98 protein-coding genes and 1 tRNA gene are annotated in these 105,229 nt (G+C 65.7%); 33 read left to right on the top strand and 66 right to left on the bottom strand.

What is annotated here, in order from left to right:
• Nucleotides 1-53 precede the first annotated feature (53 nt).
• Nucleotides 54-629 carry an SET domain-containing protein gene (locus tag CQ050_RS24645; RefSeq protein ID WP_105559433.1) on the bottom strand — a complete coding sequence of 192 codons (576 nt, stop codon included), beginning with the start codon at nt 627-629 and terminating at the stop codon, nt 54-56.
• Between the two features lie 103 nt (nt 630-732).
• Here CQ050_RS24645 and CQ050_RS24640 point away from each other — a divergent pair, with 103 nt between their 5' ends.
• Entirely contained in the window at nt 733-1,653 is a 921-nt protein-coding gene (locus tag CQ050_RS24640) for a bestrophin family protein (RefSeq protein WP_105559442.1), read from the top strand.
• A 7-nt stretch (nt 1,654-1,660) separates the two neighbouring features.
• Here CQ050_RS24640 and CQ050_RS24635 read toward each other — a convergent pair whose 3' ends face one another.
• Nucleotides 1,661-2,131, bottom strand: a complete 471-nt coding sequence (locus CQ050_RS24635; protein ID WP_105559432.1) for an Lrp/AsnC family transcriptional regulator — start codon at nt 2,129-2,131, stop codon at nt 1,661-1,663.
• A 93-nt stretch (nt 2,132-2,224) separates the two neighbouring features.
• Between CQ050_RS24635 and ilvB the strand changes: the two genes are divergently transcribed.
• Nucleotides 2,225-4,051, top strand: a complete 1,827-nt coding sequence (gene ilvB / locus CQ050_RS24630) for a biosynthetic-type acetolactate synthase large subunit (RefSeq protein WP_105559431.1) — start codon at nt 2,225-2,227, stop codon at nt 4,049-4,051.
• Between the two features lie 4 nt (nt 4,052-4,055).
• On the opposite strand, the gene CQ050_RS24625 is transcribed toward ilvB, so the two are convergent.
• From CQ050_RS24625 to CQ050_RS24605, 5 genes are all read right to left on the bottom strand, one after another.
• Nucleotides 4,056-4,835, bottom strand: a complete 780-nt coding sequence (locus CQ050_RS24625; RefSeq protein WP_105559430.1) for an SDR family oxidoreductase — start codon at nt 4,833-4,835, stop codon at nt 4,056-4,058.
• 40 nt (nt 4,836-4,875) lie between these two features.
• A complete protein-coding gene (locus CQ050_RS24620) occupies nt 4,876-5,730 on the bottom strand; it encodes an ABC transporter permease (RefSeq protein WP_105559429.1) in 855 nt (284 codons plus the stop codon).
• Nucleotides 5,731-5,743: 13 nt separating this feature from the next.
• The gene (locus CQ050_RS24615) at nt 5,744-6,514 is read right to left on the bottom strand and encodes an ABC transporter ATP-binding protein (protein ID WP_199196922.1); all 771 of its coding nucleotides are present in this window, start codon (nt 6,512-6,514) and stop codon (nt 5,744-5,746) included.
• Complete coding sequence (locus CQ050_RS24610) at nt 6,514-7,572, bottom strand: ABC transporter substrate-binding protein (RefSeq protein ID WP_105559427.1); 1,059 nt, start codon at nt 7,570-7,572, stop codon at nt 6,514-6,516. Before CQ050_RS24610 ends, CQ050_RS24615 begins: the two co-directional genes overlap by 1 nt.
• 176 nt (nt 7,573-7,748) lie before the next feature.
• The gene (locus tag CQ050_RS24605) at nt 7,749-10,385 is read right to left on the bottom strand and encodes a DNA topoisomerase III (protein WP_105559426.1); all 2,637 of its coding nucleotides are present in this window, start codon (nt 10,383-10,385) and stop codon (nt 7,749-7,751) included.
• 62 nt (nt 10,386-10,447) lie between these two features.
• Here CQ050_RS24605 and CQ050_RS24600 point away from each other — a divergent pair, with 62 nt between their 5' ends.
• Complete coding sequence (locus CQ050_RS24600; protein ID WP_105559425.1) at nt 10,448-13,078, top strand: GDYXXLXY domain-containing protein; 2,631 nt, start codon at nt 10,448-10,450, stop codon at nt 13,076-13,078.
• 13 nt (nt 13,079-13,091) lie between these two features.
• Here the strand turns inward: CQ050_RS24600 and gluQRS are convergent, their stop codons facing one another.
• From gluQRS to CQ050_RS24580, 4 genes are all read right to left on the bottom strand, one after another.
• Entirely contained in the window at nt 13,092-13,970 is an 879-nt protein-coding gene (gluQRS, locus tag CQ050_RS24595) for a tRNA glutamyl-Q(34) synthetase GluQRS (protein WP_199196921.1), read from the bottom strand.
• Nucleotides 13,971-14,016: 46 nt separating this feature from the next.
• Nucleotides 14,017-14,475: a DUF494 family protein gene (locus tag CQ050_RS24590; protein ID WP_006227779.1), complete on the bottom strand. Its 459-nt coding sequence runs from the start codon at nt 14,473-14,475 to the stop codon at nt 14,017-14,019.
• 241 nt (nt 14,476-14,716) lie between these two features.
• Nucleotides 14,717-16,741 carry a TRAP transporter permease gene (locus CQ050_RS24585; RefSeq protein WP_105559424.1) on the bottom strand — a complete coding sequence of 675 codons (2,025 nt, stop codon included), beginning with the start codon at nt 16,739-16,741 and terminating at the stop codon, nt 14,717-14,719.
• Between the two features lie 218 nt (nt 16,742-16,959).
• The gene (locus CQ050_RS24580; protein WP_105559423.1) at nt 16,960-17,919 is read right to left on the bottom strand and encodes a TAXI family TRAP transporter solute-binding subunit; all 960 of its coding nucleotides are present in this window, start codon (nt 17,917-17,919) and stop codon (nt 16,960-16,962) included.
• A 284-nt stretch (nt 17,920-18,203) separates the two neighbouring features.
• On the opposite strand from CQ050_RS24580, the gene CQ050_RS24575 reads away from it, so the two are divergent.
• Entirely contained in the window at nt 18,204-19,343 is a 1,140-nt protein-coding gene (locus CQ050_RS24575) for a DSD1 family PLP-dependent enzyme (protein WP_105559422.1), read from the top strand.
• 46 nt (nt 19,344-19,389) lie between these two features.
• Here CQ050_RS24575 and CQ050_RS24570 read toward each other — a convergent pair whose 3' ends face one another.
• The 7 genes from CQ050_RS24570 to CQ050_RS24540 all read right to left on the bottom strand — a co-directional run bounded on the left by CQ050_RS24570 (nt 19,390) and on the right by CQ050_RS24540 (nt 25,414).
• Nucleotides 19,390-20,127 (bottom strand): amino acid ABC transporter ATP-binding protein, encoded by a 738-nt coding sequence (locus CQ050_RS24570; RefSeq protein WP_105559421.1) that lies wholly within the window; start codon nt 20,125-20,127, stop codon nt 19,390-19,392.
• Nucleotides 20,108-20,764 carry an amino acid ABC transporter permease gene (locus CQ050_RS24565; protein ID WP_105559420.1) on the bottom strand — a complete coding sequence of 219 codons (657 nt, stop codon included), beginning with the start codon at nt 20,762-20,764 and terminating at the stop codon, nt 20,108-20,110. The genes CQ050_RS24570 and CQ050_RS24565 overlap by 20 nt, the downstream gene beginning before the upstream one ends.
• On the bottom strand, nt 20,761-21,429 hold the full coding sequence (locus CQ050_RS24560; protein WP_105559419.1) for an amino acid ABC transporter permease: 669 nt from the start codon (nt 21,427-21,429) through the stop codon (nt 20,761-20,763). Before CQ050_RS24560 ends, CQ050_RS24565 begins: the two co-directional genes overlap by 4 nt.
• Nucleotides 21,430-21,447: 18 nt before the next feature.
• Nucleotides 21,448-22,230 carry a transporter substrate-binding domain-containing protein gene (locus CQ050_RS24555; RefSeq protein WP_105559418.1) on the bottom strand — a complete coding sequence of 261 codons (783 nt, stop codon included), beginning with the start codon at nt 22,228-22,230 and terminating at the stop codon, nt 21,448-21,450.
• A gap of 209 nt (nt 22,231-22,439) precedes the next feature.
• The gene (locus CQ050_RS24550; protein ID WP_105559417.1) at nt 22,440-23,348 is read right to left on the bottom strand and encodes a LysR family transcriptional regulator; all 909 of its coding nucleotides are present in this window, start codon (nt 23,346-23,348) and stop codon (nt 22,440-22,442) included.
• A gap of 128 nt (nt 23,349-23,476) precedes the next feature.
• On the bottom strand, nt 23,477-24,250 hold the full coding sequence (locus CQ050_RS24545) for an SDR family oxidoreductase (protein ID WP_105559416.1): 774 nt from the start codon (nt 24,248-24,250) through the stop codon (nt 23,477-23,479).
• A gap of 198 nt (nt 24,251-24,448) precedes the next feature.
• Nucleotides 24,449-25,414 carry a tripartite tricarboxylate transporter substrate binding protein gene (locus tag CQ050_RS24540; RefSeq protein WP_105559415.1) on the bottom strand — a complete coding sequence of 322 codons (966 nt, stop codon included), beginning with the start codon at nt 25,412-25,414 and terminating at the stop codon, nt 24,449-24,451.
• A gap of 218 nt (nt 25,415-25,632) precedes the next feature.
• On the opposite strand from CQ050_RS24540, the gene CQ050_RS24535 reads away from it, so the two are divergent.
• The 3 genes from CQ050_RS24535 to CQ050_RS24525 all read left to right on the top strand — a co-directional run bounded on the left by CQ050_RS24535 (nt 25,633) and on the right by CQ050_RS24525 (nt 29,261).
• Nucleotides 25,633-26,826 carry an acetylornithine transaminase gene (locus CQ050_RS24535; RefSeq protein WP_105559414.1) on the top strand — a complete coding sequence of 398 codons (1,194 nt, stop codon included), beginning with the start codon at nt 25,633-25,635 and terminating at the stop codon, nt 26,824-26,826.
• Nucleotides 26,827-27,062: 236 nt separating this feature from the next.
• Complete coding sequence (locus CQ050_RS24530) at nt 27,063-28,049, top strand: tripartite tricarboxylate transporter substrate binding protein (protein WP_233214279.1); 987 nt, start codon at nt 27,063-27,065, stop codon at nt 28,047-28,049.
• 21 nt (nt 28,050-28,070) lie between these two features.
• A complete protein-coding gene (locus CQ050_RS24525) occupies nt 28,071-29,261 on the top strand; it encodes a Xaa-Pro peptidase family protein (protein ID WP_105559413.1) in 1,191 nt (396 codons plus the stop codon).
• On the opposite strand, the gene CQ050_RS24520 is transcribed toward CQ050_RS24525, so the two are convergent.
• Nucleotides 29,254-30,219, bottom strand: a complete 966-nt coding sequence (locus CQ050_RS24520) for a LysR substrate-binding domain-containing protein (protein ID WP_105559412.1) — start codon at nt 30,217-30,219, stop codon at nt 29,254-29,256. The genes CQ050_RS24525 and CQ050_RS24520 overlap by 8 nt on opposite strands.
• A 92-nt stretch (nt 30,220-30,311) precedes the next feature.
• Between CQ050_RS24520 and CQ050_RS24515 the strand changes: the two genes are divergently transcribed.
• Together CQ050_RS24515 and CQ050_RS24510 are read left to right on the top strand one after the other, a co-directional pair.
• Nucleotides 30,312-30,833: a GAF domain-containing protein gene (locus CQ050_RS24515; protein WP_233214277.1), complete on the top strand. Its 522-nt coding sequence runs from the start codon at nt 30,312-30,314 to the stop codon at nt 30,831-30,833.
• 12 nt (nt 30,834-30,845) lie between these two features.
• A complete protein-coding gene (locus tag CQ050_RS24510) occupies nt 30,846-31,814 on the top strand; it encodes a tripartite tricarboxylate transporter substrate binding protein (RefSeq protein ID WP_105559410.1) in 969 nt (322 codons plus the stop codon).
• 91 nt (nt 31,815-31,905) lie between these two features.
• Here the strand turns inward: CQ050_RS24510 and CQ050_RS24505 are convergent, their stop codons facing one another.
• The gene (locus CQ050_RS24505) at nt 31,906-32,271 is read right to left on the bottom strand and encodes a hypothetical protein (protein WP_105559409.1); all 366 of its coding nucleotides are present in this window, start codon (nt 32,269-32,271) and stop codon (nt 31,906-31,908) included.
• Nucleotides 32,272-32,508: 237 nt separating this feature from the next.
• Here CQ050_RS24505 and CQ050_RS24500 point away from each other — a divergent pair, with 237 nt between their 5' ends.
• The 3 genes from CQ050_RS24500 to CQ050_RS24490 all read left to right on the top strand — a co-directional run bounded on the left by CQ050_RS24500 (nt 32,509) and on the right by CQ050_RS24490 (nt 34,655).
• Complete coding sequence (locus CQ050_RS24500) at nt 32,509-33,123, top strand: class I SAM-dependent methyltransferase (RefSeq protein WP_199196920.1); 615 nt, start codon at nt 32,509-32,511, stop codon at nt 33,121-33,123.
• 117 nt (nt 33,124-33,240) lie between these two features.
• A complete protein-coding gene (locus CQ050_RS24495) occupies nt 33,241-34,314 on the top strand; it encodes a hypothetical protein (RefSeq protein ID WP_105559408.1) in 1,074 nt (357 codons plus the stop codon).
• Nucleotides 34,315-34,334: 20 nt separating this feature from the next.
• Nucleotides 34,335-34,655 (top strand): hypothetical protein, encoded by a 321-nt coding sequence (locus tag CQ050_RS24490; protein ID WP_105559407.1) that lies wholly within the window; start codon nt 34,335-34,337, stop codon nt 34,653-34,655.
• A gap of 81 nt (nt 34,656-34,736) precedes the next feature.
• Here CQ050_RS24490 and CQ050_RS24485 read toward each other — a convergent pair whose 3' ends face one another.
• The 4 genes from CQ050_RS24485 to CQ050_RS24470 all read right to left on the bottom strand — a co-directional run bounded on the left by CQ050_RS24485 (nt 34,737) and on the right by CQ050_RS24470 (nt 37,139).
• Nucleotides 34,737-35,501 (bottom strand): hypothetical protein, encoded by a 765-nt coding sequence (locus CQ050_RS24485; protein ID WP_233214270.1) that lies wholly within the window; start codon nt 35,499-35,501, stop codon nt 34,737-34,739.
• 94 nt (nt 35,502-35,595) lie between these two features.
• Nucleotides 35,596-36,045: a DUF6389 family protein gene (locus CQ050_RS24480; protein WP_105559405.1), complete on the bottom strand. Its 450-nt coding sequence runs from the start codon at nt 36,043-36,045 to the stop codon at nt 35,596-35,598.
• Between the two features lie 12 nt (nt 36,046-36,057).
• The gene (locus CQ050_RS24475) at nt 36,058-36,708 is read right to left on the bottom strand and encodes a hypothetical protein (RefSeq protein WP_105559404.1); all 651 of its coding nucleotides are present in this window, start codon (nt 36,706-36,708) and stop codon (nt 36,058-36,060) included.
• Nucleotides 36,708-37,139 carry a hypothetical protein gene (locus CQ050_RS24470; RefSeq protein ID WP_105559403.1) on the bottom strand — a complete coding sequence of 144 codons (432 nt, stop codon included), beginning with the start codon at nt 37,137-37,139 and terminating at the stop codon, nt 36,708-36,710. Before CQ050_RS24470 ends, CQ050_RS24475 begins: the two co-directional genes overlap by 1 nt.
• 87 nt (nt 37,140-37,226) lie before the next feature.
• Here CQ050_RS24470 and CQ050_RS24465 point away from each other — a divergent pair, with 87 nt between their 5' ends.
• From CQ050_RS24465 to CQ050_RS24455, 3 genes are all read left to right on the top strand, one after another.
• On the top strand, nt 37,227-37,841 hold the full coding sequence (locus CQ050_RS24465) for an ATP-binding cassette domain-containing protein (RefSeq protein ID WP_105559438.1): 615 nt from the start codon (nt 37,227-37,229) through the stop codon (nt 37,839-37,841).
• 327 nt (nt 37,842-38,168) lie between these two features.
• Nucleotides 38,169-38,630, top strand: coding sequence for a mobile mystery protein A (locus CQ050_RS24460; RefSeq protein ID WP_105559402.1), 462 nt, complete (start codon nt 38,169-38,171; stop codon nt 38,628-38,630).
• A complete protein-coding gene (locus CQ050_RS24455) occupies nt 38,621-39,208 on the top strand; it encodes a mobile mystery protein B (protein WP_105559401.1) in 588 nt (195 codons plus the stop codon). Before CQ050_RS24460 ends, CQ050_RS24455 begins: the two co-directional genes overlap by 10 nt.
• 38 nt (nt 39,209-39,246) lie before the next feature.
• Here the strand turns inward: CQ050_RS24455 and CQ050_RS24450 are convergent, their stop codons facing one another.
• A complete protein-coding gene (locus tag CQ050_RS24450; protein WP_105559400.1) occupies nt 39,247-39,669 on the bottom strand; it encodes a hypothetical protein in 423 nt (140 codons plus the stop codon).
• 15 nt (nt 39,670-39,684) lie between these two features.
• Entirely contained in the window at nt 39,685-40,059 is a 375-nt protein-coding gene (locus CQ050_RS24445; protein WP_105559399.1) for a glutathione S-transferase N-terminal domain-containing protein, read from the bottom strand.
• 95 nt (nt 40,060-40,154) lie between these two features.
• On the opposite strand from CQ050_RS24445, the gene CQ050_RS24440 reads away from it, so the two are divergent.
• Nucleotides 40,155-40,697: a helix-turn-helix transcriptional regulator gene (locus CQ050_RS24440; protein ID WP_105559398.1), complete on the top strand. Its 543-nt coding sequence runs from the start codon at nt 40,155-40,157 to the stop codon at nt 40,695-40,697.
• Nucleotides 40,694-41,110, top strand: a complete 417-nt coding sequence (locus tag CQ050_RS24435) for a VOC family protein (RefSeq protein ID WP_105559397.1) — start codon at nt 40,694-40,696, stop codon at nt 41,108-41,110. Before CQ050_RS24440 ends, CQ050_RS24435 begins: the two co-directional genes overlap by 4 nt.
• Before the next feature lie 71 nt (nt 41,111-41,181).
• On the opposite strand, the gene CQ050_RS24430 is transcribed toward CQ050_RS24435, so the two are convergent.
• The 6 genes from CQ050_RS24430 to CQ050_RS24405 form a co-directional block, all read right to left on the bottom strand.
• Complete coding sequence (locus CQ050_RS24430) at nt 41,182-42,417, bottom strand: MFS transporter (protein ID WP_105559437.1); 1,236 nt, start codon at nt 42,415-42,417, stop codon at nt 41,182-41,184.
• Nucleotides 42,418-42,528: 111 nt separating this feature from the next.
• Entirely contained in the window at nt 42,529-44,556 is a 2,028-nt protein-coding gene (locus tag CQ050_RS24425; RefSeq protein ID WP_105559396.1) for an acetyl/propionyl/methylcrotonyl-CoA carboxylase subunit alpha, read from the bottom strand.
• Nucleotides 44,557-44,618: 62 nt separating this feature from the next.
• Nucleotides 44,619-46,226 carry a carboxyl transferase domain-containing protein gene (locus tag CQ050_RS24420; RefSeq protein WP_105559395.1) on the bottom strand — a complete coding sequence of 536 codons (1,608 nt, stop codon included), beginning with the start codon at nt 46,224-46,226 and terminating at the stop codon, nt 44,619-44,621.
• Between the two features lie 217 nt (nt 46,227-46,443).
• Nucleotides 46,444-47,625: an acetyl-CoA C-acetyltransferase gene (locus CQ050_RS24415; RefSeq protein WP_105559394.1), complete on the bottom strand. Its 1,182-nt coding sequence runs from the start codon at nt 47,623-47,625 to the stop codon at nt 46,444-46,446.
• 23 nt (nt 47,626-47,648) lie between these two features.
• Nucleotides 47,649-49,559, bottom strand: a complete 1,911-nt coding sequence (aceK, locus tag CQ050_RS24410; protein WP_105559393.1) for a bifunctional isocitrate dehydrogenase kinase/phosphatase — start codon at nt 49,557-49,559, stop codon at nt 47,649-47,651.
• 19 nt (nt 49,560-49,578) lie between these two features.
• The gene (locus tag CQ050_RS24405) at nt 49,579-50,757 is read right to left on the bottom strand and encodes an isovaleryl-CoA dehydrogenase (RefSeq protein ID WP_105559392.1); all 1,179 of its coding nucleotides are present in this window, start codon (nt 50,755-50,757) and stop codon (nt 49,579-49,581) included.
• A 246-nt stretch (nt 50,758-51,003) separates the two neighbouring features.
• Between CQ050_RS24405 and CQ050_RS24400 the strand changes: the two genes are divergently transcribed.
• Together CQ050_RS24400 and CQ050_RS24395 are read left to right on the top strand one after the other, a co-directional pair.
• A complete protein-coding gene (locus tag CQ050_RS24400) occupies nt 51,004-52,182 on the top strand; it encodes a M20 aminoacylase family protein (RefSeq protein ID WP_105559436.1) in 1,179 nt (392 codons plus the stop codon).
• Nucleotides 52,183-52,257: 75 nt separating this feature from the next.
• Nucleotides 52,258-53,229, top strand: a complete 972-nt coding sequence (locus tag CQ050_RS24395) for a tripartite tricarboxylate transporter substrate binding protein (protein ID WP_105559391.1) — start codon at nt 52,258-52,260, stop codon at nt 53,227-53,229.
• A 41-nt stretch (nt 53,230-53,270) separates the two neighbouring features.
• Here the strand turns inward: CQ050_RS24395 and CQ050_RS24390 are convergent, their stop codons facing one another.
• Together CQ050_RS24390 and CQ050_RS24385 are read right to left on the bottom strand one after the other, a co-directional pair.
• Nucleotides 53,271-53,603, bottom strand: coding sequence for a YnfA family protein (locus CQ050_RS24390; protein ID WP_199196919.1), 333 nt, complete (start codon nt 53,601-53,603; stop codon nt 53,271-53,273).
• 10 nt (nt 53,604-53,613) lie between these two features.
• Complete coding sequence (locus tag CQ050_RS24385; protein ID WP_006226120.1) at nt 53,614-53,994, bottom strand: MerR family DNA-binding transcriptional regulator; 381 nt, start codon at nt 53,992-53,994, stop codon at nt 53,614-53,616.
• Between the two features lie 73 nt (nt 53,995-54,067).
• Between CQ050_RS24385 and CQ050_RS24380 the strand changes: the two genes are divergently transcribed.
• Nucleotides 54,068-55,135, top strand: coding sequence for an MBL fold metallo-hydrolase (locus CQ050_RS24380; protein WP_105559390.1), 1,068 nt, complete (start codon nt 54,068-54,070; stop codon nt 55,133-55,135).
• Nucleotides 55,136-55,194: 59 nt separating this feature from the next.
• Here the strand turns inward: CQ050_RS24380 and CQ050_RS24375 are convergent, their stop codons facing one another.
• Nucleotides 55,195-55,821, bottom strand: a complete 627-nt coding sequence (locus CQ050_RS24375) for a LysE family translocator (protein ID WP_105559389.1) — start codon at nt 55,819-55,821, stop codon at nt 55,195-55,197.
• Between the two features lie 101 nt (nt 55,822-55,922).
• On the opposite strand from CQ050_RS24375, the gene CQ050_RS24370 reads away from it, so the two are divergent.
• Together CQ050_RS24370 and metC are read left to right on the top strand one after the other, a co-directional pair.
• A complete protein-coding gene (locus CQ050_RS24370) occupies nt 55,923-56,657 on the top strand; it encodes a nitroreductase (protein WP_105559388.1) in 735 nt (244 codons plus the stop codon).
• Between the two features lie 96 nt (nt 56,658-56,753).
• Nucleotides 56,754-57,947: a cystathionine beta-lyase gene (metC, locus tag CQ050_RS24365; RefSeq protein WP_105559387.1), complete on the top strand. Its 1,194-nt coding sequence runs from the start codon at nt 56,754-56,756 to the stop codon at nt 57,945-57,947.
• Between the two features lie 59 nt (nt 57,948-58,006).
• On the opposite strand, the gene CQ050_RS24360 is transcribed toward metC, so the two are convergent.
• From CQ050_RS24360 to argS, 5 genes are all read right to left on the bottom strand, one after another.
• Nucleotides 58,007-58,996, bottom strand: coding sequence for an alpha/beta fold hydrolase (locus CQ050_RS24360; protein ID WP_105559386.1), 990 nt, complete (start codon nt 58,994-58,996; stop codon nt 58,007-58,009).
• Entirely contained in the window at nt 58,975-60,192 is a 1,218-nt protein-coding gene (locus tag CQ050_RS24355; RefSeq protein ID WP_105559385.1) for an ABC transporter substrate-binding protein, read from the bottom strand. The genes CQ050_RS24360 and CQ050_RS24355 overlap by 22 nt, the downstream gene beginning before the upstream one ends.
• A gap of 158 nt (nt 60,193-60,350) precedes the next feature.
• Nucleotides 60,351-60,983, bottom strand: coding sequence for a thiol:disulfide interchange protein DsbA/DsbL (locus CQ050_RS24350; RefSeq protein WP_105559384.1), 633 nt, complete (start codon nt 60,981-60,983; stop codon nt 60,351-60,353).
• Nucleotides 60,984-61,073: 90 nt separating this feature from the next.
• Entirely contained in the window at nt 61,074-61,817 is a 744-nt protein-coding gene (locus tag CQ050_RS24345; RefSeq protein WP_105559383.1) for an SPOR domain-containing protein, read from the bottom strand.
• A gap of 9 nt (nt 61,818-61,826) precedes the next feature.
• Nucleotides 61,827-63,512, bottom strand: a complete 1,686-nt coding sequence (gene argS / locus CQ050_RS24340) for an arginine--tRNA ligase (RefSeq protein ID WP_105559382.1) — start codon at nt 63,510-63,512, stop codon at nt 61,827-61,829.
• 303 nt (nt 63,513-63,815) lie between these two features.
• Between argS and CQ050_RS24335 the strand changes: the two genes are divergently transcribed.
• Both CQ050_RS24335 and CQ050_RS24330 read left to right on the top strand, forming a co-directional pair.
• Nucleotides 63,816-64,154, top strand: a complete 339-nt coding sequence (locus CQ050_RS24335; RefSeq protein ID WP_105559381.1) for a DUF1840 domain-containing protein — start codon at nt 63,816-63,818, stop codon at nt 64,152-64,154.
• 78 nt (nt 64,155-64,232) lie between these two features.
• Entirely contained in the window at nt 64,233-64,550 is a 318-nt protein-coding gene (locus CQ050_RS24330) for a hypothetical protein (protein WP_054420998.1), read from the top strand.
• An 83-nt stretch (nt 64,551-64,633) separates the two neighbouring features.
• Here CQ050_RS24330 and CQ050_RS24325 read toward each other — a convergent pair whose 3' ends face one another.
• From CQ050_RS24325 to CQ050_RS24300, 6 genes are all read right to left on the bottom strand, one after another.
• On the bottom strand, nt 64,634-65,434 hold the full coding sequence (locus CQ050_RS24325) for a carbohydrate ABC transporter permease (protein ID WP_105559380.1): 801 nt from the start codon (nt 65,432-65,434) through the stop codon (nt 64,634-64,636).
• Nucleotides 65,431-66,306, bottom strand: a complete 876-nt coding sequence (locus CQ050_RS24320) for a carbohydrate ABC transporter permease (protein WP_105559379.1) — start codon at nt 66,304-66,306, stop codon at nt 65,431-65,433. The genes CQ050_RS24325 and CQ050_RS24320 overlap by 4 nt, the downstream gene beginning before the upstream one ends.
• A 13-nt stretch (nt 66,307-66,319) precedes the next feature.
• Nucleotides 66,320-67,615, bottom strand: coding sequence for an ABC transporter substrate-binding protein (locus tag CQ050_RS24315; protein WP_105559378.1), 1,296 nt, complete (start codon nt 67,613-67,615; stop codon nt 66,320-66,322).
• A 62-nt stretch (nt 67,616-67,677) separates the two neighbouring features.
• Nucleotides 67,678-68,733, bottom strand: a complete 1,056-nt coding sequence (locus CQ050_RS24310; protein WP_105559377.1) for an ABC transporter ATP-binding protein — start codon at nt 68,731-68,733, stop codon at nt 67,678-67,680.
• A gap of 136 nt (nt 68,734-68,869) precedes the next feature.
• Nucleotides 68,870-69,667, bottom strand: a complete 798-nt coding sequence (locus CQ050_RS24305) for a phosphodiesterase (protein WP_105559376.1) — start codon at nt 69,665-69,667, stop codon at nt 68,870-68,872.
• A gap of 30 nt (nt 69,668-69,697) precedes the next feature.
• Nucleotides 69,698-70,711 carry a LacI family DNA-binding transcriptional regulator gene (locus CQ050_RS24300; protein ID WP_105559375.1) on the bottom strand — a complete coding sequence of 338 codons (1,014 nt, stop codon included), beginning with the start codon at nt 70,709-70,711 and terminating at the stop codon, nt 69,698-69,700.
• A gap of 322 nt (nt 70,712-71,033) precedes the next feature.
• Here CQ050_RS24300 and CQ050_RS24295 point away from each other — a divergent pair, with 322 nt between their 5' ends.
• Nucleotides 71,034-72,362 carry an amidase gene (locus tag CQ050_RS24295; protein WP_105559374.1) on the top strand — a complete coding sequence of 443 codons (1,329 nt, stop codon included), beginning with the start codon at nt 71,034-71,036 and terminating at the stop codon, nt 72,360-72,362.
• Between the two features lie 133 nt (nt 72,363-72,495).
• Here the strand turns inward: CQ050_RS24295 and leuA are convergent, their stop codons facing one another.
• The 3 genes from leuA to CQ050_RS24280 form a co-directional block, all read right to left on the bottom strand.
• Complete coding sequence (gene leuA, locus CQ050_RS24290) at nt 72,496-74,208, bottom strand: 2-isopropylmalate synthase (protein ID WP_105559373.1); 1,713 nt, start codon at nt 74,206-74,208, stop codon at nt 72,496-72,498.
• Nucleotides 74,209-74,602: 394 nt separating this feature from the next.
• A complete protein-coding gene (locus tag CQ050_RS24285) occupies nt 74,603-75,580 on the bottom strand; it encodes a tripartite tricarboxylate transporter substrate binding protein (protein WP_105559372.1) in 978 nt (325 codons plus the stop codon).
• 181 nt (nt 75,581-75,761) lie between these two features.
• Nucleotides 75,762-76,418 carry a hypothetical protein gene (locus CQ050_RS24280; RefSeq protein ID WP_105559371.1) on the bottom strand — a complete coding sequence of 219 codons (657 nt, stop codon included), beginning with the start codon at nt 76,416-76,418 and terminating at the stop codon, nt 75,762-75,764.
• Between CQ050_RS24280 and rpoN the strand changes: the two genes are divergently transcribed.
• From rpoN to bfr, 4 genes are all read left to right on the top strand, one after another.
• On the top strand, nt 76,417-77,862 hold the full coding sequence (rpoN, locus tag CQ050_RS24275; RefSeq protein ID WP_105559370.1) for an RNA polymerase factor sigma-54: 1,446 nt from the start codon (nt 76,417-76,419) through the stop codon (nt 77,860-77,862). The genes CQ050_RS24280 and rpoN overlap by 2 nt on opposite strands.
• Nucleotides 77,863-77,984: 122 nt before the next feature.
• Nucleotides 77,985-78,266, top strand: a complete 282-nt coding sequence (locus CQ050_RS24270) for a bacterioferritin-associated ferredoxin (protein WP_105559369.1) — start codon at nt 77,985-77,987, stop codon at nt 78,264-78,266.
• A 202-nt stretch (nt 78,267-78,468) separates the two neighbouring features.
• Nucleotides 78,469-79,383 carry a DMT family transporter gene (locus CQ050_RS24265; RefSeq protein ID WP_105559368.1) on the top strand — a complete coding sequence of 305 codons (915 nt, stop codon included), beginning with the start codon at nt 78,469-78,471 and terminating at the stop codon, nt 79,381-79,383.
• A gap of 376 nt (nt 79,384-79,759) precedes the next feature.
• On the top strand, nt 79,760-80,236 hold the full coding sequence (gene bfr / locus CQ050_RS24260) for a bacterioferritin (protein ID WP_006216785.1): 477 nt from the start codon (nt 79,760-79,762) through the stop codon (nt 80,234-80,236).
• An 88-nt stretch (nt 80,237-80,324) separates the two neighbouring features.
• Here the strand turns inward: bfr and CQ050_RS24255 are convergent, their stop codons facing one another.
• The 4 genes from CQ050_RS24255 to CQ050_RS24240 all read right to left on the bottom strand — a co-directional run bounded on the left by CQ050_RS24255 (nt 80,325) and on the right by CQ050_RS24240 (nt 84,977).
• Nucleotides 80,325-81,011, bottom strand: coding sequence for a hypothetical protein (locus CQ050_RS24255; RefSeq protein ID WP_199196918.1), 687 nt, complete (start codon nt 81,009-81,011; stop codon nt 80,325-80,327).
• Between the two features lie 24 nt (nt 81,012-81,035).
• Nucleotides 81,036-82,643: a peptide chain release factor 3 gene (locus CQ050_RS24250; RefSeq protein ID WP_105559366.1), complete on the bottom strand. Its 1,608-nt coding sequence runs from the start codon at nt 82,641-82,643 to the stop codon at nt 81,036-81,038.
• Nucleotides 82,644-82,752: 109 nt separating this feature from the next.
• On the bottom strand, nt 82,753-83,382 hold the full coding sequence (locus CQ050_RS24245) for a LysE family translocator (RefSeq protein ID WP_105559365.1): 630 nt from the start codon (nt 83,380-83,382) through the stop codon (nt 82,753-82,755).
• A gap of 59 nt (nt 83,383-83,441) precedes the next feature.
• Nucleotides 83,442-84,977 carry a DEAD/DEAH box helicase gene (locus CQ050_RS24240; RefSeq protein WP_199196917.1) on the bottom strand — a complete coding sequence of 512 codons (1,536 nt, stop codon included), beginning with the start codon at nt 84,975-84,977 and terminating at the stop codon, nt 83,442-83,444.
• Nucleotides 84,978-85,282: 305 nt separating this feature from the next.
• On the opposite strand from CQ050_RS24240, the gene CQ050_RS24235 reads away from it, so the two are divergent.
• Nucleotides 85,283-86,755 (top strand): YdgA family protein, encoded by a 1,473-nt coding sequence (locus CQ050_RS24235; protein WP_105559363.1) that lies wholly within the window; start codon nt 85,283-85,285, stop codon nt 86,753-86,755.
• A 99-nt stretch (nt 86,756-86,854) separates the two neighbouring features.
• Here CQ050_RS24235 and CQ050_RS24230 read toward each other — a convergent pair whose 3' ends face one another.
• The 8 genes from CQ050_RS24230 to CQ050_RS24195 all read right to left on the bottom strand — a co-directional run bounded on the left by CQ050_RS24230 (nt 86,855) and on the right by CQ050_RS24195 (nt 97,676).
• Nucleotides 86,855-88,063, bottom strand: coding sequence for an amidohydrolase family protein (locus CQ050_RS24230; RefSeq protein WP_105559362.1), 1,209 nt, complete (start codon nt 88,061-88,063; stop codon nt 86,855-86,857).
• Nucleotides 88,064-88,088: 25 nt separating this feature from the next.
• Complete coding sequence (locus CQ050_RS24225; RefSeq protein WP_105559361.1) at nt 88,089-89,831, bottom strand: ABC transporter ATP-binding protein; 1,743 nt, start codon at nt 89,829-89,831, stop codon at nt 88,089-88,091.
• 7 nt (nt 89,832-89,838) lie between these two features.
• On the bottom strand, nt 89,839-90,765 hold the full coding sequence (locus CQ050_RS24220) for an ABC transporter permease (RefSeq protein WP_105559360.1): 927 nt from the start codon (nt 90,763-90,765) through the stop codon (nt 89,839-89,841).
• A 10-nt stretch (nt 90,766-90,775) separates the two neighbouring features.
• Nucleotides 90,776-91,747 carry an ABC transporter permease gene (locus CQ050_RS24215; RefSeq protein WP_006224503.1) on the bottom strand — a complete coding sequence of 324 codons (972 nt, stop codon included), beginning with the start codon at nt 91,745-91,747 and terminating at the stop codon, nt 90,776-90,778.
• A 143-nt stretch (nt 91,748-91,890) separates the two neighbouring features.
• The gene (locus tag CQ050_RS24210) at nt 91,891-93,498 is read right to left on the bottom strand and encodes an ABC transporter substrate-binding protein (protein WP_105559359.1); all 1,608 of its coding nucleotides are present in this window, start codon (nt 93,496-93,498) and stop codon (nt 91,891-91,893) included.
• Between the two features lie 355 nt (nt 93,499-93,853).
• On the bottom strand, nt 93,854-95,242 hold the full coding sequence (locus tag CQ050_RS24205) for a GTPase/DUF3482 domain-containing protein (protein WP_105559358.1): 1,389 nt from the start codon (nt 95,240-95,242) through the stop codon (nt 93,854-93,856).
• A complete protein-coding gene (locus tag CQ050_RS24200) occupies nt 95,235-96,683 on the bottom strand; it encodes a DUF2868 domain-containing protein (protein ID WP_105559357.1) in 1,449 nt (482 codons plus the stop codon). The genes CQ050_RS24205 and CQ050_RS24200 overlap by 8 nt, the downstream gene beginning before the upstream one ends.
• Nucleotides 96,684-96,785: 102 nt before the next feature.
• Entirely contained in the window at nt 96,786-97,676 is an 891-nt protein-coding gene (locus tag CQ050_RS24195) for a helix-turn-helix domain-containing protein (protein WP_105559356.1), read from the bottom strand.
• Between the two features lie 163 nt (nt 97,677-97,839).
• On the opposite strand from CQ050_RS24195, the gene CQ050_RS24190 reads away from it, so the two are divergent.
• Nucleotides 97,840-98,733, top strand: coding sequence for a DMT family transporter (locus tag CQ050_RS24190; RefSeq protein ID WP_105559355.1), 894 nt, complete (start codon nt 97,840-97,842; stop codon nt 98,731-98,733).
• Nucleotides 98,734-98,748: 15 nt separating this feature from the next.
• Here CQ050_RS24190 and CQ050_RS24185 read toward each other — a convergent pair whose 3' ends face one another.
• The 5 genes from CQ050_RS24185 to CQ050_RS24165 form a co-directional block, all read right to left on the bottom strand.
• Nucleotides 98,749-99,945, bottom strand: a complete 1,197-nt coding sequence (locus CQ050_RS24185; protein WP_105559354.1) for an aminotransferase class V-fold PLP-dependent enzyme — start codon at nt 99,943-99,945, stop codon at nt 98,749-98,751.
• A gap of 11 nt (nt 99,946-99,956) precedes the next feature.
• Nucleotides 99,957-100,430 carry a RidA family protein gene (locus tag CQ050_RS24180; protein WP_105559353.1) on the bottom strand — a complete coding sequence of 158 codons (474 nt, stop codon included), beginning with the start codon at nt 100,428-100,430 and terminating at the stop codon, nt 99,957-99,959.
• Nucleotides 100,431-100,534: 104 nt separating this feature from the next.
• Complete coding sequence (gcvA, locus tag CQ050_RS24175; protein WP_105559352.1) at nt 100,535-101,500, bottom strand: transcriptional regulator GcvA; 966 nt, start codon at nt 101,498-101,500, stop codon at nt 100,535-100,537.
• 212 nt (nt 101,501-101,712) lie between these two features.
• Nucleotides 101,713-101,788 (bottom strand) — tRNA-Asn (locus CQ050_RS24170).
• A gap of 66 nt (nt 101,789-101,854) precedes the next feature.
• Nucleotides 101,855-102,655, bottom strand: a complete 801-nt coding sequence (locus CQ050_RS24165; RefSeq protein ID WP_105559351.1) for an IclR family transcriptional regulator — start codon at nt 102,653-102,655, stop codon at nt 101,855-101,857.
• Nucleotides 102,656-102,802: 147 nt separating this feature from the next.
• On the opposite strand from CQ050_RS24165, the gene CQ050_RS24160 reads away from it, so the two are divergent.
• Both CQ050_RS24160 and CQ050_RS24155 read left to right on the top strand, forming a co-directional pair.
• Entirely contained in the window at nt 102,803-104,224 is a 1,422-nt protein-coding gene (locus CQ050_RS24160) for an amidase (RefSeq protein WP_105559434.1), read from the top strand.
• A gap of 34 nt (nt 104,225-104,258) precedes the next feature.
• Nucleotides 104,259-105,229, top strand: a 971-nt coding sequence (locus CQ050_RS24155; protein WP_105559350.1) for a tripartite tricarboxylate transporter substrate binding protein, incomplete at its 3' end; no start/stop codon positions are given.

The following is a 105,229-nucleotide window of genomic DNA, read 5'->3' as shown; positions in this document are numbered from 1 at the left end:
GGGCGGGGGCGCTGCGCGCGGTTGGGGGCGCGTCGGCTGGAGGCTGGGCTGTCTTACTTTGCGGTGGCGGGTGGTTTTGCCGCGGTTGCTGTTTTGGCGGCTTCTGCCGTTTCCACGACGTCTGCCGGTTCCGGCTTCTCTGCTTTCTTCTTTTTCTTTTTTGGCAGCGCCAGCATCGTGCCGCGGCACGGGGGGGTGCCGCACAGGCAGCGGTAGCCTTCCTTCAGCGCCTTGGTGATGCGGCCGTCCAGGACCAGGCCGTAGTCGTACGACAGTTCGGTGCCGCGTGGCAGGTCGCGCAGGGCGACGATGTAGACGCGTTTGCCGTGCTTGCCTTCCTGCGCTTCGCAGTTGGGTTCGCAGGAGTGGTTGATCCAGCGGGCGTCGTTGCCTTCGTCGCCGCCGTCGATCACGCGGCCGGAGCTGAGCGCGAAGAAGAAGGTGTGGAAGGGATCGTCCGGATTGGTCGGGTGGCGGCGGTCGGCTTCCTTGGCGCTGATGCGCGCGCCTCCGTATTCGATGATGCGGGTGCCCGCGGGAATCTTGCGGGCGGCGAAGACGCCGTTGCCGTGCAGCTTGGAGCGGCGGACGACATGCCAGGGCTTGATCGGGGTGTCTTCGGTGGTCATGGAGGCGTGGGTGGCGGTGAGACGAAACAGAATTATATCGACGCGTCTTTGACAGGACGACAGGCGTATAGTGGGCGCGCCTCATCCTTACTTGATATTCATCATGATCGTCCGTCCGCGTCCCTCTGCGCTGGCCTTGTTCTTTATTTTGCGCGGCTCCATCATCCCGCGCATTTTCAGCAGGCTCATCGTCATCACGCTGCTTGCCTGCGTGGTGGTGTGGATGTACCACCGCCAGTTGTTTTCGCCCGCGCACCTGACCGCGGTGCCGTTCTCGCTTTTCGGCCTGGCGCTGTCGGTCTTCATGGGGTTTCGCAACAACGTCTGCTATGACCGCTGGTGGGAAGCCCGCAAGCAATGGGGCGATCTGATCGTGCAGGCTCGCAGCCTGGCGCGCGAAAGCGCGGTGCTGCTGGCGGCCAGCACGGCCAATCCGGTGCAGGAACGGCTGGTGCGGCGCTGCATCGGTTTCGGGTACGGCCTGGCGGCGCGCTTGCGCGGGCAGGACATGGTCGAGGCGGTGCGCCCCTGGGTGCAGCAAGACGAGCTGGACACGCTGGCCGGCTGCCGCAATGTGCCGGACGCCCTGCTCATGGCGATCAACCGCGATCTGGCCGCCTGTCTGCGGCGCGGCGAACTCAGCGACATCCTGTATCAAGGCCTGACCCAGCGCGTGGCGCAATGCGCCGCCATCCAGGCCGCCTGCGAGCGCATCAAGTTCACGCCCTGCCCGTTCGCCTATTCGCTGCTGCTGCATCGCACCGCGTGGCTGTTCTGCCTGCTGCTGCCGTTCGGGCTGGTGGGCACGCTGGAATACCTGACTCCGGTGGCGGTCATCATCATCGCCTACACCTTCTTCGGGCTGGACGCGCTAGGCGACGAGCTGGAAGACCCGTTCGGCCTGGAAGAAAATGACCTGCCGTTGTCGGCGCTGGCCCGCGTGATCGAAATCGACCTGCTGGAAGGCCTGGGCGTGCGTCCGTTGCCGGAAGCGGCCACGCCCGTGGATTACGTGCTGCGCTGAGCGCGGATCATCCCGCCGGCCCCATCAGCGGCAGCATGGTTTCCTTCAGGCGGCGCAGCACGAAGCAGGATTTGCTGTGGCGGATGCCGGGGATGCGGTAGAGCTGTTCGCGCAGCAGGCGTTCGTAGTCGCGGGTGTCGCGCACGGCGATGCGGATGTAGTAGTCGTAGTCGCCCGACACCAGAAAGGCTTCCAGCACTTCGGGGATGGCCGCCAGGGCGCGGCCGAACTCGTACAGCGTTTCCTCGCTGTGGCTTTCCAGCGTCACGTGCACGATCACCGTGTCCATGAAACCCAGGCTGGCCGGGTCGATGTCGACGGTGTAGCCGCGGATCACCCCGGCGCTTTCCATGCGCTTGATGCGGTTCCAGCAGGGCGTGGACGACAGGCCCACCGCCGCGCCGATGTCGTTCAGGCTGGCGCGCGCGTTCTCTTGCAATACCTTCAGAATGGCCAGGTCAAACTTGTCCAGGTTCATTTTCTTTGATTCCTCCAAATCGAAGATAAATTTACTCCGTCTGGCCAGGAATCGTGGAAAAGAAGATAAAAATTCTTCCAGGCTACGAATAAGATAGATAGCATGAACGATCGCCTGCACCCCACCGCCGCCGCCGCGCTTGCCGCCACTGATACCCCCGTTTCGAACGGGGCGAAGATTCTGCTCGATACGCTGATTGCGCACGGCGTCGACACCGTGTTCGGCTACCCCGGGGGGGCGGTCCTGCCGCTGTACGACGCGCTGTATGCGGAACCGCGCCTGCGCCACGTGCTGGTGCGCCATGAACAGGCCGCCGTGCATGCGGCGGAGGGCTATGCCCGCAGCACCGGTCGCACCGGGGTGGTGTTCGTGACATCCGGCCCCGGCATGGCCAACACCACGTCCGGCTTGCTGGACGCGATGTGCGATTCGATCCCGGTGTTGTGCGTCAGCGGTCAGGTGGCCACCGCGGCTATCGGCACCGACGCGTTCCAGGAATGCGACGCCATCGGCATTTCGCGTTCCGTGACCAAATGGAATACCCAGATCCGTGCGGTGGACGACGTGGCCAACGTGGTCGCCCGGGCGTTCGAGCTGACCCGCCAGGGCCGGCCCGGCCCGGTGCTGGTGGACTTTCCCAAAGACGTGCAGTTGGCGGTGCCGCGCGATGCGGACGACGACGCGTCCGGTCTGCCCTCGCAGCAAAAGCTGGCCGCGCTGCGTGCGCGCCGCCAGTCGGGCAAGCTGGCGCCCAAATTGCCGCAATCGGCGGTGCGTCGCGCGGCCGCGCTGATCGCGCAGGCCAAGCGGCCCATCTTCTACGGGGGGGGCGGGCTGGTGAACGCCGGCCCCGACGCCTGCGACGCCTTTGCCGATCTGGTCCGCCACACGGGGGCGCCCTGCACGCTTACCCTGATGGGCCTGGGCGCATTCCCGGCGTCCAGCCCGCAGTTCGTGGGCATGTTGGGCATGCACGGCACGGTCGAGGCCAACCTGGCGATGCACAACGCCGATCTGGTCGTTTGCATCGGCGCCCGCTTCGATGACCGCATCACCGGCAAGATCTCCGAATTCTGCCCGCATGCGCGCAAGATCCATATCGATATCGATCCGGCCTCGATCAATAAGGTCGTGCGGGTCGATGTGGCGCTGGTGGGCGATTGCCTGCCGCTGGTGCGCGCATTGCGCGCCGAGCTGGGCGAAGCACCGATGGACGCGGCGCGTCTGGCGCCGTGGTTCAAGCGCATCGACACGTGGCGCAGCCAGGATTGCCTGGGCTTCACGCCCGCCGCCGACGCGATCCTGCCCCAGCATTTGATGGCCAGCCTGAACGACGCGTTGTCGGGCCGCGACGCCATCGTCTCCACCGACGTGGGCCAACACCAGATGTGGGCGGCACAGTACCTGCGCTTTGACAAGCCGAACCGCTGGCTGACTTCAGGCGGCGCCGGCACGATGGGGTATGGCGTGCCGGCCGCCATCGGCGCGCAGGTCGCGCACCCGGACAAGACGGTGGTGTGCGTCAGCGGCGATGCGTCGGTGCTGATGAACATCCAGGAACTGTCCACGGCCATGCAGCACCAGACGCCCGTGAAGGTCGTGCTGTGCAACAACGGCTACATGGGCATGGTGCGCCAGTGGCAGGAACTGATCCACGGCGGCCGCTACAGCCACAGCTACAACGCGTCCTTGCCCGATTTCGTGGCGTTGGCGCGGGCGTTCGGCTGGGGCGCTGCGCGGGTGGACGACCCCGCCAAGCTGGAGGCCGCGCTGGCCGAATGCCTGGCGCATGACGGCCCCTATTTCCTGGACGTGGCGGTGTCGGCGCAGGAAAACTGCTTCCCGATGATGCCGGCCGGTCACGGCCACCAGAAGATGATGCTGGCCGAAGGCGTCTGGTACCAGGACGAGACGACCTGATCGCCTAGAACTGAATCGACAGGCCGCCGTCCACCACCAGCACGTGTCCGTTCACATAGGACGCGGCGGGTGACGCCAGGAACACCGCCGCGCCGGCGATTTCCTCGGGCTCGCCCCAGCGGCCAGTGGGGTTGCGCGCGGCGATGCGCGGGCCGAAATTCGGGTCCGCCACCATGGCCGCATTTGTTTCCGTTGCGAACGTGCCTGGCGCGATGGCGTTGCTGGTGATGTGCTGGCCGCCAAATTCCGCCGCCAGCGCGCGCACCATCCCCGTCAGCCCCTGCTTGGCCGCGGGATAGACCGCGTCGCCCGCGCGCGCCAGTTCGCCCACCACCGACGTGATGGCGATCAGCCGCCCGCCGCCCTGGCGCACCATGCGTTCGGCCGCGAACTTGGCCAGGAGCATCCCGGCGACCAGGTCCGTATCGATCAATTCCCGGATTTCGGCCGGCGTGGTGTCGCGCAAGGTCTTGCGATTGCGCGCGCCCACGTTGTTCACCAGTACGTCCAGGCGCCCGTGTTCGTCGTCGATGCGCTGGAAGGCGCGCGCCATGTCGGCGTCGTCGCTGACATCGAACGGCAACGAATGGGCGTCCAGGCCCGAGTCCGCCAGATCGGCCACCGCGGCATCCACGGCGGCGGCGTTGCGGCCGTTGATCAGCACGCGCGCGCCACAGCCCGCCAGCGCCCGCGCAATGCAGAAGCCCAACCCGCGCGCGGACCCGGTCACCAGCGCGACCTGTCCGGTCAGGTCGAAGTTACGCAGATAAGGTAGTGTCTTCAAAGTCAGTTCTCCATCGCCCCGCGCGTCGGGGCGAGCCTCGCTATTCCCTGAACTCCGGCGCCCAGTGCAGCAGGCGACGTTCCAGCCAGGTCACACAATAAACCAGCGCGATGCCCACGATGGACAACAGCGTCACGGCCGCGAACATGTCGGTGGCATTCAGCGTGGCCAGCGCGGTGATCATCAGGTAGCCCATGCCGGTGGTGGAGCCCACGAATTCCGCCAGCACCACGCCAATCAGCGCGAAGCTGATGGCGTTGGGCAAGGCGGCGAAGGTCCACGCGGCGGCGGTCGGGATGCGTACCCGCCACAGGATCTGGCGCGGCGAACCGCCCAGCGTGCGGCAGAAATCCACCAGTTCGCGTTCAACGCTGCGGCCCCCCTTGTAGGTGTTGAAGAACACCAGGAAGAACACCACGAACCAGGATGTGACCACCTTGGACGCCAGGCCCAGCCCGAAGAACATGGTGATGAGCGGCACGAAGGCGATGCGCGGCATGGAATTGAACGCCACGATGAAGGGGTTGAACACGTCGGCCAGGAAGCGGCTGCGGCTGAGCGTCATGCCGACGATGAAGCCGCTGCCCACGCCCACCACCAGCCCCACCATCGTGGCCTGCAGCGTCAGCCACAGGTGCGGCCAGACCGAACGCGGCCCGGGCTGCAGCCATTGCCACAGCCGCACCGCCACGCGCGACGGCTGGCTGATGAAGAAAGGGTCGAACAGCGTGTTCTGGGTAAACCACGGAATGCGCGTCAGCGTCTCCCATGCGCCCAGGATGACGGCCAGGATCAGCACTTGCCACACGGTGATGCGCACGCGGCGGGCGATGGCGGCGCGGCGGTCCAACCGCAGCTGGTCCTGCAGGGAATCGGAGGTTTCAGTCGGGATCATGGCGCAAGGGGATTCAGGCGGCCGCGCGGAACTGCTGGCCCAGCACGCTCCAGAGGCTTTGCACGTGGGCGACGAACTGCGGCGTTTCGCGTAGCGTGAAGACGTCGCGCGGATGCGGGATGCGGATGCGTTCGTCCAGCAGCACGCGGCTGGGCGGGCCGGACAGCACCACCACGCGGTCCGACAGCAGGATGGCTTCGTCCAGATCGTGCGTGACCATGACGATGGTCTGGCCCAGTTTGCGCCAGATCTCCATCAGTTCGCGGTGCAGGTGCGTCTTGGTGTGGGTGTCCAGCGCGCCGAAGGGTTCGTCCAGCAGCAGGATGCGGGGCTCGACGGCCAGGCTCATCAAGAGCGCCACGCGCCGTCGCATGCCGCCCGACAATTGATGCGGGAAGGCGTCGGCGAAGGCGCCCAGGTGCCCGAGTTCAAGCAGCTCCGCCACGCGGCGCTCGATTTTATCGGCGGCCACGCCCTGGAACTTCAAGCCCAAGGCCACGTTTTTCCTGACGCTGAACCAGGGCAGCAAGGTGTCTTTCTGGAAGATGTAGCCCAGCGCCGGCGGCACCTGGCCGTCCACCACCCGCCCATCCACGCGGATGGTGCCGGTGGTGGGGCGCAGGAAGCCGGCGATCATGTTCAGCAGCGTGCTCTTGCCGCAGCCCGAGGGGCCGACGATCGACACGAATTCGCCCTGTTCGACCGTCAGGCTGACCTCGCCCACCGCGTGCGTCGTGCCCTGGCGCGACTGGTAGGCTTTGCCGACTTTGTCCAGCGTGATCATCACAGGCCCCGCGCTTTCCGCACGAAGCCCATGTTCACGCATTTGGCATAGGGCACCGTCTTGATCTCGTCGTTCGAGAACTGCCGGCCGTCGCCCATGATGGCCGTCATGCGGTTGTACGCGTCTTCGGTGATGAGGTTGTCTTTCAGGAACACGGTGTCTTTGTAGACGCCCAGCGTCTTCTCGATGGCCGCGCGCGGAAAGGCGTTCAGGTAGTCGTCGTAGATGACGTCGGCGATGCCGGCGGCGCTGGTGGCGGTGATGAAGTCTTGCGCCTTGACCATCGCGGTCACGAAGGCCTGCACGACTTCAGGGCGCTTCTGGATGGTGTCTTCAAGCGTCAGCGCCGCGATGCCAGGGACGTCGCCGCCCATGAATTCGTTCCACGAGCTTTCGGTGGTGGCGTCGAAAATCGGCACCCCCCAGCCTTCCTGGCGGGCTTGTTCCATCATGGACATGGTGGCCATGCTGGCCGACACCGAGCCGGTCTTGAGCGCGCCCAGCATCGTGGCCAGGTCGCCCAACGGGCGAATGTCGACCTTGTCGGCCACGCCCGCTTTCTGCATCAGGTACAGCGCCATCAACCAGGTGCTGGACTGGGGCTGGGTGGCGCCGACGCGCTTGCCGGCCAGGTCTTTCAATGATTTGATCTTGCCGCTGTCGAAGTCTTCGCGGCGAACAATGACATTGGCATACGTAAGCTTGCGGTCAAAGCCGAACACCAGGGTCGCGGCCTTGCCGGCGATGGTCAGCGCGGGCGCGGCGGTAGCCGCCGTGGCGCCGAAGGCGATCTGGCCGGCCGCCAGCAGTTGGTTGGTGCGCGGGCCGCTTTGCGAATTCAGGTATTCCACGTCCAGGCCGCCTTCACCGAAATAGCCCTTCTTCAGCGCCACGTAGCCGGCCGCGAAAAACGGATCGATGCTGCCCTGTCCGTAGACGACGCGGCCCAGCTTGGGCTGCGCGAACGCCACGCGTCCGTTGAGCAGGCTGACGCCGGCAAACGCCCCGGCGGCGGCCAGCACGCGGCGGCGGGTGGAGAAATCGGGGCGGTAGGTCATGTCTTCCTCGGACGTTGGTTGGTTGCAGCTGTTTGGCGTAAACAATACCCCAGCGTCTGCCGGCCAACAATGAAAAACGCCCGGGTTGTCCGGGCGTTGACGGGCTTCTGCAAGGGGGCTGGGTTGCGCGCAAGAGGCACCGGCATTCCTGTCGGCACCTCCTGCGCGCAACCCGCCTACGATGCCGTTTTCTTGGGGGCGGCCTTCTTCACGGCCTTCTTGGCGGCTGTTTTTGTCGCTGTTCTGGTCGCGGTCTTCGTGGCGGTCTTCTTGACCGCGGCCTTCTTGGCCGGCGCCTTCTTCGCGGCGGTCTTCGTGGCCGTCTTTGCCGCCGTCTTGCCCGGCGCGCGGCCCGGCTTTTCGGGGCGCGGCTCGAACTCGAAGCCGACCTTGCCGTCCGGTTGGCGCACCAGGAACGCCTTGAACTTGCGGTTGGTGCGGCTGGACACAAAGCCTTCCAGCAGGTCGGTGCGGCCATCGGTCAACAGCTTGCCCATCTGCTGGGCCGAGATTTCCTGCTGCAGGATGACCTTGCCCGAGCGGAAGTCGCAGCTCTTTTCGGGGCCCACGGACTTTTCGCAGACGTAGCTCATGCCGTGTTCGAACACGCGCGATTGGCATTTCGGGCACGGACCCACCGGCGTGTGACCCGAGAAGTCCACGGCTTCGGCGTCGTCCTCGTCGTTCTGGCCGAAGTCGAATTCCAGCTTGTATTCATCGCTGATGCGCAGGATGGCGGCAAACGGCCGGCCCATCTTGCTGATGAAGCCCTGCAGCGGACCGATCTCGCGCTTGGCCAGCAGCTCTTCGACTTCCGGCAGTTCGAACGTGCGGCCGCCCGGGTGCTTGCCGATCGAGAAATCGCAAGCCGTGCAGGCGAAGCGGCGGTAGTTTTCCTTGACCACCGCGCCGCACTTCGGGCACGGCGTCTGCAAGGTGGCGTAGTCGCCCGGCACCGTGTCGCGCTCGTATTCCTTGGCGCGCTTGACGATCACCTGGGTCATCTGCGCGATTTCGCGCATGAAGGCCTCGCGGCCCAGGCCGCCCTGCTCGATCTGCTTGAGCTTGTGTTCCCACTCGCCCGTTAGTTCAGGCGACGTCAGTTCGGTGACGTCCAGGCCGGACAGCAGCGTCATCAGCTGACGCGCCTTGGCGGTGGGCACCAGGTCGCGGCCTTCGCGGCGCAGGTACACCTCGTTCAGCAGGCCTTCGATGATGGCGGCGCGGGTGGCCGGCGTGCCCAGGCCGCGTTCGGACATGGCTTCGCGCAGTTCTTCGTCGTCCACCAGCTTGCCGGCGCCTTCCATGGCGGACAGCAAGGTGCCTTCGTTGAAGCGGGCGGGCGGCTTGGTCGACAGGCCCACGGCTTCGACGTCTTCCGTGCGCACGGTTTCGCCATCGGCAACCGGCACCAGGTTGGCGTCTTCGCCCTGGGCTTCCTTGCCGTAGACGGCCAGCCAGCCCGGGGTGACCAGCACCTTGCCGTCGGTGCGGAAGCGATGCCCCTGCACTTCGGTCAGGCGCGTGGTGACGCGGTATTCGGCGGCCGGGAAGAACACGGCCAGGAAGCGCTTGAGCACCAGGTCGTACAGCTTGGCCTCGGCTTCGCTCAGGTCATGCGGGATCTGCAGCGTGGGGATGATGGCAAAGTGGTCCGACACCTTTTTGTTGTCGAAGATGCGGCGGTTTGGCTTCACCCACTGCTGGCTGACGACGGTGTCCGCGTGGCGCGACAGGCCGCCCACGGCGTTCGAGCCGCCCTTGGCCAGCGCACGCATCGTTTCCTGCACCGTGGTGATGTAGTCCTCGGGCAGGTAGCGGGAATCGGTACGCGGGTAGGTCAGCGCCTTGTGGCGTTCGTACAGGGTCTGGGCCAGCGACAGCGTGGTCTTGGCCGAAAAGCCGAAACGGCCGTTGGCCTCGCGCTGCAACGACGTCAGGTCGTACAGGGCCGGCGACATCTGGGTCGACGGCTTGGATTCTTCCGTGACGTTGCCCGGCTGGTCGCGGCAGGCGGCCACCACGCTTTGCGCGGCGGCGGCCGACCACAGGCGCGATTCGCGTTTTTCCGGGTCGCGGTCGTCTTTCTTGAATTGCGGGTCGATCCAGCGGCCTTCGTACAGGCCGGCGGCCGCGATGAAGGTGGCGCGCACTTCCCAGTAGTCGCGCGGCACGAAGCGGCGGATGCGCTCTTCGCGCTCGGCCACGATCGCCAGCGTGGGCGTCTGCACGCGGCCCACCGGCGTCTTGAAGAAGCCGCCGTCCTTGCTGTTGAAGGCGGTCATGGCGCGCGTGCCGTTGATGCCGACCAGCCAGTCGGCTTCGGCGCGCGAGCGGGCGGCGGCTTCCAGCGGCTTGAGCTGCACGTCGTCGCGCAGGTTGGCGAAGGCTTCGCGGATGGCGGCCTGCGTCATCGATTGCAGCCACAGGCGCTGGATCGGTTTTTTCACGCCCGCATACTGAATGATGTAGCGGAAGATCAGTTCGCCCTCGCGTCCCGCGTCACAGGCGTTGATGATCGAATCCACATCCTTGCGCTTGGCCAGGCGGACCAGCAGCTTCAGGCGTTCGGCCGACTTCTTGTCGGTGGGGCCGAGTTCGAATTCCGGCGGAATCACGGGCAGGTGCGTGAAGCTCCACTTCCCCTTGACCGGATCGTTGGGCGCGACCAAGCTCAGCAAGTGGCCGATGCTGGACGCCAGTACGTAACGTTCGCTTTCAAAATAGTCGCCCTCGCGCGCAAAGCCTCCCAAGGCGCGTGATATATCAAGGGCCACCGAGGGCTTCTCGGCAATAATCAGCGTTTTATTCATGTGTATCCAGTGGCGGTAGTCCCGCCTTAGTAGCGCGGATAATAAGATCGGAGATTCGCCAGATGCAAGTCGGCACTGAAAGACAAGCGGGATCCGAACTGCACGCTTGGCGCCAATTCCTGGCGCGAAGCACCCTTTGGCTAGGCGTTTTACTGCTTGGCAGCGCTGCGATTTGCTGGGTGGCCGCCAACTGGCAGGACATGACAAAAGTGCAGCGCTTCGCCGGCACGCAAGGCCTGCTGGTGGTTTCCGCGCTGGCTGCCGCCTGGGCCGGATTGCGCCTTCGGGGCACCCCCGGCGTACGGCGCAGCATCCCTGGCGCGCTTCTGGCTTTGGCCGGCATTTTGCTCGGCGCCTTGCTCGCGTTATTAGGCCAAACTTACCAGACTGGCGCCGATACCTGGGAATTGTTCGCCTGGTGGGCGGTCTTGCTGCTGCCGTGGGCACTGGCTGCGGCCAGCCAGGCGGTGTGGTTGCTGTGGGTACTGGTACTGAACGTGGCGGCCACGTTGTGGCTGGGCGAACGGATGTTCTCGTGGCTGTCGGTGTTTGGCGGATCGGACACTGTCAGCCTTGTCATGGCGGCGCTGAACCTGGTGTTGCTGCTGGGCTGGGAGCTCGCCGCGCACCGCTGGCGCGCCAGCACGCTGATCGGCCCGCGCATCCTGGCGGCCCTGGTCATCAGCGCGCTGGTCATGGCCCTGATGTTCGTCGGCTTTTTCTTCGGCCGCGAGCAAGGGTTCAGCGGCATTGCGTGGCTCGCCGTGACAGCGGGGCTAGGCTTTTATTATCAGCGGGTCCGGCGCGACCTGGTCATCCTGGCCATGCTGGCCGCTGGCGTCATCTGCGTGTCGCTGCGATTCGTTGGTGAATGGCTGCTGCGCCTGGAGCCCGGCGTGTGGGCCGCGCTGCCGCTGGCGGCCTTGCTGATGGCCGAAGCTGTGCTGGCGGCGCGCTGGCTGCGCAAGCTGGCGGCCGAACCTCGCGCGGCAGGGCCCGCCGCCGCCGACGCCGAGCCGGCTTCGGCATCGGCCGGCAATGCCGTGGAGCCCGCCGATTCGGGCGCGCCCGTGGCGCAGTTGGCGCCCGCCGCCGCGCCGCACGCCGAGCCCCCCTGGTACGTGCAATGCCTGCTGGGCCTGAGCGCCTGGCTGGCCACGCTGCTGCTGCTGGTTTTCGTGGGCTTCTCGGGCATCGTCACGTCCGAAGAAGGCGCGCTGGTGGCCGGGCTGGTCCTGTGCGGGGCCGGCGTTGCGGTGCTGCGCAGCGACGCGGGCCCCTTCTGGCGGCAATGCGGCACGGCCATGGCTTTCGCCGGGCAGTTGCTGATCATTTACGGTTTGTCCGATTCCACCTCGTTCACCAGCGCTTGCGTGTTCGTGCTGCTGATGGCCACGGCCATCTATGTGCTGGGCCCCGATGTGATCCTGCGTTTCCTGTCCGGCCTGCTGATCGCGGGGGCCGGCGCCAGCCTGATCTGGCGCGGCTTGTCCCCCCAGCTCATGCGCGACGACCTGCTGGAGGCATGGCTGGATTTCGATCCCGCCTTGTCCAGCGTCGTCTGGCTGCCCATCGCCGTGATCGGCGCCTGGGCCACCGCCGTGATCCTGATCATGAGCCATCGCGGCGGCGCCAAGCGAGACCATGCGCTGCAGCCGCTGGCCTGGGCCCTCCTGCTGTCGGTGCAGGGCATGGTGTGGCTGGCGGGCGGGATCTCTGCCCTGCATCTGCCCGCCATGTGGCAACTGAATCCGCAGGGCGCCCTGTTCGTCACGGCTGGCGCGTTGCTGCCGGCCGCGGCGGCGATGGCGGTGCTTTGGCCCCGCCGTCATGTGTTGACGGCCGGCGTTACCTGGGGCGTGCCGATCGCGCTGCTGATCCTGGCCGGCTTCTGGCTGCCCAGCCCGGGCGTGGGTTTCGCGCTGGCCTGGCTGCTGCTGGGCTTTGGGTTGAACCAGCTGCGCCTGGTCGTCTTCGGCGTGATGAGTCTGCTGGCCTACCTGGGCGTGTACTACTACCAACTGGATGTGCCGCTGCTGCAAAAGGCGCTGTGGTTGGGCGGCGGCGCCTTGCTGCTGTTCGTCTTGCGCGGCCTGGTCTGGCTGGTGCCGCGGCTGATGCGCACCCAATCGCCCGACCGGCGTGCCCCGCTGCCGCCGGTTTCGGCGCCGTTGCGCTGGCGCACGCTGGCCATCCTGGGCGGCCTGGCGCTGGTGCTGGTGGTGGCCAATGGCGGCATCTGGCAGCGTGAAAAGCTGCTGGCCTCGGGCAAGGTCGTCATCCTGGAACTGGCGCCGGTGGACCCGCGCTCGCTGATGCAGGGCGACTACATGGCGCTGGACTTCGCGGCCAGCCGCGACATCACGCGCCTGCGGCTGGGCGGCGACCGCCCGGTCGACGACGAAACCCTGCCGGGCTTCGAGCCCGACGGCTACGTGATGCTTCGGACCGACGCGCGCGGGGTCGCGACGCCGTTGCGCATTCAGCCCGATGTGCATCCGCATGCGGATACCGAGGTGCCGTTGCGCTACCGCGTTCGCGACCGCGGCGTGCGTATCGTGACCAATGCGTGGTTCTTCCCGGAAGGCGAAGCCAAGCGCTACGAGGTTGCCCGCTACGGCGAGCTGCGCGTGGGCGACAACGGCGAGGCCCTGCTGGTGCGGATGCTGGGCGCGGACTTGCAGCCGCTATAGCCGCCGGGTCGGTTCAGGGAAAGCGCCGCGCCCAGTGCGCGGTGGCTTCGCGCAGGAACTGGCCGCGGTCGGCGCTGGCAGGCATGGCGGCAAATCCCAAGGCGCGCCAGGCGCGCTGCAGCGCCTCCAGGGGCGCTTGCATGTCGATGGCGGGGGCCCCGTTCTGCTTGGACAGCTTCAGGCCGCTGGCGGGGTCCAGAATCAGCGGCACGTGCAGGTAGCGCACGGGGGGCAGGCCCAGTAGCCGCCCCAGCACGCGTTGGCGCGCCGTGGAACTGAGCAGGTCGGCCCCGCGCACCACGTCCGTCACGCCCTGTTCGGCGTCGTCCACCACCACCGCAAGCTGATAGGCCCATAGCCCATCGGCGCGTCGCAAGGCGAAGTCGCCCACCGCCTGCGCCACATCCTGCGCTTGCGGTCCCAGCCACCGATCTTCAAAGTGTTCGACGCCAGCGGGAATGCGCAGGCGCCAGGCGCGCGCCTGGCGGCCTTCCGGCAAACCGTGGCGGCAGGTGCCGGGGTACGGGCGTTCGCCGTCCGCGCCGGGCAGGGTCTGGCCGCGCAAGGCCGAATCGGCGATTTCGCGGCGCGTGCAGCCGCAGCCATAGACCAGGCCGCGCGCAGCCAATGTATCGAAAGCCGCCTGATAGGCCGCGTTGCGCTGGGACTGCCACATGATGCCGCCGTCCCAATGCAGGCCCAGCGCGTCCAGCTGCGCCATGATGGTGTCGGCGGCGCCCGGCACGGTGCGGGGCACGTCTACGTCTTCCATGCGCAACAGCCAGCGCCCGCCGTGGGCGCGCGCATCCAGCCAACTGGCCAGCGCAGCCACAAGTGAACCCGCATGGAGCGGGCCGCTTGGGCTGGGGGCGAATCGGCCTACGTAGGTCACAGCAACGGCAACGGGCCCCAATGCATGGGGCCCCGGCGCAGGATCATCAATGCAGCAACCGCACGCCTTCTTCGTCCAGCAGCTCTTCCAGGACCAGGTTGTCGATCTCGGCTTCCTGGCTCCAGAGAACCATGAGGGCGATGATCTTGATCTTGGACAGCGGCACGGGCGTTTCCGGCGAAGCCAGGCCCCGGTCGATGACGATTTCGCGCAACGGCGCCGGCAACACGCCGGCCGATTCCAGGAAGGCGATGAAGCCGATGGATTCGGTGCCGAGCTGGCTGTATTCGTTGTCGGTGTAGATCCGGGTTCCCGAGGTGGGAGCCTGAGCGAGGTCGACGCATCGTTCCGTGGTCTCGGCCAAACCGTACAGCCAGCCGAGGGCGTCGTCGATGTCTTCGTGCTCGAAACCGGCGGCGGCAAGCCGCTTAGCGAGCACATCGGCCGCAGGACAGGCTTGCGGCGTGTAGTAATTCTCGAACAGATAAACCAGGATATCGAACATATGGCGCAGTTTTGTGCCTGTTTGCACAGTCGGCCCGCAGATCGGCAGACCAGCAAACATGAATTTTACTTTACGCTGATTTATTTAGCCGGGCAACCGGCGGAAAGGCGGAATGTTGTATGTCGTCACCCTGTGGATACAGGCCCCTATTTTGCCGGGATTTGCTGCCAAAATACGGGATTCGGCGAAATAAAAAGGGGCGGACCGCAGTCCGCCCCTTTTATTTTTCACGCCTTTCAGGTCAGGCCGCTTTGGCCGCGGTCTCCAGCTTCAGTTCCGCCAACTGCCGGATGAAGACGGGGATGCAGATGGCCAGTCCGATCAGGCCGGTGGTCAGGCCCGGGATGATCGTAAGCAGCGCGCCCAGGGTGCACAGCCACCGTTCCCAGCTTTTCATGCCCACCAGCATGTAGCGCGAGAACGCCGCCGACAGCAGCACCAGCCCGACCATGCAGCCGGCGAGCGTCACGAAGAAGTCGTACCAGGTGAAGCCCTGGACCGAAATCAGCAGCGACGGCGAAAACACGAACACGAACGGCACGATCAGTTTTGTGATGCCCAGCCTGAACGCCGTGTTGCCTGTCTTGAAGGGATCGCTGCCTGCCATGCCCGCCGCCGCGTAGGCCGCAAGCGCAACCGGTGGCGTGATGTCGGCCAGGATGCCGAAATAGAACACGAAGAAGTGCGCCGCGATCGGCTGCACCCCCAGCTGCACCAGCGTGGGCGCGGCTACGGCGACCATGATCAGATAGTTTGCGGTGGTCGGCACGCCGCAGCCCATCAAGATGCAGACGATGCCCGTCATGATCAGCGCGGCCAACAGCGTCAGCGTCTGCATATTGGCCATGGCGTCGGGAATGAACATGGCCGCGCCGCTGGCCATCGCCTGCGAGGCCGAGATCACGATGTACGAGATCTTGAAGCCTACGCCGGTCAAGGTCACCACCCCGATCACGATGCCCACCGCGCCGGCCGCCGCGCCCACCGCCAGCGCGTATTTGGCGCCGGTCTCGAAGGCTTCGTACAGGTCGCGCCAGCGCAGGCGCTGGTACGGGTTCAGCAGACCGACCAGAATGCAGCCGGTGATGCCCGCGAACGCCGCCAGATACGGCGTGCGGCCGCTGGCCAACACGCCGACCAGCAGGAACAGCGGGATCAGCGTCGGCCAGCGCATCTTGAACGACTGCTTGAGCTTGGGCATCTCTTCGGCCGTGAGGCCGCGCAGGCCTTCGCGTTTGGCTTCGAAGTGCACCTGCATGAACATGCCAAAGAAATACAGGAAGGCCGGGAAGATGCCGGCGATGGCGATCTGCTGATACGGGATGCCCAGGAACTCGATCATCAGGAACGCCGCGGCCCCCATGATCGGGGGCGTGATCTGCCCGCCTGTGCTGCTTGCTGCTTCAACGCCCGCCGCGAAGTGCCGCGGATATCCGACCCGGATCATCGCGGGAATCGTCAGCGACCCCACGGTCACCGCGTTGGCGACCGACGAGCCCGACAGCATGCCGAACATGGCCGAACCGAACACGGACACCTTGGCGGGGCCGCCGGCATAGCGGCCGGCCACGGTGGAGGCCACATCCAGGAACAGCTGGCCCAACCCGATGCGGGTGGCCAGCACGCCGAACAACACGAAGTGGAACACGTAGGTGGCCACCACGCCCACCGCCACGCCGTACACGCCCTGGCTCGTCAGATACATGTGGTTGACGATCTGCGGCCAGGTGTTGCCCGCATGCTTGAGCAAGCCTGGGAAGTAGGGCCCGAACATCGCGTAGGCCATAAAGACGAGCGCGATGATGGGCAACGGCCAACCCATGGCGCGGCGCGTGGCTTCCAACAGGCCGATCAAAAGGATCGATCCCATGAAGACGTCCATCGGCATTGGATTGCCGACGCGGAACGCCAGGTCTTCGAATATGTAGGGGATGTACAGCACCGACAAAGCCAGCGCGATGGCGATGACCCAGTCGTACAGCGGAATTCCGCCGGGCGAAAACCAGGTGGATTTCGGCTCGCGCTGGTAGTGCGACTTTGAAAAGCCGAACACCAGGAAGATCAGGCTCAGCACGAACGCCAGGTGCACGCCCCGGTGCGTGGCTTCGCGCAGCAGGCCGAAGCCGGCCGTGTAGTAATGAAACAGCGACAGCGTGACAAGCAGGCCCGACACGATCCAGGTCGCCGTCTTGTCCAGCGGCCGGAAGCGGATCTCGGAGTCGTACTTCTCCGCCAGCTTCTGGGTTTTCTCGTGGTCTATTTCCATCGCCGTGATTCTCAGGATGATTCAGCAAGCAGGGCCGCTCATGGCGGCCCTACTCAAGCGCGGCGCAAACACGCCGCAGGTAGATGCATTTCCGGCCCTTGCAGCCAAGAACCACCCCTTCGCACAACACCGCCGCCACCAATCCGGGCCGCGCGGAGCCGGCTTTGCCGGTCCGCTGCGGCGCCCCTGGGGGAGGCGCCGAAGGCGCTAGGGGGGGCCTACTTCAGCAAGCCGATTTCCTTGTAGAACTTCTCGGCGCCCGGATGGAAAGGGATGCCCGCGCCCTTGATGGCGTTGTCGCGGGTGATGAGCTTGCCCTTGGCGTGGCCCGAATCCAGCGTCTTGCGCGTGGCGTCGCTGTACAGCGCCTTGGTGACGTCATAGACCGTCTGGTCGGGGATCTTGGCCGACGTGACCATCTGCGCGTTGACCGAAATGGTCTTCACTTCCGGCAGGTTCTGGTAGGTGTTGGCGGTAATGACGTCGGGCGTGAAGAACTCCTGCTTGGCGCGCAGCGCGTCGATCTCGGGGCCCACCAGCGGGACCAGTTCGATGTTGCCCGTGGACGCCAATTCGGCGATGGCGCCGGCCGGCGCCCCGCCCACGAAGAAGAACGCGTCCAGTCCGCCGTCTTTGAGTTTGTCGCCCGCCTGGTTGGGTTTCAGGTATTCGGCCTTGATGTCCTTGTCGGTCATGCCGTAGGCGCCCAGGATCAGGCGCACGTCGACCAGCGTGCCGGAGCCCGGCTCGTCCATGGACACGCGCTTGCCCTTCAGATCGGCCACGCTCTTGATGCCCGCGCCCTTGCGCGTCACCAGGTGGATGCTCTCCGGGTACAGAGTGGAAATCAGGCGCAGGTCTTGGGCCTTAGGCTTGCCTTCGAAGGTGCCGGTGCCGCTATAGGCCCAGTACGCAACGTCGGATTGTGTGAAACCCGCTTCGAACGAGCCGCCGATGATGCCGTTGATGTTGGCCACCGAGCCGTTGGAGGCCACCGCCGTGGCGATGAGCTTGCCGGGCTGCGAAACCGCGTTGCCGATGATGCCGCCGATCGGGTAGTACGTGCCGGCGGTGCCTCCCGTGCCGATGCGGAAGAACTGCTGGGCCTGTGCGGAACCCACGGTGCCGACCGCGGCGACGGCGACGGTCAGGGCGGTAATCCAATGCTTGAGTTTCATGCGAGCTTCTCCGGGACTTTGTGACGGGTTTATCAACGTGACGTCTTGCGTCGGGTCGTTCCTGCCGCGGGCGGTTGCCAGCGCAAAAACGGGCCTCCCCCTGGGGGCCATTTCTATGATGAAATTCTGGCATGTAGGGGTCCCGTAGCCAATGGTTACGGGGCTATCGTTTACCTGGGGGTGAATTGTCCTTCGGGTTATGGACGGTCATGCTTTGGTTATGGCGTGCGGTTACACGATCACGCGCTTACGTCCCATGCGGTGCAGATAACGGAGTCACCCTGATGTCCCAGGAAGTCATACGCGGCATAGCGCTGCCCCCGCCCGCGCAACCGGGCGACCCTCTGGCCCGCGTCGACACACCCAGCCTGGTGCTGGACCTGGCGCCGTTCGAGGCCAACCTGCGCGCCATGCAGGCCTGGGCCGATCGCCATGAGGTGGCGTTGCGCCCGCATGCCAAGGCGCACAAATGCCCGGAAATCGCGTTGCGCCAGCTGGCGCTGGGCGCGCGCGGCATCTGCTGCCAGAAAGTCAGCGAAGCCCTGCCCTTCGTGGCGGCCGGCATTCGTGACATCCACATCAGCAATGAAGTGGTGGGGCCCGCCAAGCTGGCCCTGCTGGCGCAATTGGCGCGCACCGCCAAAATGAGCGTCTGCGTCGACAATTCGCAAAATCTGGCGCAGATATCCCAGGCCATGGCGCAGGCTGGCGCCGAGATCGACGTGCTGGTCGAAGTGGACGTGGGGCAAGGCCGCTGCGGCGTGTCGGACGACGCCCTGGTGCTGGCGTTGGCGCAACAGGCGCGCGACCTGCCCGGTGTGAATTTCGTGGGGTTGCAGGCCTATCACGGCTCGGTGCAACACTTTCGCACGCGCGAAGAGCGGTCGCAGGTCTGCCGGCAGGCGGCGCGCATCGCGGCGTCGTACGCGCAACTGCTGCGCGAAAGCGGCATCGCGTGCGACGTCATCACCGGCGGCGGCACGGGCAGCGCGGAATTCGACGCGGCAAGCGGCGTCTTCACGGAACTGCAGGCCGGCTCCTACGCGTTCATGGACGGCGACTACGGCGCCAATGAATGGGATGGCCCGTTGAAGTTCCAGAACAGCCTCTTTGTGCTGTCCACGGTGATGAGCGTGCCCGCCCCGGACCGCGTCATCCTGGATGCCGGGCTGAAGTCCACCACCGCCGAATGCGGCCCGCCGGCGGTGTTCAAGGAAGACGGCCTGACCTACGCGGCCATCAACGACGAGCACGGCGTGGTGCGCGTGGCGCCGGGGGCGCAGGCGCCCGCATTGGGCAGCGTGTTGCGCCTGGTGCCTTCGCATGTCGATCCCACCTTCAACCTGCATGACGGGCTGGTGGTGGTGCGCGATGGCGTGGTCGAAGACATTTGGGAAATCGCGGCGCGCGGCTTCTCGCGCTGAACCGCAGTGGGCCGCCGGGGCGCGCCGTGCGCGCCGCTCTTGCGATTCAAGCGGCCAGGTTCGTCATCCCCAGGAATTGCCGCAATTCGGGGGTGGCGGGCGCCGAGAACAATTCCTCGGGCGGGCCGATCTCGTGCACGCGGCCTTGATGCATGAACACGACGCGGTCGCACACTTCGCGCGCAAAGCGCATCTCGTGCGTGACCATCAGCAAGGTCATGCCGTCGGCCGCCAGTTCGCGCACCACCGACAGCACTTCGTTCACCAGTTCGGGGTCCAGCGCGGACGTGATCTCGTCGCACAGCAGGGCCAGCGGCTGCATCGCCAGTGCGCGCGCAATGGCCACGCGCTGTTGCTGACCGCCGGACAGTTCCTCGGGCCACGCATCGAACTTGTGCGCCAGGCCCACGCGCGTCAGCATGGCGCGCGCCATGTCGGCCGCCTGCGCCTCTGGCATGCGCTTGGCGACCATGGGCGAGAGCATCACGTTGCGCCCCACCGTCAGGTGCGGGAACAGGTTGAACTGCTGGAAGATCATGCCCACCTTCAGCCGCAACGCGCGCAACCGCAACTCGTCGTCGCCCAGTTGCGCGTCGGCCACCATGATGGCGCCGCCGTCGATCTGTTCCAGTCCGTTCACGCAGCGCAGCAGCGTGCTCTTGCCCGAGCCGCTCTTGCCGATGATGGCGATGACCTCGCCGGGTTCGACGCGTAGCGTCACCCCCTTCAGGACTTCGTTGTCGCCGAATTTCTTGCGGACGTCTTCAAGGGCGATGAGGGGCATGCAACTTCCTTTCCAGCCGGAGGCTGAGGCGCGACAGGGGCCAGCACAGCGCGAAGTAGATCAGCGCGGCGCAGGCATAGACGGTGAAGGGACTGAAGGTGGCGTTGGTGATGACGGTGCTGGCCTTGGACAGCTCCGTGAACCCGATGATGGACGTCAGCGCGGTGCTCTTGACGATCTGCACGGCGAAGCCCACGGTGGGCGCGATGGCGATGCGCAACGCTTGCGGCAGCACCACATGGCGCATCTGCTGAACGTAGCCCAGCGCCAGGCTGGCCGACGCCTCCCATTGGCCCTTCGGGATGGCCTCGACGCAGCCGCGCCAGATCTCGGCCAGGAAGGCGCCCGACCACAATGTCAGCGCCGCGCCGGCGGCCAGCCAGGGCGGCACTTCCACGCCCAGCAGCGACAGGCCGAAGAACGCCAGAAACAGCTGCATCAACAGCGGCGTGCCCTGGAACAGTTCGATATAGGCCCAGCTGACGCGCCGCATTGCGGCCACGCGCGAGGTCCGCATCATCAACGCCAGCACGCCCATCAGCGCGCCGCCGACAAACGCCACGAGCGATAGCGCCACGGTCCAGCGCGCGGCCAACAGCAGGTTGCGGACGATGTCCCAGGGGGTGAATTCAATCATCTTGCCGCCTTGCGGAACAGGCGCCGTCCGGCCAGGCGCAGCAGCTGGCGCAGCAGGATGGCCAACGCCAGATAGATGCCGGTGGTGATCAGGTACACCTCGAACGCGCGGAAATTGCGCGACTGGATGAAGTTGGCGGCAAAGGTCAGGTCTTCGGCGGCGATCTGCGAACACACCGCCGACCCCAGCATCACGATCACGATCTGCGACGACAGCGCCGGCCAGATGCGCTGTAGCGCCGGTTTCAGTACCACATGCCGGAACACCTGGAAGCGTGTCATCGCCAGGCTGGCGCCGGCCTCGTACTGGCCCTTGGGCGTGGCGTCGATGCCGGCGCGAATGATCTCGGCGCTGTAGGCGCCCAGGTTCAGCGCCATCGCCAGGCAGGCGGCCTGCATTTCGCCCAGTTGCACGCCCAGCGACGGCAGGCCGAAGAACACGAAGAACAGCTGGATCAGGAAGGGCGTGTTGCGGATCACCTCGACATAGGCCGCCACCGGCGCGCGCAGCCAGGCCGGGCCCTGCGTGCGGACCCAGGCGCAGGCGATGCCCAGCGCCACGCCGGCCACCGCGCCGAACGCGATCAATTCGACCGTGACGCCGATGCCCTTGACCAGCACCGGCGTGTAATCGAAGACCGCGCCGAAATCGTATTGGTAAGCCATGATGGCCGCCGTCGGGGCTTACAGGTCCTTGGGCAGTTCAGCGCCCAGCCACTTCTGCGAAATCGCGGACAGCGAGCCGTCGCGGCGGGCGGCGGCCAGGATGTCGTTGACCTTGGCGCGCAGCTTGGGCTCGTCCTTGTTCAGGCCGATGTAGCACGGCGAATTCTTGATCAGGAACTTGGTTTCCGGTTTCTTGGCCGGATTGCGCGCCAGGATGGCCGCGGCAACCACGTTGCCCGTGGCGATCATCGGCACCTGACCCGACAGAAAGGCCGTGATGGTGCCGTTGTTGTCTTCGTAGCGTTTGAGCGTGGCGGATTCGGGGGCGATCTTCGACAGTTCGATGTCTTCCACCGAGCCGCGCGTGACGCCGATGGTCTTGCCGGCCAGGTCGGCCGCCGACGACACCTTCAGGTCGGCCGGGCCGAACACGCCGTTGAAGAACGGGGCATAGGCATCCGAAAAATCGATGGCCTTCTCGCGTTCGGCATTCTTGCCCAGGCTGGAGATCACCAGGTCCACCTTGCGCGTCTGCAGGTAGGGCACGCGGTTGGCGCTGGTGACCGGTACCAGTTCCAGCTTCACGCCCAATTGCTTGGCGATCAGTTGCGCGGTGTCGATGTCATAGCCCAGGGGCTTCATGTCGGCGCCCACCGAACCGAACGGCGGGAAATCCTGCGGCACGGCGATCTTGATCGTGCCCGCGCGGACGATATCGTCCAGCGTGTCGGCGTGCGTCAGCGGCGCGGCCAGCAGGCTGGCGGCGGTGCAAAGAGACAACAACAGGGTTCTACGGTTCATGAGCACTCTCCAGGGCGCGCACCGCCCGGGACGGGCCAATGCGTTGCACACCGATTCGGTATACAAAACTGGAAAAGCAAGTTCCGTGCCATTTCGCGCCCGCCAAGCAGGCGCCGGAAACCGGGCTGACGGCGCCCCGCTTTGGTGCGGCGGACGCTTCGGATGCGGGCATGCGCGGCACCGGTTTGGGTCGCGCCGCTGGCGCCGGCTCAACCCTCCAGATGGGGCTGCATCAGGGCGGCGAACCAGTCGTGGAAGACGGCCAGGCGGCGCGAGCGCTGGCGCCGGTGGGGGTACAGCAGCGACACCGGCATCGGCGCCGGGCGCCAGCCCGGCATGACCTCGATGAGCTTGCCGGCATCCAGCAGGTGCTGCACATCGAAACGGGGAATCTGGATGAGCCCCAGCCCGGCAAGGCAGCAGGCGATGTAGTTTTCGGCGTTGTTCACCACCACGCGGGCGGGCACGCGCGCCACCTGCCCGGCGCCGCTTTCCGCCAGATACTCCCAGGGCAGTTCCCGGCCGGTTTTCGGCGACGCGTAGCCCACGGACCAATGCCCCTCCGACAAGTCATCGGGCAAGCGCGGTTCGCCCTGTTCGCGCAGATAGTCCGGGCTTGCGCAATTGATCAACGCGATATGCCCCAGCGGCCGCACGACCAGGCTGCTGTCGTCCAGCGCGCCGATGCGCACCGCGCAGTCCACCCCTTCCTGCACCAGGTCGATGGCGCGGTCGGTCGAACTGAGCACGAGTTCAAGGCGAGGATGGCGGCGCAGCAAGCCCGGCAGCGCGGGCGCGATCAGCCGGCGCGCGACGCGGCTGGGCGCATCGATGCTGAGCCGGCCCGACACCTGGCGCTGTCCGGCGTGGAACAGCTGGTCGATGTCTTCCACTTCCGCCAATAGCGGGCGGACGCGTTCCAGCAATTGTTCGCCGTCCGCCGTCAGCCGTACCTGCCGCGTCGTTCGATGCAGCAAGCGCACGCCCAACTGCGTCTCCAATTGCTGAATGGCAGCGGAGACCGACGCGCGCGGCACCTCCAGGGCGTTGGCGGCCTTGATGAAACTGCCCATGTCGGCGACTTGGGCGAACACGCGGTACTGATCGAAGCGGTCCATGCGTTTGGCATCCCCTGCCGCCCACGGGCGGATCGCCCTGTGGATAACGGCAGGTAAGAGTGTTGGGCCCGTCAATACTATAAGGAACCCCGCCCAGACCAAAAGGAACCTTGCGCAGGCCGGGCTGCTTACTTCGTCGTATAGCCGCCGTTGATCAGGATGGTCTGGCCGGTGATCCACCAGCCGTCGCTGACCAGATGGCGGATGAAGGGAACCACGTCCTCGATGTCGGTCAGCCCGGTCTTGCTGAACGGCGACAGCGCGGCGGCGGTCTTGTGATACGCCACGGCGTCGGCGCCTTCGGCCGGGTAGAAGAACGGCGTATCCATCGGACCGGGGCCGACGGCGGTGACGGAAATGCCGCGTGCGCCGAACTCCTTGGACGCGGCGCGGGTGTAGTGCTCGACAGGCGCCTTCGTGCCCGCATAGGCGGCATAGAACGGCGTGAACGCGCCCAGCAACGACGTCACCAGCGTGCAGACCTTGCCGTTGTCGTTCACGTGGCGGCCTGCTTCGCGCAAGAAGAAGAAGGCGGTCTTGGAGTTGACGGCGGTCATCTCGTCGTATTCCGCCTCGCTGATCTCGGTGAAGGGCTTCTTCAGCACTTTGCCGACAGTGTTGATGGCAATGTCCGGCCGGCCCACGGCGGCGACGGCGTCGGTGAACAGCTTTTCGACGGCGGCGGCGGTGGTCAGGTCGCCTTGCAGCGCGACCGCTTTGGCGCCAGCCGCCTGGATCGCGGCAACGGTCGCATCGGCATCGGCCTTGGACGCGGCGCTGTTGTAGTGGATCGCCACGGCGCGGGCGCCATGCTGCGCCAGGTCGCGCGCGATCAGCCCGCCCAGGTTCTTGGCGCCGCCGGCGATCAATGCGACTTTGCCCTTGATGGAATGGTCTGCCATGGAAAATCCCCTACACAAGTCATTGGAGCGTAGAGCTTAGGCAAGCGCATCCCGGCGATAAACCACCCAGGGCTGGATGGATCATCCAGAAAATCCGCTCAATCGCCGTGAAAAAAGCCGTCCCCTTTTTCACGGGGACGGCTTTTGCGACCGGCGGCTGCCGGTGCGACGGGCAGCGGAAGTCTTGATCCTGGATCTTTAGTCCACCTGGGCGCCGGACTGCTTGACGGCTTTGCCCCACTTTTCGACTTCGCTGGCGATGAATGTGCCGGTGCCTTCGGGGGTCAGGGGCATGGGTTCGGCGCCGCGGTCGCGCAGGAATTTCTGCATTTCCGGGGAGCCCAGCGCATGGCCGATCTGCTTGCTGAGGTAGGCGGTGACGGCCGGCGGCGTGTCGCGCGGAGCCAGCACGGCGGCCCAGCCGATGGCCTCGAAGCCGGGGTAGCCGGATTCGGCCACGGTTGGAACCTCCGGCAGCTGCGGCAGGCGCTTGGCTGTCGTCACGGCCAACGGCACGGCCTTCTTGCTTTGCACGTGCGGCAGGCCCGCAGTGACGGAGTCCACCATCAGCGGCACCTGGTGGCCCAGGAAATCGGCCTGGGCCGGGCCGCTGCCCTTGTAGGGGATGTGGCGGATGTCGATATCGGCCGCGGCCTTGAACATTTCCGCCGACAGGTGCTGCGTGCCGCCGATACCGGCGCTGGCGTAGGCCAGTTCGCCCGGATTGGCGCGCGCTTGCGTCACCAATTGCTTAAGCGAGGTGATGCCGGACGCCGGCGTGGCCAGGAACATCAACGGTACCGAGAACACGCCCGACACCGGCGCGAAATCCTTGGTCAGGCTGTAGTTGATGGTTTTGTACAGCGTCTGGTTGACCGCAGCGGCAGAGCCCGCGATGACCAGCGTGTAGCCATCGGGCGTGGCGCGCGCGGCCTGCTCCATGCCGATGTTGCTGCCGGCGCCTGCGCGGTTTTCCACCACGATCGGCTGCTTGACGGCGGCGCCCAGCTTTTCAGCCAGGGCGCGGGCGAATATGTCGGTGGCTTGTCCGGGCGGGAACGGCACGATCAGGCGGATGGGGCGTTCGGGGTATTCGGCATGTGCCGGCGCGCCGGCCGCCGCCAGCGCCAGGCCGGCGGCAAGACTGGAAAGGATACGTTTCATGATTGGTCAGTAAAAAGCGACAACGGGCGGCGCGCGGGAGCGCGCCACTTGCATAAAATAGAGCGCCCGAGCAGTCGGCCCTTTTGAGGCGGCCCGGGGCGGATCGGCGGGGGGTGCGTCACGATAGCATCCCTCTGTCGGTGCTACATTTGCGTTTTCGCGCTTCCCCCCTTGAAGTTTCCCCTTCATCCCTGTCCTTTTACCCCGCAGGAACCGCCATGGAATTCAGCCAGTTCAACGTCAACACCCTCATGGAGATCACCTCCCGCCCGGACCTCGTGTTCGTTAGCGGCAAGGGATCCTGGCTGGAGGATCACGCGGGCAAGCGATACCTGGACTTCGTGCAGGGCTGGGCGGTGAACACGTTGGGCCACTCCGCGCCGGAAATGCAGCGCGCGCTGGTGGAACAGTCGCAAAAACTGATGAACCCGTCGCCGGCGTTCTACAACATCCCCTCGATCGAGCTGGCCCAACGCCTGACCGGCGCGTCCTGCTTTGACCGCGTCTTTTTCGCCAACAGCGGCGGCGAAGCCAACGAAGGCGCCATCAAGCTGGCGCGCAAGTGGGGCCAGGTCAAGAAGAACGGCGCCTACAAGATCATCACGATGAACCACGGCTTCCACGGCCGCACGCTGGCCACGATGTCCGCATCGGGCAAGCCGGGCTGGGACAAGATGTTTGCCCCGCAAGTGGAAGGCTTCCCCAAGGCCGAACTGAACGACCTGGAATCGGTGAAGAAGCTGATCGACGACAAGACCGTCGCCATCATGCTGGAACCGGTGCAAGGCGAAGGCGGCGTGATCCCGGCCACCAAGGAATTCATGCAAGGCCTGCGCAAGCTGGCTGATGAAAACCAGTTGCTGCTGATCGTCGACGAAGTGCAGACCGGCATGGGCCGCACCGGCAAGATGTTCGCCTACCAGCATTCCGACGTCATCCCCGACATCATGACGTTGGCCAAGGGCATCGGCGGCGGCGTGCCGCTGGCTGCGCTGCTGGCCCGCCAGGACGCTTGCGTGTTCTCGCACGGCGACCAGGGCGGCACGTACAACGGCAACCCGCTGACCACCGCCGTGGGCGTGGCCGTGTTTGACGCACTGGCCGCCCCGGGCTTCATGGACGCCGTCAACGCGCGTTCCAAGCAGCTGTCCGAAGGCCTGCTGGCCCTGTCGGCCAAGTACGGCATGAAGGGCGAGCGCGGCATGGGCCTGTTGCGCGCGCTGGTGATGGATCGCGATGATGGTCCGGCGATTGTCGAAGCCGCCCGCAAGCTGGAACCGCAAGGCCTGCTGCTGAACGCCCCGCGTCCGAATTTGCTGCGCTTCATGCCGGCGTTGAACGTGACGGCGGAAGAGATCGACCTGATGCTGAGCGAACTGGACAAGCTGATCGCGCAGGCGCGCAAGGCGTAAATCCCTACGCCAGATTGTCAGCAACAAGGGCCGCTTTCGCGGCCCTTGTTTTTTGGCGGGACGGATGACGCGATTGATTTCATTGTCGCCGCGAAGCGGCGCCGTGTCATACCAAAACGCTAATGGAAACCTCAGGTTTATTCATTGGGCGTACATGTCCGATCTCCCCATAATCCTCCGCAGGCTTTAAAAGCCGCCGTCCATTTGCGACGTATCTGATGATTCATGGGGATGACATGTTGAGGACATTACTGGGACACGCCCGCTGCGTCGCGGCAGGGATCGTGGGCCTGCTTTTCGCAGGCGGCGCTTGTGCCGCCGCCGACTATCCGGATAAGCCCATCAAGCTGGTCGTGCCGCAGGCCGCCGGCGGCGGCACGGATGTGATCGGCCGCTTGTGGGCGGACTACCTTGCACGGCAGCTCAAGACGCCAGTGGTGGTCGAGAACCGGCCGGGCGCCAACGGCATCCTGGCGTCAAGCTACGTCGCCAAGCAGCCGGCCGATGGGTATACGGTGCTGGTCAGCGGCGTGTCGTACCTTGCCTTCAACCCGCATATGTACAAGAACATGCCGTATCAGCCGGCGCGGGACTTCGACGGCGTCAGCCTGTTGGTGAATACGCCCTTCCTGCTCGTCGCCGGCACGCAGACGGGCATCCGTTCGTTGGATGAACTGGTCGCCCGCGCCAAGGCCGAACCCGAGTCGCTGAATTTCGCGTCGGCGGGCAAGGGCAATTCCACCCATCTGGTCGTGGAAATGTTGGCGCAGAAGACGGGCATGAAGCTCACGCATGTTCCGTACAACGGCGCGGCCGCCGGGCTGACCAGCGTGATGGCCAATCAGACCCAGGTGATGGCCGACGTGCTGAACACGGGCGCGGTGCAGGCCAATGCGGGCAAGGTGGTTCCGTTGGCCGTGGTCGGCAGCAAGCGTGCGGCGAGCGTGCCGGACGTGCCGACGCTTGCCGAACTGGGCTTCAAGGATTTTCCGATGCCGGGCTGGTACGCGCTGGTGGCGCCCAAGGGCACGCCGCCGCAGGCCATCGCGCGGCTCAACGCCGAGACTCGGCGCTTCTTTGACGACCCCGCGGTCAAGGCCCGCCTGCAGGAGCTACAGCTTGAGCCCCTGCCCTCGTCGCCCGAGACCGTGGGCGAATGGACCGAACGCGATAGCGCCACCTGGGGTCCGCTGATTCGCCAGCTGGGCCTGAGCAACGACTGAAACCACGACAAAGGACACACCATGCCCAAACTTACCCAGGCTGTCTGGCAATACCGATTCGACAAGATGACGTCCATGATGGACGAGCTGGCCGTCGATGCCGTCATCTTCACGTCGGCGGATTTCTTTCAGTTCGCCACCAATTTCCACACCGATGTCTTGCCCTGGGAACGGCCGATCTTTGCCGTCGTGCCGCGCAACGGCACGCCCTTCCTGGTGATGAACGAGCTGTCCACGCATCACATGCAGTTCTCGCAGGAACAGGGCAAGGTCTGGATCACCGACATCACCTATTACGCCGAGCATCCGCGCGTGCAGAACCGGCTGCCTTTGATTACGCAGCTGCCCGAGGTGTTGGCGGCACGGTTGAAGGCCGCCGGGCTGGCGCGGTCGCGCATCGCCGTCGAAGGCGGCAGCCCGGTGCTGGCGCAGTTGGGGCGCTTTCTGCCCGAAGTCGTGTTGCGCAACGCGACCCCCGAGTGCCGCGCGCTGCGTTGGCAGAAGCACGATGAAGAGCTTGCCGTGATGGCGGCCGCCGCGTCCATCTCCGACTGGATTCAGGACCGCTACCGCGAGAACATCCGGCCGGGCCGGCTGGTGCAGGAGCTGGACTTCGCCATGGCGTCGCTGTTCGTGCAGGAGGCTGCCGAGCGCTTCCCGGGCGAGCATTTCGAGGTGATCCGCTGCTGGACCTTGAGCGGCCCCGCGTCGGCCTCGCCGCATGGCGACGGCGCGTCATGCGGCGCGCGGATCAAGGAAGGCGATGTGCTGGTGAACATCGTCATTCCGCGCTTGAACGGCCTGACGATCGAGAACGAGCGCACCTGGTTCTGCGGCACGCCTTCGGCCGAGCAAGTGCGGTTGTGGACGGCGGCCAAGGCGGCGAACGAGGCGGCCATTGCCGCCGCGTGCACCGGGAACCCCGTCTGCGCGATCGACGCGGCCGCGCAGGCCGAGATCGAGAAGGCTGGCTACGCGGACTTCATACGCCATCGCACGGGGCATGCCGTGGGCATCATTCACCACGAATACCCGGAAGACATGGCCTTCAACCAGCGGCCGCTGCTGGACAACGAGGTGTATTCGGCGGAGCCGGGCATCTACGCCTATGGCATCGGCGGCTTCCGCCTGGATGACACGGTGGTAGTGGGGAGCACGCCACGCGTGCTGACCCACACGCCCAAGACGCTCGAGTACGCGACGGTCAAGTAGCGGCGTCGTTGGCGGTGCTGCCCTGGGAGGTGCCCTGCGCTTCCTGGCGCAGCGTTTCACGCAAGGCCGGCAGCACGATGCTGGGCGAGTCGGCCGCCCACAACATGCCGATGGGGCCAAACTCCAGGCGGGATGGCGCGCGCACGATGCTGATGAGCTGAAGCCGTTCGTACATGTGCGCGACGGAACTCGCCAAGGTGGCGATGTAATCACGGTCTTGCAGCATCGACAACAGGGCAACCAGCGAACTGGTCTCGACGGACGGCTTCGGGGGCGGCATGCCCGCATCCACCACGGCCTGATCCAGCCGCCCGCGCGACAGCGTGCCCAGCGGCGGCAAGATCCACGGATAACGCTGGGTGTCCTCCCAGCAAGGCGCATCCAGTTCCGCCAGCGGATGCCCGCGCCTGGCCACCACGCTGAAGGTGTCTGTCATCAGCCATTCGGTGCACAGGCCAGAGCGGCTTGCGCGCACATCCAACGGCCCGATGATGAGGTCGATTTCGCGCCGTTCGACGCGCTCGATCAGGGGTTCGAGCAAGCCCTCGATCAGTTCGATCTGCACATTGGGCGAACGCTGGTGCAGCGCGGCGATGGCGCGCGGCAGCAAGACGGGCGCCGCGGAGAGAATGGTGCCGATATGCAGATGGCCGGCCACGCCGCCTTTGACCGCTTCGATCTCCTCGCCGGTGCGCGCGGTGTCTCCCAAGACGCGGCACGCGTAGCGCCAGAGCGCACCCCCCGCCTCCGTCAGTTCAAGCGACCGGCCACGCAGGAACAGCGGCGTGCCGACCAGATCTTCCATGTCGCTGAGCCAGTGCGAGAGCGCGGGCTGCGTCATGTGCATGGCTTTGGCGGCGCCGGTGACGCTGCGCGCGCTTTCCAGCGCCGCCAGCACTTGCAGATGGCGAAGCTTGAGCCGGCGGGTCCAGGGCGGGTCGATCGAGGGGGCGTCCATGCGGAAATGGTAATGGATCTCTCAGCTTTATTCATTAGCGCCTTATGGCCCTTGGCGGCCAAAATGCCTTTCCCGATAGACGAGGGCAAGCGGTGACGAACTCAACAGAACACATGGCCCCGGCGCTGCCGTTAAGCGACATGGCGCACGGCCTGGCCGCCGCACCCCAGCCCGAGCGCGGCCTGCAGGCGCTGGCCACGGCACTTGCCACCCGAATCGGTTATCGGCTGTTCACGGTGCTGGTGCTGGACCGGCAGGCGGAGCAGAGCCTGCGGTATTTCTCAAGCCAACCCGGGGCTTATCCGCCGGGCGGCGCCAAGCCCATCCGCGAGGACAGCGAGTTCTTCGCTTCTGTCGTGTTGGGCGGACAGGCACGAATTTGCGTGGACCGCGCGGAGTGCATGCGCGCGTTTCCAGACCACGAGCTCATTCATTCCCTAGGCTGCGAGAGCGCCGTGAACGTGCCCGTCCGCTGGGACGGCCAGACCATCGCATCGCTGAACCTGCTGCACGAGGCCGGTTGGTATCGCCGGGACATGTTGCCGGAACTGAGCTGGTACGCCGCGATGGCCATTCCAATCATTCAAAAGATTATTCACACAACCCGCTCGTAGGGAGAGAAAACAATGACACGCCTCTGCACTGCCATCACCGCATTGTTGTTGTCGGTGGGATTGACGCCGGTTCATGCGGCGGACGCCTACCCCGCCAAGCCGATCACGATCATCTACCCCTATGCGCCGGGATCGGCGTCGGACACCATGACCCGCCTGCTTGCGGAAGCCATGTCCAAACGACTGGGGCAGCCCGTGATCGTCGACGGTAAACCCGGCGCCGGTGGCTCGATTGCCACCGAGCATGTCGTCAGGGCCGCACCCGACGGCTATACGCTGCTGCTCAGCGCAAGCGGCACCATCGCGGTCAATCCGCATATCTACAAGCTGCGCTACAACCCCGTCGAGGACCTGGCGCAGATTTCGATCGCCGTGGAAGTCCCGTTCGTCTTCGTCGTGGGCAAGAATTTTCCGGCGCAGGATTACGCGGCGTTCAAGGCGTTAAGCAGCACGAAACCCGGCGGCCTCTCTTCGGCGAACGCCGGGCTCGGCACTCAGGCACACCTGACACAGGTGGCCTTCGCCAAGTTGGCGGGGGTGAACCTGAGCATCCTGGGTTACAAGGGGGCCGCGCCCGCCGTCAACGACATCCTGGGCGGACACGTGGATTCGATGATGGACAACGCGGCCTCGCAAATTCCGTATGTCACGTCGGGCAAGACGACCGCGTTGTTCGTCACCAGCGATTATCGGTTCGACGGCTATCCCCAGGTGCCCACCGCCAAGGAGCTGGGCATCACGGGACTGGTTCCGACGGGGTGGTTCGGCCTGGCGGCACCCAAGGGCACCCCGCCCGCTGTTGTTGAAAAAATACAGGGTGCGATGGTCGCCAGCCTCAAGGATGCCGAGATGCAGCGCAAGCTGAAGGAGTTGGGCTGGGTGATCGTGGGGAACACGTCGCAGCAGGCCACTGAACGGGCCCGCACGGACTATGCCTTGCTGGGGCAGGTGGCTCGGGATATTGAGCTGAAGCCGAATTGACGGATTACTCAATGGGCAACCGAGACTGCGCGCAGTAATGCGGAACAAGTGCGCGCAGTACCTGCGCCAGCATCGGGCAGAATGCGGCCGATTACGCCACCAGGCGCAGATGACGCTTGGTCACAGGCATCGTGGGCTGCCGCTTCACCAGACTTGCGGGTACGAACTCCAACGGCTTGCGTCCGGCTGCCGCGTCGCTCAGGCTGGCAGTGAGCAAGACGGCGCGCAAGGCGCCGAATCCGCGCGCACGCTGCAGGTCACGCGCCAATTCCATCGCCTGCTGTTCGGCCATGTCGCGGGACGGCCATACGGTGCGGCAGAAGTGCGTCTTGCAAAGCGGCATCTGTTGAGTATGGTCGATCACATCCACGTAGCCACGAAATGCGCCGAACTCGACCTCCATGACATTGGGGCGAACCGACTTGAGGGCAAGCGGTTTTTGCGAGATAGGAGCCATGATGGTTTCCTTGAAAGGACACGAATTCATCCTAGCCCACAATCGGTGCAATATTCGCATTGCTTTGCAGTCCTTTAGATAACTATCCAGAGTTAGCCATCTGCAAGAAAACGTTGCGATAGGCCTAAAACGGGTGGGGTGTGGAAGGCTCCCCACTACCGCCACAACGGTAGGCCGGTGTGGAAGCTGGTAAATTCTCCGGCGCGGACTTCGCGTCCACATTGCCAGAGTCCCGACATGCCCTCCTCTCCCGCTGACGACGTGATCGCCCTGTACCAAGCGCATGCCGCGGCGTTTGCGACGCTGCGGAGTACAGAATTGATCGAGCGCGCCTGGCTGGCCGCGTTCCTGGAACGGCTTGCCGTCCCCCATCCGCAGGTGCTGGATGTAGGTTGCGGCACTGGCGTTCCCATCGCCCGTCATCTGATCGAAAACGGCTGCCGAATCACCGGCATCGATACCTCGTTGCCGCTGCTGTCGCGGGCCAAGGCGTCGTTTCCCGACCATCATTGGATCGCCGCCGACATGCGGCAGCTGGATGGCATCGGACCGTTTCATGGGTTGATCGCCTGGCACAGCTTTTTCCACCTTCGGCCCGAGGATCAGCGGCTCATGTTCCCCATCTTTCGGCGCCTGGCCGCGCCGGGCGCGGTGCTGATGTTCACCAGCGGCACGGCGTTGGGCGAAGCCATTGGGACGTTTGAAGGCCAGCCTCTTTATCACGGCAGTCTGGATGCTTGTGAATATCGCCAATTGCTGGCGGAAAACGGATTCTCGGTGGTTCGGCATCAGCAGGAAGACCCGGCGTGCGGCGGCGCGACGGTGTGGCTGGCCGCGCAGACCGGCTGTTGAGCAAGCGGCGCTGCCGACGCGATATCATGGCCTCGCCTTTCCCCGCCGGGGTATTGCCTGGCCCTGCCTTTTGCAATGCTCCGTTCCTTCCCGCCTCGGAAACAGGAACCCAGAACGATGCCGTTTTTCCCCGCGCTTGCCCGCGTTTGCCTGATCGCCCTTTTCGCTCCGACGCTGGCGCTTGCCCAGCCAGTCGCTCCGGATTTCGCCGCGCGCACCGCCGCGCTGGTGGAGCGCCATCGCGTGAATGTGGACGGATTGCTGGGTAATGCGCGGCAGGAGGGAATGGCGTTGCTGGTGATTCCGACCCTGAACCTGGACGCCGAGCCCCCGCGCGATTTCAATGACGACGCGACGCGCGACCGCTTTGTGCGTCAGCGCAGCACGTTCATGCGCTGGAACCACAAGTCGGAAAAGGACACCGCGATCAGCGCCGGCGCGGGGGACCACAAGCTGAAACCGACGGACCCCGGGCCGCAGTTCCAGACGGTGCGCGGCAAGCTGCTGTATCAGGTGATTCCGGTGTGGCCGGGTGAATACCGGCTCAACCGCATCACCTATCACCAGCCCCGCACCGAGCTGCCCGAAACGGTGCCGCCGCAGAGCGCCATGGAGCGGCTGAAGAAGATCGGCATCGCGACGCTGGATTACACGGTTGACCGCGAGTTCAAGATGACCGCGCCTCAAGCGAAAACCGGGCAAGAGGACGACGACGGCCTGGGCAAGGGCTGCGAGGTGATGTTGCGGGCGGGCGGCGGTTGCGACGAGGCAGCGCGCGAGGTGTACTGGCGGATCAACGGCGAGATCGCCTTCAATGCGGGAGAGGCGGACGCCGTGCCGGCGCCCGGCATCGAAGCCGAACTGACTTTCTCGCCGATCGCCGCGATCACGCTCGAAGCGGGGGAAGCGGTGCTGACCGATGGATTCGTGTTGCCTGTCGACCAGCCGGTCATGACGCCGGATTCGTGCGAAGACACGTCCCTCGGCCCCACCTGCACGATGGATTCGCTGACGTTGACGCGCCTGCCTGCCAGCCTGGAAGATTTCCGGCAGGCGCCCGGCGCGGGCAGCTTCAATTTGCCCGAGCTGGAGGCAGCGCTGCGCGACCTTAAGTACCGGGCGCCCACGCTGTACTACAAGCCCGCGTCCGAGGCGACGCCGAACCAGATCCGAGCCGTGGGGACGGACTAGGATTCAATAAAGGGAACGGCATGGACGCAAAGGAATTCGTCGCCAACTGGAATGCGCTAAGGGCCGAGCTGCTTGCCGCCTTCACGGCGCCGGAGGCGGCCAGCGAGGTCGCAGCCAAGGTCCGGACAATGGGGCTGTCTGCCGAGCAATCCTTCCAGATGCAGGGCGTCCTCGACGCCGTCGTCAAAGACACGATGTACGCGCTGCTGCTGGGTCTGGACGGGGAGGCCAGCATCGGGGACAGCCAGCAGAAGTTCACGATTACGGATGAAGACGGCAATGTGATCCAGGGCATCGAGGAGGCCGCTTGGGAGTGCTTCCATGGCGCCGGCGGGCAATGACGCAAGGCGCCTGTTGCGGACCTTGCGCGCTGCGTAGAAAAACCCAGGAAACCTGATCGGGCCGCCGCGGGCCCGAAGCCGTCAGGCGTTTTCGTCCGCCCTGCCCGTCGCATCGCGATACGCGACCGCATACATAGCCATCGCGACGAACGTAGCCAGGATACAAAGCACGACGCCCAACGCGGCATAGGCCACATCAGCGCCCGTCACGAACGTGTACGTCAGCGGGTACAGCACACTCGCCGTGAAACCGGCCACGACGACCAGCGCCAGCAACATGAGCATCAACGGCCAACGCGGGTAGGGCATGGCCGCGCGAATGTGGCCAAAGCCATATTCACCCGTCGTCGCGACGCGCGGCAGGCTCAGCCCATACGTCGCAAGCGCGTACAAGACCGGCAGCCAGATGACCGTCGCCGACGCGATCAATGCGCCCCAAAACCTGATGTCTTCCGCGCCGTTCAGCAGCACGTAGACCACAAACGGCAGATTGCCGGTCGCGCGCGCCAAGGCCCCGACCGCGATGGCGATCGCGCCCAGCAGGACGAGGTGCTTGGCCTCGGCGGTGCCGCCGCGTGCGGTTGCGTCGCGTGGAGAATCCCCCAGGACGATGACCCGGTGCCAGGCGAACGTCACGCGCGCGAACGCGATCAGGTTGATCAGCGTCAGCGCGACAAACACCAGATCCGTCAGCCGATACAGCGGGGTGTCCGCCAAGGCGAACGGCAGCGACAACGTGAAGACGGCCAACGACCATGGCGCGGCGGCCAGCATGGCACGCCCCTGGCGTTGAATGACGCCTGCTGTCTCGGCAAGAAAGCGACCTGCCCCGAGTTGGCTCGACACAAGATTCCTTTGTTCTGAATTGACGGGTTTCGTTTTATACCGCCAGCCGCGGCATCAGGCCTGGCCGGCGCGTGGGCGTGGACGCCGCGTCGTCTTAAGCCTGCAATGCGCGCGGCATCGTCGTGCCGTAGTCGTCGTCGCCATAGACCAGCCCGGGCAACGGCGATTTTCCACGCCCGACGCTTGCCCACAGTGCTTCGACCCAGTCCGCCGCCGTATCGACGATGACGTCTTGCACGACAAAGCTGGCGCCGTCCGAAGCGAACATCGGCACGGCCGGCGTTACCCCGGTGGCGGTGTGCCGCACGTCGAACAAGGTGCGATGGGCATCCACCGCCTTGTTCAGCACATAAAGGTCAGGGCCTTCCAGGCTGACGACGACGGAAAACGTGCCCTCGCCGTCCTGGTCCGGGAAGATGCCAACGTGGATTTCGCGGGCCTTTTCAGGCAGGGCCGCGATCAGCGCGGCCAGGCGGGTTTGCGCGGTGTGGAAATGCTGGTCCAGCACGCGCCGCAGCGCAGCCTGATAGTCCTGCTGGTTCATGTGGCGTCGTCCTTATGGTTGCGCGGGTTCATATTTCACCACCGGCTGGCTACCCGGGTCCTGACGGAAAAACACGATGCTCTCGAAGGGAATCGGATCGGCATCCCAGCGCCAGTACGGCTTGGTGGCGCCGGAAAAGCCGCTGTAGCGATGCTCATACTGGTTGTAGCAACCGACATGCACGGGGTCGCGGCCTTTGCCATGCATTCGCAACGCGATCACCAGGTCGCCCCATTTCGGATCCTGTCCGGATTCCACCACCGACACGGGCGCGTATCGGTCATCTTCGAAACGGCTCCGAGCCGCTTGCGAAAAATGGGCACGCAGCGCTTGCTGAATTTTTTCGCGCAATGGTTCGTCGTCGGGCGACGCGTCGCCGCCCATGCCCGTGATCAGCAGCTGGGCTTGCTGGCAGACGCCTGGAATCTCCTTGGCCAGGTTCTGTGTCAGCCGGGCCGTCAATTCAGCGCGCTGCGCGCTGCCAAAGAGCAGCGCGGCGAAGGCCAGGACCAGCATCGCCGCGCCTGCGCCAAACGGCCACGTGGGCAGGCGCCTGCCGGCATAGCGCAATGCGCCCAGCGCCAGCAGCAAATGCGCCGCCACGAACAATAGCGCGTAGCCGGCAACCATCCCGTAGTGGTAGAGCGTGAATCCGGCAAGCATCACTGCACCGCCTTGCCAGCCCGGCGATACAGTCTTGCGCCGCCGATACTGGCGGCGATCAGCATCAGGCTCGTCAGCGTAGCGATGCAGAACAGCGGAAAGAGATCGTCGGTGATGATCCAGTTCAGTTGCTCGCCCAGGCCGTACGGTCCGAACGCCCGCGAGCGTTCCTGATCCGCGCCGGCAAAGATGCGGGTCCAGAAGCACGCGGCCAGCGCGCCATGTAGCCACAACGCCAGCGCATAGCGCTTGATGTACAGCAGGCAAAGCACAGCCAGCGCGCCCGTCCAGACGCTGATCACCGATATCCGGCTGGCGTCGAAGAGCTGCACACTGGGTTTGGAAAGCAGCCAGATTAAGGCGAATATCGCCGCTGCACTGGCTGCGCCGATGGGCCAGGGAATCGGCGTCAGGTTGATTTTTCGGGTCATAGGTGCGACGAATATACCTGATCGGACACCGCCAAAATCCGGATGCAGGATCTGGCCGCACGCCGCATTCGTGCGTACACTTTCGGCATGCTACGCATCGACAATCTCACCAAGCGCTACGGCGACTACCTCGTCTTCCAGGGGCTGACTCACACGTTCGGCCCGGGCTGCGTGGCGCTGTGCGAAGAAGACAGCACCGGCAAATCCAGCTTGCTGGGCATCATCGCGGGCGCCGTCCCGCCGGATGCCGGAGATGTCTGGATCGACGGGCATTCCCTGACCCATGCGCCGCAGCAGGCCCGTGCCCGCCTGGCTTATGTGCCGGACAATTGCATGGCCTTTCCAGCGATGACAGGGCGCGCTTTGCTTGCGCAAGTCGCTGCGGAAAAGCAGGTTGCCGTGGACGATGCGGTGCTTGATCTGGCGTACCGGCTGGGGCTGGAATCGCATCTGGACAAGCGCTTCGAACAGATGTCGACAGGTACGCGCCGCAAGGTCTTCGTGACGGCGGCCGCTTTGGGCGATCCGGCGGTGGTTATCGCGGACGGACCCAGCAGTGGGTTCGACGCACAGGGGCGGGCGGTGCTGGCCGAGGTGTTCAAGGCGTGGGCGAAAGATCGCGTGGTGCTGTTCGCCAGCCATGATCCCGAGCTGGTGCAGGCGTGCGAGGCCGAGACGATCAACGTCGCTGAATTGCGCTGACGGGGCGCGGTGCTCGGGTGGGGCCGAACCGAACGGTGCCCGATTGTCAGGCCGCTGCCAATACTGCCTTCACTTCGTCTGTAATTCTCATCGGGCAATCGCTCTCGCTGTCGAAAACGCGTTCTGGCAGCTTAAGCTTCAATCATTGACGCGGCCGAAGCCACAGTAAGGTGGGTTTCTTAATATTCTGAGGCGCATTTTTCCTTTTGTGCTTCCTCATAGTGCAGCAAATGTTTATATATTGCTGCACTATGAGGAATCATAATTCAGAGATTTGCTGCATTATGGGCTATCATTTGTCGATAAAATCCGACCATAGGTTTGCCCATGTCCCCAGAACTGAATCAACTGCGCCTGGAGCAATTGCAGGCATCCCTGTCCCCGTATTCCACGTTGGTAGCGAGGAAAGCACCTGCGCGCGGCTGGCTGAAGCTTATTCGCGAATCGCTGGGGCTCACACAGCGCCAACAAGCGCAACGCCTGGGAATCTCAGGGCCAACGCTACACAAATCAGAACAAGCAGAATCGGATGAGCGGATCACTCTTGGGCATTTGCGCAAACTCGCCGACGGCCTCGACTGCGAACTTGTCTATGCCCTGGTGCCGCGCCGACCTCTTACGGAGGTCGTTCATGAGCGGGCCCGCGCTATTGCGCTTGAAGAGGTTGACAGCGTTGTACACACGATGAGCCTGGAAGACCAGCGCCCGGCGGAAGCGCGCAGTAGCAAGCAGGTGGAACGACGGGCCGAGGAATTGCTGCGAGGTAGATGGTCGGACCTATGGCGCTAGACCTTGACGCGCAGGACGGCCAGACGCCGCTGGATCCTGACGAAAGGGCAGGACTCATTCCCGAGCACCTGAATACCCAGGGTGATTTGAACGATTGGGAGCAGGAGAACATCTTGCGTGCGGTGCGCTGGTTGAAGCGAACCCGGCCGCTGGATGTCCTCAATGAGAGGTTCTGCAGAAGCCTTCACGCGAAGATGTTTGATCAAACCTGGGCCTGGGCAGGAACGTTCCGCCAGTCAGACAAGAACTTGGGTTGTGATTGGACGCAAGTGAGCACCAGACTGGCTCAACTGCTTGGCAATACGCGCTGGTGGGTCGAGCACGGCACCTATTCTCCAGACGAAATCGCCGCCCAGTTTCACCGCGGCCTGGTCTGGATTCATCTGTTCCCCAATGGTAATGGGCGGCACGCCCGGATGATGGCAGATGCTCTCCTGCGAAGTTTGGGCCAACCGTTGTTCTCCTGGGGTGGCAGTAACCTGGTAAGCGCATCGGAAATCCGATCTTGCTATTTGGAGGCGTTACGGGCTGCCGACAAAAATGACTACCAGCCTCTGCTTGCATTCGTGCGTAGCTGACCGAGACGGGTGGTGCTGTGCTCGGGACACGTCCGGAATCAGTGCGGCTTCCAGGTTAGCCCGTCTTTCGAACGGTACTCGGGCTGGCCCGAGCAGCACCCGCCTGCGCCGAACGCCTGACGCCCGATGAAGGCCGTGATAAAGCCTTTGCCTTCGGTCAGCGATTGGTTGACGCATATCGTGGGCAGCGGATAGAACTCACCTTCCAATACGAGCGTCCAGCTTACGTTCTCGCCTTCAGCCGCATCTACCTTGTAGACCTTGCAGTTATTGACGAGCAAGTGAATGGGCTTGCCGGCCAACACGCCTTTGAACTGCAGTCGCTCCGGCGTTTCGCGCGTGGCGATGGTTTCGGCGGTGAGTGTCGACCCGGGCGGCGGCGGCGGAAGCGACGGGTCGCAACCCGCCAGCACACCGGCCGCGGATAGCGTCAATGCCAATCGGCGGGCAAGGCGCGTCATCTTGGAAAGCCCCGATCAAGCCACGTGGGCGAAGCGTTTTTCAAGATAGGCGATGATCTCGCTGGACTCATACATCCAGCGCGTGCCGCCCGCCTCTTCGATACGCAGGCAAGGCACCTTGACCTTGCCGCCGCCGGCCAGCAATTGTTCGCGCGCCTGCGGATCGGCTTTGGCGTCGTGCAGGGCCACCGGCACATTCAGACGATGCATGGCGCGCCGCGTCTTGACGCAAAACGGGCAGGCGTGGAATTGGTACAGCGCAAGCGCGGCCGCTTCCTGGTTGACGGTGGCCTGGCCTTGCGGCGAACGCTTCTGCGGACGCGGGCGGGTCAGGGCGTCGCCCGCGACGATCAATTGACCCAGGCCGACACGCAAGGCTTTAACAATCATGGATATGGACTCGAAAGGGCAAAGTAAGGCGCTCAGTCTACTCCCTGCACGTGTTCTACACTGGAACGCTCCGATTCTTGCCCGCGCCGAAAGCCATGGGATCTCGTGTCATACGACAAGCACAGCCGCCTGCGTTCCCTCCGGCCCCGACCTTAGTCGAACCCCTGCAGGATGCCGCCCTGCTGCGCCGTTTGCTGCGCGCCAAAGACCGCATGGATGCCGCCTCGCACGAGGCCTGGCCGGTCAGCCGCCTGGCCGAGGTCAGCGGCGTTTCCGCGGCCTATTTCGCGCGCTCTTTCAAGCGGGCGTTTGGCCTTCCCCCGCACCGCTATCTGTTGACGCGGCGGATCGAGCAGGCCGTCTCGTTGCTGCGCGACACCGAGCTCAGCATCACCGACATCGCCTTCTCGACCGGCTGGCAAAGCCTGGGTACGTTCGGCCGCATTTTCCATGACGTTACGGGCTCAAGCCCCAGCGCCCTGCGCGTCGAGGTCCGGGCGAAGACGGCTGAACTCGGCCGCGTTCCCGCTTGCGTGCTGAAAGCCGCGCAACGCCCGGATCTGGGCACCGCAGTTTTGGAGAAGCGCCGCCGCAGCGCCAAGGATAAATTGGCGGCATCCACCAAGGAGAAGCCATGAACGAAGGTATCAGTGTGATGGGCGTGTACGTCGACGATCAGGACGAAGCGCTTGCGTTCTACGTAGAAAAATTGGGATTCCGCATCCACACGGATGTGCGCAATGGCCCGTACCGCTGGCTCACGGTCCAGCACCCGGAGCAGCCTGGGCTTCAGCTTGGCTTGTTCGCGCCGGGGCCGCCCGTCCACGACGAAGCCACCGCGAAAACCCTGCGTGCGATGGTCGCCAAAGGCGCCATGCCGCCGCTGGTGCTGTCGGTGTCTGACTGCCGCGCCACGTACGCCAAACTGAAAGCGCTGGGGGTGGAGTTCACCCAAGAGCCCACTGACCGCTACGGCAGCGTCGACGCTGGCTTTCGCGACCCGGCGGGCAATGGCTGGAAGATGATCCAGGCGCCTCGCGGCGCCGCGTAAGCCGCGGACGAAGGGGGATCGACGGCATGGCGGGCGCAGCCGTTGATGAGCCCGCCATGCAACGCCCTCCTTCAGGTGGGCGCCGTTTCGTTCCCGTGCAGCGTTCTGAGTTTCCTTAGTTCCGGGAACCACCGCATCCACAGCCCCGCCACGGCGATCGTGCCCATGCCGCCGATCACCACGGCCGGTACCGCCCCGAAAAGTTCGGCGGTCACGCCGGATTCGAACTCGCCCAGCTGGTTGGAAGCGCCGATGAACAAGGTATTCACGGCGCTGACCCGGCCCAGCATGTGGTCGGGCGTATTCAACTGCACCAGAGACGAACGCACGACGACGCTGATCGAGTCCGCGGCGCCCAGCACGACCAGCGCGCCCACGGACAGCGGAATCGAGGTCGACAGGCCGAACACCGTTGTTGCCAGCCCGAACAGAATTAGCGAACCGAACAGCAGGCGGCCCACGTTGTCGCCCAGGCTCAGGCGCGCCAGCGTCAGCGACATCAGCGCCGCGCCGCAGGCGGGCGCGGCACGCAAGGCGCCTAGCGCCCACGGGCCCGCATTCAGGATGTCTTTGGCGAAGATGGGCAGCAAGGCGGTCGCCCCGCCCAGCAGCACGGCAAACAGGTCCAGCGACAAGGTACCCAGCAGCAGCCGGCGCTGGAAGATGAAGGTGATGCCGGCGAAGAGCGTGCGCCACGTGGTTGGCTCTTTGCGCGGCGGGGCACGGTCGATGACGAGCGTAGCGATGGACGCGAAGGCCGTCAGGTACAGCGCCGCCGCCACGCAATAGATCCACCCTGCCCCCAGGCTGTAGCCGATGCCGCCCAGCGCGGGGCCGGCGATCTGCGCGATCTGGCCGCCGGAAGACGCCAGGGCGGTGGCGCGTGGCAGCCACTCGCGGGGCACGACAGCGGGAATCAGGGTGGACAGGGTCGGCGCTTCGAAGGCGCGCGCCGAACTCATGATGATGATGGTGGCGTAGATCAGCGTCTTGCCGCCCACGCCGTGCAGCGCCGCGATCGCCAGGACCAGCGTGGCCAGGGTTTCCAGCGCCATGCAAAGGGCGACGATCTTGCGGCGGTCGTAGCGGTCGGCCACGTGGCCCACCACCAGCGTCAGCGCCGCCATGGGCAGGAACTGCGCCAAGCCGATCAGTCCCAGGTCGATGGCGCTGCCCGACAGCGCATAGATCTGCCAGCCGACCGCCACCGAGACGATCTGGAAGGCCAGCGACGCGCTGACGCGCGCGAACAGGAAATGCAGGAACGGGGGACGAGAAAGCGGACTGGGGGAGTCGGGGGCGGGCATGGGAGCTTGCGCGGCAGGCGCGCGGACGGTGCCGGAATCCGCCATTCTAGTGACAGCCGGCTGACGCCAAACTAAAGCGCCAGCCGGCAGCAGGGGCAATCCGCCGCGGGGTTATTCGCCGATCGACACCAGTTCGGCGCCTTCGGTGACCTGGTCGCCCACGCCGTAGAACACTTCCTCGACGCGACCGTTGGCCGGAGCCGAGATCGTGTGCTCCATCTTCATGGCTTCCATGACCAGCAGGGGTTGGCCCTTTTCGACCGTGTCGCCCGCCTTGACCGAGATCGAGATGATCTTGCCGGGCATGGGCGCCGTCAGGCCACCGCCGTGTTCGCCCTGCGTGTCCTGGGCATGCGCCAGGGGGTCGTAGAGCTCCAGCACGTGCACGCCGCCTTCGCCGAACACATGGGCGCGGTCGGCATGCAGAACGACCGTACCGGCGTACTCATGGCCTGCCAGCGTGACGCGCAGGCCATAGGCCAGATTGGGATTGGCGCTGGCGTGCGAGCGCCACAGGAACGGCTGCGGGCCCGAGCCGGCATCCAGTGTCCAGGCGCCGCCTTGGCGGGCGACGGTCACGCGGCGCGTTTCGCCGTTGTCCACCCACTGCAGATGGCGCTGGTACTGGTTGCCCAGGCGCCAGCCGTCGCGAGCGTCCCACGGGTCGGATGGACCCTTGGCGGCGGTTTGCGCGCCGGGTTGGGCCAGGCCCTGGCGTACCAGCACGGCGGCCGAGGCCAGCGCCAGCGTGGCGGCGCTGGCGGCCTGCGGTTCCGGCAGCAGCGTGGCGCGCTGGCGCTCGATCAGGCCGGTGTCCAGGTCCGCGGCGGCAAACGCACTGTCCTGCATCAAGCGCGACAGGAACGCCACGTTGGTCTGCACGCCCACGGCCTGCGTCTGGGCCAGCGCCTGCAGCATGCGGGCGCGGGCCTGGTCGCGGTCGGCGCCGTGCACGATCAGCTTGGCGATCATGGGGTCGTAGAACGGAGTGATCGTGTCGCCCGTACGCACGCCGCCGTCCACGCGGATGTCGGCGTTGGCGAAGGCGGTGTGCGGAGGCAGGCCCAGGTAGGCCAGCGTGCCGATCGACGGCAGGAAGCCCTTTTCGGGGTTCTCGGCGTAAATGCGGGCCTCGATGGCGTGGCCGTTGATGCGCAGGTCTTCCTGGCGCGCCGGTAGAGGCTGGCCGGCGGCCACGCGCAGCTGCCATTCCACCAGGTCGTGGCCCGTGATCATTTCGGTGACGGGGTGCTCGACTTGCAGGCGGGTGTTCATTTCCATGAAGTAGAAGCGGCCGTCCGGCTCGGCGATGAACTCCACCGTGCCCGCGCCCACGTACCCGACGGCGCGCGCGGCGGCGACGGCGGCTTCCCCCATGGCGCGGCGGCGCTCTTCCGTCATACCCGGGGCCGGCGCTTCTTCGATCACCTTCTGATGGCGGCGCTGCACCGAGCAATCGCGCTCGAACAGGTAGACGCAGTTGCCGTGCGTGTCCGCGAACACCTGGATTTCGATGTGGCGCGGCTTTTGCAGATAGCGTTCGATCAGGACGCGGTCGTCGCCAAAGCTGGAGGCGGCTTCACGCTGGCACGAGGCCAGGGCGTCCAGGAACGCGCCCGACGATTCCACCACGCGCATGCCCTTGCCGCCGCCGCCTGCGCTGGCCTTGATCAGCACGGGGTAGCCGATGCCATCGGCCTGGGTCTTCAGGAATTGCGGGTCCTGGTTGTCGCCGTGATAGCCGGGCACCAGCGGTACGCCGGCTTTTTCCATCAGGGTCTTGGCGGCGGACTTGCTGCCCATGGCCGCAATGGCGGACGCAGGCGGGCCCACGAACGCGATGCCGGCTTTTTCAGCGGCTTCGGCGAACGCTTCGTTTTCCGACAGGAAGCCGTAGCCCGGGTGGATCGCGCCCGCGCCGGTGTCGATCGCGGCCTGCAGGATGGCGTCGGCGCGCAGGTAGCTGGCGCGCGGTTCCGATCCGCCGATGTACACGGCCTGATCGCAGGCGGCCACATGACGCGCGTTGGCGTCCGCGTCCGAATACACGGCGACGGTGCGCAGCCCCATGCGGCGGGCGGTGGCGGCGACGCGGCAGGCGATCTCTCCGCGGTTGGCAATCAGCAAAGTGTCGAACATGAATGTCATCCTGGCTGTAATTCTTCTTGAACTGCGGTGCTGCAAGCGGGAGGGCGGGCGCCCTACATCCGGAACACGCCGAACTTCGTGTCTTCGATCGGCGCGTTCAGCGCAGCCGACAACGCCAGGCCCAGCACGCGGCGGGTATCCGCCGGCGCGATGATGCCGTCGTCCCACAGACGCGCGGTGGCGTAGTACGGGTGACCCTCGTGTTCGTACTGTTCGCGGATGGGCGCCTTGAAAGCGGCCTCTTCGTCAGCCGACCACTGGCCGCCGCGCGCTTCGATGCCGTCGCGCTTGACCGTGGCCAGCACGCTTGCGGCCTGTTCGCCGCCCATCACCGAGATGCGGGCGTTGGGCCACATGAACAGCATGCGCGGCGAATACGCGCGGCCGCACATGCCGTAGTTGCCGGCGCCGAACGAGCCGCCGATCAGCACGGTGAACTTCGGCACGGCGGCGGTGGCCACGGCCGTCACCATCTTGGCGCCGTGGCGCGCAATGCCTTCGTTTTCGTACTTGCGGCCCACCATGAAACCGGTGATGTTCTGCAGGAACACCAGCGGGATCTTGCGCTGCGCGCACAGCTCGATGAAGTGCGCGCCTTTCTGCGCGGACTCGGAAAACAGGATGCCGTTGTTGGCGACGATGCCGACGGGCATGCCCTGGATATGGGCAAAACCCGTCACCAGCGTGGGGCCGAAGCGCGCCTTGAATTCGTCGAATTCGGAACCGTCCACGATGCGTGCGATGACTTCGCGCACGTCGTAGGGCTTGCGCGTGTCGGCGGGAATGATGCCGTTCAGTTCGCTCGGGTCGAAGCGCGGCTCGCGCACGGGGATCGTGGCCAGCGGCGCGGGTTTCTTGCGGTTCAGCCTGGCCACGGCGTTGCGCGCCAGTTGCAGCGCGTGCATGTCGTTGGCGGCCAGGTGGTCCACCACGCCGGACAGGCGCGTGTGCACGTCGCCACCGCCCAGGTCTTCGGCGCTGACTTCTTCGCCGGTGGCGGCCTTCACCAGCGGTGGGCCGCCCAGGAAGATGGTGCCCTGGTTCTTCACAATGATGGATTCGTCGCTCATGGCGGGCACGTAGGCGCCGCCGGCGGTGCAAGACCCCATCACCACGGCGATCTGCGAAATGCCCTGCGCGGACATCTGCGCCTGGTTGTAGAAGATGCGGCCGAAGTGTTCGCGGTCGGGGAACACTTCGTCTTGCTGCGGCAGGTTGGCGCCGCCCGAATCCACCAGGTAGACGCAGGGCAGATGGTTCTGCGCCGCGATCTCTTGCGCGCGCAGATGCTTCTTGACCGTCATCGGGTAGTACGTGCCGCCCTTGACCGTGGCGTCGTTGCAGACGATGACGCATTCGGTGCCCGACACGCGGCCGATGCCGGTGATGACGCCTGCGCCCGGCGCGTCGCCGTCGTACATGCCGTGCGCCGCCATCGGCGACAGTTCCAGGAACGGGCTGCCCGGATCGATCAGGTTCTCGACGCGGTCGCGTGGCAGCAGCTTGCCGCGCGCCACGTGCTTGGCGCGCGCGGCTTCACTGCCGCCCAGCGCCGTCTGCGCCAGTTTCTGATTCAGGTCATCCAGCTGCGCCTGCATGGCGCGCGCATTGTCGGTGTAGTCCTGCGACCGCGGATTGATGCGGGATTCGATGATGGGCATGGGGTTCCACCCGTCCTGCTTGATTGGAATTTGAAGGCGCTCGTGGAGCGGTTTGTCTCGCTGCCCGGTGGGCCGGGCATTCTTGTCGATCTGGGTTTTCGTTGCGCCTTTCGCGACACGGCCCGCGACGGACCCGTCGCGTCCGGAAGCCATGCAGGAAAGGCGCAGCGAAAACCCGCTTGGAAGACGGACGTCCGTCCGTCCCCCAAGCGTTTTCTTAGACCATCTCGATCGCCATCGCCACGGCTTCACCGCCGCCGATGCACAGCGTGGCAACGCCGCGCTTGCCGCCGGTCTTGCGCAGCGCGCCGACCAGCGTGGCCATCAGGCGGGCGCCCGACGCACCGATCGGATGGCCCAGGGCGGTGGCGCCGCCATGGACGTTGACCTTGTCGTGCGGCAGCTTGAAGTCGTTCATGGCGGCCATGGTGACCACCGCGAAGGCTTCATTGATTTCGTACAGGTCGACGTCCTCGGCTTTCCAGCCGGTCTTGGCGAACAGGTTCTTCAGCGCGCCGACGGGGGCGGTGGTGAACCAGCCCGGTTCTTGCGAATGCTGGCTGTGGCCGACGATACGGGCCAGCGGCTTGACGCCGAGTTTTTCGGCGGTGGACGCGCGCATCAGCACCATCGCGGCGGCGCCGTCGGAAATCGACGACGAGTTGGCGGCGGTGATGGTGCCGTCTTTCTTGAACGCGGGCTTGAGCGTGGGGATCTTTTCCGGCATGGCCTTGGTGGGGGCTTCGTCGGTATCGATCACCGTGTCGCCCTTGCGGCCGGCAACGGTCACGGGGGCGATTTCCCACTTGAAGCTGCCGTCTTCCGAAGCGGCGCGCGCGCGGCGCAGCGATTCCAGCGAGAACGCGTCCTGCTGTTCACGCGTGAATTCATATTTGGCGGCGCAGTCTTCGGCGAACACGCCCATGGCCTTGCCCTTGTCGTAGGCATCTTCCAGGCCGTCCAGCGCCATGTGGTCATACACGGTGTTGTGGCCGAAGCGATAGCCCTGGCGGGCTTTCAGCAGCAGGTACGGCGCGTTGCTCATGCTTTCCTGGCCGCCCGCGACGACGACTTCGGCGCTGCCGGCCGCCAGCAGGTCGTGGCCGAACATGGCGGCCTTCAGGCCCGAACCGCACACCTTGTGGACCGTGGTGCAAGCCACGCCCAGCGGCAGGCCAGCGCCCAGCGCTGCCTGGCGCGCGGGCGCCTGGCCCTGGCCGGCTTGCAGCACGTTGCCCATGATGACTTCATCGACTTGCTCGGGCTTGATGCCGGCGCGTTCGATGGCGGCCTTGATGGCCACCGCGCCCAGCTCGTGCGCGGCCAGGCCGGACAGGCTGCCCAGCATGCCGCCCATGGGCGTGCGGGCGATGGAAACGATAACAATGGGATCTGACATGGCTAGCTCCTGTGAGGGTCGGGTCAGCGTCTGGGTATCGGCACGGCGCGGTCGCTTGAAGGGCGTGCCGATCGCAGGCGTCTGTCCGTATCGTAAGGGAAAAATTCTTCAATCCTGCCCTGCGCCACCTGGGCACGGCAGGCTTGCCACCAATCCGGTTCCAGCAGGTCGGCGTGGTGGCGCATGAAGGCGCCGCGCACGCGCGGATCGCCTAGCAGGAAGCGGCCGAATTCTTCTGGGAATACGTCGTTCGGTCCAATGGCGTACCAGGGTTCGGAGGCCATTTCCGCTTCTTCGTTGGGGGCCGGCGGAATACGCCGGAAGTTCATTTCGGTCATGCGCTGGATTTCGTCGTAGTCATAAAAGACGACCCGGCCCAGCCGCGTGACGCCGAAGTTCTTGTAAAGCATGTCGCCGGGGAAGATATTGGCGGCCGCCAGTTGCCGGATCGCGTCGCCGTACTCGCGCACGGCGGGCTCCAGCAGCGCGTCGGACGCCTGGCGCAGATAGATGTTCAGCGGTGTCATCCGCCGTTCGATGTAGACATGGCGGATGACGACCGTGTCCCCGCTTTCCTCGATCAGGCTGGGCACCAGGCGGCGCAGTTCTTCCAGCAACGCAGGCGCGAAACGGCTGCGCGGCAGCGCCACCTGCGAATATTCCCAGGTATCGGCCATGCGGCCTACGCGATCGTGCAGCTTCACCATCTGGTATTTGCGGCGCACGGTGGCGTGGTCCATGCCGTCTTTGTCGATGCGGTCCTTGATCAGCTTGAACACGTAGGGGTAGGACGGTAGCGTGAACACGCACATCACCATGCCCTTGATGCCGGGCGCGATGTCGAAGGCGTCGCGAGAGTGGGCCAGGTGATGCAGGAAGTCGCGATAGAACAGCGTCTTGCCCTGCTTCTGCAGACCGATCATGGTGTAAAGCTCGGCCTTGGGCTTGCGCGGCAGCAGCGTCGCCAGGAAGTTCACCACGGCGGCCGGCGCTTCCATGTCCACCAGGAAATACGCGCGCGTGAAGCTGAACAGCGTGCTCAGGTCGTCCGCGCCCAGCAGCAGCGCGTCCAGCGTCACCTGCCCCGCCGGGTTGCGCGTCAGCGCCACGGCAAAGGGGTAGACGGTGGTCTGGTTGATCAGGCGGCCGACGATATAGGCGCCCTTGTTGCGAAAGAACAGCGAGCCCAGCGCATGGACCTGGCAATCGCTGGCGATGCGCCGTCCGACGTGGCGCGGCAACAGTTGGCGCAGCTGCGTCACCGCGGCGCGCGCCAGCATGCGGGTGTCGCGCGGAAGGTCTTCGAAGGGCAGCGCCAGGCCGAAGTCCGCCACCATGCGGATCAGGCTTTTCTCCAGCCCATCGGTTGCCGGGTAGTACACCCGGTACGACGGCGTGCTGCTGTCCAGGTAGTCGGTCGCGACGGCCGGACGCACGAACAGGAAGTCGTTATGGAAATAGTCGCGGTGCAGCAGCCGGCACGACACCGAATTGAAAAAGGTCTCGGCGCATTCCGGCTGACGGTGGTCGCCCAGCAGCCCCACGAATTCCTGCTTGATCTGTTGCCAGTAGGCGGTCTGGGCGTCGGTCAGCGCCGGCGCCTCGGTGCCGGTGGCGCCATTTGCGCCATTGGCCCCGCCGCCATTGGCGGCCGCGACACCCAACGCGCCCTCCGGGCGGCCGCGCAGCACACCTTCCAGCTGCGTGGCGCATTCGCGCACCCGCATGTCGTAGTACTCGATGCGTTCGCGGGACAGATGTTGGATGCCGTGCCAATCGCCCGATTCGAACAGCGCCTTGGCGCGCTGCGCGCTGTAGCGGAACAACGCGTAGTGACGGTCGAACCCGGCCAGGATCAGCCGCGCGACATCCAGCGGCGACGGCCCCGGGGCGGGGGCCTGCTCGATATGCTGGACATCGGACATGCGGATCATGGCGGCGGCGTCCTGGGGGTCAGGCGGTCTCGTTGAACAGTTCGCGGCCGATAAGCATGCGGCGGATTTCGCTGGTGCCGGCGCCGATTTCATACAGCTTGGCGTCGCGCCACAGGCGGCCCACCGGGTACTCGTTGATATAGCCGTTGCCGCCCAGGATCTGCACGCCCTCGCCCGCCATCCACGTGGCTTTCTCGGCCGTGTACAGGATCAGCGCGGCGCAGTCCTTGCGAACCTGGCGCACGTGTTCGGCGCCCAGCTTGTCCAGGTTCTTGCCCACCTGGTAGCAAAAGGCGCGGCTGGCCTGCAGCGTGGTGTACAGGTCGGCAACCTTGCCCTGGATTAGCTGGAATTCGCCGATGGCCTGGCCGAACTGCTTGCGGTCGTGGATATAGGGGACGACGACGTCCATCACGGCCTGCATGATGCCCAGCGGGCCGCCGGACAGCACGGCGCGTTCATAGTCCAGGCCGCTCATCAGTACCTTCACGCCGCCGTTGACCTGACCCAGCACGTTTTCTTCGGGGATCTCGCAATCCTGGAACACGAGTTCGCCCGTGTGGCTGCCGCGCATGCCCAGCTTGTCCAGCTTCTGCGCCACCGAAAAGCCTTTGAAGCCCTTTTCCACCAGGAACGCGGTGATGCCGCGCTGGTGCGCTTCAGGGTCGGTCTTGGCGTAGACGACCAGCGTGTCGGCGTCCGGGCCGTTGGTAATCCACATCTTGGTGCCGTTCAGCACGTAGCGGTCGCCTTTCTTCTCGGCGCGCAGTTTCATGCTGACCACGTCCGAACCGGCGCCCGGCTCGCTCATGGCCAAGGCGCCCACGTGCTCGCCGGAAATCAGCTTGGGCAGGTACCTGGCCTTCTGGGCCGCCGTGCCGTTGCGGTTGATCTGGTTCACGCACAGGTTGGAGTGGGCGCCGTAGGACAAGCCCACGGAGGCGCTGGCGCGCGAGATCTCTTCCATCACCACCATATGGGCCAGATAGCCCATGTTGGCGCCGCCGTATTCCTCGTCGGCCGTCATGCCCAGCACGCCGAGTTCGCCGAATTTGCGCCAGAGGTCCATGGGGAACTGGTCGCTGCGATCGACTTCCGCCGCGCGGGGCGCGATCTCGGCCTGCGCGAAATTGCGCACCGCGTCGCGCAGCATGTCCAGGTCTTCGCCCAGGTCGAAGTTCAGGCCGGGAAGATTCATCGATGTCTCCGTGATAGTGGGTACTTACATTCTTATGGTTGCCTGCCATCGGCGCGATGCCGCCACCGGAGGCTCATCATGCGCCGATCGCGTCTTGCTGCGCAATGATGCAGTGCAAATATTACGTTTACGTAAACGTAAATTGGAGTCGGGTTATCCCTAGGGAAATGCGTCCTTCCCAGGAAGCGGCGGTGAGTAACATTCCAGCCGATCCCTGAATCCCGCTTTGGCGCTATGGAGTTTGCCGTGCTCGAACTATCGAATCTGGACGAAATTGTGGCGCTGCGGCGCGATATCCACATGCACCCCGAGCTTTGCTATGAAGAGCACCGGACCGCCAAGGTGGTGGTGGACACGCTGCGCGGCTGGGGCATCGAAACGCATACCGGCATCGCCAAGACCGGCGTGATCGGCGTGATTCGCCACGGCGCGTCCGACCGGGCCATCATGCTGCGCGCCGACATGGACGCGCTGCCCATGCAGGAAGAGAACCAGTTCGAACACCGTTCGCGCCACGACGGCAAGATGCACGGCTGCGGCCACGACGGCCATACCGCGATGCTGCTGGCCGCCGCGCGGCACCTGCAAAGCGCGGGCGGTTTCGACGGCACGGTGTACCTGTGTTTCCAGCCCGCCGAGGAAGGCGGCGCGGGCGGGCGCGCCATGATCCAGGACGGACTGTTCACGCGCTTCCCGTGCGAAGCGGTGTTCGGCATGCATAACTGGCCGGGCCTGCCGGCCGGGTCGTTCGGTGTGTGCGCGGGGCCGATGATGGCGGCGGCCAACGGTTTCAAGATCACGGTGAAGGGCAAGGGCGGCCACGCCGCCGCACCCCAGGATTGCGCCGACCCCGTGCCGGCGCTGTTCGCCATCGGCCAGTCGCTGCAGACCATCCTGACCCGCAGCAAGCGGCCGCTGGACGCCGCGGTGCTGTCCATCACGCAAGTCCAGGCCGGTGGCAGCGTCATCAACGTGATTCCGAACAGCGCCTGGCTGGGCGGGTCGGTGCGCGCCTACAGCACGGACGTGGTGGACCTGATCGAACGCCGCATGAACGAGATCGCCGGCAACATCGCCGCCGCGCACGGCTGCGAGGCCGACGTATTCTTCGAACGCCGCTATCCGGCGCTGGTCAACACCGTGGCCGAGACCGAGTTCTGCATGGGCGTCATGCGCGACGTGGTCGGCGAAGACCGCGCGCTGACCATCGAACCCGCCATGGCCTCGGAAGATTTCGCCTTCCTGCTGCAGGAAAAACCGGGCTGCTATGTGTTCCTGGGCAACGGCGACGGCGAACACCGCATGGCCGGCCATGGCCTGGGCCCATGCATGCTGCACAACGCCAGCTATGACTTCAATGACGCCCTGATTCCGGCGGGCGCGTCGTACTGGGTTCGCCTGGCGCAACGCTATCTGGCGGCCTGACCGCCGCGCCCGCTTGATGGGTTTCCCGCTTCACGCTTGACTCAACGCAGTGCTACGCAACATCACCAGGACAATATGAAAAAGAAGACAGTGCTGATCAAGGCCGCGGGGGCGGCCCTGGCAATCATGGCAAGCGGCGCGATGGCCCAAAGCTGGCCCGCCAAGCCCGTTACGCTGGTCGTGCCCTACACCGCGGGCGGCAGCGCCGACGCGATCGGGCGCCGCCTGGGCGATGTGCTGCGCAAGGAAACCGGTATCACCGTCATCGTCGAAAACAAGCCGGGCGCCGGCGCGTCGGTGGGCACGGACTTCGTCGCCCGCGCGCAGCCGGACGGCACCACGTTGCTGCTGGCCTCGACCAGTCCGCTGACGATCTTCCCGCATCTGGCCAAGACCAACTACGACCCGATGAAGGATCTGACGCCGGTGACCAGCGTGGCCGTGGCGCCGGTTGCCATCGTGGCGACCAAGGCGCTGCCGGTGAAGGACTTCGCCGGTCTGGTGGAGTATGCCCGCGCGCACCCCGAGGGTGTGCGCTACGGCACGCCGGGCCAGGGCACCGTCGCTCACATCGGCATGGCCGCCGTCACCACGCAGACCGGCACGAAGATGCTGCACGTGCCTTACCGCGGCAACAGCCAGGCGCTGACCGATGGCCTGGGCGGCGTGGTCGAGCTGCTGGTGGTCAACAGCGATGTCGTGCTGCCGCATGTGGCCAATGGCGCGCTGCGGCCGCTGGCGGTGATGGCGCCGCAACGCCTGGCCGCCTGGCCGGACGTGCCCACGATGGCCGAACTGAAGCTGCCGCAGGCGCAGTACTACTCCAATTTCGGCGTGTTCGCGCCCGCCAACCTGCCACCGACCGTGTCGCAACCGCTGCTGGCCGCGTTGACGAAAGCAATCGCCAGCGCCGACTTCCAGGATCTGCTGGCCAAGTCGTACCTGCAACCGGGCACGGCATCGGGTGACGCATTCGCCAAGCAGGTGCAGGCCGAGTTCACGAACAACGCCCGCATCATCAAGGAAGGCAATATCAAGGCGGAATGACCGGGGGCGTGTATCGGGGGCGGCCGCCATCGTCGGCCCTCCTAGGTGCTTCTGGGCCCGAACATGATCACCAGCATGCCGGCCAGGCACAGGCCCACGCCGACCCAATCGCTGGCGCTGGGCCGCACGCCATCCACCGCCCATAGCCACAGCAGCGCCATGCCGATGTAGACGCCGCCATAGGCCGCGTAGACCCGCCCGGATGCCGTCGGGTGCAACGTCAGCAGCCAGGCGAACAGCGCCAGGCTGGCGGCGGCGGGCGCCAGCAGCCAGATGGAATGGCCTTTGCGCAGCCACAGGTACGGAAGGTAGCAGCCGACGATCTCGGCCAACGCGGTCAGGATGAACAGCGCGAGGGTCTGCAAGGCGCCCACGTGCCCGTCCTCAGGGCTTTTGCGCCAACAGGGCGCGGCATTCGCGTTCCTGCTGGGCGATCTCTTGCAGCGTGTCTTCGATGTCGCGGCGCTGTTGCTCCAGCGTGGCGCGATGCTGTTCCAGTACGCTGAGGTATTGGCGCAGCTGCACCTCGGTGTCGCCCGGGCCGTCGTACATGTCGATCAGGGTCAGGATTTCAGACAGTTGCAGCCCCAGCCGCTTGCCTCGCAGCGCCAGTTTCAGGCGCGTGCGGTCGCGCGGACCGAAGATGCGGTTGCGTCCCTCGCGCGCCGGGCTGACGATCCCCTGGTCTTCGTAGAAGCGGATCGTGCGGGGCGTGACGTCGAACTCGCGGGAGAGTTCAGAGATGGTCCAGGTTGACGAGGGCATGCGGCGTGTGGCAGTTTACGTAAACGTAAATTATGATGACTTGACGTCAACGTCAAGCGTGGAGCGAGAGGCAATGAACCCCAACGAACAGAAACTGAACTATCCCTGGGCAGACTTCCAGCCCGAAGCCGGCCGGGCGCACATCGTGGCGGAGGGGGTCAAATGGATTCGGATGCCGCTGCCGTTCGCGCTGGATCATATCAACCTCTGGCTGTTGCGCGACAACATCGACGGCCGCGACGGCTGGACCATCGTCGACTGTGGCATCTCGCGCGACGAGGTCAAGGCGCTGTGGGAAGACGTCTTCAAGAATGAACTGGAGGGGCTGCCCGTGTTGCGCGTGCTGGTCACGCACATGCACCCCGACCATATCGGCCTGGCCCACTGGTTGTGCGAACGCTGGGACGCGCGGCTGTGGATGACGATGACGGACTTCATGGTTGCGTCGCTGTGGTCTTCGCGCAGAAACGAGGCCGGCGCCGGCCCTGGCGGCCAGTCGGCCGTCGATCACTTTGCCCGCCACGGGCTGACCGACCCGGAGGCGCAAGCGCAGATCCGCCAGCGCGCCAACTACTTCCCCAACCTTGTGCCCGCCGTGCCTTCGCGCTACACGCGCATCATGCACGGCGACCAGGTCCGCATCGGCGGCCGCGACTGGCGCGTGATCGTGGGCTATGGCCATGCGCCGGAGCACGCGTCCCTGCACTCGCCCGGCCTGAACGTGCTGATTTCGGGCGACATGGTGCTGCCGCGCATCTCCACCAACGTCAGCGTGTTCGACTACGAACCCGACGCCAACCCGCTGCCCCTGTACCTGCGTTCGCTGGACGGTTATGACGGCCTGCCGGACGACACCCTGGTGCTGCCCTCGCATGGTCGTCCCTTCACCGGCCTGCACGAGCGCATCGCGCAGCAGCACGAGCATCACCGTGACCGTCTGGCGGAAGTGCTGGAGGCGTGTGCCGCGCAGCCGCAGTCCACTTCCGACATCGTGCCCGTGTTGTTCAAGCGCAAGCTGGACCTGCACCAGCTGACGTTCGCCATGGGCGAGGCGCTGGCGCACCTGCACGCGCTTTATTTCGAAGGCAAGCTCAAGCGCGCCACCGGCGCTGACGGCATCGTGCGCTTCACGGCGGTTTGATCGGAAACCGGGGGCGGGTTGCGCGACGCGCGGGCAACCCCGCGACCCCGCGACCCCTTTTACCGCGTCGCGGTCGCCAGGCGCACGGCCAGGCCCACGAAGACCAGGGCGGCGATGCGGTTCAACCAGCGCTTGGCCGTCACCGAACGCTGCAGCAATTCGCCGAACGCGCCCGAGAAGAACGCGATGGCGCCGAACACCAGCAAGGTCGACACCATGAACACGGCGCCCAGCTGCAAGGTCTGGATGCCGACCGGGCCCAGCGCCGGCGAGGTGAACTGCGGCAGGAAGGCGAAGAAGAACAGCAGCACCTTCGGGTTGGTCAGGTTCATCACGATGCCGCGGCGATACAGCGCGCCGGGCTTGCGCGCTTCGGGCGGTTTGCCGGCTTCCGATTCCACCGGCGCACGCAGGATCTGCCATGCCAGATACGCCAGGTAGGCGGCGCCCGCCAGTTTCAGCACCGTGAACGCCATGGGCGACGCGGCGAACACCGCCGCCAGCCCGAACGCGACGGCGGCGGTGTGGCCCAGCAGGCCGGTGCATAGCCCCAGCACCACCAGCATGCCCGCCTTGCGTCCCCAGATGGCCGACTGCATCAGCACGAACAGGTTGTCGGGTCCGGGCGTCAGGGCCAGCAGGACGGCAATGCCGAAAAACGCGATCAGGGTATCGAAGGGCAGCATGGGTCTCGCCTGGAACGGGAAGGCTCCGGTCAGCCGGAGAATGGCATCATAAGGGCAAAATCCACCGGCCTTGCGTGCCGACAACCGGAGACAGACGCCCCATGACCGCTAACGCCCCGCAGGAGTCGCAAGCCCGCGACGACAATGACGCCCGTCCCGACGCCGCGCTGGAAGCGTGGCTGCGAGTCCGGCACAGTTGCCGGGCTTTTCTGCCCGCGCCGGTGCCCCGCCCCACGATCGAACGCATCCTGACCCTGGCGCAGCGCACGGCGTCCTGGTGCAACTGCCAGCCCTGGCAAGTGGCGATCACCGAAGGCGCGGGCACCGAACGTCTGCGCGCGGCGCTGCAAGCGCGGGCGGAACAAGCGGCGGTCACCCCCGGCTTCACGCCCGACTTTCCCTTCCCCCGCGAGTATCGCGGCGAGTATCTGGCGCGTCGCCGCGAATCGGGCTTCCAGCTGTATGGCGCGGTGGGCGTGGAACGCGGCGACCGCGAGGCCTACCGCCGCCAGGAAATGCGCAACTTCCAATTGTTCGACGCGCCGCACGTGGCCATCATCACCACCGACGAGGCGCTGGGTGAATACGGCGCGATGGACTGCGGCGGCTACGTGGCGAATTTCCTGCTGGCGGCCCAGGCCAACGGCGTCGCGACCGTGGCGCAGGCCTCGCTGGCGATGTACCCCGAGGTGTTGCGCGACGTGCTGGGCATCGACCCGGGCCGTCGCGTCGTCTGCGGCATTTCCTTCGGCTACGCCGACGTCACGCATCCCGCCAACAGCTACCGCACCCACCGTGCCGGCCTGTCGGACACCGTGGCGTGGGTCACGGCATAGGGACAGCGGGCCGCGCGCCTGATATGGTTCACCCTGTCCGCCCTTGATCCAGCCTGTTCATTCCGGCCCTGTTCATTCTTAAGCAGTCCCTTGAAGATGACCACCAAACACATCGATACGGTTTTGCAGCACGCGGGCACCGCCCCGTTCCACCCCGAAACCGGCACGGCGCCGGTGCCGCTGCCGCCCATGCGCGCCAGCACGGTCCGCTTCGAAAACCTGGCCGCGCTGGAACTGGCGCAACGCACCAAAGCGGCCGGCGGCCGCGCCACCACCTATGGCCGCATGGGCATGGACACGCATGCCGCGCTGGAAGAAGTGTTCACCCAGCTGGAAGGCGGCACGCATTGCTATCTGGCGTCGTCGGGGCTGTCGGCGATGACGATGGTCATGATGGCGTTGTGCTCGGCGGGCGACCACGCGCTGATCTCCGACTGCGTGTATGGCCCGATGCGCGAATTGGACGATGCCGTGCTCAAGCGCATGAATATCGACATCACGTATTTCGCGGCCGGCGACGACCTGGACGCGCTGGTGCAGCCGAACACGAAGCTGCTGTATGTGGAGTCGCCCGGTTCGCTGCTGTTCGAAATGCTGGACATGGGCGCGATGGCCGCGTTCGCGAAGGATCACGGGCTGGTGCTGGCCACCGATAACACCTGGGGGTCGGGCTACATCTACCGTCCGCTGACGCTGGGCGCGCAGGTGTCGGTGATCGCGGGCACCAAGTACGTGGGGGGCCACTCCGACCTGATGCTGGGGGCCGTGGTCACCAACGATGAAGCCATCGCCAGGAAGCTGAACCGCACGCAGTACGCGATGGGCTATTCCATCAGCGCCGATGACGCCTGGCTGGCGCTGCGCGGCGTGCGCACCATGCCCATCCGCATGGCCCAGCACGCGCGTCATGCGTTGCAGGTGTGCGAATTTTTCAAGAACCGCCCCGAAACCGTGCGCCTGTTCCACCCGGCCTGGCCAGCGGACCCGGGGCATGCGTTGTGGCAGCGCGACTGCACGGGATCCAACGGCATGCTGTCCGTGGAACTGCGCCTGTCGCCCGCGGCCGCGCGCGCCTTCGTGGATGCGTTGACGCTCTTCGGCATCGGCTTTTCCTGGGGCGGCTACGAAAGCCTGGTGCAGCTTGTGTCGCCCAATGATCTGTCCAAACACCGCTATTGGGGCGATGGCGACAACGCGGTCGTCCGTCTGCACATCGGCCTGGAATCGCCGGAAGACATCATCGCCGACCTGACCCAGGCGTTGGAAAAGGCCGCGGCGGTACGCGAGTAACGCCGCAGCCCGCGCAGCCGGCAGGGCATGGCGCCATCGGCGCGCCGCGCCCTGCGCCTTCACACCGCCGCGCTGCGGATCCAGGCGCCGATGCGTCCGGCGATGTCGTCGCTGTTGTCGTCCATCATCGGCATGTGGGAGTTGCCTGCAACGCCCTGGTCCGCCAGCCGCCACACGTCCACCCGTGCGCCATGCCGCGCCAGCGCCTCCGCATAATCCTGGCCGGCGGCGCACAGGCGCTGCCACAGCGGCGTGGCGTCCAGATAGTCGCCATAGACGAACAGGAAGGGCTTTTCCGCCACCGCGGCGGCCACGACGTCGCTGGAGAAACCCGACGGTTCGATGCCGATCACGCCGCGCACCAGGTCCGGCCGCGCATGCAGGGCCCGGTAGGCCACTTCGCCGCCATGGCTGTGCGCCAGCACCAGGCAGGGGCCCACGCGGTCCAGCACGGCGCAGAATCCGCGCAAGGCCGCGTCGTTGTTGCCCAGCCAGCGCGGTACCGCGTGGCGGATGAAGTCGTCGAACGCGCCGACGGGAAAGCGCTGCCCGTCGAATGCGCGCCGCGCCTCGAAATCTTCGGCGCGCCCGAAGCGGAACAGCGACCAGCTTTCCTCCGCATTGCGGATGATGGGCGGCTCGGGCCAGACCTGCTGGAACGGTGCCCAGCCGGCGCGGCCGCGTTCGACGTTGTCCACCACATACACCGCGTGGCCCTGGCGCAGGAAATGCTGCATCCACCCCGGCCGGCCATCCGGCGTCTGTTCCCACATGGCGCCCGTCATGCCGCCGCCGTGCAGCAGCACCACCGGCAGCGGATGGGACAACCGGGCCGGGATGAAATACTGCACGTAGGCCTGCTCGAAGTGGTACAGGCCATTGGGGTCGTACGCCAGCGACGCGCTTTGCGTGAAAGCGATGTCGCGCTGCGGCAGGCCGGCCACGCGCACGGGCTTGCCGCCCGCGTAGAAGCTGCCGAAATCCGCCAGCGCAACCGGCGCCGGGGCCGACGTCGCGCCGGCCGGGTTCATTTCTTGACCAGCGGGCATTGGCTTTCCGATAGCGGCCAGGCCAGCGTATCGCCGGGGATCGTGCGCACGATGTTGTAGTAGTCCCAGGGCGCTTTGGACTGCGCGGGCGTCTTCACCTGCGCCAGCATCATGTCGCGCACCACCAGGCCGTCTTCGCGGATGCGCGCATTCAGGCTGAACGGGTCGTCGATGGGCAGCGCCTTCATCTTCGCCATCACGGCGTCCGAATCCGCCGTGCCAGCGGCCTTCACCGCCTGCAGGTAGTGGCGCACCGAACTGTAGACGCCCGCTTGCAGGAAAGTGGGCGGGCGGCCGACGCGCGCTTCGAATTTCTTGGTGAAGGCGCGCGTGCCGTCGTTCATGTCCCAATACGCGGGCACGGTCAGATAGGTCTTCTGCGCCGCCTGCAGGCCCAGGCTGTGCACGTCGGTGATCAGCAGCAGCATGGCGGCCAGCTGCTGCGCGCCGCCGATGCCGAATTCCGCGGCTTGCTTGATGGCGGAAATGGTGTCGCCGCCGGCGTTCGCGATGGCGATGATCTGCGCCTTGGTGCCCTGCGCCTGGAGCAGGAAGGACGCGAAGTCGGAGGCGTTCAGCGGGTGGAACACGGTGCCCACCACTTCGCCGCCATTGGCTTTGACGACGCTTTCGGTGTCCGCGGCCAACTGTTTGCCGAACGCGTAGTCGGACGCCAGGATGAACCAGCGCTTGTTGCCTTCGTTGACGACCGCAGTGGCGGTGCCGCGCGACAGCGCATAGGTGGTGTAGGTCCATTGCACGCCATAGGGCGAGCATTGCGCCTGCGACAGCGCGGTGGTGCCGGGGCTGGAGAACAGCACCAGCTTCTTCTTTTCGCGCGCAATGCCCTGCACGGCCAGCGCGACGGACGAATTGGGCACGTCCACCACGACGTCCACGCCGTCGGTGTCGTACCACTTGCGGACCATGCCGCTGCCGATGTCGGGGCGATGCTGGTGGTCGCCCGACACCAGTGAAATGGGCTTGCCCAGCACCGCGCCTCCCATTTCCTCGATGGCCAGGCGGGCGGCTTCCACCGACCCCTTGCCCGTGGCGTCAGCGGTAACGCCCGCCATGTCCGTCAGAACGCCGATCTTCACGCCGTCGGCCGTGCTGGCGTGCGCGGCAAGCGCGCCGAACGCCAGGCACAGGCCAACGCCCAATGCCGCGCGGTTGCGCAGGGATTGCTGTCTCATTTGTCTTCCACCCGTTTGATGCCGTCGTTGCGGCGAATTTTTGTGGCGAAAGTGTAGCGCCGGCGTTCAAGGGCCGGGCGCTGCTGAAACATCTTCTCCAAAAAGAAAGCGCCCCGGCCTGATGGCCGGGGCGCTTTGCCGTGAATCGCGGGCGCGGATTACTTGTTGCGCGCCATCGGGATCAGTTGGTTGACTTCCTTCAGGGCGCCTTCGTAGCTGTTGCCCGCCATGACCGGCGAGGTCATGAACTTGCCGCCCACGGCGAACGAGGGCGTGCCGTCGATGCGGTAGGCCTCGGCCAGCTGGTTGGCGCGCTGCACCTGGGTTTGCACGCTGAACGAATCGAAGATCGAGTCGAACTTGGCGCGGTCCACGCCTTGGGATGCGACCCACTCGCCCATGGCCTTCTTGTCGAACAGGCGCTTGTGCTCGCCGTGGATGGCGGTGAAGAACTTGGCGTGCAGGTCCGGGCGGTCCAGGGCCAGGAACGTGTAGTACACCTGCTGCAGCGGCTTCATGCCGGCGTTGAAGGCGATCGGCACTTGCTTGAGCACGACGTCCGACGGCGCGGTCTTGACCCAGTCTTCAACCATGGGTTCCATGGCGGCGCAATGCGGGCAGGTGTAGGCAAAGAACTCCAGCACTTCCACTTTGCCCGGGGTGTCCGACGGCAGCGGCGGGTTGATCGACACATAGGCCGGCGTGCCTTGAGCGTGGCTTGCCTGGCTGAAGAACGCCGTGGCGGTCAGCGCGGCCGCGGCCATGATGCGGATAATCTTGGTGGACAACATGGATGAGAGGTTCCTGGGTAAAAAGTGACAGACAGGCCCGGGGCCGGATAAGTTCAATACCAAGTGTGCAAAGCGGGCGGCGGCCGCGCCTTATTGGCGCACCACGGCGGTTTCAATCTTGTTCTCGCCCAGCCTGCCGCGGGCGCGGTTCATGTCGTCCAGCCGCGCGAACGGGCCAACACGCACCCGGTTGATCGCCTTGCCGTTCACTTCAGCTTTCTGCACGGCCACCGGCAACCCCAGCAGGATGATGCGGGCCTTCAGCGATTCCGCATCGTTTTCGCCGCGGAAAGCGCCGGCTTGCAGGTAGTACGTGCCCGTTGCCGCCGACGCGGTGGCGGTGGCGGCTTTGGGGGACGGGGCCGGTGCGGCTTTTGAAATCGGCGTGGGCGCCTGCGTGGGCGCCACGGCCACCTGCGCGGGGGCGGAAGACGATGCCTGCGGTTTGGCGGTTGACGGCAGCGTGGCGATCAGCGCGCCCAGGTCGTCCAGCTTGGACGGCGTTTCGTCCGGCTTGGCCGTACCAGCCGTGCCGGCGCCCGCGCCAGGCAGCGGCACCGGCGCGGTGGCGGTCGGGCCGGTGGGCGGCGCACCCGCCGCGCCGTCGCGGCCGTACAGGCCGGCGTTGGGGTCCGGCGCCTGGCGGGGATCGGGCAGCTTGCCCGTGTCGCCTTGGCGGCTGGCGCGGTCCACGAAGGGCACCGGCGCCTTGGTGACGTAGAACGCCACGACGGCGGCCACGATCAGGCCGATGAGCAGGCCGGCGAGCGCCCCGTAGAGGGTGCTGCCGCTTTCGCCAGAGGAACGGCGGGTAGTTTTGCGCTTGGTTGCCATGTACCGATGTTACATCCGCTCGGGGGCGGAAACGCCCAGCAGCTCCAGGCCGTTGGCCAGCACCTGGCGCGTCGTGGCGGCCAGGCGCAGGCGGGCCAATTTAAGGGCCACGTCGTCGATCAGCACGCGTTCGGCGGCGTACCAGGCGTGGAAATCCGAGGCGCAGTCGCGCAGCCAGAAAGCGATGTGGTGCGGCGACAGGTCCTGGGCGGCCAGGGCCACCACGTGAGGGAATTCGGCCAGGCGCTGCATCAGCGCGAATTCGGTCGGCGCGGTCAGCAGGGAGGCATCGGCGGCGGCCACGTCGGCGGCCGGCATGCCGGCGTTGTTGATCATCGTGCAGATGCGCGCGTGGGCGTACTGGATGTAATAGACGGGGTTCTCGTCGCTCTTGGACAGCGCCAGGTCCACGTCGAATACGAATTCGGTGTCGGCGCGGCGCTGGATCAGAAAGTAGCGCACCGCGTCGCGGCCCACCCAGTCGATCAGGTCGCGCATGGTCACGTAGCTGCCGGCACGCTTGGAGATCTTGACCTCTTCGCCGCCGCGCATCACCTTGACCATCTTGTGCAGCACGTAGGACGGGTAGTCCTTCGGGATGCCCTCTTCCAGCGCTTGCAGGCCGGCGCGCACGCGGGCCACGGTGCCGTGGTGGTCGCTGCCCTGGATGTTCACGGCGCGGTGGAAGCCGCGTTCCCATTTGGCCTTGTGGTAAGCCACGTCCGGCACGAAGTAGGTGTAGCCGCCTTCGCTCTTTCTCATGACGCGGTCTTTGTCGTCGCCCGTGCCAAGTTCGGTGGTGCGCAGCCACAGCGCGCCGCCTTCTTCATAGGTGTGGCCGCCGGCGACCAGTGCCTTGACGGTGGCCTCGACGCGGCCCGACGTGTACAGCGAGCTTTCCAGGTAGTAGTTGTCGAACTTCAGGCCGAACGCCTGCAAGTCCAGGTCTTGTTCGCGGCGCAGGTAGGCCACGGCGAAGGCGCGGATGTCGTCCAGGCTGTCGATGTTGCCGGTGGCGGTAACGGGCTGGCCGTCCGACGCCTGCAGGGTCTTGCCGGCCTGGAAGTCGCGCGCGATGTCGACGATGTAGTCGCCCTTGTAGCCGTCGGCCGGCCATTCGGGGGAGTCGGTCGTCAGGCCACGGGCGCGGGCCTGCACGCTGATGGCCAGGTTTTCGATCTGGTTGCCGGCGTCGTTGTAATAGAACTCGCGGGTCACGTCCCAGCCGCTGGCGTCGTACAGGCGGCACAGGGCGTCGCCCAGGGCGGCCTGGCGGGCATGGCCCACGTGCAGCGGGCCGGTCGGGTTGGCGGAAACGAATTCAACCAGGATTTTCTCGCCGCTGCGGGGCGCGCGGCCAAAGCTTGCGCCCTGCTCGGCCACGGTGCCGATGACGGCTTGGCGGGCGGCGGCGGTGACGCGCAGGTTGATGAAACCCGGGCCGGCGATCTCAGCGCTTTCGACCAGGTCGCGCGCGGCCGGCGCGGCCAGCAACGCGTCCACGATGGCCTGGGCCAGTTCACGCGGGTTGCGGCCGGCGGGCTTGGCCAACTGCATGGCCACGTTGGTGGCGACGTCGCCGTGGGCGGCGACCTTGGGGCGCTCCAGCAGCACATTGGCCTGGGCGTCGGGAAGGCTCTGCGCAACGGCGGCCTGAATCAGGGAGATAAGCTGTTTTTGTTGCTCGGGGAGCATGGGCGTCTGGAGAAGTTCTGGGTGAGCGGCCAAGGCGAAGAACTGGCGGACGGCGTCCGGCCTGGCAAGGCCACGGGAATCCCCTGAATGATAGTTGATTTGGCGGCCGAACCGGCGCCCAAGGGGCTGGAAACCGTCCGGCAAGCGTTCAGCCGGGCGGCGGAACTGTCAATAAAATCAAACTGATAGCCGCGTCATCCCTGGGCGGGGCGCCCGGTACACGGAACGGCGCCGGGTGCCCAGTTGGCATCCCCCGGGCGTTGCGGTAGTGTATGTAACGCATTCAATGAAGGAGACTGCAACATGCTGATTACCTTTCACTCCAAGGTCGTGGCCGAGGTCCTGATGCTGTCCGACCACGCGACAGGCATCTTGCAAGCGGCCGGCAAGTCCATCGGAGACAAGATTCCGGAACGCGGCGTATTCACCGTCGAGCAGTTGGGACCGGCCATCAGTGGTATCGAAAACGCGATCGCAAACGCCGAGCATCCCGAAGAGGAAGAGGACGAGGACAAGGCGCCCCGCTCGCCGATGGCCCGCGTGGTGGGCCTGAAGGAACGCGCCTATCCTTTGCTGGACATGATGCGGCAATCTAAGGCCGCCGGCGTCGAGGTCACCTGGGAAGCGTCGCGCGGCTGGTAGGCAATGTCGCCGGGCGGACATTCCCGCCGGCGTTTTTTGCCTACCCTTCTCGCCTGACGCCCATTCAAGGAATTTTCCATGCGCAGCGACATCACGATAGTTTTCGACCCCCGGCGTTCGCTGGACCTGACGGCCACGGTGGAAACCTCCCCGCAACGCCAAGCGCAAGCGCGCGACTGGTTCGACGGCGCCTGGGAAACCCTGGGCTGCGAACCCTTGCGCCCCAGCGGCAAGGTGCTGCTGCTGGACAAGGTGTTGGGCGTGGCGGACGCCTTGGGTTACGACACCCTGTCCACCGACGAGAAGGAAGCCCGCGAATTCGCCGAGAACCTGGCGCTGGCGCTGGAGCGTCCGCGCATCACGGTCGACCTGCCCGGCCTGACGGTGGGCTACTGACACCGCCTGGCGCTGCCCGGGCATGCGAAGGCCCCGCCATGGCGGGGCCTTTTCCATGAGGCCAGGCAAATGCCGGCCGCGCGTTACCGGATGCCGGCCCGCATGAACGATTGCACGAACTGGCGCTGGAACAGCAGGAAGGCGATCAGCAGCGGCGCGGCCGACATGAGCGTCGCGGCCGTGATGACGGACCAGTCGATGCCCTGGTCGGTCGACGAGAACACCTGCAAGCCCACCGTCAACGGACGGGACTCGACCGAATTGGTGATGATCAACGGCCACAGGAAGTTGTTCCAGTGGTGGCTGACCGACACCAGGCCATAGGCCACGTAGATCGGCTTGGCCAGCGGCACATACACTTTCCACAGGATCTGCATGGCGTTGGCGCCTTCCATGCGCGCCGCTTCCTCCAACTCCCGCGGCACGGTCTTGAACGTCTGGCGCAGCAGGAAGATGCCGAAGGCCGATGCGAAATACGGCAGGCCGATCGCGAACACCGTGTCGCGGATGCCCAATTGGCTCATCGACCGGTAGTTCTCCACCAGCAACACGTCCGGCATGATCATCAGCTGCAGCAGCACCAGCATGAAGACGAAGTCCCGGCCGCGGAACTCGAAGCGCGCGAATGCGTAGCCCGCCAGCGTCGACAGCACCAGTTGCGCCGCCAGCACCATCGTGACCAGCAGGAAGGTGTTCAGGAAGTAGCGCGGAAACGGCGCGGCCTGCCAGGCCCGCGCGAAGTTGTCCAGCGTCAGCGGGGCGAACAGGTCGAAGCGGGTTGCATAGGCCGGCGGGTGGAACGCCGCCCACATGGCGTATGCCAGCGGCAGGATCCACAGGAGGCCAAGCGCCCAGGCGCCCAGGGTATCTAGCTTGTCTTTCATTGATAGTGCGTCCTGCGGTCCAGCCAGCGGAACTTGATCAGCGCGGTCAGCGCCAGCACCACCAGCAACACGACGGTCAGCGTGGCGGCGTAAGCCGTGTCCCAGAAACTGAAACCCACCTGGTAGATGTAATACAGCAGCAAGGTGCTGGCATTGTCGGGCCCGCCGCGCGTCATGACGACTACGTGGTCCACCAGCCGGAACGCGTTGATCAGCGCGTTGATCAGCACGAAAAGCGTGGTCGGCATCAGCAGCGGCCACAGGATGCGGCGGAAGTACTGCCAGCGCGACGCCCCTTCCAGCATGGCGGCTTCGCGCAGCGACGGCGACACGGTCTGCAGGGCGGCCAGGTAGAAGATCATGAAGAAGCCGGATTCTTTCCACACCGTCACCAGCATCAACGCCGGCAACGCCGTGTCGCGGCTGCCCAGCCAGTTGGGGCCGGGGGAACCGAACCAGCCCATCACCTGGGCGATCAGCCCGTACTGCGGCGTGTAGAAGAACAGCCAGATGTTGGCCACCGCCACCATCGGCAGCACCGTCGGCGTGAAATACGCCATGCGCAGAAAGCCGCGGCCGCGCAGATTGCGGTTTACCCACAGCGCCATGATCAGCGCAATGCCGATGGACGTGGGGATCGTGCCCAGCGCAAACCACAGGTTGTTCCATAGCGACTGCCAGAACACCGGATCGTCACGCATGACGGCATAGTTCTCCAGGCCCACGAAGCGCGCCGGACGCGCGCCCTTGGGCGTGGAAAAGAAGCTGTGCCAAAGCGTCGCCAGCGCCGGGTAATGCGTGAACGCGGCGAGCAGCACGATGGCTGGCAGCAACAGCAGCCAGCCATAAAGCGCATGTAAAGAGCGGCTCATCGTGCTTGTCGGTTTATTTATAGGAACGCAGGATGCGGTCGGCCTCGCGTTGCGCATCGGTCAGCGCCTGCTGCGGCGTCTTCGAACCCGTCAACGCCGCTTGCAGCGCGTCGTTCAAGGTCTTGGTGACGCGCTGGTTTTCATGCGTGGAGAATTCCGCCACGCTGACTTCCAGCTGGTCGCGCGCGACCGCTGCGGCCGGCACTTCCTGCGCATACTTTTTCATCTTCTCGGTCTGCCAGGCGGCCGGCGTGACCGCGACATAGCCCGTGGCGATGCTCCAGTCGGCGGCGCGTTCCGGCGTCGTCACCCATTGCGCGAACTTCAGCGCGGCCTGCTGCTGCGCCGGCGTGCCGCTCTTGAAGATATAGAAGTTGCCGCCGCCCGTCGGGCTGCCGCCGCGCTTTTGCTGCGGCATCATGGCCACGCCGAACGGGAAGTCGGCGTTCTTGCGGATGTTGGTCAGGTTGCCCGTGGTGGTCCAGACCATCGCCGCCTTCTTCTCCAGGAAGTCCTTCGGCGTGGTGCCCCAGTCGATCGTGCCGGTCGGCATGATCTTGTGCTTGGCCGACAGGTCGCGCCAGAACTGGGCGGCTTCCACCACGGCGGGCTTGTCCAGGTAAACCTCGTTGCCAGCCTCGTTCATCAGGATCGCGCCGTTGGGCGTGGTCAGGGCCTGGAACAGCCAGTACGCGAACGCACCGCCCGACGGGATCTCGATGCCCCACTGCGTGGTGTTGCCCGAGGCGTCCTGCTTGGTCAGTTTCTTGCCGTACTCGACCAGTTCGGCCCAGGTGCCCGGCGCGCGCTCGGGATCCAGGCCGGCCGCCTTGAACAGGTCCTTGTTGTAGTACATGACGATGGTCGAACGCTGGAACGGCACGCCCCAGGTGTGGCCGCCCGTGCGGCTGTTCTGCATGAAGGCGTCGTAGAAGCTGCCCAGCCACTTCTTGTCGGCATCGCTTTTCGCCAGCGAATCAATCGAGACGATGGCGTCTTCGTCGATCAGCGTGAACATGTCGGTGGACAGCAGCACGGCCAGCTGCGGCGGCGTGCCGCCCTTAAGCGCCGTCAGCGCCTTGGCGATCGAGTCCTGGTACGAACCGGCGTAGATCGGCTTGATCTTGATGTCGGGATTTTCCTTCTGAAAATCCGCGACCATGTCATCGACGATCTTCGTGATGGGGCCGCCGACCGCCACCGGGTAATAGAACTCGACTTCGACGGGTTTGTTCTGCGCCTGCACAGGCAGCGAGAGGCAGGCGGCGGCCAGGCTGGCGGCCAGGGTCTTCAGTACGATGCGTCGCATGGGGGTTTCCTTTTCTGTGTAATGGGCAGCAAGCCGAAGGCGCGGCGTGGGGGCCACTTTTCTTAGCGCCCGACGGTGTTGATCACCGCCGAATCGGCGGCAAAGAAATGCTGTTGCCCGTCCTGCCAGGACAGGTTCAGGGCCTCGCCGGCGCGGGCGCGCAAATGGCCGCCCACTCGCACGGCCACGCCGCTGGTGTCGCCGACCCGGCACACCACGATGGAATCCGCGCCGAAGTACTCAACGCTTTCGACGATGGCCGGAATGCCGGCGCTGTCGATGCGGATGTGTTCCGGACGCACGCCCAGCTTGATGGCGCCGGCCGGCGCGTTCGCGATCACAGGCCCTTGGGTGCCGGCGATGACGGCGGTGCCGTTGGCGGCGGCAAGCCCGATCAGATTCATGGGCGGCGTGCCGATGAAGCGCGCCGCGAATTCGCTGGCCGGGCGCGCGTACAGGCCGTCAGGCGTGTCGTGTTGTTCGATCTGGCCCCCGCGCAAAAGCACTACCTGGTCGGCCATGCTCATGGCTTCGGTCTGGTCGTGCGTGACGTAGACCATCGTGATGCCCAGGTCTTGCTGCAAGGCGCGGATCTCGCGGCGCATTTCGTGGCGCAACTGCGCGTCCAGGTTGGACAGCGGCTCGTCCATCAGGCACACCGGCGCTTCGGAGATCACCGCGCGTCCCAGCGCCACGCGCTGCTGCTGTCCGCCCGACAATTGCGAAGGCTTGCGGTCCAGCAGATGGCCCAGGCCCAGCAGGGAGGCCACGCGTTGCAGGCGCCGCTCGAAGTCGCGCGCCGGTTCCTTGCGCACGCGCAGCCCGAACAGGATGTTCTCGCGCACCGACAGGTGCGGAAACAGCGCATACGACTGGAACACCATCGAGATGCGGCGCTTGGCGGGCGGCAGCCCGGTCACGTCGCGGTCGCCGATGCGGATCGTGCCCGATGTGGGCGTGTCCAGTCCGGCGATCATGCGCAGAGTGGTCGACTTGCCGCAGCCCGACGGGCCCAGCAGCACCGTGAAGCTGCCTGCCGGCACGGTAAAGCTCACGCCATGGATCGCGGCGGCGCCGCCATACTGTTTGGTGAGGTTATCCAGAACGATGGATGACATGCTGTCTCGACGATCTAATAGTTAGATCCGCATTGTTGCCTGTTATGAAAACCTTTTCATTGTGCAGCGCAAACATGACGGATTCGTGGCATTGCCCGGGGCGGTCTAGCCCCGGCCTACGGGTCAGGCAAACGACTCAGGCAAAAGGGTAAGGCCCGGGGTAGTCCCCGATGACGGCGTGGTGCGTGACCAGGTTCTTGCCCTGCCACCAATGCAGCTGGTAGCCCGGCGGTTCCATGATGTATTGCAGGGTCGGGCGCGGTCCCAGTTCCAGCGCCAACTGGTGCGCGGTGCCGGGGCAGGTGGATGCGATCGTGCCGCCGAAACGCTGGAAGATGGTGCGGTGCAAATGGCCGCACAGCACGCGTTCCACGTTCGGAAACCGCGACACGATGCGTTCCAGTTCCGGCGCACCGGCCAGCAGACCGATGGCGTCCATGTGTTCGATGCCGGTCAGGAATGGCGGGTGGTGCATCAACACCAGCGTGGGCCGGCCAGGCTGTTCGGCCAACTGCGCAGCCAGCCAGTCCAGGCGGTCCTGGCACAGTTCGCCATGGCTCTTCATCGGCACTACCGTGTCCAGCGCCAGCATGCGCAGGGGGTAGGTCTCGATCGCGTACTGAATGAACGGGCCGTCGCCTTGCAGGTACCCGTGGTCGGGAAAGGCGGCGCGCAATTGCGCGCGGTCGTCGTGGTTGCCGGGCAAGAGGAAGTACGGGATTTCCAGCGCCCGCAGGTGGTCGCGCAGTGCCTGGTATTCGTGCGGACGGCCCAGGTCGGTCAGGTCGCCCGTGATCAGCACGCAGTCGGGACGCGGCGTCAGGGCGTTCAGCGCGCGCACGGCCGGGCCCAGGAACGCCGCCGGATCAATAATGCCGTAGGCCTTGTCGCCCGGGGTGCGCATGTGCAGGTCGGTGATTTGTGCGATGAGCATGATGCGGATCAGGAGTCAGGGTGGGAAGGGTCAGCGGCGCACGGATGCCGCCGTGCCGCCGACCACGATGCAATGCGGCAGGCGGTTCGACTGCGGCGGCTGGCCATGGATCTGCGCCAGCAAGTTCGAGCAGGCTGTCTGGCCGATGCCGTCGCTGGGTTGAGCAACCGTCGTCAGCGGCGGCGTCAGCAAGGCGCCGAAACGCATGCCGTCAAAGCCGCATACCGAGATGTCGGCGGGCACGGACAGGCCCAGCGCCACCAGATCGGCAATGACGGCGGTGGCCAGCAGGTCGTTGGAGCAGAACAGCGCGGTAGGCGCTTGCTTGCCGCGCAACGCGCTTTTCAGCGCGTCGGCGTCGCTGCCGGTGTGGGAACTCATGGCGATATGCTGCACCGCTTCCAAGCCCAGTTTTTTGGCGCAGGCGCGCGCACCTGCCAGGCGGCGTCGCGCGCGGTCCGATGCGGTCAGCGGGCCCGTCACCAGTGCAATGCGGCGATGGCCCAGCGCGGCCAGGTGCGCGACCATGTCGCTGGCGGCGGCGCGGTTGTCGACCGATGCGAACGGGTGCGTGCCCGATTCGTTGTAGACCAGCACGTACGGCATGCCGGCGCTGTCCAGATCGTCCAGCGTGGCGCTTTTGTTCACGTCCGCCACCGTCAGGATAAGCCCGTCGACCTGATGGTCCATCAGCCCCTGCACCGCCGCGGATTCCACCGCGGGGTCGTAGCCGGTGGCGGTCAGCATGACGCTATAGCCGGATTCGCGGGCGCGGCGTTCCGCGCCTTCGAAGCACTCGGCGAACACGGGGTTCGATAGCGTGGGCAGAATCAGCCCGATGGTGCGGGTGCTGCCCGAACGCAGGCTGCGGCCCACGCGGTTTGGTCGGAAGCCGGCTCGCTTGGCCACGTTTCGAATGTGCGCCAGCGTGTCGGGATGAACGATGTCCGGCTGGTTGAACGCGCGCGAAACCGTTGCCGGGGACACCCCGGCCTTGCGGGCCACTTCAATAATCGAAAAGCGGGGCGACGGGCGCGTTGCCATATCTTTATTGCTGTCGGTTTACTGAAAACGATTTCATCTTACAAGACAAATATGACCTTTGTATTGCACGGGTTTGCGCTATGCTGGTAACGACGCAACAACAGAAAGCCATGGCGCGGCGCAGTCGGTTTACTCGGGAAAACACGGTGTTTTTGGTGTTTTTCCCAATTGACGCGGCGCGCACAATGGCTGGGATCGGTCCGCTGGAACACTGTGGCAAATATGCCGCGGGGCCGGCAAGGGCAGACCCTCGGTCAAGGGGACCGGGTGCGGAGTTCAGCTGTCTTGCGTGATGCGAGACACCGGTAAAGAGGAAAGGAACATGTCTACTGCCTTAAACAGACTTGGCGCGCTTGAAGCCGCGCACAAGCTGCAACGGCGCGAATTAACCGCGGTGCAATTGGTGCGGGCGTGCTTCGCCCGCATCGAGCAACGCGAGAACACCATCCACGCCTGGACGGCGCTGCAGAAACAGGCAGCCCTGGACCATGCGGCCGTGCTGGACGGCGGCGCGCTGCGCGGCCCGCTGCACGGCCTGCCCATCGGCGTCAAAGACCTGTTCGACACGTTCGACTTGCCCACCCGCTACGGTTCGCCCATCTACGAACGCCACCGTCCCGGCCTGGACGCCGCCTCCGTCGCGTTGTGCCGCGGCGCGGGCGCGGTCGTGGTCGGCAAGACCGTCACGACCGAATTCGCCACCTATCAGGCGGGCCCCACGCGCAACCCGCGCAACGAAGCCTACACGCCGGGCGGCTCGTCCAGCGGCTCAGCCGCCGCGGTGGCCGACGACATGGTGCCTTTCGCGCTGGGTTCGCAGACGGCGGGCTCGATCATCCGGCCCGCGTCGTACTGCGGCATCGTGGGTTTCAAACCCACGTTCGGCGCGGTGCCGCGCGCGGGCGTGAAAAGCCTGGCCGAATCGCTGGATACCGTCGGCGGCTTCGCGCGGTCGGTGCCGGACGTGGCGTTGTTTGCGTCGGTCATGATGCGCGACCCTCGCATGCTGAACCTGGCCTATGAAGGCAAGCCGCGCATCGGCATGTGCCGCACGCTGCAGTGGCGCCACGCGCAGGCCGAAACCAAGGAAGCCTTCGCCCAAGCCGCCGCCACGTTGTCGCGCGCGGGCGCCGTGGTCCAAGAGGTGCCGCTGCCGTCGCAGGATTGCATGCTGGTGCAGTTGCACGCGGACATCATGGCGTACGAGGCCTCGCAGTCGCTTGCCTACGAACGCCTGGAACACGCCAGCCAGCTCAGCCCCAAGATCCAGGCGGTGCTGGAAGCCGGCTCGCAGATCACGGCCGAGGAACATATCAGGAATCTGGCCCGTGCCGAGGAATCGCGCGCCCGCGTGAACGGCTGGTTCCAGGATTTCGACGTGCTGCTGGCGCCCAGTGCCGCGGGCGAAGCGCCCTTCGCCGACCTGGGCACGGGCGACCCGCAGTTTTCGCGCGCCTGGACCCTGTTCGGTTTGCCGTGCCTGAACCTGCCTTTCGCGACCGGCCCGCAAGGCCTGCCCGTGGGGCTGCAGGTGGTCGGGCAACGCTACGACGACCACCGCACGCTGGCGGTGGCCGCCTGGGTGCACGAGCGCCTGCTGGCCGCCAACGCGCCCGATATTGGCGCGTCGGACATGTGGCCTCGCGGCTGAAAACAGAAAGCCCACCAGGTACGGTGGGCTTTTTTTTTGGCCGGGCCACGCGGAAAAGCGGTGTGTCTTCCGGGGCGCGCAAGCCCATGTTTCGGGCTTGCGGCGGGCGCTTCAAGTCATGCCGGCATGCGGATCACGCGGCCTCGGCGGCTTCCTGCTCGGCCGCCGTCACGGCGCCCGCGTTGATGTGGCGGTTGACGGCGCTCAGCACGGCCTGGAACGAGGCCGTCACGATGTCGCGGTCGATGCCCACGCCGAAGCCCGTGCTGGATTCGCCCACGCGCAATTCCACATACGAGGCGGCGCGCGTGTCGGTGCCGGTGCCGATGGCGTGCTCGTGGTAGTCCATGATGCGCACGGGCACGTCCAGCGCGGCCACGAAGGCCGAGATGGCGCCGTCGCCCTTGCCCGTCACGATGCGGCGTTCGCCGTTGTATTCGAGTTCGGCTTCGATGCTGAAGTGCTGGCCTTCGCCGGCCGACGGATTGCCGTCGATGCGGTGGCGGATCAGCTTCCACGGGGCCTTCTGTTCAAGGTACTCGCGGTTGAAGATGGTGTGCACGTCGTCGGCGGTGACTTCGCGGCCGGTCTCGTCCGTCACGCGCTGGATGGCGCGGCTGAATTCGATCTGCAAGCGGCGCGGCAAGACCAGGCCGTGTTCCTGCTCAAGCAGGTACGACACGCCGCCCTTGCCTGATTGGCTGTTCACGCGGATCACGGCGTCGTAGCTGCGGCCGAGGTCGGCGGGGTCGATGGGCAAGTAAGGCACTTCCCAGACTGCGTCCGGCTGTTGCAGCGCGAGGCCCTTCTTGATGGCGTCCTGGTGTGAACCCGAGAACGCGGTGAAGACCAGGTCGCCGGCATACGGATGGCGCGGGTGCACCGGCAACTGGTTGCAGTATTCGGCGCAGCGGCGCACTTCGTCGATGTCCGAGAAGTCCAGCCCCGGGTGCACGCCTTGCGTGTAGAGGTTCAGGGCAAGCGTGACGAGGTCGACGTTGCCGGTGCGTTCGCCGCTGCCGAACAGGCACCCTTCGATGCGGTCGGCGCCGGCCATCACGGCGAATTCGGCGGCGGCAACAGCGGTGCCGCGGTCATTATGCGGGTGCACGCTCAGCACGATGCTGTCGCGGCGCGCCAGGTTCTTGTGCATCCACTCGATCTGGTCGGCGTACAGGTTGGGGCTGGTGGCCTCGATCGTGGCGGGCAGGTTCAGCACCATCTTGTGGTCGGGCGTCGGTTGCCAGACGTCGGCCACGGCATCCGAGACTTCCAGCGCGAATTCGGGTTCAGTCGTGCTGAACACTTCGGGCGAGTACTCGTAGCTCCACTTGGTTTCCGGACGCTGCGCGGTGTATTGCTTGATCAGGCGCGTGCCGGTCGTGGCGATGGTCTTGATCTCGTCCTTGGACATGTTGAACACGACCTTGCGGAAGGCCGGCGCACACGCGTTGTACATGTGGACGATGGCTTGCTTGGCGCCCGCCGCAGCTTCCACGGTGCGGCTGATCAGGTCTTCGCGCGACTGGGTCAGCACGATGATGGTCACGTCATCCGGGATGCGCTTTTCGTCGATGAGCTTGCGGACGAAGTCGAAATCGGTCTGCGAGGCCGACGGGAAGCCCACTTCGATTTCCTTGAAGCCGATCTTCACGAGCTGTTCGAAGAAGCGGACCTTGCGCTCGACGCTCATCGGCTCGATCAACGCCTGGTTGCCGTCGCGCAAGTCCGTGCTCATCCAGATCGGCGCCTTGGTGATGCGGCGGCTGGGCCAGGTGCGTTCGGAGAAGTCGCGGGTAAAGGGCGCGAAGGGGACGTATTTGGTAGCGGGGTTGGCAAGCATCATGACTACACCTTGATCGGTTTCTTTTGAATCCCGGGAGCACTACTCTCGGCGGCATTTGTGACCGGATGACGGTCTGGTGCCAGGGTTTGCCGTGATTGACCGGCAGGATTCACAAATAAAAGGGGGAAATCGCGTGTGGCAAGCGTGGCTGCCGAGCTACCACGGGGACACTAGGCCCGGCAACCGATCGGTAGGTATAGCGATAGCGCGGCAAACGAGGAGGAGCGAGCGCGCAGGCCGGCGACCGGAGCGGCGGAGCGTCCGGTGGCAATCGCGAGGGAGGTGCGGTGTGCGGCCATAGGTTGCTAGTCAAACATACTTTGCGCTGGAGCGCAAACGAAAAAGTCCTGGAAAACGGGGGGCGGATGGCCCCGACGTGTGCTTCATCGCAGATTCACTGGGTTTGCATGTGGCCGTTTTTCACGACTTTGCCCAGACGTTCGCGCTCGCTGGCCGCGAATTCCACGAAGCTGGCGCGCGAGCCGCCGCCCGGTTCGATGCTGCTCTGGCTCAACGCGTCCTTCACTTCTTTGGACTGCAGGGATTTCTCGACCGCCGCGTTCATCTTGTCCAGTACCTCGGCCGGCGTGCCGGCAGGCGCGAACAAGCCGGCCCAGTGGCCGATGCGGACCGTGGGAAAGCCGGCTTCCGCGGTGGTGGGGATGTCCGGCGCGCTGGCCATGCGCTTGTCCCACGTCGTGGCCAGCGCTTTCAGCTTGCCGCTCTGGATCAGCGGCAGCGTCACGATGCTGGCTTCGGAGGTGGCGTCGACCTGGTTGCCGATCACGGCAGTCACGCCTTCCGAGCCGCTTTTGTAGGCGATCGGCTCGATCGGCAGACCCGTGGCTTCTTTCACCATTTCCGCCACGAAATGCGGCGTGCTGCCGTTGCCAGCGGTCGAGAACGTGATGCGGTCGGTCTTCGCCTGTTTGGCGCGCTGGACGAAGTCCTTCAAGTCCTTGGCCGGATTGGAGGGGTTGGCCACGATGACGGACGGCGTGATCGACAGCAACGCGACGGGCGTCAGCGCTTCGTCCTTGTAGGGCTGGTCCGCGCGGATCAGGCTGTTGGTGACGGTGCCGTTGCTGCCGACCAGATAGGTGTAGCCGTCCGCCTCGCTGCGCGCCACATGGGCGGCGCCCACGACGCCGCCCGCGCCGGGACGATTTTCGACGATGACCGTCTGGTGCAGGGTCGCGCCCACCGCTTTCGCGATGATGCGCGCGACCAGATCGTTGGCGCCGCCCGCGCTGAAAGGGGCGACGAACGTGATGGGTTTATCGGGCCAGGCGGCCAGCGCCGGCGCGGCGACGAAGGCGGCCGAACAGGCCACCAGCAAGCCGGTGGCGTAGCGGACGGGGATGCGAAACATGGGTACGGCTCCAGGGGCTGGCCGCGCATCCGGCAGGTCTCGGCTGCCGGTAGCGTTTTATTTGTGTGCGCGGCTGCGGTTGCGCGAGCCTGGAGGGGCAGTATAGGGCGGCCCGGCTGGCAGGCGACTGAAACAAACAGGCCGCCCGTGGGCGGCCTGGAATCAGGAAAGTGCGTGGCGTTTAGCGGGTGGGACCGATCCGGGGCTCGACGTAGCGGTCGCCACGGGTTTCGCCGCGGACGTCGGCGCGCGGCGCGGCCAGGGGTTCCCGGCGGCCGTCATCGCGCGGATCGCGGTTGGGGCGGGTGGCGGAGCCTTCCAGGATTTGCGCCTGTTCGGCCACCATGGCGATCTTGCCGATGCGATTGTGGCGAATTTCAGACAATGCGCGACGCAGATCGCCAACCGTGAAGGGTTCTTGGCGGTCGCCCCAGGTCCAGCGCAGCACGCCCAGCGATTCCTCGGACAGGTTCGGCGCCAGATCGGCCAGCACGTCGGTGCCGACCGGCGTGGCCGCGCCCGAAGCCAGGCTGGCCGAGAACCAGGCCTTGACCGAGAAAAAGACGATCAGCGACCAGATGCCGGTCACGACCCACCAGATGTACGGGTTGACCTTCTGCACCATGTCCATGGTCGGCTGGCCCAGGGAATGCAGGAAGTCGTAGTTCATGCGTTTGCCGAAGTCGAGTATCCAGGAGGCAACCAGATACCAGAGGACGACGGCGACAGCGATGACTATCGCGCGCACAACGAGTCGGGGAAGCGCCAATTTGAGCAGGGTTTGGCCGATAAGTCGGCTGTCCTGGCGAACGCTTGCGGGCGAAGTCAGATTCATCATGCAAAATATTGTACCTATGACCCGCCCAATTTTAGAACTGCGACCTGGTCAGCATCTGACGCTGACCCCACAGCTACAACAATCGATACGATTGTTGCAGTTGTCTACGCTCGACCTTGAGGCCGAGATCTCGCAAGTGCTCGCGGACAATCCGCTGCTGGAGCGTGAAGACGATACCCCCGCGGCGGAGGCGCAGGCCGAATCCGAGCGCGAATCGTCCGTGCAGGACGACGAGCCCGCCGCGGAGCGTGAGACGCCGGTGGATGAAATGCCCGGTTCGGGCGGGGTCTATTCCGATGACGATTCCGGCCCGCCCGAGACGGCGCGGCCGGACACCTTGCGTGAACACCTGCTGGGGCAGTTGATGCTGACGCGCGCGGCGCCCCGCGACGTCGTGCTGGCGACACTGCTGATCGACGAGCTGGACGAAAACGGCTACCTGGGATCGCCGCTGGAAGAGATTCTGGGCTGGCTGCCCGCCGATACCGAGCCCGATATCGACGAACTGCGCGCGGCGCTGTCGTTGTTGCAATCTTTCGACCCGCCCGGTATCGGCGGGCGCGACATGGCCGAATGCCTGGTGTTGCAATTGCGCAACCCCGACCTGACCCGCCTGCCGGAAGCGGCCGATCCCGCCGTCCTGGCGTGCGCCCGCCAGATCTGTACGCAGCACCTGCCCTTGTTGGCTACCGGCAACGCCGCGCGCCTCTGTGCGGCGGTGGGCTGCGACGACGCGACCTTCCGAGCCGCCCACTCCCTTATCTTGCGGTTGGAGCCGCGCCCCGGGCGCGCCTGGACGGTGCCGGCCGCCGACTACGCGGTGCCCGACGTCATCGTGCGCAAGACGCGGCGCGGGTGGCAGGTCACGCTCAACAGCGCCGCCGTGCCGCGCCTGCAGATCAACGGGTTGTATGCGCAAATGCTGGGCAACCAGAAGGAATCCGCCCACGCCGGCCTGCAATCCCAGTTGCAGCAGGCCAAATGGATGATCCGCAACGTCGAACAACGCTTCGACACCATCCTGCGGGTGTCCCAGGCCATCGTCGAGCGCCAGACCGCGTTTTTCAGCCAGGGGCCCGCCGCCATGCGGCCGCTGATCCTGAAGGACATCGCGGGCGAGCTCGGCTTGCACGAATCGACCATTTCACGCGCTACAACGCAGAAGTACATGCTCACTCCGTTTGGCACGCTGGAGCTCAAGCGCTTCTTCGGCGCGGGCGTATCCACCGATGGCGGTGACGCCACGTCGGCCACGGCGGTGCAGACCTTCATCCGCCAGATGGTCGCGGATGAGAACCGCGCCAAGCCGTTGTCCGACAGCCAGATCATGCAAAAACTGGCCGATCAGGGGATAGTGATTGCCCGCCGGACGGTGGCAAAGTACCGCGAAGCGCTGCGGATAGCCCCCGCGACGCTGCGCAAGGCGCAAGCCTCGGCGCGCTGAAATAAGGGACGAATCTTTAAGAATTCGTCCTTTGTTTCAAGGGCTTGCGCGACAAGAGTCCGTTGCAAATTTATTGTGCAAGGGGCTTGTCATCCGGTTGATAATTTTCGATAATCATTCGCATGTACATTTGCGTATGTAATGCCATCACCGAACGCCAAGTCCGCGCCAGCGTGGACGGGGGCGCGACGACGCTGTCCGACCTGCAATTCGAGCTGGGCGTAGCCACGTGCTGCGGCTGCTGTGCGGCAACCGCCGCCGAATACCTGCCGGGCGGCCGCTGCTCCAGCGTATGCGACGTCCGTTCCATCGCCGTTCCGGTCAATGCGCCAGCCGCGCTGGTGGAGTCGGGTGCCGCTGCCAACCACAGCAGCTTCCCCATCCCGCTGGTCGCCGCAGGTTAAGCATTAGCCGTCTTTCCCGGCTCGCTGCCGTTCTGCAGCGGGCCGCGTCGTTTTCTTCCCGCAATCCCCCCCTGTTTGACCGAATTCCCCGGCCCGCGGCGCCACCCGCTGGCGCCGGATGACGGGTTGCGCCCGGCGGACGGGGCGCGCAGAATGCCTGCTCCACGCGGCATGCGTGGCGTCCCGCTCTCATGGAACCCCGATGAAGGCCACCTCGCCCGCCGTTTCCGCCACCCCGACCGCCAACGGCGCGCCGGGGATCAGCTGGGTGCCTATAGCCGCCTTCTGCTTTCTATGGAGTTCGGCCTTCGCGGCGGCCAAGATCGCGGTGCGGGACTGTCCACCGTTGACGCTGTTGACGATCCGATTTTTGATCGCCGGCGCGTTGATGCTTGGAATTGCCGCAGCCGGCCGCCAGGGGAAATGGCCCAGCCGCCGCGACCTCGCGTCGCTGATCCTGCTGGGTGTGTTGAACAACGCGCTGTACCTTGGCTTGAGCTGGACGGGGATGACCACGGTGTCGTCCGCGTTTACCGCCGTGCTGATCAGCACCAACCCCTTGCTGATCGGCGTGTTGGCCGGGCCGGTGCTGGGCGAGCGTCTCTCGTGGCGCAAGCTGGCGGGGCTGTGCCTGGGACTGGCTGGCGTGGCGCTGGTGCTGAGGTCGCGGTTGAGCGGCATGCAGGAAGACATCCACGGCACCTTGCTGGTGACGGGCGGCCTGGTGGCGCTGGTGGCGGGCACCTTGCTCTACAAACTCTTGAAACCGACGGCGGGGCTGTGGGCATCGACGGGTATCCAGTCGCTGGCCGGCGCCGTCGCCCTGCTGCCGTTCGCGCTGATGAGCGAGAGCCTGGGCGATGCACGCCTGACCGCCAGCCTGGCATGGAGCATGGCCTACATGATCGTCGCCGTGTCGATGGGTGGCTACTACCTGTGGTTCATGATCCTTGGCCGCGCCAGCGCCACGTCGGCCAGCGCGCTGCACTTCCTGATGCCGCCCTTGGGCTTGTTGTTCGGATGGCTCGTGTTGCGCGAACCGGTGTCATGGCTGGATCTGCTGGGCATCGTTCCCATCGCCTTCGGCATCTGGTTGACCACGCGCAAAGCCGTCTGAGCCATGCACGGCCACCATCGCGTTTCGGGTTGCCGATATGCAACGTTGCGCCGCGGCCGGATTCCAGGCCGGTTTTGACCGGCCGTTGATGCCTGCCGGCGCGGGTTGCGCGCCGATATAACGACAGATCTGCCCGCACCGCTTGCGTACAGGCCGCATAACGCTTGTCTTGCGCCTGCAAGCCATCAAGTACGCATACTCATTCTCATTGGCTTGTCGCTTTCTTGTAGCGGTTCTAAAGCGGTTTACCAAATGCAGCGCAAGGCTAGGCGCGGCCCTCCGGCTGATGGTAGTCTGCCGGGGTTGCGTACGCGCGGCATCGTGCGCTCCTTTGTCGCGATGCATTTGCGTCGCGCCTGACTGCAAGGAGTCCATTATGAAAGGCGACAAAACCGTCATCCAGTTCCTGAACAAGCAACTGACTAACGAACTGACGGCCATCAACCAATATTTTCTGCATGCCCGCATGCTGAACCATTGGGGCTTCGACAAGCTGGGCAAGCACGAGTACGAAGAATCCATCGGTGAAATGAAGCACGCTGATCGCCTGATCGCGCGCATCTTCATGCTGGACGGCCTGCCCAACCTGCAAGACCTGCATAAGCTGCTGATCGGTGAAGACGTGCCCGAACTGCTGGCCTGTGACCTGAAGCTCGAACAGGCGGCGCATGCCACCGTCGTGGAAGCCATCGCCTATTGCGAATCGGTGCGCGACTACGTCTCGCGCGATCTGTTCCAGGACATCCTGGACGACACCGAAGAGCACATCGACTACCTGGAAACGCAGATCGACCTGATCGACAAGGTCGGCATTCAGAACTACCTGCAAAGCCAGATGTCCGTGCCCGAATAAACGTTCCGGCCAAAGCAATGGCGCCCCTCGGGGCGCCATTTTTTTTGGCCGCGTAGCGTGCGCAGCGTGGGGGCCTTGGTTCTTTTTTTTATTGCGGGCGGGCCGGGCATTCGGCCATCGTGCCCCATGCGCGGTTCGGGCCGCAGTACTTGTTGCGAGCGGCCCACGAGCACGACGGGCGGTCGAAGAAGCCTTGCGAGGCGCATTGCGCCAGTTCGCGCTTGAGGGCGTCTTGCCAGCCGGGCGCGCCGGGGCTGAGCGCCGTATTGGGCGGCGGCGGGGGCGCCTGCACCATTTGCGGGGTGCCGTAGCCGCCGGCCTGCGCCTGGCCGCCATTGATGGCGGTGGACGTGCCGGGCACCTGCAGGTCAAGCGTGCTGACATCGGACGTGCCCGACGGCAGCGGCACTTCAGAGGACGCTGCGATTTCGCGGGCTTGTTCCGGCGTGATGCGTTCGCGCGAGAGCTTCACGGCGGGATCGCTGACGGTGTCGAACAGTGACACCGTATTGACCTGCCATTCGCGGTCGGCGGGCTTGTCGGGAACGCCGAGCGTGCCGTCGATGCGGGGTTGAGGAGGCTGCGCCACGTACGGACGCCCATTGGCGTCCAGGACAGGTTGCTGCGAAGCCGCGGCGTCCTGCCCAGGAGCCGGTGCGGCGGGCGGCGCATGCGCCACCAGCCAGTCACCCAATTGAATTCCGCCCCAGGCCGACGCGCCAAGCGCGATCAGGAGCGTTGCGAATAATAAACGCCAAGACATTGCTACCCTCATCTGCCGTGCGGGACCCGAACGGGTCTACGCCTTGTCCCCGAATACCTTGCCGCCGTGTTCGCGCATTGCATGGAATTTCACTTCGGGATACAGATCCTCGGCTACGCGCAACTGCGCAGGGGAACTGATCAAAAACGCCGCCGCATCGACCACATCATAGGCGATATGAGCCGCATTGGCATCCATGAACTTGCGCAACGCCTTGGGGTTTTCAGACGTAATCCAACGTGCCATTGTGTAGCGCGAAGGCAGCATCCGGGCGTCCGCGCCGTACTCGGTCTTGAGTCGGTGGGCGACCACTTCGAACTGCAGCTGGCCGATCGCGCCCAGCAGCAGCGAGCCACCTGCGGCTTCGGGACGGAACACCTGGATGGCGCCTTCTTCGCCCAGTTGGGTCAGGCCGGTGCGCAGTTGCTTGGTGCGCAGCGGATCCTTCACTTCGACCGCCTGGAAGAGTTCGGGGGCGAAGAACGGCAGCCCCGTGAATTGCAGCGTTTCGCCTTCGGTCAGCACGTCGCCCAATTGCAGCACGCCGTGGTTCGGGATCCCGATCACGTCGCCGGCATAGGCCTCGTCCAGCAGCTCGCGCCGCTGGGACAGGAAAGACACCACGTTATTGGGCCGCATTTCCTTGTTGGTGCGGGCCACCTTCAGGCGCATGCCGCGCTCGAAGCGGCCCGAGCTGACGCGCACGAAAGCGACGCGGTCGCGGTGCGCCGGGTCCATGTTGGCCTGCACCTTGAATACCACGCCGGTGAACTTGGGCTCTTCGGGCAGCACTTCGCGTTGCAGCGCCATGCGGGGGCCCGGGGGCGGCGCGTGGTCGACCAGCGCGTCCAGCACTTCCTGCACGCCGAAGTTGTTGATGGCCGAGCCGAAGAACACGGGGGTCTGCTTGCCGGCCAGGAATTGTTCGCGGTCGAAGGCGGGTGCCGCTTCGTTGATGAGCTCGATCTCGCCGCTGGCCTGCTCGAACGCCGAGCCGTAACGACGGGCGATTTCGGGGTTGGCCAGGCCTTCGATGACGTCATCGTTGTCCGAACGGCGTTCCTGGCCCGGACGGAACACGCGCATGCGGTCGCGGCGGATATCGAACACGCCGCCGAACACCTTGCCCATGCCGACCGGCCATGAGAACGGCACGGCGTCCATGCCCAGGTGGCCTTCGATTTCCGACAGCAGTTCCAGCGGCTCGCGCACTTCGCGGTCCATCTTGTTGATGAACGTGATGATGGGCGTGTTGCGCGCGCGGCAGACCTGCAGCAGGCGGATGGTTTGCGGTTCGACGCCGTTGGCGGCGTCGATCACCATCAGCGCGGCATCCACCGCCGTCAGCACCCGGTAGGTATCTTCGGAGAAGTCCTGGTGGCCCGGGGTGTCGAGCAGGTTGATGACGCAGTCGCGGTATTCCATCTGCATCACCGAAGATGCCACGGAAATGCCGCGTTGCTTTTCGATTTCCATCCAGTCGGACGAGGCGTGGCGGGATGCTTTGCGCGCCTTGACGCTGCCGGCGATCTGGATCGCGCCTGCGAACAGCAACAGCTTTTCGGTCAGCGTGGTCTTGCCCGCGTCAGGGTGGGAAATGATCGCGAACGTTCGGCGCCGCGCAACTTCTTGAGGGATATTCATGGTCGGGGGATTGTACTTAACGCCGCTTGTTAGGCCGGCGCGGTCCGGCTTCTTGCATGAAAAGCGCGGGGCACGCGCCGTTGCCGGCACGTGCCCCGCGCATGAAGATTCAGGAATGGCGGCGGAACGACGCCAGGAATACGCCGGCCAGGATGAACAACGACCCGAAGGTGCGGTTCATCCAGCGGATGTGCTTGGCGTCGCGCAACAGGCGCAGCACGCGCGCCGCCAGCAGCGTATACACGCCCATGGCGACCAGGTCGGTGAAGGCCAGCGTGCCGGCGAGTGCCGCGTACTGCGGCGTCAGCGCCAGCGCCGGGTCCACGAATTGCGGCACCACGGCCAGCAGGAACACCGTGCCCTTGGGGTTCATGGTGTTGATCAGGAACCCGCGCATGACGAGTTCCCGGATCGACGCCTGCTTGGGATCGCCCGCATCCACCGCGACAGGCGCGGCATCGGTGCGGATCTGGCGCACGCCCAGGTAGATCAGGTAGGCCACGCCCAGGTACTTGACCACATTGAAGGCCATTTCGGACGTAGCCAGCACCGCGCCCAACCCCACGGCCACGACGACAAACTGGAACAGGATGCCCATGATGAGGCCGGCCGTGTTCCAGTAGCCGCGTGCGAAGCCGTACTTCAAGCCAGAGGACATCGCGGAGATCGCGCCCGCCCCGGGTGAGAACGAAATGGCCCAGGAGGCCAGGAAGAACGTCAACCAGGTGGATAAGGGCATGATGGCGCGGGTCCTTGGATCGCAGGATTCGGGGTGTCGGTGATATTACCTGCTTGGTGTTACTTGCCCAGCAACGCCGCGCGCGGGCCGCCTGCGGGGCGCCCCTGAGCCGGGCGGGGAGCAGCCCCTTCCGGACGACGCTGGCTTTGCTGCGGGCGGCTTTCGCCGCGGCCGGCGTGGGCCGGACGGTCAGCAGGCTTGCCGTCGCGCGGGCCGCCATTGGCGCGGCCTTCGCCGCCGGCACGGGCCGGCGCGGGGGCACGGCCGCCAGCAGCGGCGCGGGGCTGGCCTTGCGCGGGGCGCGAACGGCCGGCACCGGCATTGCCGCCACCGTTGCCGCGGCCGGCGTTGCCGCCACGGCCACCGCCGCCATTGCGATTGCCGCCGCGCGGGCTGCGCGCGTCTTCATCGCGTTCCTGGCGTTCGAACGCGGCGGCGCTGGTGGGCGACGGCGTCCAGCCTTCGACGGGTTTGCGCTCGATCGTCTTCTTGATCAGGCGCTCGATGTCCTTCAGCAGCTTGATTTCGCTGTTGTCGACCAGCGAGACCGCGGCGCCGGTGGCGCCAGCGCGCCCCGTGCGGCCGATACGATGCACGTAGTCTTCCGGCACGTTGGGCAGTTCGAAGTTCACGACCTGGGGCAACTGGTCGATGTCCAGGCCGCGGGCAGCGATGTCGGTCGCGACCAGCACGGTCACGGTGCTGTCCTTGAAGCCGGCCAGCGCGCGGGTGCGGGCGGATTGGCTCTTGTTGCCGTGGATCGCGGCGGCGGTCAGGCCGTCCTTGACCAGCTTTTCAGCCAGGCGGTTGGCGCCGTGCTTGGTGCGCGTGAACACCAGCACCTGGTGCCAGCCGCTTTCACGGATGATGTGGCTGATCAGGTCGCGCTTGTGATGCTGTTCCACCATGTGCACCGTCTGGGTGACCAGTTCGGTGGCGGTGTTGCGCGGGGTGACCGAGACTTCGCCCGGGTTGTTCAGGACGCCGCGCGCCAGCGTGCGGATTTCGTCCGAGAACGTGGCCGAGAACAGCAGGTTCTGGCGTTGCTTGGGCAGCAGCGCAAGGATCTTGCGGATGTCGCGGATGAAGCCCATGTCCAGCATGCGGTCGGCTTCGTCCAGCACCAGGATTTCCACGCCCGACAGGTCAACCGTCTTCTGGCCGCAGTGGTCCAGCAGGCGGCCGGGGGTGGCCACCAGGATGTCCAGCGGCTTGCGCAGCGCGGAGATCTGGGGGTTGATATTGACGCCGCCGAACATCACCATGGACGTCAGCGAGGTGTACTTGCCGTAGGTCTGCACCGATTCCGCGACCTGCGCGGTCAATTCGCGCGTCGGGGTCAGGATCAGGCAGCGCGGGCGGCCAGGCTTGCGCAGTTCCGGCTTCTGCTGCATCAGCAGGTGCAGGATCGGCAGCGTGAAGCCGGCGGTCTTGCCGGTGCCGGTCTGTGCGGCGGCCAGCAGGTCGCCGCCTTTCAGCACTTGCGGAATGGCTTGGGCTTGAATGGGGGTGGGTGCGGTGTAGCCGGTATCGGCAATAGCGCGCAACAGGGAATCAGCCAGCCCGAGGTCGGCAAAAGGGGAAGAGGTAGTCAAAACAACTCCAGCGGCAGCCCGTCGCTCAAGTTGAGAGACTCCAATCCAGGCGGACGAATAAGGAGAAAAGGGAAGCGCCCTGATGGGCGAAGCTTGGCAGCGAAGGGCCTAGCGGACGTGTGCAGATTGGCAAAGCACACAAGGCGATTGTAGCTGATGTGGCAGTGCAGCACCGGCGGTTTTTTTACCGGGGCGGTATCACCACGTAACATATTGCATCGCCTATGCACGAAATAAGTGTTTTCCCTAGGCGGCACTCCCTATAATCCGTGCGCTTATATCCATTTGAAGAATAAAGGATCGCTATGAAGAAGTCGGCATTAGTGGGTGTCGTTGTTGTCTTGGGCGCGGTGTGGACCGGCACGGCCTGGTACACGGGCCAGAAGGCCGAGGACTTCGTCAATCAATCGATCACGAACGCCAACGACAGCTTGAAGACGCTGAGCGACAAGTGGGGCATCGGCTCCAAGGTCGAGCTGGTGTCGTTCGAGCGTGGCGTCTTTTCGTCCACCGCGCGCTACCGCGTGAAGTTCACGCTGCCCGCCGCCGACGGCAAGCCGGCCGAAGACCGCGACGTGCTGTTCGTCGAGCACCTGAGCCACGGCCCCCTGCCCCTGTCCAACCTGAAGACCGGCGCCTTCATGCCGGCCATGGTGGCCAGCGACTTCGCATTGGAAGAGACCCCGGCCGTCAAGGAATGGTTCGCCGCCGCCAAGGGCGCCACGCCGTTGACCGGCCACTACAGCGTCAGCTACGCCAAGAACATCACGGGCAAGTTCAACCTGGCGCCGGTGGAAGTGGCCAAGGGCGACACGAACCTGAGCTTCTCGGGCATGACGGGCAACGTTGAATACGCCACGGGCACCGACCATGGCGTGTTCGACCTGAAGACGGACAAGCTGGTGCTGTCCGGCCAATCGGAAAACAGCGACATCGTCAGCATGGCCCTGCAAGGCATCACGCTGACCAGCGACATGACCCCGGCTTCCAACGACATGTACGTGGGCAGCCAGAAGGTGACGTTCAAGGATTGGACGATCACGTCGAAGGAAAAGCCGCCCGTCCAGTTCAAGGACACCACGATTGCCGTGGACGTGACGGAAGCCAATTCGCTGATGGGCGCCAAGATGGCCCTGGACTTCGGCATGATCAACGTGCAGGCCAAGGACATGGCCGGCATGAAGCTGGCCATCGACGTGCAGAAGCTGGACTCCAAGGCGTTCAAGGCGCTGAACGACGTCTACGAAGCCGCTTCGCGCCGCATGATGCAAAGCAAGGGTGAAGAGCAGACGCCGCAGTTCACGCCGGAAGAGCAGCAGATCCTGAAGACCAACGTCGGGCTGTTGCTGGCTGGCAACCCGACCCTGGCGGTGTCGCCGCTGGAAGTCCGCACGGCCAACGGCACGTCCACGTTCAACCTGAACCTGGATCTGACCAAGCCGGCTTCGATGGACGGTGAATTCGCGGATACGCTGACGCAGGCGGTGCGCAAGCTGGACGCCAAGGTGGTGCTGTCCAAGGGCAACCTGAGCGACTTGATGGCCATCGAACCGCAGATGCGCGGCGTGCCGGCCGAGCAAGCCGCCCAGACCGCCAAGGGCCAGGCCGAAATGGTCGGCACCATGGCAGCCGCGATGGGCATGGCCAAGGTCGAGAACAACAACATCGTCTCGTACCTGAACTACGCCGACGGTCAGGTCGACTTCAACGGCAAGAAAATGCCGGTCGAGCAATTCCTGATGATGGTCATGAGCGGCGCGATGGGTGGCGCGCGCTAAGGCGCGGGCACGTCAATCCACGCAACGAAAAAAGCCGCCGCGCCGATGGGCGCGGCGGCTTTTTTATCGCTGGGCCGTCCCGAGATGGAAAAGCGGTTGCTAGAACGGCAAGGCGCCCGCCGCCAGTTCCCCGTTGCGCAGCACCGCCACATGGAAGCGCTTGTCGGCCGCCTTCAGGATGTCTTCCGTGGGGTCGCCCTGCACCAGCAACAGGTCGGCGACCTTGCCCTCGGCGATGATGCCGTGCTGGTCCAGGCCCATCAGGTCATGGCCGCGCGACGTGCCGGCGATCAGCGCGTCCACCGGCGTCATGCCGAATTCCACCATGTAGGCCAGTTCCATGGCGTTTTCGCCGTGCAGATTGAACGGCGTGCCGGCGTCCGTGCCCATCGCGATCCGGCCGCCTGCCTTGTAGTACATCTGGAATGACTCGCGGTGCCGCTGTTCCACTGCCCGGGCCTTTTCCACGGCATAGGCCGGAATGCCGTTGTCGGCGTTGGCGATGATGTTGCGCACGGCGGCGATGGTGGGCACCAGATACGTCTGCGCCTCCAGCATTTCGCGCAGGCAGTCATCGTCCATGAAGATGCCGTGCTCGATCGAATCGATGCCGGCGCGGACCGCGTTCAGGATGCCTTGCGTGCCCTGGGCGTGGCTGGCGGTGCTTTTGCGGAAACGCTTGGCCTCATGAACACCCGCCTTCATTTCGTCGAAGCTGTAGTGCGCATCCATCGGGCTGACGCCGGGCGTCATGACGCCGCCGGTCGCCATGATCTTCACCAGGTCGCAGCCGGCATGGACCTGTTCGCGCACGGCTTTGATCACGTCTTCACAGCCGTCGGCGATGCGGCCGATGCGGTTGCCGTGCCCGCCGGTCATGCAGATGATGCGGCCCGATGCCTTGATGGTGGGGCCAGGGAACACGCCGCGCGCGATCGCGTCGCGCACGCCGAATTCCAGATAGTCCTTGCCCCCGCAGTCGCGCAGCGCGGTGACGCCGCCGCGCAGGCTGGCCTGGGCGTTCTCCAGCGCGGTCAGCGTGATCTGGGCGGGCCCTTGCTTGCTTAGTTGCGCGTTGGGGTCGGCGCCGCCGGTGTAGACCAGGTGGACATGGCAATCCGCCAGGCTGGGCATCAGCGTCATGCCGGCCGTGTTGACCCGTGCGCCGACGTAGCCTTCGAATTCGCCCGCCGGCGCCACGCGCGCCACCCGCTGGCCTTCGACCAGCACGCCGTGGCCTTGCCGCATCTTGCCCTCGCCGTCGAATACCTGTCCGCCGATGAAGAGGGTCTGTCGTGTCGCCGTCATGTCTTGCTCCGGTTGCGCTCGGGAGTCAACCTTCCACCACGTCCAGTCCCTCGCGGGACATCGATTGCAGGCGGGGCATCAATCCCAGCAGGTGTTGGCTGTAGGGGTGTTGCGGATGGTCGAACAGGCTTTCCGTTTCGGCCACTTCCAGCAGTTCGCCGTAGCGCATCACGCCGACGCGGTCGCACATCTGGCGGATCACGGGCAGGTCGTGGCTGATGAACAGCATGGTCAGCCCCAGCTCTTCCTGCAGGTCTTTCAACAGGTTCAGGATCTGCGCCTGGATGGACACGTCAAGCGCGGACGTGGGTTCGTCGCAGATCAGGAAGCGCGGTCGCGTGGCCAGCGCGCGGGCGATGCAGATGCGCTGGCGCTGCCCGCCCGAGAATTCGTGCGGGAAGCGTTCGGCCGCGCGGTCGCCCAGGCCCACCACGTCAAGCAGGTCGGCCACGATGCGGCGCGCTTCGGCTTCGCTTGCGGCCAGCTTGTGAAAGCGGATGGGCTCGGCCACGATGTCCAGCACGCGCATGCGCGGGTTGAGCGACGAGAACGGATCCTGGAAGATCATCTGGATCTGGCGCCGGAATGGGTTTAGCTGCTTTTCGCCCTTGAGCGCGGTCAGATCGGTCCCGCCGAACGTAACGGACCCCTCCGAAGGCGTGTACAGCCCGGAGATCAGCCGCGCCACGGTGGATTTTCCGGAGCCCGATTCGCCCACCAGTCCGAAGACCTCGCCTTCGCCGATGGAAAAGTTCACGCGCTTGACCGCATCCAGCGTGCGCTGGTTGCGTTTTAAGAGCGCGCTCTTGAGCACGAAACGCATGGAAAGGTCGCGCACCTGCACCAGCGGTCCGCCGCTGTTCGTGCCCGCGTTCGCACCGAAGTCGCGCCGTTGGCCCAGCCAGTGCGTGGCCAGGTCGAGCGGTTGCGACGGCGTCTTCACGTCTTCGATGTAGGTGACCAGCGGAAAGCGTTTGAGCTTGATGTCCGGGCGTGGCACGGCCGAGATCAGGCTGCGGGTATAGGGGTGGTCGGGATCGCCCAGGATCTTGGCGGTGGGGCCTTGTTCCACTAGCTTGCCGTGGTACAGCACCGCCACGCGGTCGGTCACGTCCGCGATCACGCCCATGTCGTGCGTGATGATGATCATGCCGACCTGTTCCTCGCGGCACAGCTTTTTCAAGAGCGCGAGGATCTGTGCCTGGATGGAGACGTCCAGCGCCGTGGTGGGCTCGTCGGCGATGATCACCTCGGGCTCGCAGCACAGCGCCAGCGCGATCACCACGCGTTGCCGCATGCCACCCGAGAACTGGTGCGGGTATTGCTGCACGCGCAGTTCGGGCTGGTCGATGCCGACCTGCACCAGCAACTGCACCGCGCGCTTTTTGGCTTCGGCATGCGACAGGTTCAGGTGAACCTGCATGGTCTCGACCAACTGGCTTTCCACTGTCTGCAAGGGGTCCAGCGACGTCAGCGGATCCTGGAAGATCATGCCGATGCGGCGTCCCCGCACTTTGCGTTTCTGCGCCGGTGTCAGCGTGTCGATGCGTTCGCCGTTCAGCAGCACCGACCCGCCGGCCAGCCGTCCGGGCGCTTCCAGCAAGCCGATCACCGCGTTGCCGATGGTGGATTTGCCCGCGCCGGATTCGCCCACCACGCCCAGGATTTCGCCTTTTTCCAGCGACAGCGATACGCCGTCCACCGCCACCAGCGTGCCGCGGCGGCTGGGGAATTCAATACGGATGTCTTCAATGTTCAACAGGGCCATGACGTCCTCAGCGCAGCTTGGGGTTGAGCGCGTCGCGCAGCCAGTCGCCCAGCAGGTTGACCGATAGCACCAGCGCCACCAGCGCTATGCCGGGGAAGATCGATATCCACCACATGCCCGAGAACAGATAGCTGTTGCCGATGCGAATCAGCGTGCCCAGCGACGGCGACGTGACCGGCACGCCGACGCCCAGGAACGACAGGGTGGCCTCGGTAATGATGGCGATCGCCAGGTGGATGGTGGCGATGACCAGCACGGGTCCCATGACGTTGGGCAGGATGTGGCGGCGCAGGATGGTGATGGGGCCGATGCCGATGAGACGGGCGGCCTGCACGTATTCCTTGTTGCGTTCCACCAGCGTGGACCCGCGCACGGTGCGGGCGTATTGCACCCAGCCCGAAATGCCGATGGCGAAGATCAGCACGTACAACGCCAGCTGGTCGTGCATGTCGCGCGGCAAGACGCCGCGCGCCACGCCATCGATCAGCAGCGCGACCAGGATGGCCGGAAACGACAGCTGCACGTCCGCGATGCGCATGATGAAGCTGTCGATGCGGCCACCGGCGTAGCCGCTGATGAGGCCAAGCGTGACGCCCAGCACCATCGAGAACAGCACCGAGGCGAACCCGACCAGCAACGACACGCGCGAGCCGTACAGCACGGCCGACAGGATGTCGCGGCCCTGATCGTCGGTGCCCAGCAGGAAGTCGGGACTGCCGCCTTCTTCCCAGGCCGGCGGCGTGTTGGCGTCCATGATGCTGAGCGACGCCAGGTCGAAGGGATTGTGCGGCGCGATGATCGGCGCGAACAGCGCGCCCAGCAGGATGGCCAGCGTGACGACGGCGGCGATGATGGCGCCGGGCGATCGCTTGAAGCTGTGCCAGAGGTCGCTGTCCGCGGCGCGCGCAAACAATGGGGTGATGCGAGCAATCATGTTGATTCCCCTATTTGCTCTGCACGCGCAGACGCGGGTCCACGGCGAAGTACAGCAGGTCGACGACCAGATTGATGACGACGAACATGAACGCGATCAGCACCAGGTAGGCGGCCATCACGGGGATGTCCACCATGCTGATGGCCTGGATGAACAACAGCCCCATGCCGGGCCACTGGAACACCGTTTCGGTGATGATGGCGAATGCGATGATCGACCCCAGCTGCAGCCCGGTGATGGTGATGACGGGCACCATCGTGTTTTTCAAGGCGTGGCGGAAATTGATCAGCCGTTCGGGCAGGCCGCGGGCGCGCGCGAACTTGATGAAGTCGGCGCGCAGCACCTCCAGCATCTCGGCACGCACCAGGCGCATGATCAGCGTCATCTGGAACAGGGCCAGCGTGATGGCCGGCATGATCAGCGCGAGCCATCCCGACTTGGTTAAAAAGCCGGTCGTCCACCACCCCAGGCTGACGACGTCGCCGCGTCCGAAGCTGGGCAGCCATCGCAGCTGCACGCCGAAGACCAGGATGAGCAGGATGCCGATCAGGAACGTGGGCAGCGAGATGCCGGCCAGCGAGATCGCCATGAACGCCTTGGACAGCACGCCGTGCCGCTTGAGCGCGGTGTAGATGCCCATCGGGATGCCTAGCGCCAACGCCATCACGGCGGACACGAACGACAGTTCCAGCGTGGCGGGCATGCGCTCTTCGAGCAGTTCGCTGACGGGGCGGCGCTGGCGGTACGAGATGCCGAAATCGCCCTGCACGGCATTGCCGACAAAGCGGGCGAACTGCACCACGAAAGGGTCGTCCAGGCCGAGCTCGACGCGCAGTTGCGCGCGTTGTTCAGGCGTGGTGTCCTGGCCGACCATGCTGGCGATGGGGTCGCCCACATAGCGGAACATGGAGAACGCGATCAGCGCCACCGTCAACATCACCAGCACCGACTGGATAAGCCGTTGCGCAATAAAGGAAAGCATTATCGGGTGCCCTCGTTTGCAAATAACGCCGGGCCGCGTTTCCGTTGATGGCGGGAATCGGGGCTGGGCCGGGCGCGCCCGGACGGCTTGCGCCATCCGGGGCTCACACCGTCAGGAAATCAAGGCAGGGTTACGGTAACGGGTTACGGCAATACCACGTCGCGCAGGTCCAGCACGTCGTCGGCGCGCTGGATGACCTTGATGTTGTCCTTCACGCCCCACGACATCGGCTGCTGGTGCAGCGGCAGGTAGCCGAAGTCCGTGCGCACGATCTCGAAGGCTTCCTTGATCATGGCATTGCGCTTGGTCTGATCGGTTTCAACGCCGATCTTGTTGGTCAGGTCGTCGACCTTCTTGTTGCAGTAGCCGCCCAGGTTGAACTGGCCGGCGGCTGTCTTCGCGTCACGGCAGGCCGCCAGGTTCAGCAGCGCGTTGTGCGCGTCGGTGGAGCTGGGCGTCCATCCCAGCATGTATATGCTGGTCTGGTTGCCCGCCTGCAGCAGGATCTTGCCGAAGTACTTGGACTTGGTCTGCGCCAGCAGGTTGATCTTGATGCCCACGCGGGCCAGCATGCCGGCGACCGCCTGGCAGACCTTTTCGTCGTTGACGTAGCGGTCGTTCGGGCAGTCCATCGTGACCGTGAAGCCCTTCGGGTAGCCCGCTTCAGCCAGCAATTTCTTGGCGCGTTCGGGATCGGGCTTGTACGGCGCGCCATAGGAATCGGCATAGCCGTTGATGGCGGTGGCCACCAGCGAACCCAGCGGCTTGGCCGCGCCGCGCATGATCTTCTCGTTGATGGCCTTGGTGTCGACGGCCAGCACGACCGCTTCGCGCACCTTCGCGTCCTTGAAGGGGTTCTTGCCCTTCACGTCCGAGAACAGCAGTTCGTCGCGGTCCTGGTCCATCCCGATGAAGATGGCGCGCGCTTCCGGCGCCGTCAGCGGTTTCACGCCCTTGGCGTCTTCAAGGCGCTTCCAGTCCTGCACGGGAACGGGCTGCACCAGGTCCATTTCACCGGAGATCAGCGCGGCTACGCGCGTGGCCTCCTGCGTGATCGGCTGGAAGATGACTTCATCGACGTTGGTCTTGATGTCCTTGTTCCAGTAGCCGTCATAGCGCTTGAGCACGGTCTTCACGTCGGGCTGGCGCGAGACCAGCATGAAGGGGCCGGTGCCGTTGGCGTTCAGGTTGGCGTAGTTGCCCTGGTTGTCGCCTTTGACGTTGGTGGCCTCGGTGGTCTTGTTCTTTTCGGCCCACGTCTTGCTCATGATGTACAGGAACACCCATTCGCGCGGCAGGATGGGGTTGGGCGTGGGGGTGATGACTTCAATGGTGTAGTCGTCCACCTTCTTGATGTCGGAAGCCTTGGCGCCGTAGCCCTTCATGTCGGAGCCAGGCGTCAGGCTGCGCTTCCAGGAAAAGATCACGTCGTCCGCTGTGAAAGGCGAACCGTCGTGGAACTTCACGCCTTTACGAAGCTTGAACACCCATTTGGTCGGCTCCGGGTTTTCCCAGCTTTCGGCCAGCAACGGGGTGAGTTTCAGATTGCCGTCGTAACCGGCCAGGGTCTCGTAGATGTTGCCCTGGAAACCCAGCGTGAAGGTTTCGTTCAAGGCCATCGGGTCCATCGACGTGGCGTCGCCTTGGTAAGACCAGTGGAACGTCTTGGCGGCCGCGCCGGCGCTGAATGCCAGCGATGCCGCAACGGCAGCCGCGAGCGCAGCTTGCTTCAGGTGGGGAAAAGTACGCATAGCCCTCATGCTCCGTGTGGTGCGCGGATCGCGCGACAGAAGTGACAGGGCCCCGGCCCCTTCGGGATCCGGGGCATGGCGTTGCTGCTTACGACGAAAGACGGCGTGGGGCCAGAAGGCGCGTGGCGCGGACTGCGCACGCGTCGTGGAGGGCGATGCCGGGAATCACTGCCGAAGACTTCGACTTCACGATAGACCCAACCCCTTGTGAATGTCATGGCGGGGACGGACCGCGCCGATGCAGATCGAATCTTATAGATCGATTCGTTTAAGCGTCAATCGGTTTGGATTGGGGTTAGTCCGCGCTTGCCGTCGGCGTTGAATGGTGCGTTTGACGGCGTGGGCAGCGGTGGATTCATGCATCTGGCCGAGGCGTGGCGGCAAGGGTTTTCGCCAACTCGTGGACGATGCGCTTCCTGCGGTCGCTGTCTTCATAGTGCTTGCCCAGCGCCGACCATTCGGGGCGGCTGCGCGCTTCTTTCAGCGCGTCGGGCAACGGCCCTTTTTGCCAGGCTGCGTCATCCGGAAGGGCGAGTTTCAATGGCTCGCGCGCGGCGTGGCCGCGGCGTTCCAGGGCATCGATCAATTGCCGCTGACGCAGGGCCAGCAAGCGCAGCACGGCGTCGTCCACGCTGATCTCGCGCCAGCCGCGCAGTTTGCCGGCGACGCGCTTGCCCAGCTTTTCGACGCCTTGCCAGAGCCCGCCGGCCGCCGCGCCGATCAGCATGCCGGTGCCCAGGCTGAGGCCCGCGCTGAACAGGTCGACCGCGGCGCCCGCCATCGCGCCGGCGGCGGCGCCCATGCCGACCTGCACGCCCATGTCTTTCAGCGCCTGAGGATGGAACAGGTCCATGCCCCAGCGTTCGCCTTGCAGGGGCAGCGTGTCGTCCGAAAAATCAGATGGACGGAAGTTATAGAGCGCCAGTAAGGCGTTCACGCAGGTCTGTTCGCGTTGCCGGACTTGATCGCGCAACTGGTTCGACGTGGCGGCAAGCGCGGGCTCGTCGCTGGCGCTGGACAGGCGCAGCGCCGCGACGTCGACCAGCAGATCGGCCAGCAGTTCGTAGGCGGCGGCGTGGCGTTCGCGGCGTTGCAGCGACAGGCTGTCGGCCAACCGGGCCAGTGCGTCCGCGTGCCGGTCCAGCAGCACCCCCAGTTTGCTGTACAGCTGCTGTTCGCCATCGAGCGGCGGCGCGACCGTGTCGAATTCCACCACCGCATGCAGGCCCAGCCGCGCCATCGCGCCACGCCACTCGTCGGCGCGGTGGGCGGGCGCGTTCACGAAATTGAGCACTGGCAGCAAGGGGCGGCCGCAGGCGGCCAGGATGGAGAGTTCGTCGCGATGCTTGCCCAGCACGGGATCGCGCGCGTCGATCACATACAGGGCGGCGTCGCAGTCCAACATCTTCGTCAGGACGCGGGCTTCCTGCTCGTAGCGGCCATGGGCTTCGGGCGTGTCCAGGAAGCGGCGGATGCGCGCCGGCCCGTCCAGCCGTTCGTCGGGGCCGTCCAGCCGCTCCAGGTATTCCAGCAGGGCGATGCTGTCTTCCATTCCCGGGGTGTCGAACCATTCCAGCACGGCGCGGCCTTGCAGGCGTAGCCGCGCGCCTTCGACGTGACGGGTGGTGCCCGGGCTGTCGGCCACCTGGCCGAACGCCGTGTCCCGTGTGAGGGTGCGCAGCAACGAGGTCTTGCCGGTGTTGGTGTGGCCCACCACCGCGATCTTGATGACGCCGTCAGCCATGGCCGGACTCCAGCCACGCCAGGGGCGCGGCGGGGGATTGCAGGATGGCGTCGGCGGCCAGGCCCAGGGCCAGCAGCCGTTCGCGCCACAAGGCGGCGCGCGTGCCGGCGCCGGAGGCCTCGTCCGGGGACGGGGGGGTGATGAGCCAGACGCCGGTGGTTTGCGCGTGCGCGGATAGTTCCGCGATCAGCGACAGGGTGCCGCGATCAGGCGTTTGGCGCGCATCGCAGGCGATCAGCAGGCGCGACGCCGCGGCCTGGGCCAGCGCGTCCAGCACCCGGTTGCGTTCTTCCCGCGTGTCCAGGTTGCCGGCCAGCCGGATGCCGTCGGGCACGCCGGCGGGCGGCCAGGCCAGGTCGGCGGGCAATTCCAGGCCCAGCATCACGGGTTGTCCGGCCAGCCCGGCCAGCGCGGGCCCACGCACGCGGGGTTCGTGCAGCGGGTCCACGGGACGGTCGATGCCAGTGGATTGCGCCGGGGGCTCGAGGCGGTCGCGTAGCGGCGAAAAGCCGGCAAGCAAGGGGTCGACGCGCAAATGGCGCAGGGCCCGCAGCGCGGCGGCCACGCACAGCGCGCCCGCCACCAGGCGCGGCAGGATGCCGTAGACCACCAGCACGCCGATCAGCCACAGCGACCACTGCACCTGCGCGTCCGGGGACAGCGTCTGCGCTCCGTCGCTGGCGCGGATGATGGCGGCGTCTGGCATTGGAAAGCCCAGGTGCGCGGGCAGCCAGCCGATGGCCTGCGTCAGCCCCACGAAGGTGTCGGGCGCCAGGAGCGTGGTGGCCCAGATGAACCGGTAACTGGCGGTGGACAGCACCGCCAGCAAGGCGGCCAGCGCGGCGCATAGCGCCGTCAGCCACAACAGATGGCTGATGGCCCCGAAGAGCCAGCGCAACGCGCCTGCGCGCGCCAGAAGGTTCAGGAGGGCCTGCGGCACCAGCGCGCCGTCGGGACCGCGCGACAGCTTGCGGGTGGCCCACAGCCAAAGACGGCCCAAACCGGTCACGGCCGACGGCCTGAGCAGAAAGCTGGCCAGCCACAGCAGGAAGGTCAATGCGTGCAGGCCGAGCAAGGCGCCCAGCGCCCAAAGCACGTTGACGGGGCGCGACCCATCGCCCAGCGCGCCCAGGGCCACGCCGATGCCGGACAACAGGGCCAGGACGAACAGCACGGCCAGGATGCCGCGCGCGCTGCGGCGCCAGGCATCGACCATCGGGGTGAGGTTTTCGCGTTGCGCCAGCAGGTCGGCGCGGGCCAGGATGCGCGAAGGCAGATCGGTATCCAGCTGCCGCACGCGCCGGACGGCGTCGGCATCGTCCAGCGGGCCCCAGTGGGTTTCACGCAGGCGGATGAGTTCGGCCAGCCAATGCGCGCGCAGCGGGCGCGGGGCGGCCGGGCCGGCCAGGGGTTCGGAATCGCGAGAGGGCGAAGGCGGCATCGCGTCGTGGGCAAGCGCGGTCGGACCGCGGTGTCAGGCCGCTAAGGGCGATGCGCCATTGTAGACGCGCGGGTCGGGAAACGGGGCCGGACTGCGTCGTGTTCAGTGCTGGCGGCGCGCGTTGCGGTACTGGCCGGGCGTGACGCCGACGGCGTCGCGGAACACCCGGGACAAGTGGCTGGCGTTGCCGAAGCCGCTGGCCTGCGCGATGCCGGCCAGATCGCCTTTGCCGGCCGCCAGCAGGCTGCGGGCGTGCGCCAGGCGGCGTCCTCGCACCCAGGCGTGCGGCGGTTCGCCGAACGAGGTGTGGAACATGCGGGCGAAATGGTAGGTGGACAGCGCGGCGATTCCGGCCAGCTGGTCCAGCGTCAGGGGTTCGTGCAAGTGCGCGTCCACGTAGTCCATGATGCGCCGGCGCACGACGGGCGCGAGGCCGCCGCGGACGGGTTGGGCGGTCTTGCGGGCCACGCCCTGGTTCAGCAAGTGATGCAGCACGGTTTCGGCGGCGCTGCTGGCCGCCAGCCGGTCCGCCGGCTGCGCCCAGTCGGTGCCCAGCAACTGGCGGCACACGTCAATCAGGGAATCGTCCTGGATGTAGGTGCGGTCGCGCAGTTCCAGCGTGCGGGGTTCGCAGTCCAGCCGCATGACGGCCTCGCGCGCCAGCCGCTCGGGCGCGATGTACAGGTGCAGGAAATGGACGGTGTCGTTCATGCACCAGCGCGAATAGTGTTCGGCCGGCAGCACGCAAAACTTGCCGGCGCCGCCGTGCAGCGTGTCGTGGCCGACCCGGAACGACTTGTCGCCACCGTGCAGGTACAAGGACAGCGTGTGATGGCCGGGCATGTCGTAACCCAGCGTTTCATTGGCGCTGCGGGCCCATTGCGAAATGGCGATCCCTTCGCCCAGCGGCGCGGCGCGTTCCAGCGTGGCGGTGGAGCGCGACAGGGTGCGGAAGACGGAGAAGTCGGCGGGGGCCGACGCGATAGTGCCCATAGGACTGAAATGCTACTGCGATCTCGCGCGCGCCGCGCGCGCGACCCTGCAAAAACCGCAAGAACCGGCAATTCCGGTCTGCCGCGGCGGCGCACACTCGCGGCGAACGGATCTGCCGTCTGGCGGGCCCGCCCCGCCTTCCTTTTTTGCTGCGCATCGCATCGTGAATCTCTTCCTGTATTTCCTGACTGTCGTCATCTGGGGCACCACCTGGATCGCCATCAAGCTGCAACTGGGCGTGGTGGCCATTCCCGTATCCATCTTCTACCGCTTCGCGCTGGCGGGCCTGGTGCTGTTCGCCGCTTTGCTGCTGACCCGTAAATTGCAGAAGATGGACCGGCGCGGCCATTGGCTCTGCGTGGGCCAGGGCCTGTGCCTGTTTTGCCTGAATTTCCTGTGCTTCTATACCGCCACGCAGTGGATCCCCAGTGGGCTGGTGTCGGTGGTGTTTTCCGCCGCGACGCTGTGGAACGCGTTGAACGCCCGCCTGTGGTTCGGCACCCGCGTCGCGTCGCGCGTGATGCTGGCCGGGGCATTCGGTTTTTCGGGGCTGGTGCTGCTGTTCTGGCCCGAGCTTGCCAGCCAGCAGGCCAGCCACGAAACGCTGTTGGGCCTGGGCTTCGCGCTGCTGGGCACCTTTTGCTTTTCCACCGGCAACATGCTGTCGTCGCTGCAGCAGCGCGCCGGCATCCGGCCGCTGACGGGCAACGCCTACAGCATGCTGTATGGCGCCGCTATCCTGCTGGCGGGGTGTGTGGCGGCGGGCCTGCCATTCCAGTTCGACCCGTCGCCGTCCTATGCCGGCGCCCTGCTCTATCTGGCCATTCCGGGATCGGTGATCGGTTTTACGGCCTATCTGACGCTGGTGGGCCGCATGGGACCCGCCCGCGCCGCGTATTGCACGGTGCTGTTCCCCGTGGTGGCGCTAAGCGTGTCGACGGTGGCCGAGGGCTATCAGTGGACGCCGGCCACCTTCGCCGGCCTGGCGCTGGTGATGGTCGGCAACCTGCTGGTTTTCACGAAATGGACCCCGTTCATGCGCCGCGCGACGGCTTGAGGCTTGTGCCGCCGGCTATCGCGCCAGTTGCCGCAGCCCGTCCAGCAATCGGGATATTTCGTCATCACTGGTCAGATAGCTGACCGAGGCGCGCGCGATCTGGGTCAGGCCGCGTGCCCGCATGTCCAGTGGCGTGTACGGCACCCCGTTGCTGCCAATGGTGATGCCCTGTGCCGCCAGGGCGCGTTGCACGGCCGTTGCGTCCTGGCCCGCCACATTGAAGGACACCAGGCCCGACAATTCCCGGCCTTGATCCAGCACCGTGATGCCCGGAATGGCCGCGAGTTCAGCGCGCAGCAATCGGGCGTTTGCATCGATGGTGGCGCGGATGGCCGCAAGGCCGATGTCCAGCGCTTCCTGCAAGGCATGGGCCAGGCCACAGCGCAACGCCAACGAGTTTTCGGCGGATTCCAGCCGGGCGGCGTCGGCGCGCAATCGGGGCTGGTCGTCGTCGCCCAACGGGGCCGAATGGGTATCCACGAAAGCGGGCGTGAGCTGGTCCAGGAAATCCCGCCGCACATACAGCAGGCCCGTGCCGCGCGGCCCGCGCAAGGCCTTGCGGCCGGCACCGCTCAAGACATCGCAGCCGATCTCCGCCACATCGATGGGCAGTTGGCCTACTGCTTGCGCCGCATCCACGAAATACGGGATGCCGTGCTGCCGCGCCACGCGTCCGATGGCGGCGGCCGGGTTGATCAGGCCGCCGTTGGCGGGCAGCCAGGTCAGCGCGATCAGGCGCACGCGCTCGTCAAGCATGGCGGCCAGCGCGTCGGCGTCCACGCAGCCGGTATCGTCCGACGGGATGGTTTCCAGCACCGCGCCGGCGCGCTCCGCGCGTAGCCGCATGGCTGCCAGGTTGCCGCCCCATTCATGGCGGGCGACCAGGATGCGGTCGCCGGGCCGCCAGGGCGCAAGCGCCGCGAAGGCGGCGCCCCAGCCGGGAGAGTTGCCGGTGGTCAGGGCGATCTCTTCCGGTTGTGCATTCAGTAGCCGCGCCGACAGCGTGCGGGCGCTTTCGGTCAGCGCGCGCGCGGCCACGCCTGCCTCCATCGGGCCCTGCGCCGCTTCGCGCAGCAGATGCGCTTGAATCGCTTCCAGCGTGCCCGACGAGGGCAGCGACGAGCCGGCGTGGTTGAAGTGGATGCTGGCGTGCGCGCCAGGCGTGCGGGCGCGCAGCGCCTGGATGGCGTCTGGGGTCAGAGGGGCGGGCATGGCAAGGGCGCTCAGGCGGGCGTCAAGGCGATGACGGCTTCGATTTCCACGGAGACGCCTTGCGGCAGGGACGCCACGCCGACGGCGCTGCGCGCATGGCGGCCGGCGTCGCCGAACACGGCCACCATCAGGTCCGACGCGCCGTTGGCGATGGCACTCTGGCGGTTGAAGTCGGGCGTGCTGGCCACGAAGACGCCCAGGCGCACCACGCGTGCCACGCGGTCCAGGCGGTCGCCGGTGGCGGCGGCGATCTGCGACAGGATGCCCAGGCCCGACAGCTTGGCGGCTTCGACGCCGTCGGCGTCGGAGACTTGATTGCCCAGCTGGCCCAGATAGCGCGGCTTGCCGTCCTGGCGCGAGATCTGGCCCGAGATGGTGAGCAGGTTGCCCTCAAGGACGAACGGCACGTAGTTGGCGGCGGGAGCGGCGGCGGCTTCCAGGGTATAGCCCAGTTCGGCCACGCGGCCGGAGATGGTGCGGGTCATGTTGATTCACCTGCAAAAGGGGTTAGCGAAAAGTGCGAACTTCGATGCTATCGGGCACGGCGGCGCGTGACCAATCAATTCTTGCCTTATACGCATGAGTAAAACTAATGCGTGTGGCGATTGGCCGAGTTTGCACCAGCGCCTGCGCCTGCCTCTGGGTCTGCGTCTGCCTCTGCCGTAGCCGAGGCAGCCAGCCAGTCGTGGAAGGCTTGCGCCAAGGGTGTCAGCGCGCCGCGGGGGGCTACGAACCACCAGCCGATGCGGGGATCTTCCAGCACCGTGCCCGGCAGTGCGTCCACCAGCGCGCCGCTGGCCAGGTGCGGGGCGATCAGCCGGTGCCGGCCCATGGCCAGGCCCTGGCCAGCCAGCGCGGCTTCGACGACGATGTTGTAGTCGTGCAGGCGCACCGTCTGGGCGCGGCCCAGATCCATGCCGAAGCGCCGCGACCAGGCGTCCCATTCAAAGGGCTGCCTGGCATGCGAGGCGAGCAGCGGGTGGCGCAGCAAGTCGTTCGCCGTGCGGGGGCGCTTGCGGCCAGCGATCAAGGCGGGCGCGCACACGACGGACAGCCGTTCAGCCATCAGGAGCCGCGAGGCGACGCCCGGCCAGCCGCCTCGGCCATAGCGGATCGCCACGTCCACTTCGCCGCCCGCGACATCGGCCAGGCCGATGTCGGTTTGCAGTTGCAGATCAATGCCTGGATGCGCGGCGGCGAACGCCGGCAGGCGCGGTGCCAGCCAGCGCGTGGCGAACGACGCCAGCAAGCCGACCTTCAGCGTGGCGCGGGCCGTGGCCGGCGCGCGGATGTCGTCGGTGCCCTGGCGCAGCAGTTCAAAGGCGGCATGCACGTGTTCGTAATAGGCCTGCCCCGCAGGCGTCAGCGCCACGGCCCGCGTGCGCCGTTCAAACAGCGCCACGCCCAGTTCGCTTTCCAGCCGCTGGATGTGATGGCTGATCGCGCTCTGCGTGACGAAAAGTTCTTGAGCCGCCAGCGAAAAGCTCAAGCGCCGCGCCGCCGCTTCGAAGGCGCGCAGGGAAACCAGGGCAGGCAGGGATCGCGTGGAACGCATGGGGCGGATGGCGAAGCGCGTCGGAACGGGATGCGCGTCATCCTACGCGTTGTGGATCGGTTGTGGGTCGCTTGTGGGTCGGTCGTGGGCCGCAATGCAAAAAGCCCGCAAACAGGTTGCGGGCTTTTTTAAGGGTACTGCGGGTATTGCTTGTCTTGCAGATACTGCTTGTCTTGCTAGCGGTGCGGATGAACATTGCACGGCTGAATTCTTGGCTCCCCGAGCTGGGCTCGAACCAGCGACCTGCGGATTAACAGTCCGTCGCTCTACCGACTGAGCTATCGGGGAACAGGTAGAGGGGCCGAATTATGCACAAAAAATCGGAAGAATGCAAAACAGCCTGAAAAATTTCGGTCAGGCGTGCTGGATCGCCTGCGCCGTGCGGAACAGCTGCGGCACGATGTCGCGCAACAAGCGGTCAGCGGGATAGTCGTTGCGCGGCGCGCTGACGCTGATCGCCGCCAGCGGCTGGCCGCGCGCATCGCGCAGCAGCACGGCCGCGCCCACCTGGTTCTGCAGCACTTGATCTTCGGTCAGCGCGTAGCCGTCTTCGCGCGCCTGGCGCACGAGCGCCAGCAGCGCGTCCGGGTCCACGACCGTGCGCGGCGTGAACGCGCGCGGCGGCGCGCGCAGCAGCGCCTGGCGGATGGCGTCGTCGTCCTGTGGCGTCAGCAGCATGCGTCCGCCGCTGTTGCACCAGGCGGGCATGCGGCGTCCCGGCAGCATTTCGGCCAGCGTCATTTGCCGGCTGGGCAGGCGCAGCAGATAGATCATGTCGCCGCCGGCCAGCACGCTCATGTGCACGGCCAGGCCGCAACGGTCGCGCAACGCCACCAGATGCGGCGCGGCCATGGAGACCAGCCGGTCGCTGCGCAGGAAGAAGTAGCCCAATTCCACGACGCGCGGCCCCAGCCGATAGCGGCGCGATGACGCGTCCTTGACCAGGTAGCCCAGGCGCTCCCACGTATGGATGAAGCGCTGCGCCGCGCTTTTCCCCAGCCCCGTGAGCGTGGCGATATCGGTCAGGCCCAGCGAGTCCGAGGCGTTGCCGAACGCGTCCAGCACCCGCATGCCTTTTTCCAGCGACGCGACGAACAAGGGATCGTCGGCGTCCGCCAGGGAGGTAGCGGCAACGGGGGGCGGGCGTGTCGTCATGGGGCTCCAGGCCGGGCGGCGCAAGGGGGCGGATGCGGTGGCGTCATGGGCAGCGCTAGTTTCCCCGAATTGTCCGGGGGCGGAATACCCACTATAAAGTTGATTATTCAATACTTTATATCGCATAGCAATACATTGCCGCTGCCCATGACTCAGAATTCCTCCTTATGCGACATGACCGCCGTGGCCTTGCGGGCCGACATCGCCGCTGGCCATGTCAGCGCCCGCGACGTAACGGCCGCGCACCTGGCGCGCATCAATGCCTGCAACCCCCACGTGAATGCCGTGGTCACGGTGGACGCCGAAGGCGCGCTGGCGCGCGCCCTGTTGGCCGACGAGCGCCAAGCGGCCGGCCAGCCGCTGGGCCTGCTGCACGGATTGCCGATCCTGCACAAGGATTCCTTCCTGACGGCCGGCATGCGAACCACCTACGGGTCGCCGCTATACCGCGACTTCGTGCCTGATCGCGACAGCCTGATCGTCACCCGCGAACGCGCGGCCGGCGCCATCACGCTGGGCAAGACCAACCTGCCCGAATTCGGCGCCGGTTCGCAGACGTTCAACCCGGTGTTCGGCGCCACCCGCAATCCCTACGACCCGCGTCTGACGGCCGGCGGCAGCAGCGGCGGGGCCGCCGCCGCGCTGGCCGCCCGCATGGCGCCATTGGCCGACGGCACGGACATGGGCGGATCGCTGCGCAACCCGGCTTCGTTTTGCAATGTCGTGGGCCTGCGTCCGTCGCCCGGGCGCGTCCCGCAATGGCCCACGGCCAATCCGTACAACGCGTTGACCGTCGCGGGCCCGATGGCGCGCACGGTGGCCGATGTGGCGTTGCTGCTGGCCGCCACGGCAGGGGCGGATGCGCGCGACCCGCTTGCCATCGAACAGGACCCCGACCGCTTCCTGGACAGCCTGTCTCGCGATTTCAAAGGCGTGCGTATCGCCTACGCGCCGACGTGGGGCGGCCTGCCGGTGGAAGCCGCCGTGGTGCAGGCGCTGGAGCGCCAACTGCCGGTTTTCGCGGACCTGGGCGCCCAGGTCGAAGCGGCTTGCCCGGACTTCACCGGCGCGGACGCCGCATTCCAGGCCTTGCGCGGGCAGACCTTCGCGGTGGGCTACGAAGCGGTGCTGCGCGAACACAGGCACCTGCTCAAGGACAGCGTCGTCTGGAACATCGAGCTGGGCCTGCAACAACCGGCTGCCGCCGTCGTCCAGGCCGAGCGCGACCGCGCCGCCCTGTTCGCCCGCATGCACGCCTTCATGCAGCAGCATGAATTCCTGATCGGGCCGGTCAGCCAGGTGCTGCCGTTCCCGGTCGAACAGGAAACCGTAAGCGCCATCGAAGGCACGCCGATGCACAACTACATCGACTGGATGCGTTCGGGCTACTACCTGTCGCTGACCGGCCATCCGGCCATTTCCGTGCCCTGCGGTTTCAGCGACGCGGGCCTGCCCGTCGGCATCCAGATCGTCGGCCGCTATCGCCAGGAACATGCGCTGCTGCAATTGGCGCACGCGTTCGAACAAGCCACGCAGTACTGGCGCCAGGCGCCCGTGCTGCCGCACTGACTGACCACCACGCCAACAACACAAGGGGAAAACAATGAACCACACCGTCGCCCGCGCCATTGCGCTGTGCGTCCTGGCCGCAGCGCCGCTGATGGTTTCGGCACAGGCCTACCCGGAAAAGCCCATCACCATGGTGGTGCCGTTCCCGCCTGGCGGATCCACCGACGTCATCGGCCGCCTCTTCGCCGCGAAGCTGGGCGCGCGTCTGGGCCAGACCGTCGTCATTGAAAACAAGCCCGGCGCCAACACCGGCATCGGCGCCACCGCCGTCGCCCGCGCCGCGCCCGACGGCTACACATTGATGATCACCGGCGCCCCGACGTTCACGTCGAACCCGCTGCTGTATCCCAACCTGAGCTACGACCCGATCAAGAGTTACGAGTACGTCGCCGTCGCGGGCAGCACGCCGTTCGTGATCCTGACGAACCCGCAGTCCGGCATCGGCACGGTGGCCGACATCACGACGAAATCAGCCGCGCAACCGCTCAGCTTCGGGTCGTTCGGTAACGGCTCCACCCCTCACATGGCGGGCGAGTCGCTGGCCCAGCGTACCGGCGCCAAGTTGCTGCACGTGCCCTACCGCGGCAGCGCCCCGGCCATGACCGACCTGATCGGCAACCAGATTCCGTTGTCGATCGACACGCTGGTGGCGGGTCTGCCCCAGATCAAGGCCGGCAAGGTCCGCGCCGTGGCGCTGACCGGCCGCGCGCGCTCGCCCCTGGTACCTGACGTGCCTACCGTCGCGGAAGGTGGCGTTGCCGGCTACGACTTCGAAACGTGGTTCGGCGTCGTCATGCCCAAAGGCACGCCCGCGCCCATCGTCGCCCGGATGTCCAAGGAGATCGAAGCGGTGATGGCGGAACCGGACACGCGCGCCAAGCTGCAGGACCTGGGCTTTGACGCCACCTACCAGGACCCGGCCGCGTTCCGCCGCAAGGTGGAAACGGAACTGGAGCGCAAGAACGCGACGAGGGCATTTCTGTATCGATCCAAGTGGGCAGTGGG

The organism is Achromobacter sp. MYb9, assembly GCF_002975275.1.
GTDB lineage: Bacteria > Pseudomonadota > Gammaproteobacteria > Burkholderiales > Burkholderiaceae_B > Achromobacter.
Note: the sequence above shows the minus strand (reverse complement) of the source record. Positions and strands in the feature narration are given on the sequence as shown.

What these genes read in the sequence shown, in the direction of transcription:
- CQ050_RS24645 (WP_105559433.1), bottom strand. Translation starts at nt 629, where the DNA reads ATGACCACCGAAGACACCCCGATCAAGCCCTGGCATGTCGTCCGCCGC.
- CQ050_RS24640 (WP_105559442.1), top strand. Translation starts at nt 733, where the DNA reads ATGATCGTCCGTCCGCGTCCCTCTGCGCTGGCCTTGTTCTTTATTTTG.
- CQ050_RS24635 (WP_105559432.1), bottom strand. Translation starts at nt 2,131, where the DNA reads ATGAACCTGGACAAGTTTGACCTGGCCATTCTGAAGGTATTGCAAGAG.
- CQ050_RS24620 (WP_105559429.1), bottom strand. Translation starts at nt 5,730, where the DNA reads ATGATCCCGACTGAAACCTCCGATTCCCTGCAGGACCAGCTGCGGTTG.
- CQ050_RS24615 (WP_199196922.1), bottom strand. Translation starts at nt 6,514, where the DNA reads ATGATCACGCTGGACAAAGTCGGCAAAGCCTACCAGTCGCGCCAGGGC.
- CQ050_RS24610 (WP_105559427.1), bottom strand. Translation starts at nt 7,572, where the DNA reads ATGACCTACCGCCCCGATTTCTCCACCCGCCGCCGCGTGCTGGCCGCC.
- CQ050_RS24605 (WP_105559426.1), bottom strand. Translation starts at nt 10,385, where the DNA reads ATGAATAAAACGCTGATTATTGCCGAGAAGCCCTCGGTGGCCCTTGAT.
- CQ050_RS24600 (WP_105559425.1), top strand. Translation starts at nt 10,448, where the DNA reads ATGCAAGTCGGCACTGAAAGACAAGCGGGATCCGAACTGCACGCTTGG.
- CQ050_RS24590 (WP_006227779.1), bottom strand. Translation starts at nt 14,475, where the DNA reads ATGTTCGATATCCTGGTTTATCTGTTCGAGAATTACTACACGCCGCAA.
- CQ050_RS24585 (WP_105559424.1), bottom strand. Translation starts at nt 16,741, where the DNA reads ATGGAAATAGACCACGAGAAAACCCAGAAGCTGGCGGAGAAGTACGAC.
- CQ050_RS24580 (WP_105559423.1), bottom strand. Translation starts at nt 17,919, where the DNA reads ATGAAACTCAAGCATTGGATTACCGCCCTGACCGTCGCCGTCGCCGCG.
- CQ050_RS24575 (WP_105559422.1), top strand. Translation starts at nt 18,204, where the DNA reads ATGTCCCAGGAAGTCATACGCGGCATAGCGCTGCCCCCGCCCGCGCAA.
- CQ050_RS24570 (WP_105559421.1), bottom strand. Translation starts at nt 20,127, where the DNA reads ATGCCCCTCATCGCCCTTGAAGACGTCCGCAAGAAATTCGGCGACAAC.
- CQ050_RS24565 (WP_105559420.1), bottom strand. Translation starts at nt 20,764, where the DNA reads ATGATTGAATTCACCCCCTGGGACATCGTCCGCAACCTGCTGTTGGCC.
- CQ050_RS24560 (WP_105559419.1), bottom strand. Translation starts at nt 21,429, where the DNA reads ATGGCTTACCAATACGATTTCGGCGCGGTCTTCGATTACACGCCGGTG.
- CQ050_RS24555 (WP_105559418.1), bottom strand. Translation starts at nt 22,230, where the DNA reads ATGAACCGTAGAACCCTGTTGTTGTCTCTTTGCACCGCCGCCAGCCTG.
- CQ050_RS24550 (WP_105559417.1), bottom strand. Translation starts at nt 23,348, where the DNA reads ATGGACCGCTTCGATCAGTACCGCGTGTTCGCCCAAGTCGCCGACATG.
- CQ050_RS24545 (WP_105559416.1), bottom strand. Translation starts at nt 24,250, where the DNA reads ATGGCAGACCATTCCATCAAGGGCAAAGTCGCATTGATCGCCGGCGGC.
- CQ050_RS24540 (WP_105559415.1), bottom strand. Translation starts at nt 25,414, where the DNA reads ATGAAACGTATCCTTTCCAGTCTTGCCGCCGGCCTGGCGCTGGCGGCG.
- CQ050_RS24535 (WP_105559414.1), top strand. Translation starts at nt 25,633, where the DNA reads ATGGAATTCAGCCAGTTCAACGTCAACACCCTCATGGAGATCACCTCC.
- CQ050_RS24530 (WP_233214279.1), top strand. Translation starts at nt 27,063, where the DNA reads ATGTTGAGGACATTACTGGGACACGCCCGCTGCGTCGCGGCAGGGATC.
- CQ050_RS24525 (WP_105559413.1), top strand. Translation starts at nt 28,071, where the DNA reads ATGCCCAAACTTACCCAGGCTGTCTGGCAATACCGATTCGACAAGATG.
- CQ050_RS24520 (WP_105559412.1), bottom strand. Translation starts at nt 30,219, where the DNA reads ATGGACGCCCCCTCGATCGACCCGCCCTGGACCCGCCGGCTCAAGCTT.
- CQ050_RS24510 (WP_105559410.1), top strand. Translation starts at nt 30,846, where the DNA reads ATGACACGCCTCTGCACTGCCATCACCGCATTGTTGTTGTCGGTGGGA.
- CQ050_RS24505 (WP_105559409.1), bottom strand. Translation starts at nt 32,271, where the DNA reads ATGGCTCCTATCTCGCAAAAACCGCTTGCCCTCAAGTCGGTTCGCCCC.
- CQ050_RS24500 (WP_199196920.1), top strand. Translation starts at nt 32,509, where the DNA reads ATGCCCTCCTCTCCCGCTGACGACGTGATCGCCCTGTACCAAGCGCAT.
- CQ050_RS24495 (WP_105559408.1), top strand. Translation starts at nt 33,241, where the DNA reads ATGCCGTTTTTCCCCGCGCTTGCCCGCGTTTGCCTGATCGCCCTTTTC.
- CQ050_RS24490 (WP_105559407.1), top strand. Translation starts at nt 34,335, where the DNA reads ATGGACGCAAAGGAATTCGTCGCCAACTGGAATGCGCTAAGGGCCGAG.
- CQ050_RS24480 (WP_105559405.1), bottom strand. Translation starts at nt 36,045, where the DNA reads ATGAACCAGCAGGACTATCAGGCTGCGCTGCGGCGCGTGCTGGACCAG.
- CQ050_RS24475 (WP_105559404.1), bottom strand. Translation starts at nt 36,708, where the DNA reads ATGCTTGCCGGATTCACGCTCTACCACTACGGGATGGTTGCCGGCTAC.
- CQ050_RS24470 (WP_105559403.1), bottom strand. Translation starts at nt 37,139, where the DNA reads ATGACCCGAAAAATCAACCTGACGCCGATTCCCTGGCCCATCGGCGCA.
- CQ050_RS24465 (WP_105559438.1), top strand. Translation starts at nt 37,227, where the DNA reads ATGCTACGCATCGACAATCTCACCAAGCGCTACGGCGACTACCTCGTC.
- CQ050_RS24460 (WP_105559402.1), top strand. Translation starts at nt 38,169, where the DNA reads ATGTCCCCAGAACTGAATCAACTGCGCCTGGAGCAATTGCAGGCATCC.
- CQ050_RS24455 (WP_105559401.1), top strand. Translation starts at nt 38,621, where the DNA reads ATGGCGCTAGACCTTGACGCGCAGGACGGCCAGACGCCGCTGGATCCT.
- CQ050_RS24450 (WP_105559400.1), bottom strand. Translation starts at nt 39,669, where the DNA reads ATGACGCGCCTTGCCCGCCGATTGGCATTGACGCTATCCGCGGCCGGT.
- CQ050_RS24445 (WP_105559399.1), bottom strand. Translation starts at nt 40,059, where the DNA reads ATGATTGTTAAAGCCTTGCGTGTCGGCCTGGGTCAATTGATCGTCGCG.
- CQ050_RS24440 (WP_105559398.1), top strand. Translation starts at nt 40,155, where the DNA reads ATGGGATCTCGTGTCATACGACAAGCACAGCCGCCTGCGTTCCCTCCG.
- CQ050_RS24435 (WP_105559397.1), top strand. Translation starts at nt 40,694, where the DNA reads ATGAACGAAGGTATCAGTGTGATGGGCGTGTACGTCGACGATCAGGAC.
- CQ050_RS24430 (WP_105559437.1), bottom strand. Translation starts at nt 42,417, where the DNA reads ATGCCCGCCCCCGACTCCCCCAGTCCGCTTTCTCGTCCCCCGTTCCTG.
- CQ050_RS24425 (WP_105559396.1), bottom strand. Translation starts at nt 44,556, where the DNA reads ATGTTCGACACTTTGCTGATTGCCAACCGCGGAGAGATCGCCTGCCGC.
- CQ050_RS24420 (WP_105559395.1), bottom strand. Translation starts at nt 46,226, where the DNA reads ATGCCCATCATCGAATCCCGCATCAATCCGCGGTCGCAGGACTACACC.
- CQ050_RS24415 (WP_105559394.1), bottom strand. Translation starts at nt 47,625, where the DNA reads ATGTCAGATCCCATTGTTATCGTTTCCATCGCCCGCACGCCCATGGGC.
- aceK (WP_105559393.1), bottom strand. Translation starts at nt 49,559, where the DNA reads ATGATCCGCATGTCCGATGTCCAGCATATCGAGCAGGCCCCCGCCCCG.
- CQ050_RS24405 (WP_105559392.1), bottom strand. Translation starts at nt 50,757, where the DNA reads ATGAATCTTCCCGGCCTGAACTTCGACCTGGGCGAAGACCTGGACATG.
- CQ050_RS24395 (WP_105559391.1), top strand. Translation starts at nt 52,258, where the DNA reads ATGAAAAAGAAGACAGTGCTGATCAAGGCCGCGGGGGCGGCCCTGGCA.
- CQ050_RS24385 (WP_006226120.1), bottom strand. Translation starts at nt 53,994, where the DNA reads ATGCCCTCGTCAACCTGGACCATCTCTGAACTCTCCCGCGAGTTCGAC.
- CQ050_RS24380 (WP_105559390.1), top strand. Translation starts at nt 54,068, where the DNA reads ATGAACCCCAACGAACAGAAACTGAACTATCCCTGGGCAGACTTCCAG.
- CQ050_RS24375 (WP_105559389.1), bottom strand. Translation starts at nt 55,821, where the DNA reads ATGCTGCCCTTCGATACCCTGATCGCGTTTTTCGGCATTGCCGTCCTG.
- CQ050_RS24370 (WP_105559388.1), top strand. Translation starts at nt 55,923, where the DNA reads ATGACCGCTAACGCCCCGCAGGAGTCGCAAGCCCGCGACGACAATGAC.
- metC (WP_105559387.1), top strand. Translation starts at nt 56,754, where the DNA reads ATGACCACCAAACACATCGATACGGTTTTGCAGCACGCGGGCACCGCC.
- CQ050_RS24360 (WP_105559386.1), bottom strand. Translation starts at nt 58,996, where the DNA reads ATGCCCGCTGGTCAAGAAATGAACCCGGCCGGCGCGACGTCGGCCCCG.
- CQ050_RS24355 (WP_105559385.1), bottom strand. Translation starts at nt 60,192, where the DNA reads ATGAGACAGCAATCCCTGCGCAACCGCGCGGCATTGGGCGTTGGCCTG.
- CQ050_RS24350 (WP_105559384.1), bottom strand. Translation starts at nt 60,983, where the DNA reads ATGTTGTCCACCAAGATTATCCGCATCATGGCCGCGGCCGCGCTGACC.
- CQ050_RS24345 (WP_105559383.1), bottom strand. Translation starts at nt 61,817, where the DNA reads ATGGCAACCAAGCGCAAAACTACCCGCCGTTCCTCTGGCGAAAGCGGC.
- argS (WP_105559382.1), bottom strand. Translation starts at nt 63,512, where the DNA reads ATGCTCCCCGAGCAACAAAAACAGCTTATCTCCCTGATTCAGGCCGCC.
- CQ050_RS24335 (WP_105559381.1), top strand. Translation starts at nt 63,816, where the DNA reads ATGCTGATTACCTTTCACTCCAAGGTCGTGGCCGAGGTCCTGATGCTG.
- CQ050_RS24330 (WP_054420998.1), top strand. Translation starts at nt 64,233, where the DNA reads ATGCGCAGCGACATCACGATAGTTTTCGACCCCCGGCGTTCGCTGGAC.
- CQ050_RS24325 (WP_105559380.1), bottom strand. Translation starts at nt 65,434, where the DNA reads ATGAAAGACAAGCTAGATACCCTGGGCGCCTGGGCGCTTGGCCTCCTG.
- CQ050_RS24320 (WP_105559379.1), bottom strand. Translation starts at nt 66,306, where the DNA reads ATGAGCCGCTCTTTACATGCGCTTTATGGCTGGCTGCTGTTGCTGCCA.
- CQ050_RS24315 (WP_105559378.1), bottom strand. Translation starts at nt 67,615, where the DNA reads ATGCGACGCATCGTACTGAAGACCCTGGCCGCCAGCCTGGCCGCCGCC.
- CQ050_RS24310 (WP_105559377.1), bottom strand. Translation starts at nt 68,733, where the DNA reads ATGTCATCCATCGTTCTGGATAACCTCACCAAACAGTATGGCGGCGCC.
- CQ050_RS24305 (WP_105559376.1), bottom strand. Translation starts at nt 69,667, where the DNA reads ATGCTCATCGCACAAATCACCGACCTGCACATGCGCACCCCGGGCGAC.
- CQ050_RS24300 (WP_105559375.1), bottom strand. Translation starts at nt 70,711, where the DNA reads ATGGCAACGCGCCCGTCGCCCCGCTTTTCGATTATTGAAGTGGCCCGC.
- CQ050_RS24295 (WP_105559374.1), top strand. Translation starts at nt 71,034, where the DNA reads ATGTCTACTGCCTTAAACAGACTTGGCGCGCTTGAAGCCGCGCACAAG.
- leuA (WP_105559373.1), bottom strand. Translation starts at nt 74,208, where the DNA reads ATGATGCTTGCCAACCCCGCTACCAAATACGTCCCCTTCGCGCCCTTT.
- CQ050_RS24285 (WP_105559372.1), bottom strand. Translation starts at nt 75,580, where the DNA reads ATGTTTCGCATCCCCGTCCGCTACGCCACCGGCTTGCTGGTGGCCTGT.
- rpoN (WP_105559370.1), top strand. Translation starts at nt 76,417, where the DNA reads ATGCAAAATATTGTACCTATGACCCGCCCAATTTTAGAACTGCGACCT.
- CQ050_RS24280 (WP_105559371.1), bottom strand. Translation starts at nt 76,418, where the DNA reads ATGATGAATCTGACTTCGCCCGCAAGCGTTCGCCAGGACAGCCGACTT.
- CQ050_RS24270 (WP_105559369.1), top strand. Translation starts at nt 77,985, where the DNA reads ATGTACATTTGCGTATGTAATGCCATCACCGAACGCCAAGTCCGCGCC.
- CQ050_RS24265 (WP_105559368.1), top strand. Translation starts at nt 78,469, where the DNA reads ATGAAGGCCACCTCGCCCGCCGTTTCCGCCACCCCGACCGCCAACGGC.
- bfr (WP_006216785.1), top strand. Translation starts at nt 79,760, where the DNA reads ATGAAAGGCGACAAAACCGTCATCCAGTTCCTGAACAAGCAACTGACT.
- CQ050_RS24255 (WP_199196918.1), bottom strand. Translation starts at nt 81,011, where the DNA reads ATGAGGGTAGCAATGTCTTGGCGTTTATTATTCGCAACGCTCCTGATC.
- CQ050_RS24250 (WP_105559366.1), bottom strand. Translation starts at nt 82,643, where the DNA reads ATGAATATCCCTCAAGAAGTTGCGCGGCGCCGAACGTTCGCGATCATT.
- CQ050_RS24245 (WP_105559365.1), bottom strand. Translation starts at nt 83,382, where the DNA reads ATGCCCTTATCCACCTGGTTGACGTTCTTCCTGGCCTCCTGGGCCATT.
- CQ050_RS24235 (WP_105559363.1), top strand. Translation starts at nt 85,283, where the DNA reads ATGAAGAAGTCGGCATTAGTGGGTGTCGTTGTTGTCTTGGGCGCGGTG.
- CQ050_RS24230 (WP_105559362.1), bottom strand. Translation starts at nt 88,063, where the DNA reads ATGACGGCGACACGACAGACCCTCTTCATCGGCGGACAGGTATTCGAC.
- CQ050_RS24225 (WP_105559361.1), bottom strand. Translation starts at nt 89,831, where the DNA reads ATGGCCCTGTTGAACATTGAAGACATCCGTATTGAATTCCCCAGCCGC.
- CQ050_RS24220 (WP_105559360.1), bottom strand. Translation starts at nt 90,765, where the DNA reads ATGATTGCTCGCATCACCCCATTGTTTGCGCGCGCCGCGGACAGCGAC.
- CQ050_RS24215 (WP_006224503.1), bottom strand. Translation starts at nt 91,747, where the DNA reads ATGCTTTCCTTTATTGCGCAACGGCTTATCCAGTCGGTGCTGGTGATG.
- CQ050_RS24210 (WP_105559359.1), bottom strand. Translation starts at nt 93,498, where the DNA reads ATGCGTACTTTTCCCCACCTGAAGCAAGCTGCGCTCGCGGCTGCCGTT.
- CQ050_RS24205 (WP_105559358.1), bottom strand. Translation starts at nt 95,242, where the DNA reads ATGGCTGACGGCGTCATCAAGATCGCGGTGGTGGGCCACACCAACACC.
- CQ050_RS24200 (WP_105559357.1), bottom strand. Translation starts at nt 96,683, where the DNA reads ATGCCGCCTTCGCCCTCTCGCGATTCCGAACCCCTGGCCGGCCCGGCC.
- CQ050_RS24195 (WP_105559356.1), bottom strand. Translation starts at nt 97,676, where the DNA reads ATGGGCACTATCGCGTCGGCCCCCGCCGACTTCTCCGTCTTCCGCACC.
- CQ050_RS24185 (WP_105559354.1), bottom strand. Translation starts at nt 99,945, where the DNA reads ATGCCCGCCCCTCTGACCCCAGACGCCATCCAGGCGCTGCGCGCCCGC.
- CQ050_RS24180 (WP_105559353.1), bottom strand. Translation starts at nt 100,430, where the DNA reads ATGACCCGCACCATCTCCGGCCGCGTGGCCGAACTGGGCTATACCCTG.
- gcvA (WP_105559352.1), bottom strand. Translation starts at nt 101,500, where the DNA reads ATGCGTTCCACGCGATCCCTGCCTGCCCTGGTTTCCCTGCGCGCCTTC.
- CQ050_RS24165 (WP_105559351.1), bottom strand. Translation starts at nt 102,655, where the DNA reads ATGACGACACGCCCGCCCCCCGTTGCCGCTACCTCCCTGGCGGACGCC.
- CQ050_RS24160 (WP_105559434.1), top strand. Translation starts at nt 102,803, where the DNA reads ATGACTCAGAATTCCTCCTTATGCGACATGACCGCCGTGGCCTTGCGG.